General features: G+C 65.4%; 108 protein-coding genes and 1 tRNA gene (2 of these 109 cut by a window edge). 45 read left to right on the top strand and 64 right to left on the bottom strand.

Annotation, left to right across the window (positions count from 1 at the left end; all coding sequences use genetic code 11):
• The 6 genes in view from ACZ5AC_RS16395 to larB are tightly spaced (at most 47 nt apart) and all read right to left on the bottom strand, a layout consistent with a single transcriptional unit that may run on beyond the window.
• Nucleotides 1–776, bottom strand: partial view of an ABC transporter ATP-binding protein gene (locus tag ACZ5AC_RS16395; RefSeq protein ID WP_464248641.1) — the 5' end (the start) only. 937 nt of this gene lie to the left of the window's left edge; 776 of the gene's 1,713 nt are visible here — the first part of the coding sequence; its start codon is at nt 774–776; its stop codon lies beyond the left edge, outside the window.
• Nucleotides 777–823: 47 nt separating this feature from the next.
• Nucleotides 824–1,432 carry an RIO2 family protein gene (locus ACZ5AC_RS16400; RefSeq protein ID WP_464248642.1) on the bottom strand — a complete coding sequence of 203 codons (609 nt, stop codon included), beginning with the start codon at nt 1,430–1,432 and terminating at the stop codon, nt 824–826.
• Nucleotides 1,429–2,520, bottom strand: a complete 1,092-nt coding sequence (locus ACZ5AC_RS16405) for a glycosyltransferase (protein ID WP_464248643.1) — start codon at nt 2,518–2,520, stop codon at nt 1,429–1,431. The genes ACZ5AC_RS16400 and ACZ5AC_RS16405 overlap by 4 nt, the downstream gene beginning before the upstream one ends.
• Nucleotides 2,517–3,515: a polysaccharide deacetylase family protein gene (locus ACZ5AC_RS16410; protein ID WP_464248644.1), complete on the bottom strand. Its 999-nt coding sequence runs from the start codon at nt 3,513–3,515 to the stop codon at nt 2,517–2,519. The genes ACZ5AC_RS16405 and ACZ5AC_RS16410 overlap by 4 nt, the downstream gene beginning before the upstream one ends.
• Entirely contained in the window at nt 3,512–4,621 is a 1,110-nt protein-coding gene (locus ACZ5AC_RS16415; RefSeq protein WP_464248645.1) for a glycosyltransferase, read from the bottom strand. The genes ACZ5AC_RS16410 and ACZ5AC_RS16415 overlap by 4 nt, the downstream gene beginning before the upstream one ends.
• 2 nt (nt 4,622–4,623) lie before the next feature.
• Nucleotides 4,624–5,376 (bottom strand): nickel pincer cofactor biosynthesis protein LarB, encoded by a 753-nt coding sequence (gene larB, locus ACZ5AC_RS16420; protein WP_464248646.1) that lies wholly within the window; start codon nt 5,374–5,376, stop codon nt 4,624–4,626.
• A gap of 136 nt (nt 5,377–5,512) precedes the next feature.
• Between larB and ACZ5AC_RS16425 the strand changes: the two genes are divergently transcribed.
• The 15 genes from ACZ5AC_RS16425 to smpB all read left to right on the top strand — a co-directional run bounded on the left by ACZ5AC_RS16425 (nt 5,513) and on the right by smpB (nt 17,763).
• Nucleotides 5,513–6,916, top strand: a complete 1,404-nt coding sequence (locus ACZ5AC_RS16425) for a sigma 54-interacting transcriptional regulator (protein ID WP_464250624.1) — start codon at nt 5,513–5,515, stop codon at nt 6,914–6,916.
• A 26-nt stretch (nt 6,917–6,942) separates the two neighbouring features.
• A complete protein-coding gene (locus tag ACZ5AC_RS16430) occupies nt 6,943–8,133 on the top strand; it encodes a pyridoxal phosphate-dependent aminotransferase (protein WP_464248647.1) in 1,191 nt (396 codons plus the stop codon).
• Between the two features lie 165 nt (nt 8,134–8,298).
• Nucleotides 8,299–9,807, top strand: a complete 1,509-nt coding sequence (ffh, locus tag ACZ5AC_RS16435) for a signal recognition particle protein (protein WP_464248648.1) — start codon at nt 8,299–8,301, stop codon at nt 9,805–9,807.
• A gap of 72 nt (nt 9,808–9,879) precedes the next feature.
• Nucleotides 9,880–10,125, top strand: coding sequence for a 30S ribosomal protein S16 (rpsP, locus tag ACZ5AC_RS16440; RefSeq protein WP_028578084.1), 246 nt, complete (start codon nt 9,880–9,882; stop codon nt 10,123–10,125).
• A gap of 62 nt (nt 10,126–10,187) precedes the next feature.
• Complete coding sequence (locus ACZ5AC_RS16445) at nt 10,188–10,421, top strand: KH domain-containing protein (protein WP_028578083.1); 234 nt, start codon at nt 10,188–10,190, stop codon at nt 10,419–10,421.
• A 1-nt stretch (nt 10,422) separates the two neighbouring features.
• Nucleotides 10,423–10,971, top strand: a complete 549-nt coding sequence (rimM, locus tag ACZ5AC_RS16450; RefSeq protein WP_464248649.1) for a ribosome maturation factor RimM — start codon at nt 10,423–10,425, stop codon at nt 10,969–10,971.
• Nucleotides 10,972–11,007: 36 nt separating this feature from the next.
• The gene (trmD, locus tag ACZ5AC_RS16455) at nt 11,008–12,282 is read left to right on the top strand and encodes a tRNA (guanosine(37)-N1)-methyltransferase TrmD (protein ID WP_464248650.1); all 1,275 of its coding nucleotides are present in this window, start codon (nt 11,008–11,010) and stop codon (nt 12,280–12,282) included.
• 44 nt (nt 12,283–12,326) lie between these two features.
• Nucleotides 12,327–12,674 (top strand): 50S ribosomal protein L19, encoded by a 348-nt coding sequence (rplS, locus tag ACZ5AC_RS16460; RefSeq protein WP_464248651.1) that lies wholly within the window; start codon nt 12,327–12,329, stop codon nt 12,672–12,674.
• A 37-nt stretch (nt 12,675–12,711) separates the two neighbouring features.
• On the top strand, nt 12,712–13,305 hold the full coding sequence (locus ACZ5AC_RS16465; RefSeq protein WP_464250625.1) for a ribonuclease HII: 594 nt from the start codon (nt 12,712–12,714) through the stop codon (nt 13,303–13,305).
• Entirely contained in the window at nt 13,287–13,691 is a 405-nt protein-coding gene (locus ACZ5AC_RS16470) for a YraN family protein (RefSeq protein ID WP_464248652.1), read from the top strand. Before ACZ5AC_RS16465 ends, ACZ5AC_RS16470 begins: the two co-directional genes overlap by 19 nt.
• The gene (gene rsmI / locus ACZ5AC_RS16475; protein ID WP_464248653.1) at nt 13,642–14,472 is read left to right on the top strand and encodes a 16S rRNA (cytidine(1402)-2'-O)-methyltransferase; all 831 of its coding nucleotides are present in this window, start codon (nt 13,642–13,644) and stop codon (nt 14,470–14,472) included. The genes ACZ5AC_RS16470 and rsmI overlap by 50 nt, the downstream gene beginning before the upstream one ends.
• 2 nt (nt 14,473–14,474) lie before the next feature.
• Entirely contained in the window at nt 14,475–15,221 is a 747-nt protein-coding gene (locus ACZ5AC_RS16480) for a PTS system mannose/fructose/sorbose family transporter subunit IID (protein WP_464248654.1), read from the top strand.
• A 9-nt stretch (nt 15,222–15,230) separates the two neighbouring features.
• Nucleotides 15,231–15,509, top strand: coding sequence for an HPr family phosphocarrier protein (locus ACZ5AC_RS16485; protein WP_464248655.1), 279 nt, complete (start codon nt 15,231–15,233; stop codon nt 15,507–15,509).
• Entirely contained in the window at nt 15,509–17,275 is a 1,767-nt protein-coding gene (gene ptsP / locus ACZ5AC_RS16490; protein WP_464248656.1) for a phosphoenolpyruvate--protein phosphotransferase, read from the top strand. The genes ACZ5AC_RS16485 and ptsP overlap by 1 nt, the downstream gene beginning before the upstream one ends.
• A gap of 23 nt (nt 17,276–17,298) precedes the next feature.
• Complete coding sequence (smpB, locus tag ACZ5AC_RS16495; RefSeq protein WP_028578073.1) at nt 17,299–17,763, top strand: SsrA-binding protein SmpB; 465 nt, start codon at nt 17,299–17,301, stop codon at nt 17,761–17,763.
• Nucleotides 17,764–17,769: 6 nt separating this feature from the next.
• Here smpB and ACZ5AC_RS16500 read toward each other — a convergent pair whose 3' ends face one another.
• Complete coding sequence (locus ACZ5AC_RS16500; RefSeq protein ID WP_464248657.1) at nt 17,770–18,354, bottom strand: cysteine hydrolase family protein; 585 nt, start codon at nt 18,352–18,354, stop codon at nt 17,770–17,772.
• Between the two features lie 138 nt (nt 18,355–18,492).
• Between ACZ5AC_RS16500 and secA the strand changes: the two genes are divergently transcribed.
• Nucleotides 18,493–21,009: a preprotein translocase subunit SecA gene (gene secA / locus ACZ5AC_RS16505; RefSeq protein ID WP_464248658.1), complete on the top strand. Its 2,517-nt coding sequence runs from the start codon at nt 18,493–18,495 to the stop codon at nt 21,007–21,009.
• A 209-nt stretch (nt 21,010–21,218) separates the two neighbouring features.
• Here the strand turns inward: secA and ACZ5AC_RS16510 are convergent, their stop codons facing one another.
• The 7 genes from ACZ5AC_RS16510 to ACZ5AC_RS16540 all read right to left on the bottom strand — a co-directional run bounded on the left by ACZ5AC_RS16510 (nt 21,219) and on the right by ACZ5AC_RS16540 (nt 29,249).
• Nucleotides 21,219–22,058: a glycine betaine ABC transporter substrate-binding protein gene (locus ACZ5AC_RS16510; RefSeq protein ID WP_464248659.1), complete on the bottom strand. Its 840-nt coding sequence runs from the start codon at nt 22,056–22,058 to the stop codon at nt 21,219–21,221.
• Between the two features lie 17 nt (nt 22,059–22,075).
• Complete coding sequence (locus tag ACZ5AC_RS16515) at nt 22,076–22,912, bottom strand: ABC transporter permease (protein ID WP_464248660.1); 837 nt, start codon at nt 22,910–22,912, stop codon at nt 22,076–22,078.
• The gene (locus ACZ5AC_RS16520; protein WP_464248661.1) at nt 22,909–24,102 is read right to left on the bottom strand and encodes a quaternary amine ABC transporter ATP-binding protein; all 1,194 of its coding nucleotides are present in this window, start codon (nt 24,100–24,102) and stop codon (nt 22,909–22,911) included. Before ACZ5AC_RS16520 ends, ACZ5AC_RS16515 begins: the two co-directional genes overlap by 4 nt.
• Nucleotides 24,103–24,243: 141 nt before the next feature.
• On the bottom strand, nt 24,244–25,374 hold the full coding sequence (locus ACZ5AC_RS16525) for a response regulator transcription factor (protein ID WP_464248662.1): 1,131 nt from the start codon (nt 25,372–25,374) through the stop codon (nt 24,244–24,246).
• A 133-nt stretch (nt 25,375–25,507) separates the two neighbouring features.
• Nucleotides 25,508–26,884: a sigma-54-dependent transcriptional regulator gene (locus ACZ5AC_RS16530; protein ID WP_464248663.1), complete on the bottom strand. Its 1,377-nt coding sequence runs from the start codon at nt 26,882–26,884 to the stop codon at nt 25,508–25,510.
• On the bottom strand, nt 26,881–28,107 hold the full coding sequence (locus ACZ5AC_RS16535; protein WP_464248664.1) for a two-component system sensor histidine kinase NtrB: 1,227 nt from the start codon (nt 28,105–28,107) through the stop codon (nt 26,881–26,883). Before ACZ5AC_RS16535 ends, ACZ5AC_RS16530 begins: the two co-directional genes overlap by 4 nt.
• Nucleotides 28,107–29,249 (bottom strand): iron-containing alcohol dehydrogenase, encoded by a 1,143-nt coding sequence (locus tag ACZ5AC_RS16540; protein WP_464248665.1) that lies wholly within the window; start codon nt 29,247–29,249, stop codon nt 28,107–28,109. Before ACZ5AC_RS16540 ends, ACZ5AC_RS16535 begins: the two co-directional genes overlap by 1 nt.
• A gap of 499 nt (nt 29,250–29,748) precedes the next feature.
• Here ACZ5AC_RS16540 and ACZ5AC_RS16545 point away from each other — a divergent pair, with 499 nt between their 5' ends.
• The 3 genes from ACZ5AC_RS16545 (at nt 29,749) to ACZ5AC_RS16555 (ending at nt 33,085) form a co-directional block, all read left to right on the top strand.
• A complete protein-coding gene (locus ACZ5AC_RS16545) occupies nt 29,749–30,930 on the top strand; it encodes an iron-containing alcohol dehydrogenase (RefSeq protein ID WP_464248666.1) in 1,182 nt (393 codons plus the stop codon).
• Nucleotides 30,931–31,010: 80 nt separating this feature from the next.
• Nucleotides 31,011–31,187 carry a hypothetical protein gene (locus tag ACZ5AC_RS16550; protein WP_464248667.1) on the top strand — a complete coding sequence of 59 codons (177 nt, stop codon included), beginning with the start codon at nt 31,011–31,013 and terminating at the stop codon, nt 31,185–31,187.
• A 176-nt stretch (nt 31,188–31,363) separates the two neighbouring features.
• Complete coding sequence (locus tag ACZ5AC_RS16555) at nt 31,364–33,085, top strand: aldehyde ferredoxin oxidoreductase family protein (RefSeq protein WP_464248668.1); 1,722 nt, start codon at nt 31,364–31,366, stop codon at nt 33,083–33,085.
• 95 nt (nt 33,086–33,180) lie between these two features.
• Here the strand turns inward: ACZ5AC_RS16555 and rpe are convergent, their stop codons facing one another.
• The 26 genes from rpe to ACZ5AC_RS16685 all read right to left on the bottom strand — a co-directional run bounded on the left by rpe (nt 33,181) and on the right by ACZ5AC_RS16685 (nt 61,582).
• Complete coding sequence (gene rpe / locus ACZ5AC_RS16560) at nt 33,181–33,846, bottom strand: ribulose-phosphate 3-epimerase (RefSeq protein ID WP_464248669.1); 666 nt, start codon at nt 33,844–33,846, stop codon at nt 33,181–33,183.
• Nucleotides 33,843–34,301 (bottom strand): siroheme decarboxylase subunit alpha, encoded by a 459-nt coding sequence (gene ahbA / locus ACZ5AC_RS16565; RefSeq protein ID WP_464248670.1) that lies wholly within the window; start codon nt 34,299–34,301, stop codon nt 33,843–33,845. The genes rpe and ahbA overlap by 4 nt, the downstream gene beginning before the upstream one ends.
• A gap of 102 nt (nt 34,302–34,403) precedes the next feature.
• The gene (gene ahbD / locus ACZ5AC_RS16570) at nt 34,404–35,591 is read right to left on the bottom strand and encodes a heme b synthase (protein WP_464248671.1); all 1,188 of its coding nucleotides are present in this window, start codon (nt 35,589–35,591) and stop codon (nt 34,404–34,406) included.
• On the bottom strand, nt 35,591–36,568 hold the full coding sequence (gene hemB / locus ACZ5AC_RS16575; RefSeq protein ID WP_464248672.1) for a porphobilinogen synthase: 978 nt from the start codon (nt 36,566–36,568) through the stop codon (nt 35,591–35,593). Before hemB ends, ahbD begins: the two co-directional genes overlap by 1 nt.
• Before the next feature lie 10 nt (nt 36,569–36,578).
• Entirely contained in the window at nt 36,579–37,772 is a 1,194-nt protein-coding gene (gene ahbC, locus ACZ5AC_RS16580; RefSeq protein WP_464248673.1) for a 12,18-didecarboxysiroheme deacetylase, read from the bottom strand.
• 133 nt (nt 37,773–37,905) lie between these two features.
• Nucleotides 37,906–38,076, bottom strand: a complete 171-nt coding sequence (locus tag ACZ5AC_RS16585) for a hypothetical protein (RefSeq protein ID WP_464248674.1) — start codon at nt 38,074–38,076, stop codon at nt 37,906–37,908.
• Nucleotides 38,076–39,062, bottom strand: coding sequence for a zinc-ribbon domain-containing protein (locus ACZ5AC_RS16590; RefSeq protein ID WP_464248675.1), 987 nt, complete (start codon nt 39,060–39,062; stop codon nt 38,076–38,078). Before ACZ5AC_RS16590 ends, ACZ5AC_RS16585 begins: the two co-directional genes overlap by 1 nt.
• 51 nt (nt 39,063–39,113) lie before the next feature.
• A complete protein-coding gene (gene asnB / locus ACZ5AC_RS16595; RefSeq protein ID WP_464248676.1) occupies nt 39,114–40,997 on the bottom strand; it encodes an asparagine synthase (glutamine-hydrolyzing) in 1,884 nt (627 codons plus the stop codon).
• Nucleotides 40,998–41,075: 78 nt separating this feature from the next.
• Nucleotides 41,076–41,486, bottom strand: a complete 411-nt coding sequence (gene fliS, locus ACZ5AC_RS16600; protein WP_464248677.1) for a flagellar export chaperone FliS — start codon at nt 41,484–41,486, stop codon at nt 41,076–41,078.
• Nucleotides 41,487–41,496: 10 nt separating this feature from the next.
• Complete coding sequence (fliD, locus tag ACZ5AC_RS16605) at nt 41,497–43,560, bottom strand: flagellar filament capping protein FliD (protein ID WP_464248678.1); 2,064 nt, start codon at nt 43,558–43,560, stop codon at nt 41,497–41,499.
• A gap of 132 nt (nt 43,561–43,692) precedes the next feature.
• Nucleotides 43,693–44,583 (bottom strand): flagellin N-terminal helical domain-containing protein, encoded by an 891-nt coding sequence (locus ACZ5AC_RS16610; RefSeq protein ID WP_464248679.1) that lies wholly within the window; start codon nt 44,581–44,583, stop codon nt 43,693–43,695.
• Nucleotides 44,584–44,728: 145 nt separating this feature from the next.
• Nucleotides 44,729–45,472 (bottom strand): tRNA (adenosine(37)-N6)-threonylcarbamoyltransferase complex dimerization subunit type 1 TsaB, encoded by a 744-nt coding sequence (tsaB, locus tag ACZ5AC_RS16615; RefSeq protein ID WP_464248680.1) that lies wholly within the window; start codon nt 45,470–45,472, stop codon nt 44,729–44,731.
• Complete coding sequence (gene rseP, locus ACZ5AC_RS16620; protein WP_464248681.1) at nt 45,447–46,514, bottom strand: RIP metalloprotease RseP; 1,068 nt, start codon at nt 46,512–46,514, stop codon at nt 45,447–45,449. The genes tsaB and rseP overlap by 26 nt, the downstream gene beginning before the upstream one ends.
• Nucleotides 46,508–47,713, bottom strand: a complete 1,206-nt coding sequence (dxr, locus tag ACZ5AC_RS16625; protein WP_464248682.1) for a 1-deoxy-D-xylulose-5-phosphate reductoisomerase — start codon at nt 47,711–47,713, stop codon at nt 46,508–46,510. The genes rseP and dxr overlap by 7 nt, the downstream gene beginning before the upstream one ends.
• A gap of 9 nt (nt 47,714–47,722) precedes the next feature.
• A complete protein-coding gene (locus tag ACZ5AC_RS16630) occupies nt 47,723–48,517 on the bottom strand; it encodes a phosphatidate cytidylyltransferase (RefSeq protein WP_464248683.1) in 795 nt (264 codons plus the stop codon).
• Nucleotides 48,514–49,215, bottom strand: a complete 702-nt coding sequence (locus tag ACZ5AC_RS16635; protein ID WP_464248684.1) for an isoprenyl transferase — start codon at nt 49,213–49,215, stop codon at nt 48,514–48,516. Before ACZ5AC_RS16635 ends, ACZ5AC_RS16630 begins: the two co-directional genes overlap by 4 nt.
• Nucleotides 49,216–49,224: 9 nt before the next feature.
• The gene (frr, locus tag ACZ5AC_RS16640) at nt 49,225–49,779 is read right to left on the bottom strand and encodes a ribosome recycling factor (RefSeq protein WP_459822843.1); all 555 of its coding nucleotides are present in this window, start codon (nt 49,777–49,779) and stop codon (nt 49,225–49,227) included.
• A 1-nt stretch (nt 49,780) separates the two neighbouring features.
• Nucleotides 49,781–50,500, bottom strand: coding sequence for a UMP kinase (gene pyrH, locus ACZ5AC_RS16645; RefSeq protein WP_464248685.1), 720 nt, complete (start codon nt 50,498–50,500; stop codon nt 49,781–49,783).
• A 176-nt stretch (nt 50,501–50,676) separates the two neighbouring features.
• Complete coding sequence (gene tsf, locus ACZ5AC_RS16650; RefSeq protein WP_464248686.1) at nt 50,677–51,480, bottom strand: translation elongation factor Ts; 804 nt, start codon at nt 51,478–51,480, stop codon at nt 50,677–50,679.
• Nucleotide 51,481: 1 nt separating this feature from the next.
• Nucleotides 51,482–52,267: a 30S ribosomal protein S2 gene (gene rpsB, locus ACZ5AC_RS16655; RefSeq protein ID WP_464248687.1), complete on the bottom strand. Its 786-nt coding sequence runs from the start codon at nt 52,265–52,267 to the stop codon at nt 51,482–51,484.
• Between the two features lie 128 nt (nt 52,268–52,395).
• Complete coding sequence (locus ACZ5AC_RS16660) at nt 52,396–54,048, bottom strand: ribonuclease J (protein WP_464248688.1); 1,653 nt, start codon at nt 54,046–54,048, stop codon at nt 52,396–52,398.
• Between the two features lie 121 nt (nt 54,049–54,169).
• Complete coding sequence (locus ACZ5AC_RS16665) at nt 54,170–56,233, bottom strand: methyl-accepting chemotaxis protein (RefSeq protein ID WP_464248689.1); 2,064 nt, start codon at nt 56,231–56,233, stop codon at nt 54,170–54,172.
• A 229-nt stretch (nt 56,234–56,462) separates the two neighbouring features.
• Nucleotides 56,463–56,912 (bottom strand): 4Fe-4S dicluster domain-containing protein, encoded by a 450-nt coding sequence (locus ACZ5AC_RS16670; RefSeq protein WP_464248690.1) that lies wholly within the window; start codon nt 56,910–56,912, stop codon nt 56,463–56,465.
• Between the two features lie 11 nt (nt 56,913–56,923).
• A complete protein-coding gene (locus tag ACZ5AC_RS16675; protein WP_464248691.1) occupies nt 56,924–59,011 on the bottom strand; it encodes a molybdopterin-dependent oxidoreductase in 2,088 nt (695 codons plus the stop codon).
• Nucleotides 59,012–59,251: 240 nt separating this feature from the next.
• The gene (locus tag ACZ5AC_RS16680; protein WP_464248692.1) at nt 59,252–60,673 is read right to left on the bottom strand and encodes an SH3 domain-containing protein; all 1,422 of its coding nucleotides are present in this window, start codon (nt 60,671–60,673) and stop codon (nt 59,252–59,254) included.
• Between the two features lie 45 nt (nt 60,674–60,718).
• Nucleotides 60,719–61,582 (bottom strand): YitT family protein, encoded by an 864-nt coding sequence (locus ACZ5AC_RS16685; protein WP_464248693.1) that lies wholly within the window; start codon nt 61,580–61,582, stop codon nt 60,719–60,721.
• A 154-nt stretch (nt 61,583–61,736) separates the two neighbouring features.
• Here ACZ5AC_RS16685 and ACZ5AC_RS16690 point away from each other — a divergent pair, with 154 nt between their 5' ends.
• On the top strand, nt 61,737–64,148 hold the full coding sequence (locus ACZ5AC_RS16690; protein ID WP_464248694.1) for an acetate--CoA ligase family protein: 2,412 nt from the start codon (nt 61,737–61,739) through the stop codon (nt 64,146–64,148).
• On the opposite strand, the gene arfB is transcribed toward ACZ5AC_RS16690, so the two are convergent.
• From arfB to dut, 14 genes are all read right to left on the bottom strand, one after another.
• On the bottom strand, nt 64,145–64,558 hold the full coding sequence (gene arfB, locus ACZ5AC_RS16695) for an alternative ribosome rescue aminoacyl-tRNA hydrolase ArfB (RefSeq protein WP_464248695.1): 414 nt from the start codon (nt 64,556–64,558) through the stop codon (nt 64,145–64,147). The two genes, ACZ5AC_RS16690 and arfB, sit on opposite strands and share 4 nt — an antisense overlap.
• Before the next feature lie 85 nt (nt 64,559–64,643).
• Nucleotides 64,644–64,961 (bottom strand): IscA/HesB family protein, encoded by a 318-nt coding sequence (locus tag ACZ5AC_RS16700; RefSeq protein ID WP_464248696.1) that lies wholly within the window; start codon nt 64,959–64,961, stop codon nt 64,644–64,646.
• A 129-nt stretch (nt 64,962–65,090) separates the two neighbouring features.
• The gene (locus tag ACZ5AC_RS16705) at nt 65,091–66,437 is read right to left on the bottom strand and encodes a sensor domain-containing diguanylate cyclase (protein ID WP_464248697.1); all 1,347 of its coding nucleotides are present in this window, start codon (nt 66,435–66,437) and stop codon (nt 65,091–65,093) included.
• Between the two features lie 74 nt (nt 66,438–66,511).
• The gene (locus ACZ5AC_RS16710; RefSeq protein ID WP_464248698.1) at nt 66,512–67,834 is read right to left on the bottom strand and encodes a divergent polysaccharide deacetylase family protein; all 1,323 of its coding nucleotides are present in this window, start codon (nt 67,832–67,834) and stop codon (nt 66,512–66,514) included.
• Nucleotides 67,835–67,900: 66 nt separating this feature from the next.
• Nucleotides 67,901–69,172, bottom strand: coding sequence for a S41 family peptidase (locus ACZ5AC_RS16715; protein WP_464248699.1), 1,272 nt, complete (start codon nt 69,170–69,172; stop codon nt 67,901–67,903).
• 88 nt (nt 69,173–69,260) lie between these two features.
• The gene (locus ACZ5AC_RS16720) at nt 69,261–70,358 is read right to left on the bottom strand and encodes a murein hydrolase activator EnvC family protein (protein ID WP_464248700.1); all 1,098 of its coding nucleotides are present in this window, start codon (nt 70,356–70,358) and stop codon (nt 69,261–69,263) included.
• A gap of 55 nt (nt 70,359–70,413) precedes the next feature.
• Nucleotides 70,414–71,076 (bottom strand): endonuclease III domain-containing protein, encoded by a 663-nt coding sequence (locus tag ACZ5AC_RS16725; RefSeq protein ID WP_464248701.1) that lies wholly within the window; start codon nt 71,074–71,076, stop codon nt 70,414–70,416.
• Nucleotides 71,073–71,927, bottom strand: coding sequence for a 50S ribosomal protein L11 methyltransferase (prmA, locus tag ACZ5AC_RS16730; RefSeq protein WP_464248702.1), 855 nt, complete (start codon nt 71,925–71,927; stop codon nt 71,073–71,075). Before prmA ends, ACZ5AC_RS16725 begins: the two co-directional genes overlap by 4 nt.
• Complete coding sequence (locus ACZ5AC_RS16735) at nt 71,917–72,654, bottom strand: amino acid ABC transporter permease (RefSeq protein ID WP_464248703.1); 738 nt, start codon at nt 72,652–72,654, stop codon at nt 71,917–71,919. The genes prmA and ACZ5AC_RS16735 overlap by 11 nt, the downstream gene beginning before the upstream one ends.
• A gap of 9 nt (nt 72,655–72,663) precedes the next feature.
• Nucleotides 72,664–73,365 (bottom strand): amino acid ABC transporter permease, encoded by a 702-nt coding sequence (locus ACZ5AC_RS16740; RefSeq protein WP_464248704.1) that lies wholly within the window; start codon nt 73,363–73,365, stop codon nt 72,664–72,666.
• An 84-nt stretch (nt 73,366–73,449) separates the two neighbouring features.
• Nucleotides 73,450–74,262 carry an ABC transporter substrate-binding protein gene (locus ACZ5AC_RS16745; RefSeq protein WP_464250626.1) on the bottom strand — a complete coding sequence of 271 codons (813 nt, stop codon included), beginning with the start codon at nt 74,260–74,262 and terminating at the stop codon, nt 73,450–73,452.
• 41 nt (nt 74,263–74,303) lie between these two features.
• Complete coding sequence (locus ACZ5AC_RS16750) at nt 74,304–75,032, bottom strand: amino acid ABC transporter ATP-binding protein (protein ID WP_464248705.1); 729 nt, start codon at nt 75,030–75,032, stop codon at nt 74,304–74,306.
• A 269-nt stretch (nt 75,033–75,301) separates the two neighbouring features.
• Nucleotides 75,302–76,495: an acetylornithine/succinylornithine family transaminase gene (locus ACZ5AC_RS16755; protein ID WP_464248706.1), complete on the bottom strand. Its 1,194-nt coding sequence runs from the start codon at nt 76,493–76,495 to the stop codon at nt 75,302–75,304.
• A gap of 21 nt (nt 76,496–76,516) precedes the next feature.
• Nucleotides 76,517–76,993 carry a dUTP diphosphatase gene (gene dut / locus ACZ5AC_RS16760; RefSeq protein WP_464248707.1) on the bottom strand — a complete coding sequence of 159 codons (477 nt, stop codon included), beginning with the start codon at nt 76,991–76,993 and terminating at the stop codon, nt 76,517–76,519.
• Between the two features lie 74 nt (nt 76,994–77,067).
• On the opposite strand from dut, the gene glgP reads away from it, so the two are divergent.
• The 6 genes from glgP (at nt 77,068) to ACZ5AC_RS16790 (ending at nt 83,841) form a co-directional block, all read left to right on the top strand.
• On the top strand, nt 77,068–79,656 hold the full coding sequence (glgP, locus tag ACZ5AC_RS16765) for an alpha-glucan family phosphorylase (RefSeq protein WP_464248708.1): 2,589 nt from the start codon (nt 77,068–77,070) through the stop codon (nt 79,654–79,656).
• Between the two features lie 3 nt (nt 79,657–79,659).
• Nucleotides 79,660–80,406: a TlyA family RNA methyltransferase gene (locus ACZ5AC_RS16770; protein ID WP_464248709.1), complete on the top strand. Its 747-nt coding sequence runs from the start codon at nt 79,660–79,662 to the stop codon at nt 80,404–80,406.
• Between the two features lie 73 nt (nt 80,407–80,479).
• Nucleotides 80,480–81,085 carry a TrmH family RNA methyltransferase gene (locus ACZ5AC_RS16775; protein WP_464248710.1) on the top strand — a complete coding sequence of 202 codons (606 nt, stop codon included), beginning with the start codon at nt 80,480–80,482 and terminating at the stop codon, nt 81,083–81,085.
• A 25-nt stretch (nt 81,086–81,110) separates the two neighbouring features.
• Nucleotides 81,111–82,175 (top strand): chorismate synthase, encoded by a 1,065-nt coding sequence (aroC, locus tag ACZ5AC_RS16780; protein ID WP_464248711.1) that lies wholly within the window; start codon nt 81,111–81,113, stop codon nt 82,173–82,175.
• Nucleotides 82,172–82,960 carry an ElyC/SanA/YdcF family protein gene (locus ACZ5AC_RS16785; RefSeq protein ID WP_464248712.1) on the top strand — a complete coding sequence of 263 codons (789 nt, stop codon included), beginning with the start codon at nt 82,172–82,174 and terminating at the stop codon, nt 82,958–82,960. The genes aroC and ACZ5AC_RS16785 overlap by 4 nt, the downstream gene beginning before the upstream one ends.
• Complete coding sequence (locus ACZ5AC_RS16790; RefSeq protein WP_464248713.1) at nt 82,957–83,841, top strand: rhomboid family intramembrane serine protease; 885 nt, start codon at nt 82,957–82,959, stop codon at nt 83,839–83,841. Before ACZ5AC_RS16785 ends, ACZ5AC_RS16790 begins: the two co-directional genes overlap by 4 nt.
• Before the next feature lie 41 nt (nt 83,842–83,882).
• Here the strand turns inward: ACZ5AC_RS16790 and ACZ5AC_RS16795 are convergent, their stop codons facing one another.
• Genes ACZ5AC_RS16795 through rfbB form a run of 5 tightly spaced genes read right to left on the bottom strand, consistent with a single transcriptional unit; the run spans nt 83,883 to nt 87,745 of the window.
• Complete coding sequence (locus ACZ5AC_RS16795) at nt 83,883–84,248, bottom strand: CoA-binding protein (RefSeq protein ID WP_464248714.1); 366 nt, start codon at nt 84,246–84,248, stop codon at nt 83,883–83,885.
• 2 nt (nt 84,249–84,250) lie between these two features.
• Nucleotides 84,251–84,796: a nucleotide exchange factor GrpE gene (grpE, locus tag ACZ5AC_RS16800; protein WP_464248715.1), complete on the bottom strand. Its 546-nt coding sequence runs from the start codon at nt 84,794–84,796 to the stop codon at nt 84,251–84,253.
• A gap of 50 nt (nt 84,797–84,846) precedes the next feature.
• On the bottom strand, nt 84,847–85,863 hold the full coding sequence (gene hrcA / locus ACZ5AC_RS16805) for a heat-inducible transcriptional repressor HrcA (RefSeq protein ID WP_464248716.1): 1,017 nt from the start codon (nt 85,861–85,863) through the stop codon (nt 84,847–84,849).
• Entirely contained in the window at nt 85,860–86,723 is an 864-nt protein-coding gene (gene rfbD / locus ACZ5AC_RS16810) for a dTDP-4-dehydrorhamnose reductase (RefSeq protein WP_464248717.1), read from the bottom strand. The genes hrcA and rfbD overlap by 4 nt, the downstream gene beginning before the upstream one ends.
• Complete coding sequence (gene rfbB / locus ACZ5AC_RS16815; RefSeq protein WP_464248718.1) at nt 86,720–87,745, bottom strand: dTDP-glucose 4,6-dehydratase; 1,026 nt, start codon at nt 87,743–87,745, stop codon at nt 86,720–86,722. Before rfbB ends, rfbD begins: the two co-directional genes overlap by 4 nt.
• Nucleotides 87,746–87,849: 104 nt before the next feature.
• Here rfbB and ACZ5AC_RS16820 point away from each other — a divergent pair, with 104 nt between their 5' ends.
• Both ACZ5AC_RS16820 and ACZ5AC_RS16825 read left to right on the top strand, forming a co-directional pair.
• Nucleotides 87,850–88,320 (top strand): tRNA (cytidine(34)-2'-O)-methyltransferase, encoded by a 471-nt coding sequence (locus ACZ5AC_RS16820; RefSeq protein ID WP_464248719.1) that lies wholly within the window; start codon nt 87,850–87,852, stop codon nt 88,318–88,320.
• A 12-nt stretch (nt 88,321–88,332) separates the two neighbouring features.
• Complete coding sequence (locus ACZ5AC_RS16825; protein WP_464248720.1) at nt 88,333–89,301, top strand: CobD/CbiB family cobalamin biosynthesis protein; 969 nt, start codon at nt 88,333–88,335, stop codon at nt 89,299–89,301.
• A 13-nt stretch (nt 89,302–89,314) separates the two neighbouring features.
• Here the strand turns inward: ACZ5AC_RS16825 and ACZ5AC_RS16830 are convergent, their stop codons facing one another.
• The 5 genes from ACZ5AC_RS16830 to ndk form a co-directional block, all read right to left on the bottom strand.
• Entirely contained in the window at nt 89,315–90,169 is an 855-nt protein-coding gene (locus ACZ5AC_RS16830; RefSeq protein ID WP_464248721.1) for a class I SAM-dependent methyltransferase, read from the bottom strand.
• Between the two features lie 59 nt (nt 90,170–90,228).
• Nucleotides 90,229–90,304: transfer RNA gene (locus tag ACZ5AC_RS16835), tRNA-Val, on the bottom strand.
• 68 nt (nt 90,305–90,372) lie between these two features.
• Nucleotides 90,373–90,903 carry an N-acetyltransferase family protein gene (locus ACZ5AC_RS16840; RefSeq protein WP_464248722.1) on the bottom strand — a complete coding sequence of 177 codons (531 nt, stop codon included), beginning with the start codon at nt 90,901–90,903 and terminating at the stop codon, nt 90,373–90,375.
• A 24-nt stretch (nt 90,904–90,927) separates the two neighbouring features.
• Nucleotides 90,928–91,719, bottom strand: a complete 792-nt coding sequence (proC, locus tag ACZ5AC_RS16845; RefSeq protein WP_464248723.1) for a pyrroline-5-carboxylate reductase — start codon at nt 91,717–91,719, stop codon at nt 90,928–90,930.
• On the bottom strand, nt 91,719–92,135 hold the full coding sequence (gene ndk, locus ACZ5AC_RS16850) for a nucleoside-diphosphate kinase (protein WP_464248724.1): 417 nt from the start codon (nt 92,133–92,135) through the stop codon (nt 91,719–91,721). The genes proC and ndk overlap by 1 nt, the downstream gene beginning before the upstream one ends.
• A gap of 189 nt (nt 92,136–92,324) precedes the next feature.
• On the opposite strand from ndk, the gene ACZ5AC_RS16855 reads away from it, so the two are divergent.
• The 17 genes from ACZ5AC_RS16855 to ACZ5AC_RS16935 form a co-directional block, all read left to right on the top strand.
• Complete coding sequence (locus tag ACZ5AC_RS16855; RefSeq protein WP_464248725.1) at nt 92,325–92,885, top strand: GAF domain-containing protein; 561 nt, start codon at nt 92,325–92,327, stop codon at nt 92,883–92,885.
• Between the two features lie 9 nt (nt 92,886–92,894).
• Entirely contained in the window at nt 92,895–93,914 is a 1,020-nt protein-coding gene (gap, locus tag ACZ5AC_RS16860; protein ID WP_464248726.1) for a type I glyceraldehyde-3-phosphate dehydrogenase, read from the top strand.
• Nucleotides 93,915–94,175: 261 nt separating this feature from the next.
• The gene (locus tag ACZ5AC_RS16865; protein WP_464248727.1) at nt 94,176–95,114 is read left to right on the top strand and encodes an ABC transporter ATP-binding protein; all 939 of its coding nucleotides are present in this window, start codon (nt 94,176–94,178) and stop codon (nt 95,112–95,114) included.
• Nucleotides 95,115–95,124: 10 nt separating this feature from the next.
• Nucleotides 95,125–97,506 (top strand): Gldg family protein, encoded by a 2,382-nt coding sequence (locus ACZ5AC_RS16870; RefSeq protein ID WP_464248728.1) that lies wholly within the window; start codon nt 95,125–95,127, stop codon nt 97,504–97,506.
• Nucleotides 97,503–98,462, top strand: coding sequence for a DUF4340 domain-containing protein (locus tag ACZ5AC_RS16875; protein ID WP_464248729.1), 960 nt, complete (start codon nt 97,503–97,505; stop codon nt 98,460–98,462). Before ACZ5AC_RS16870 ends, ACZ5AC_RS16875 begins: the two co-directional genes overlap by 4 nt.
• A 169-nt stretch (nt 98,463–98,631) precedes the next feature.
• Nucleotides 98,632–100,536: a molecular chaperone DnaK gene (dnaK, locus tag ACZ5AC_RS16880; protein WP_464248730.1), complete on the top strand. Its 1,905-nt coding sequence runs from the start codon at nt 98,632–98,634 to the stop codon at nt 100,534–100,536.
• A 129-nt stretch (nt 100,537–100,665) separates the two neighbouring features.
• Complete coding sequence (locus ACZ5AC_RS16885) at nt 100,666–102,606, top strand: penicillin-binding protein activator (RefSeq protein WP_464248731.1); 1,941 nt, start codon at nt 100,666–100,668, stop codon at nt 102,604–102,606.
• Nucleotides 102,603–102,887, top strand: coding sequence for an Asp-tRNA(Asn)/Glu-tRNA(Gln) amidotransferase subunit GatC (gatC, locus tag ACZ5AC_RS16890; protein ID WP_464248732.1), 285 nt, complete (start codon nt 102,603–102,605; stop codon nt 102,885–102,887). Before ACZ5AC_RS16885 ends, gatC begins: the two co-directional genes overlap by 4 nt.
• Before the next feature lie 37 nt (nt 102,888–102,924).
• Entirely contained in the window at nt 102,925–104,388 is a 1,464-nt protein-coding gene (gene gatA, locus ACZ5AC_RS16895) for an Asp-tRNA(Asn)/Glu-tRNA(Gln) amidotransferase subunit GatA (protein ID WP_464248733.1), read from the top strand.
• 30 nt (nt 104,389–104,418) lie between these two features.
• Nucleotides 104,419–105,462: a tRNA 2-thiouridine(34) synthase MnmA gene (mnmA, locus tag ACZ5AC_RS16900; RefSeq protein WP_464248734.1), complete on the top strand. Its 1,044-nt coding sequence runs from the start codon at nt 104,419–104,421 to the stop codon at nt 105,460–105,462.
• Nucleotides 105,452–106,744: a MiaB/RimO family radical SAM methylthiotransferase gene (locus tag ACZ5AC_RS16905; RefSeq protein WP_464248735.1), complete on the top strand. Its 1,293-nt coding sequence runs from the start codon at nt 105,452–105,454 to the stop codon at nt 106,742–106,744. The genes mnmA and ACZ5AC_RS16905 overlap by 11 nt, the downstream gene beginning before the upstream one ends.
• Nucleotides 106,741–107,304, top strand: a complete 564-nt coding sequence (locus ACZ5AC_RS16910) for a DUF4416 family protein (RefSeq protein ID WP_464248736.1) — start codon at nt 106,741–106,743, stop codon at nt 107,302–107,304. Before ACZ5AC_RS16905 ends, ACZ5AC_RS16910 begins: the two co-directional genes overlap by 4 nt.
• Nucleotides 107,289–108,170 (top strand): YicC/YloC family endoribonuclease, encoded by an 882-nt coding sequence (locus tag ACZ5AC_RS16915; protein WP_464248737.1) that lies wholly within the window; start codon nt 107,289–107,291, stop codon nt 108,168–108,170. The genes ACZ5AC_RS16910 and ACZ5AC_RS16915 overlap by 16 nt, the downstream gene beginning before the upstream one ends.
• Before the next feature lie 2 nt (nt 108,171–108,172).
• Complete coding sequence (locus tag ACZ5AC_RS16920; RefSeq protein ID WP_028576869.1) at nt 108,173–108,430, top strand: DUF370 domain-containing protein; 258 nt, start codon at nt 108,173–108,175, stop codon at nt 108,428–108,430.
• On the top strand, nt 108,423–109,064 hold the full coding sequence (gene gmk / locus ACZ5AC_RS16925) for a guanylate kinase (RefSeq protein WP_464248738.1): 642 nt from the start codon (nt 108,423–108,425) through the stop codon (nt 109,062–109,064). The genes ACZ5AC_RS16920 and gmk overlap by 8 nt, the downstream gene beginning before the upstream one ends.
• A complete protein-coding gene (gene pyrF, locus ACZ5AC_RS16930; RefSeq protein ID WP_464248739.1) occupies nt 109,061–109,771 on the top strand; it encodes an orotidine-5'-phosphate decarboxylase in 711 nt (236 codons plus the stop codon). Before gmk ends, pyrF begins: the two co-directional genes overlap by 4 nt.
• A gap of 21 nt (nt 109,772–109,792) precedes the next feature.
• On the top strand, nt 109,793–110,180 hold the start of the coding sequence (locus ACZ5AC_RS16935) for a tetratricopeptide repeat protein (protein ID WP_464248740.1). The gene runs 398 nt beyond the window's last position; the window shows 388 of its 786 coding nt (coding positions 1–388); the start codon lies at nt 109,793–109,795; its stop codon lies beyond the right edge, outside the window.

Raw genomic sequence — 110,180 nt, forward strand, 5'->3', positions numbered from 1 at the left:
GCAATGACCTCGCGGCCGCCGTACCAGATGACGAGCCCCGCGCCGACGGCCCCGATGAGCTCCATAATCGGCGAGGAGAGCAGATTGTATACCTTGCCCTTGATCCCGATGCGGACCAGCTTGGCTACGGTGTCTCTGAATTTGGTCCTTTCCAACTCCTCGGTGGCAAAGGCCTTGATGACCCTGAGCCCGTTGAAGCTCTCCTGCAGATGCGAAGAGACGTCCGCGACCTTGGCCTGCATCTTACGCCCATTCTTGCGCAGTTTTCTGCCGAAATAGATGACCGGGTACACGGCCAGGGGGAAGACCAGGCACGCCCAGAAGGCGAGTTTGGGGTCCCGGTAGATGATGAGGCCGGTCAACCCGATCATGGTCAGTATGTGCTGGACCATACGGATGAGCTCGGGCAGACTTGAACTGATGAGGTTCACATCGCTGATGATGCGCGACATGAGCATGCCTACGCGGGTTTCGCCGAAGAAATCCAGCGGCAGGCAGATGATCTTGGCGAAAAGTTCGTAGCGCAGCCGCTCCAGTACCTTGATGCCGCAATAGGACATCAGGAATTTCTGGATGAACAGCCCCACTCCCTTGGCCACAAACACGCCGATCAGGAGCAGGGGGATGTACATGAGCGCGGCTTCATCCTTCTTGATGAAAATTTCATCCAATGCGGGCTGAACGAGATAGGCCGCGCCCGCAGTGCTCATTGCAACGACGCCGAGTGCGGCGAAGGCCGCCACGATGTGCAGCTTGAAAGGCAGAAAGTACTCCATGCATCGCCGCAGGAGCCTCATTGTCTGGTTATTTGCTGATACCATGTCTAAAAGTCGGGCTTGACGCCCATCTCCAAATACAGCTTGCGGAAGCAGCGGTTGATTTTTTGACGTACGAACCACGGGTGGCGGAGCCAGAACTGGCCGCGGAAGCGCTCGCGGCCCGTCTGGAAGTCGATGATGACCGGATCCCCGGGCGCGCGGACCAGGATATTGCGGCGCACGATCCCGAAGTGGTCGATACCGTGAGCGACAAATACTTCGCGTCTGATGCGCTCCAGAATTTCATGGAAACGCGGGTCAAGGGGACGGGCATTGCGAACCAGATTGGGCGCGATCTCCCCCCTGTCGTCCCTGACGACATCCATGATCAAGGCTTTGCGGCCGTCCTGAGAGTTCTCTATCCCATGCATGGTTACAAAATGGCGCTTCAGGTCCTCTGGGCACCTTCCCATGATTTTCAGATAGTTTGCCCACTCGTATTCGAGAAAGTCGGTGATGCCGTATTTGGCACTGACGATACGGTCGGGCTCGGGCTTTCCACCCTTGAAGCGCCGCTTCGGGACAAGCACCTTGGCGCAGAGATCCGGCCTGCCCTGTACGGCAAGAATTTGACACCAGCCGCCCTTCACGAGCATTTCGCCGAGTTCGATCATGACTTCTCCCCTGCGTCCTCGATTGATGCCGCCCCGGATATCCTGCTGAAAAAAGAGTCCAGTACACGGGTCATTCGCTGTCGGGAGTTGGACATCGAATGCTCCCAGAACAGCATTTTCAACTTGAGTCGTAAGCTTCCTTCAGTTTGCAGAAGTTCTTTCAGAGCGTTTGCAAATGCGTCGCTTGCCGCGTTGCGGGGGAGTAGAAGCCGGTTCGCGGCGGCGGGCCAGCATTCTGTTACTCCGCCTACATCGCGGGCCAGACAGATCAGTCCTTCGGCCATTGCTTCAAGCAGGGTATTGGGCAGCCCTTCGTTGCGCGAGGGGAGAAGGAAAACGTCCGCCTGGCGAAGATATGCCCTCACATCCTTCTGAAATCCATGCCACACGACCCTGTCGTTGAGGTCGAGTCGGGAGGCCAACGCTTTCAATTCAGTCTCTATGCGTCCGGTCCCTACAATATCATAATAAAAATCGTACCCGAGTTTTTTCAGTACGGCCAGGGCCTCCAGAACATCCTTGTGCCCTTTGTCCGCGTTGAGTTGGCTGGTGGAGATGAAGCGCAGGGGGGAGTTCACCGTGGCCGGCGGCTCCGGAGCCGGCTCCTTGCCGGTCAGGATCACCGTGACCTCTTCCGGTCTGAGATACGGCAGTTCCTGCAGCATGCCGTTCTTGATCTGCTCGCAAGGGACCAGGATGGAGGGCCGCACCCATTTGTGCATCAGGCGCACCTTCCAGGTGTTCAGCATGTCGCCCGCCAGCCCCACCCGGTGCACGACAGGGATGCCGAGAACCCTGGCCGCAAGACCGGCGGAACGCATGTCCTTGCCGACGTTGACAACGACCAGATCGATCTTTCCCCTGCGGAACATCCCTAGGAAGCGCGAAATCAGTCGGGGGTTGAAATCCGGACCGAAGGAGAGCCCCAGGGCTTCCAAACCCATCTCGCGCGCCTTGTCGACGAAGGGGCCGGGGCGTCCGACAATGACGGCGTGATGGCCCCGTTTGGTCAGACCGCAGGCAACGTCCAGGGTCCAGCTCTTGACGCCGCCCCATTTGTTTGTGGAGTTGACGAAACAGATGTTCACGTTCGCCCCTTTGGTCGTCTTCCCCGGACCAGCGAGGCCGTGGGCCTTGTGGACAGAAGGGCCGTCTTGACCCCGAGCCAGACGCGGCTTTTGTTGTCCTTGACCGCCAGCCTCCCAATGCGCAGGGGGGCCGTTCCCGGCCCGACGTGTCCGGCCTGAAGATTGAGTACGCTTTCAAATCCTGCCTGCCTGGCCGCTTCCAGGGTGATGTCGTCATATTCCCCCCACGGCAGGCAGAGGAAAGGGCAGGGCTTTTCGAGAATCCTCTCCAAATGCCCCTTGCTGCTGCTGAAATCATCAAGGCAGAAGGCCATGCGCTCTTCGGGCGTTGCCAGGGTCAGCGGTCGGCCGGCCCAGTCAAGGCCGAAGCCGGCATGTGCGTATGCGCTTCCGACGGGGTGGACGGGGGTGTCCGCAGGGGCCGGCCCGCACAGGGCCTGATGGCTCCAGTGTCGGTTGTCTCCCAGAACGCCTTGCCGACCCCGATTTATGAAGCAGGCCTGATGCGCTGCCGAGTGCGAATAGACCTCCATCCCTGCCTCGCGAACCATGGCCCGGACCTCTCCATGGTTCATGAAGTCCTCGAAATGCCCCTTGAGCGCTTTGCGCATGATCTCGCCCAGGGAAGGCACGATTGTGCCCTGACCGCCCTGATCCGCACGCAGGCGAGCCTTGCCGGGCGCCAGGAAATCCGTGACGGCGAAGAAAGTGGCGCACATGCCGCGCCGCAGCAACTCAGGCACCGCATAGACCCAGTTGTCCAACGTGCAGTCGTCGAAGGTCAGGACCACCGATGGCCCAGCCATGCGCCGCTTGCCCCGGACGATATCAAGCATGTGTTCGAGGCTGATGCTTTCCAGCCCCATCCTGGCAAGCATATCCAGATGGCTGCCGAATTTTTCCGGCGTCATGCCGCTGGCCGGCCGCACCTGGTGGTAGCACAGTACGGGGATACTGCCCCCCAAGGCGGCCTGCGCCAGAGAAAGGAGGCTCATGTCGCTGCCCGCCTGGCCAGGTCGCTGTACAGGGCGATGGTCCTGTCCCGCATCGCTTCAATGGAGAACTCGGCCCAAAGCGCCGCGGTGTCGGCTGCCGGGAGGGCCATGGCGGATTGGAGCTGATCGACTGCCCGTCGCATGTCCATGAAGGCGATGCGGTCGTAGTAGTCCCGGATCTCTTCGAGGGGCGCCGTTCTTGATGCCAGAATGGGCAGGCCGTGGGCGCAGGCTTCAAGAGCCACGCCGGGCATGCCTTCGACGCCCGGCTCCGAGCAGAAGGCCAGGCAGTCCAGGGCTGCGTAGCAGCGGTGGATGTCGCGGCGTTCGCCCAGAAAGGTGACGTCCTGCTCCAAACCGTGTTCGCGGACCCATTCCCTGTGCCCAGGCAGGCCGTCTCCGTCGCCGATGACCACGAAGTGATACCGGCCCGGAGTCTGGAGGCATGCCTCGCGGGCCATGTCCAGGAATCTTTCGACACCCTTGCCGCGGGACAGGCGCCCGACGAAGCCGACCAGTTTCCGGTCCTTCGGCACGCCCAGCTCCTCGCGTGGGGCCGGTGTCACCTTGTCAGGCAGGGTCAGGCCGTTGTGCAGGACCTGCAGCATGGAGTCCGGCAGGCCAGTGTGCCGCTGGAAATAGTCGCGCGATTCGCGGGAGACGAAGAGCACCTTGTGCGAAAAGAGGCGGTGAACAAGCGTTTCCTCCAGCATCTGCTTCCGGCGCCGCAGGGCGGTGGAGCCGTACCAGTGCAGCTCGCTCAGGTGGACCTGGCCGATGCGTACGGGCACATGGGCCAGGGCTGCCGCCAGAATTCCGAAAATATTGCCGCCGAAGGAGTGGGTGTGCACGATGTCGGCCTTGTGTTCCCGGAACAGCCGGGCCAGCCTGGAGATGGCCAGCGGGTCCCAGTGGCCCTTGCGGGGCAGGAAGTGCGTCCGTACGCCTTCGGCCGCCAGTTCGTCGAAGAACACGCCCTTGTCCTTGTAGGTCACGACGTGGACGTCGTAATGCTCCGTGAGCAGCGGCAGGAGCGCACGCAGCCTGCGCTGGACGCCCCCCACCTTGAGGTTGTTCGTGACCCGAAAAAGAACCGGTTTGCGCATGGTTACCCGTTTTGACCCAAGATTTTCTTCGCCAGCACGGCCGCCCCGAAGCCGTTGTCGATGTTGACCACGCCCACGCCCGGCGCGCAGGAGTTGAGCATGGCCAGGAGCGGGGTCAGGCCGGCGAAGTTGGCCCCATAGCCCGTCGAGGTCGGGACCGCAATGACCGGGGCCTTGACCAGGCCGCCCAGGACGCTGGGCAGGGCTCCTTCCATGCCGGCCACGGCGATGACGACGCGGGCCTGGCGCAGGGTGTCCAGGTGCCGCTCCAGGCGGTGCAGGCCGGCCACTCCCACGTCGGAGACCAGGTGCGCACTCAAGTCGAGGAACCTGGCGGTGCCCAGAGCCTCGCGGGCCACGGGCAGATCCGAGGAGCCGGCCGTGACGATGAGCACGTCGGATTCGGGCGCCCTGGGGTCCGGCGAAAGCAGGTCCGCGCCCAGGCTGAAGAGCCGGGCCTCCTCCCACAGGTATCCGTGCGGGAAGATGCGCAGCAGTTCCCGGCCATGGCCCTCGGTGATTCTGGTGGCCAGGACGGGGTGGTGCCGTCCGAGGGCGTCCAGGGAGGCGGCGATCTGTTCCAGGGTCTTGCCCTGGCCGTAGACCACCTCGCCCACGCGGGTGCGCTCGAAACGACCGGGGTCGAGGTGCAGCCCGTCGTGACCGCAGCCGGTAATGGATTGCTCCGCCGCTTCGCAGGAGACGGTTCCGGCCGCGACAGCGCGCAGCAGTTGCTTGAGATCCTTGGGGTTCATGAAAAAATGTACCTGATAAAACGATGGGCAGTCACGGAAAATCCGCCCCAGCCCTAGCAGAAGGGCCGAGAGCGGGCAAGTCGCTTGGCCCGGCCCGTATTGCAAAGAGGCCTTGGAAAAGATAGCGTGCGCGGATATGGCGGCCAAGCGTATCCTCTTCATTTCACGATCGGAACTTGTTTCCCCGCTCCATGCGCAGTTCAAGGCCCATGACTGCCAGGCCATGGTCGTCGAGGACCGCGCCTCGGCCATGAAGGTCATCGAGGGGCGCAAGGCCGACCTCGTCTTCACCCTGCCGAGCCTGCCCGGATACCGCGCCCAGGACCTGCTTGAAACCGTGCAGCAGTCAGGCAACCCCCTCCCGGTCATCGTCTTCACGGACAAGGGCAGCGCCGACGAGGCCCGCCTGTTCATGGAGCTTGGCGCCCAGGACTACTGGCTCTGCCCCCTGACCTGGGAGAAGGTCCAGGCCGCCCTGCCCTCCGACGGTCCATCCGCCCCCGCCCCCCCCCCCGCGTCGCCCCAGGGGAAGCCGCGCGAAGTGTCCATCATCGGTCGGCACCCGGCCGTGATGCGGGTCCTGGCCCTGGCCCGGCAGGTGGCCGCGTCCAAGGCCACGGTGCTCATCTCCGGCGAGTCGGGCACGGGCAAGGAGATGTTCGCGCGCTTCATCCACGTCCATTCGGGCCGGGAGAACGGGCCCTTCGTGGCCGTGAACTGCGCGGCCCTGCCCGAGCATCTGCTGGAGAGCGAGCTCTTCGGGCACGAGAAGGGCGCCTTCACCGGCGCCATCTCGCGCAAGCTGGGCAAGTTCGAGCTGGCCAGCGGCGGCACGCTGCTCCTCGACGAAATTTCCGAGATGGCCCTGCCCCTGCAGGCCAAGCTCCTGCGCGCCCTGCAGGAGGGCGAGATCGACCGCGTCGGCGGGGTCGAGACCGTCAAGGTCGACGTGCGCGTGCTGGCCACCACCAACCGCCATCTGGAGCAGAGCGTGGAGAGGGGCGAGTTCCGTCAGGACCTCTTCTACCGCCTGAACGTCATCCCCCTGCGCCTGCCGCCCCTGGCCCAGCGAGGCGAGGACGTGCTGCTCCTGGCCGATTTCTTCATCCGCCGCAATTCGCGCGAATACGGCCTGGGCGCCCTGCAGCTCTCGGACGACGCCAGGCAGTGGCTCATGGCCCACGACTGGCCGGGCAACGTGCGCGAACTCCAGAACCTCATGGAGCGGGCCGTGCTCCTGGCCGGCGGCGGCCCCATCCGGCCCGTGCACTTCCTCATGGACGGCCAGGAATGGTCGCCGGAGGACGAGGAGGCCGAGGACGCGGCAGGCAGCGCCGCCCCGGTCCAGGCCCCGTCCATTTCCTTTGAAGAGGGCGGCCGCATCCCGACCATCCAGGAGATGGAGATGCAGCTCATTATAAAAAGCCTGGACTGGACCTCCGGCAACCGCACCAAGGCTTCGGAGCTGCTTGGAATTTCCGTGCGCACCCTGCGCAACAAACTCGGTGAATACAGAAAGATCGGCCTGGACATTCCCTGAAGACCGGGCCGTGAAGGAGACATATCATGCTTTGTTCGCAAGTTGAGGGCTACCTGTCCAGATCGTCGTGGATTCGGCGCATGTTCGAGGCCGGCATCGAACTCAAGAAGAAGTACGGGCCCGAGAACGTGTACGACTTCAGCCTGGGCAACCCGGACCTGGCTCCGCCCGCGGCCGTGGCCCAAGGCCTGCGCGAGCTGGCCGACGACGCCTGCAAGCCCTTCGCCTTCGGCTACATGCCCAATGCCGGCTACCCGCAGGTGCGGGCGCGCCTGGCCGAGGTCATCTCCGGCGAGCAGGGCACGGCCGTGAGCGCCGACGAGGTGGTCGTGACCTGCGGCGCGGCCGGCGGCATCAACGCCCTGTTCCGGGCCGTGCTCGAGCCCGGCGACGAGGTGCTCTGCCCGGCGCCCTATTTCGTGGAGTACGGCTTCTACGCCGAGAACCACCGCGGCGTGCTGAAGGCCGTGCCGTCCAAGCCCCTGACCTTCGAACTCGACATCAAGGCCCTGGCCGCGGCCATCACCGAGCGCACCCGCTGCGTGCTCGTCAACTCGCCCAACAACCCCACCGGCCGCATCTATACATTAGATGAGCTGGCCAGCCTGGCCGACGTCCTGCGCCAGGCCTCGGCCCGCACGGGCCGGCCCATCCTGCTCATCTCCGACGAGCCGTACCGATTCCTGGCCTACGACGGCGCCGATGTCCCGGCGATCTTCCCGGTCTACGAGCACAGCGTGGTGGTAAGCTCCTTCTCCAAGAACCTGGCCCTGGCCGGGGAGCGGGTCGGGTACGTGGCCGTGAACCCGGCCATGCCCGAGGCGGGCAAGCTGGTTGCGGGCGTCATCCTGACCAACCGGATTCTCGGTTTCGTCAACGCCCCGGCCGTGGGGCAGAAGTTGCTGGCCAAGGCTCTCGGCCACGAGGTGGACGCGTCCATCTACGCCGGCCGTCGAGACGCCATGGCCGAGGTCTTGCGCGAGGCGGGCTTCGCCTTTTCCATGCCCCAGGGCGCGTTCTATTTCTTCCCGCGCATCCCCAAGGGCAGCGACGACGCGGCCTTCGTGAACGAGCTCATGCAGGAGCAGATCCTGGCCGTGCCGGGCTCGGGCTTCGGCTACCCCGGCTATTTCCGTCTGGCCTTCTGCGTGGACGAAAGCACCATCCGCGGCGCCGGTCCCGGCTTCGCGCGGGCCTTCGCCAAGGCCATGGGTTAGAACTGCCGGGCCCGGACGGCTTTTCGACCGTCGGACGTTTTCCGCCTTTTTTTCGTCTCGGCCCCTGCGACGCGCAGCGTTGCGGGGCGCCGAGACCGTACTTGACGGGTGCATGGAACTTGTCTATGCAACCCTACTTCTTTTCCCTACAATAGGTGCCCTTGCATGTTCGACAGCTTGTCAGACCGGCTTGAATCGGTCTTCAAAAAATTGCGCGGCCACGGCCGCCTCGACGAAGGCAACATCCAGGAAGGCCTGCGCGAAGTGCGCCTGGCCCTGCTGGAAGCCGACGTCAACTTCAAGGTCGTCAAGGACTTCGTCGAACGGGTCAAGGCCAGGGCCCTGGGGCAGGACGTGCTCGGCAGCCTCACGCCGGGGCAGCAGGTCATCAAGATCGTCCACGAGGAGCTCATCGAACTCCTGGGCGGCGAGAGCTACGCCCTGGATTTCAAGGGCAAGCCGCCCTACGTGATCATGATGGCCGGCCTGCAGGGTTCGGGCAAGACCACGTCCGCGGCCAAGCTGGCCCTGTACCTGCGCCGCCAGAAGTACCAGCCCTATCTGGTCCCGGCCGACGTCTACCGCCCCGCGGCCATCGACCAGCTGACCAAGCTCGGCTCGGAACTCGGCGTGCCGGTCTACCCGTCCACCGTGGAGATGAATCCGGTGGACATCTGCGCGGCGGCCATGCGCGAGGCCGAGCTCAAGGGCTGCTCCGTGATCATTCTCGACACGGCGGGCCGCCTGCACATCGACGAGCTGCTCATGCAGGAGCTGGTCGGCATCAAGGAAAAATGCCGGCCCAATGAAATTTTGTTCGTGGCCGACGCCATGACCGGCCAGGACGCGGTGACCGTGGCCGAGAAGTTCAACGAGGTCCTGGACATCACCGGCGTGGTCCTGACCAAGATGGACGGCGACGCCCGCGGCGGCGCAGCCCTGTCCATCAAGTCCATCACCGGCAAGCCGCTGAAGTTCGTCGGCATGGGCGAGCGCTTGAGCGAACTGGAGGTCTTCCACCCGGACCGCATCGCCTCGCGCATCCTGGGCATGGGCGACGTCCTGACGCTCATCGAGAAGGCCCAGGCCACCATCGACGCCAAGGAGGCCGAGGCCCTCGAGAAGAAGTTCAAGAAGGCCGAGTTCGACCTCGAAGATTTCCGCACGCAGATGCGGCGCATCAAGAAGCTCGGCTCCCTTGAGGGGATCATGAAGCTCATCCCCGGCATGGGCCAGATCCGCAAGCAGCTGCAGGACGTGCAGATACCCGAGAAGGAGCTGGCCAGGGTCGAGGCCATGATCAACTCCATGACCATGGCCGAGCGCCACGACCCCAAGATCATCAACCCCAGCCGCAAGCAGCGCATCGCCAAAGGCAGCGGGGTCACGGTCACGGAAGTCAATCAGCTGCTCAAGAATTTCGAGCAGATGCAGAAGATGATGAAGAAGATGATGGGCGGCAAGATGCCGGCCATGCCCCAGGGCGCACGCATGCCCGGAATGCCGGGGATGCCCGGCATGGGTGGAATGCCCGGAGCTCTGCCGGGCGGGATGCCCGGAATGCCCGGCATGGGCGGTATGCCCGGAAAGGGGCCTGGCGGGCGTTCGGCCGCGGAAGCGGCCAAGCTCAAGGAAAAGCGCAAGAAGGCCAAGAAGCAGCGCAAGAAAAAATAGCCGCCCGGCTTGCCCCTTCCGCTGGAGGGGGGCGCCGGACGCGCACCACACTTACGTTCAGGGAGAACTACAATGGCTATGAAACTCAGACTGACCCGCATGGGCTCCAAGAAGAAACCCTTCTACCGCATCGTCGCCGTGGATTCCGCTTCCCGTCGCGACGGCCGGGTCCTTGATTACGTGGGCTACTACAACCCCATGACCGAGCCCGCCGACATCAAGATCGACCAGGACAAGATCAAAAGCTGGATGGAACGCGGCGCGCAGCCCACGGATACCGTTCGCTCCTTGCTAAAGAAAGCTGGATTCAGTAATTAGTACCTCCAAGGCTCGTCGTTCGGCTCGACTTGCGACCCCACAGCTCTACAGCGGAGGTACCTATGCTCAAGGATTTGATCGAATTCATAGCCAAGTCTTTGGTTGACAATCCGGACAGTGTTTCCGTTTCCGAAATCGAGGGCGAGCAGACTTCCGTCATTGAACTCAAGGTTGCCAAGGAAGACCTTGGCAAGGTCATAGGTAAGCAGGGTCGCACGGCCAGGGCCATGCGCACCATACTGGGCGCGGCTTCGACCAAGGCCAGGAAACGTTCCGTCCTGGAGATTCTGGAGTAGCGTGTCCGTCGAGAATTCAGGCCCGGTCAGGCTTGTGGAGCTGGGCCGGGTCCAGAAACCGCATGGCCTCAAGGGGGAGCTCTGCATCGAACTTTATGCAGACTCCCCTTTCCTCTTTGAGGGATTGCGGCGCATCTACCTCCAGCTTCCGGGCAAGAAGCCCAGGCCCTGCGAGCTTCTGGAGTGGCGCGCCCACCAGGGGCGCGCGCTCATCCTGGTGGACCGCTGTCAGGGGCGGGACCAGGCCGAGGGCTGGCGGGGAGCAGAGGTGCTGGCCAGGGAGAAGGACCTGCCCGAGCTCGATGAGGGCGAGGTGCGGCCGGAGGATCTCATCGACCTGCCGGTCATGCACGTCGACGGCTCGCGGATCGGAATCCTGGCGGACATCCGGGACGTGGCCGGACAGGAGCTGTGGTTCATCCACGACGACCAGGGCCGCGAGATCCTGCTGCCGGCCGTGGAGGAGTTCGTGCTGGACATCGACCTGGACGCCGGCGTCATCGTCGTCGACCCTCCCGAGGGGCTCCTCGAACTGTACCAGAACCCCTGATCCGACCTCCGGTCGGTCCCGGCCGGAGCACATGCAATGCGTTTTTCCGTCATCACCATCTTTCCCGAATTCTTCGAATCGCCCCTGTCCTGCGGTCTGCTTTCCAAGGCCCGGGAGAAGGGGCTGGTCGAGTTTTCGTTCATCAACCCGCGCGACCACTCCACGGACAAGCACCACAACGTCGACGACCGGCCCTACGGCGGCGGGCCGGGCATGGTCATGGCCGTGGACCCGCTGCGGCGCTCACTGTCCACCCTCGGGCCCAAGGCGCGCATCCTCATGCTCAGCCCCAAGGGCCGCCCCCTGACCCAGGCCCTGGCCCGCGAGCTGGCCGGGGAGGAGGAGCTGGCCCTGCTGTGCGGGCGATACGAAGGCTTCGACGCCCGCCTGGAGGAGCTCTGCCCCATCGAGCCCGTGTCCGTGGGCGACTTCGTGCTGAACGGCGGCGAGACCGGCGCCCTGTGCCTCATCGAGGCCGTGGGCCGGCTCATCCCCGACTTCATGGGCAAGGACGAGAGCGCCGACGAGGAGAGCTTCAGCACGGGCCTCCTCGAATACCCGCACTACACCCGGCCCGAGGAGTACGAGGGGCTGAAGGTGCCCGAAGTCCTGTCTTCCGGGCACCACGGCCGCATCGCCCAGTGGCGGCGGGAACAGAGTTTGGAAACAACCCTGCACATGCGGCCGGACATCCTGTCCAGGGCGCCGCTGACCGACTCGGACATCAAGTATCTCAAGGCATTGGACCGGGTCCGGCCGGGACGCAACCTGCACGTGGCCCTGGTGCACTACCCGGTCGAAAATAAATCCGGCCAGACCATCACAACGTCTTTGACAAACCTCGACCTCCACGATATTGCACGCGTTTCGTGTACCTATGGGCTCGGCGGATATTACATCTGCACGCCCGTGGCGGATCAGCAGGAGCTGGCCCGCACGCTCGTGGGGCACTGGCGCGAGGGGTACGGGCTCACGGCCAACCCCGACCGCAGCGAGGCCCTGGGCCGGGTCCGGGTGGTAAGTCTCCTGGGTGACGCAGTGGCCGACATCGCCGCGCGCACGGGGCGCAGGCCCAAGGTTCTGGCCACCAGCGCCAAGGCCGGGAACATGACCTGCGAGCAGGCGGCCCGGTGGCTGCGGGACGAACCGGTCCTGCTGGTGCTGGGCACGGGGCACGGTTTGCGGCCCGAGGTTCTGGAAGGGGCCGACGGCATGTTGCGGGCCATACGTTTTATGGATAGGTACAACCACCTTTCTGTCCGCTCCGCGGCGTCCATCATGGTGGACCGCCTGCTGGGCGATGTGGGTTAAGATTCGTGGCGGCGTACAGGCCGCTTCAGATAAAGGAGAAAATCATGGACATCATCAAAAAGATCGAAAGCGAGCACCTGCGTGCCGACGTCCCCAAGTTCCGGGCCGGTGACACCGTCAAGGTGCATACCCGCATCATCGAAGGGGAAAAGGAGCGTATCCAGGTCTTCCAGGGCGTGGTCATGCGTCTGAAGAGAGGCACCACGGACAGCACCTTCGTCGTGCGCAAGGTTTCCGACGGCGTCGGCGTGGAGCGCATCTTCCCCCTGCACGCCCCGAGCATCGACCGCATCGAGGTCGTGTCCGAAGGCGTGGTGCGTCAGAGCCGCATCTACTACCTGCGTCGCCTCAAGGGCAAGGCTGCCCGCATCAAGACCAAGAACGCCTGGTAGGCCCGATTTGCTCAGCCAGAGAGGCTGTTCCCGGGGCATGGACGGGGTCCGGGCCGGCATCGACGAGGCCGGCCGCGGTTGCCTGGCCGGCCCGGTCGTGGCGGGGGCCGTCATCCTGCCCCCCGGGTACGACCTCCCGGGACTGACGGATTCCAAGAAGCTTTCCCCGCGGCGTCGCGCGGTGCTCGCACAAGCCATCAAGGCCCAGGCAGTGTCCTGGGCCTTAGGTTTTTCCTGGCCCCGGGAAATCGACCGCATCAACATCCTGCAGGCCACCCTGGCTGCCATGTCGCGGGCGCTGTGCGCTTTGCGCGTGCAGCCCGACTGCGTGCTGGTCGACGGCAACCGGTCCTTTCCCTCGACCCTGCCGCTGACGACCGTGGTCGGGGGCGACGCCATCCACCCCTGCATCTCCGCCGCCTCCATCCTGGCCAAGACCTTCCGGGACGAGCTGCTCGATCGCATGGACGAGCGCTACCCGGGCTACGGCCTGGCCGTGCACAAGGGCTACGGCACGCAGGAGCACCTCGACGCCCTGCGGCGCCTGGGCCCCAGCCCGGCCCATCGCAGGACGTTCAAGGGCGTGTGCCCCGCGCCCCGGGAGAAGACCCTGTGGCTGCCCGGCATCTGATCACGGGTCTGGCCGGGGAGGACCTGGCCGCCGCGTTCCTGCAGGAGAAAGGCCTGCGGGTCGTGGAGCGCAACGTCCGCTGCGTCGGGGGTGAGCTTGACCTGGTCTGCGAGGACCGGGGATCCCTCGTCTTCGTCGAGGTCAAGACCCGCTCGGGTCACGTGCGCGGTGAGCCGGGCGAGGCCGTGGGCCCGGCCAAGAGAAAGCGCCTGATCCGGGCCGCGTCGCAGTACCTGAGCCGCAAGAAGGCCTGGAGTCGGCCCTGCCGCTTCGACCTGGTGGCCGTGCTTTTCCTGGACGGGGAGACCCTCGTCGAACACTGGGAGGATATCATCGATGTACGGGACGGTCTGGATCGTGGCCACGCCCCTTGGCAACCTTGGTGATTTTTCGCCCCGGGCGCGGCAGACCCTCGAAGCCGCCGACGTCATCCTGGCCGAGGACACCCGCCGCGCCGGCCACCTCCTGCAGTTGGCGGGCATCGGCGGCAAGCGCCTCATGAGCCTGCACGAACACAACGAGGACAGCCGCATCGCCGAGGTCCTGGAACTGCTCGGCCAGGGGCTGCAGGTGGCCGTGGTCTCCGACGCCGGAACCCCTCTCATCGCCGACCCCGGCTACCGACTCGTGGCGGCCTGCCGCAAGGCCGGCGTTCCCATCGTGCCCGTGCCCGGTCCCTGCGCGCCCGTCACCGCCCTCATGGCCAGCGGCCTGCCTCCGTACCCCTTCGTCTTCCTGGGTTTTCCGCCCCGCAAGGCCGGCGAGGTGCGGGCCCTTTTCGGCGCGTACGCCCACGTGCCGGCCACCCTGGTCTTCTTCGAGCGCAAGAACCGCGTCCTGCCGACGCTCGCGCTGGCCTTCGAGGTTCTCGGAGAGAGGGAATTCTGTCTGGCCCGGGAATTGACCAAGAAACATGAGCAGTTTATCAACGGAAGGCTTGGTCAGGCCCTCGACATGGACGGCGAACTCATGGGTGAGGTTACCGTGGTCGTGGGTCCTCCCGAGGCGGGAGCCGCCACGGGTGAAGCGGAGGTGCTCGGCCTGGCCCGGACCATGATCGGGGGGGGCATGCGCCCCAAGGACGCCGCCCGGGCCGTGCGCGAGCGGACCAGGGGCTGGACCGCCAAGCGGATTTACGAGCTGATTCTCGAACAGGACGCGGAGTAGGGTTGGATACGCGCATCTTGCTGCAGGTTTTTCTGCGCACCTACATGGTCGGCGCCACGTTCAACACCCGCGGGATGCAGAACGTTGGCTTGGCCTTCATCATGGAGCCCGGTCTGCGCGCCCTGTACGGAGCCGACCCGGCCGCCCTGAAGCGCGCCCGCGGCAGGTACCTGAAGCACTACAACACCCACCCCTACTGGACGCCGCTGCTGGCCGGGATATTCCTGGCCATGGAGCGCAAGATCGCGGCGGGCCTGCTTCCCGCCGACATCCTGCCCAAGCTGCGTACGACCACGGTCTACACCCTCTCGGCCCTGGGGGACTCGTTTTTCGGTGGCAGCTTCCTGGTCATGTGGTCCCTGGTCGGGGTCAACCTCGCGGCCGCGGACCGCATCTGGCTCCTGGCCCTCTGGGTGCTCCTCTGCCTGGCGGCCCTGCAGTTTTTCAAGATGTTCACCTTCGGACGCGGCTACGCCCAGGGACTGGCCTTTCTCCAGCGCCTCAAGTCCTGGGGGCTCATCGACTGGGGGCGGCGTCTCAAGCTGGTCAACGGTGTTCTGCTGGCCCTGTTCGTGCTTCAGGTCGCGCCGCGGGGCGGACTCTGGACCCCGGCCTGGGCGGGCTGCGCGGTTCTGCTGGCCGCGTGCGGCATGTTCCGGTCCAGGGACCGCGACCTGATCCTGGCGGCGTTGGTGCTGGGCGGTTTGGCCGTCCCCTGGGAGAGGGTTCTCCCCTTTGTATCCATGTAGGTGATGCGTATGGACGACGTGCAGGAAAGAACCATCCGGGTCGGCAACAGTCTCGGCCTCCATGCCCGGCCCGCCGGCAAGATTTCGCAGGAGGCCCAGCGCTATGCGGCCAGCATCAGCGTGCACTCCGGCGGCATGGAGGCCGACGCGAAATCCATCCTGGACCTCCTGTCCCTGGCCGCCCCGCAGGGCACGGAGCTGCGGCTGCGGGCCCAGGGGCCCGACGCAGCCGAAGCCATTTCGAGCCTGACGAAGATGTTCGAAGACATGTTTGGAGAGGATCGCTGATGCCTTCCCGCACCCTCTACGGCATTCCGGTTTCCGCAGGCGTCGCCATCGGCAAGGCCTATTGCCTGAACAGGAACCATTTTTCCGGCATGGCCCGCCAGACCTTGGGCGAAGAGGACGTACCGCGCGAAATGGAGCGCCTGGGCCGAGCCTTCGAAGCCGCCCTGCAGGACCTGGAGCGGATCTTAAGCCTCGTGCCCGAGGACCTGAAGGAGCACGCGGCCATCATCGAGTCGCACCTCATGATGCTGCGCGACCACAAGTTCAGGAAGCGCGCCCTGGACCACATCGAGAACACCCGGATCAACGCCGAGTGGGCCCTGGAGCGCGCCGTGGGGGACCTGCAGGAGGTCTTCGCGGCCATCGCCGACGAGTATCTGCGCCAGCGCATGCAGGACGTGCGCCTCGTGGCCGAAAGGGTGCTCGGCAAGCTGGTCGGCGGCGAGGGGGGCCTGAACGCCATCACCCACCGCGCCATCCTCCTGGCCCACGATCTGTCCCCGGCCGACACCATCGAGCTGGACGTGAACAAGATCATGGCCTTCGCCACGGCCCAGGGCGGCAAGACCTCCCACGCCGGCATCCTGGCAAGATCCCTGCAGATTCCGGCGGTGGTCGGCGTGGAGGGCCTCGGGGACGACCTGGCCGAGGGCAACATCATCATCCTCGACGGCTTCCACGGGCGCATCATCCTGGATCCCGACGAGGACGAGCTGGCGCGCTACACGGACCTGCAGGCCCAGTTCGAGAGCTACCAGGCCACCATCATGCGCTCCTGCCAGCTGCCCGCCGAAACCATCGACGGGTACCGCATGCAGGTGCTGGCCAACATAGAGCTCTTCGAGGAGGTCGTGGCGGTCAACGACAACGGCGGCGAGGGCATCGGCCTGTACCGCTCGGAATACAGCTACATGAGCCACGGCGGCATGCCCACCGAGGACGAGCTGACCGAGATCTACATGGACATGGCCTCTTTGGTCGCGCCCAAGAAGCTGGTCATCCGCACCCTGGACGTCGGGGCCGACAAGCTCATGCGCATGCAGGTCCCGAGCGAACCCAACCCCGCCTTGGGGCTTCGGGCCATCCGCTACTGCCTCAAGCACCGCGACGTGTTCCGCACGCAACTGCGCGCCATCCTCAAGGCAAGCGTGCTCGGCAATGTGTCCATCATGTTTCCCATGATCTCGGGGCTGCAGGAGCTCGTCGAGGTCAAGAAGTTCTACCGCGAGGTGCAGCGGGAGATGCACGCCGAGGGCATCTGCTTCCGCGAGGACATGCCCATGGGCATCATGATCGAGGTCCCCAGCGCCGTCATCACGGCGGATTTCCTGGCCCGCGAGGTCGATTTCTTCAGCATCGGCACCAACGACCTGATCCAGTACTCTCTGGGCATCGACCGCACCAACAAGGACGTGTCCTACCTGTACCAGCCCCTGCACCCGGCCATCGTGCGCTCCATCAAGTGGGTCGTGGACTCGGCCCACCGGGCCGGCATCGAGGTCTGCCTGTGCGGCGAGCTGGCCGCGGACCCCTTCTGCATCCCCGTGCTCATGGGCATGCAGGTCGATTCCATCAGCCTGGGACCCCACGCCATCCCGGGCATCAAGCGCATCGTGCGCCAGGCCTCCATGGAGGAGTGCAGCGCCCTTTTGAAACAGGTCATGACCAGCCAGTCCGTGGCCCGCAACAACAAGCTCGTCCGGGAAATGATCTTCCGACGCTTCCCCGAGGAGCTCATGTTCTACTCCTCCCTGGTGGACGAGTAGCCTTCAATTCCAAGGATTTTCCCATGTGCGCCAAACCGACGGGCATCAAGGTCATCGCGACCAACCGCAAGGCCCGACATTATTACGAACTGCTGGACTTCATCGAAGCCGGCATCATGCTGACCGGCTCCGAGGTCAAATCCCTGCGCGACGGCAAGGTCAACTTCATGGACGGGTACGTGCGCATTTCAGGCGGCGAGGCCTGGCTCTCGGGCGTGCACATCTCGACCTACGCCAACGCGGGCTACGCCCAGCACGAGCCTGACCGCGAGCGCAAGCTCCTCATGCACCGCCACGAGATCGCCTCCCTCAAGTCCAGGATGGAGCAGAAGGGTCTGACCCTGGTGCCGACCAAGCTCTATTTCAAGGACGGCAAGATCAAGATCGAGCTGGCCCTGGCCAAGGGCAAGAAGGTCCACGACCGGCGCGAGGACCTCAAGCAGAAGGCCGTGGACCGCGACACGGAGCGGGAACTGAACCGATTCTGACGCGGGCTAGGACGCGGTGCGGGCCCCGGCGGCCAGGCCGCGCAGGTATTCGTCCACGGTGACGCAGTCCATGCCCGCGTCGCGGATGTCGCGGATGTTGGCCTGGTGAATCTCCTCGGTGCGCGAGGAGGAGGCGTCCGTGAGCAGGGTCATGCGGTAGCCCAGGCAGAGGCCGTCGAAGAGGGTGGCGCGCAGGCAGAAGGGCAGCTGGGTGCCCGTGACCGCGAGGTGCGTGATGCCCTTGCGGCGCAGGATCAGGTCCAGCTCCGTGAACATGAAGGCGCTGAAGCGCGGCTTGACGATGCGGTACTCGCCCGCCTCGGGCTCCAGGCCCGGGACGATGCGCACCCCCGGCGTGCCGGGCACGACCATGTCTTTTTCCTTCAGGGCGGCGAGGCGCGTGATCTCGACGTCCGAACCGTCGGCGCGGTATTCGCGCACGACGTGGAACACGGGCAGCCCCAGTTCCCGGAAGCGCAGGAGCACCCTGCGGATGGCCGGGATGGTGGCGTGGGCCCCGGGCACTTCGCACGTACCCCCGGGCACGGCGAAATCGTTCTGCATGTCGATGATGAGCAGGGCCTCGTTCATGGCGTCCTTCCTGTGGTTGTCATTGCGTGGAAACTGCCCTAGTGCGTGAACGCGGGCGGTGGCCAAGGAACTTAGCGGTCGCGGCCGCGCCCGGCAAGAATCTCTTACACCCCCAGGACCAACGAGTCGGGAGTATTCATGATCGGTTATTTGACCAAGAAGATATTCGGATCCAGAAACGACAGATACCTCAAGTCCCTGCGTCCCATCGTGGAACAGGTCAATTCCTTCGAGCCCGCCATGCAGGCCCTGTCCGACGCCGACTTCCCGGCGCGCATGTCCGCCTGGCGCGAAGAGGTGGCCGGCGGGCGCGAGCTCGACTCCCTGCTGCCCGAGGTCTTCGCCCTGACCCGCGAGGCCAGCAGGCGCGTCCTCAACATGCGCCACTTCGACGTGCAGCTCATGGGCGGCGTCATCCTGCACCAGGGCAAGATCGCGGAAATGAAGACCGGTGAAGGCAAGACCCTGGTCGCCACCCTGCCCGTGGTGCTGAACGCGCTGTCCGGCAAGGGCGTGCACGTGGTCACGGTCAACGACTACCTGGCCCGCCGCGACGCGGCCTGGATGGGCCAGCTCTACACCTTCCTGGGCCTGACCGTGGGCGTCATCGTCCACGGCCTGACCGACGCCGAGCGCCAGGCCGCCTACGGCTCCGACGTGACCTACGGCACCAACAACGAGTTCGGTTTCGACTACCTGCGCGACAACATGAAGTTCTACCGGCACCAGCTCGTGCAGCGCCCCCTCAATTTCGCCATCGTCGACGAGGTGGACTCCATCCTCATCGACGAGGCCCGCACCCCGCTCATCATCTCGGGCCCGGGCGAGAAGTCGACCTCCCTCTACGCCCGCGTCAACGCCATCATCCCGAAGCTGGCCCGCGACGAGGACTTCTCCATCGACGAGAAGGCCCGCACCGTCGTGCTGACCGACGAGGGCGTGGTGCACTGCGAAGAGATCATGAACGTCGGCAATCTCTTCGACCCGGCCAACATCACCCTGCAGCACCACATACTGCAGGCCCTGCGCGCCCACTACCTCTTCACCCGCGACGACCACTACATCGTCAAGGACGGGCAGGTCGTCATCGTCGACGAGTTCACGGGCCGCCTCATGCCGGGACGGCGCTTCAGCGACGGCCTGCACCAGGCCCTGGAGGCCAAGGAGGGCGTCAAGGTCGAGGCCGAGAACCAGACCCTGGCCAGCATCACCTTCCAGAATTTCTTCCGCATGTACGAGAAGCTGGCCGGCATGACCGGCACGGCCGACACCGAGGCCGTGGAGTTCCAGCAGATCTACGGCCTCGAAGTCATCGTCGCCCCGCCCAACAAGCCAATGGTCCGCAAGGACTTCCCCGACGTCATCCTCAAGACCCAGAAGGAGAAGTTCGAGGCCATCGTCGAGGAGATCCGGGAGCTTCACGCCAAGGGCCAGCCCGTCCTCGTGGGCACGACCTCCATCGAGAAGTCCGAGTTCATCTCCGAACTCCTCAAGAAGAAGCGCGTCCCCCACGAGGTGCTGAACGCCAAGCACCACGAGAAGGAAGCCGAGATCGTGGCCCAGGCCGGCCAGAAGGGCCGCGTGACCATCGCCACCAACATGGCCGGCCGAGGCACGGACATCGTGCTGGGCGAGGGCGTGCGCGAACTGGGCGGACTGCACATCCTGGGCTCCGAACGCCACGAGAGCCGCCGCATCGACAACCAGCTGCGCGGCCGCGCCGGCCGCCAGGGCGACCCGGGCTCCTCGCGCTTCTACCTGGCCCTCGACGACACCCTCATGCGCCTCTTCGGCTCCGAGCGCATCGCCGGCATCATGGAGCGCCTCGGCCTCGAAGACGGCCAGACCATCGAGAACCCGCTCATCACCCGCTCCATCGAAAACGCCCAGAAGCGCGTCGAAGGCCACAACTTCGAGATCCGCAAGCAACTCCTCGAATACGACAACGTCATGAACCAGCAGCGCGAGGTCATCTACTCCCTGCGCCGCGAATTCATGACCGTCGAGGACGTGCAGCCCACCGTCGAGGAGTTCATCGACGACCTGCTTTCTGACATCTACGAGCCCATGGAGAACCGCAAGGGCCACTCCGAGTCCCCCGAGGAACTGAGGGGCATGGTCCGCTCCAAGCTGGACGAGATCTTCGCCCTGGAGCGCAGGGTCGAACCCGGAAAGTACGTCGAGAAGGACGAAGCCCGCGCCGCCGTCCTCTCGGTCCTCGACGAGCACCGCGCCGCGGCCCCGGACCAGTATCAGGAAGTCCTGCGCTTCTTCCTTCTCGACGCTCTGGACCGCAACTGGAAGGACCACCTTCTGCAGATGGACTACCTCAAGGAGGGCATCGGCCTGCGCGGCTACGCCCAGCGCGATCCCAAGCAGGAGTACAAGCGCGAAGGCTTCGAGCTCTTCGAGGACCTGCTTTTCCGCATCCGCGAGAACACCATGAAGGCCCTCATGCACCTGCGCATCGAGATCGTCCGCCAGGAGGAGCTCAAGCACGAGGAGCAGGAAGAGGTGAAATACGCCGGCGGCAGCGAACCCGCCGAAACCAAGCCCGACACCGTGCGCCGCGCCGACCCCAAGGTCGGCCGCAACGACCCCTGCCCCTGCGGCAGCGGTCAGAAATACAAACGCTGCTGCGGCAAGCAGGCCTGAAAAACGAAAACCCCGGTGCGAGCCGGGGTTTTTCGTTGGTGGTGGGGAGAGGAGGAAGAGGCCTCCGGCGGGCAGGGGGCGCGCCCCCTGCCCGCCGTTTAGGGGGGATGGTCGAGACGCCGGAAATGGGAGTCGAGCCCCTAACCCCAAATCGGGTCAAGGGGCGAGCCCCTTGCGGGGCGCGGGGCAGAGCCCCGCATTGCATTCGTCTACTTGCCCATCCAGCCCTTCACGGTATCCGGGTGTTCCTTCAGGAAGCGTTTGGCGTTCTCTTCGGGGGTGCCGCCGGCCTGGTTCCAGGCCATGACCATCTGCAGCTGGGCGGGGGAGTCCCACTTGAAGTTGGAGAAGAAGGCGTGGACCTCGGGCATGTCCTCTTTCAGGCCCTTGCGCACGATGGCCTCGATCTTCTCTTCGCCGCCCAGCACGCCCTTGGGGTCCTTGAGGTACTTGAGGTCCCACTTGCCGAACATCCAGTGCGGGGACCAGGCCGTGACGACCACCCACTCCTTGTTCTTGATGGCGGTGTCCAGGGCCGCGGTCATGGTCGCGCCGCTGCCTTCCATCAGTTCGAGCTTGTTCAGGCCGTAGTCGGCCATGGCCTGCTCGGACAGCTTCATGAGGCCCGCGCCGGGATCGATGCCGATGACCTTGCCGTCGAACTTGTCGGCGTTGGCGTTCAGCTCCTCGATGGAGTCGATGGTCACGTACGCGGGCACGGCCCAGCCGAGCTTGGCGCCGCCGGAGACCACGGAGACCTTTTCAACCTTGTCCTTGACCTTTTCGTAGTAGTCGGCGTGGGTCACGGGCAGCCAGGCCGTGACCATGGCGTCCACGTCGCCCGTGCCGAGAGCCTGCCACATGGCGGCCGCGGCGACGGGCAGGGTCTCGACTTCATATCCCATCTGCTCCAGGGCGGCCTTGGCCGTCATGGTGCTGGCCGTGGCGCAGTCCCACTCGACGTAGGCGATGCGGACCTTGTCCTTGGCGGCCATGGCCGGCGCGGCCAGGAACATCAGACAGATCAGGGTAAGCAGGTTTTTTTTCATGCGTTTCTCCTTTGTTTTCATGTGTCTTTGCGGGTGCCCAGTTTCTGCAGCACCCGGTCCAGGATCATGGCCACGATGACGATGGCGATGCCCGCCTCGAAGCCGCGGCCCATCTGCAGCCGCTGGATGGCCTTCCAGACTTCGCCGCCCAGGCCCTTGGCGCCGATCATGGACGCGATGACGACCATGGACAGGGCCAGCATGACCGTCTGGTTGACGCCGGCCATGATGGTCGGGGCGGCCAGGGGCAGGTCCAGCTTCATGAGGCGCTGCATGCGCGTCGCGCCGAAGGCCGTGGAACATTCCACCAGCTCCGCCGGGATCTGGCGGATGCCCAGGCAGGTGAAGCGGATGGCCGGAGGCATGGAGAAGACGACCGTCGAGAAGATGGCCGCGGTCTTGCCCAGGCCGAAGAAGGGGATGGCCGGGATGAGGTAGACGAAGGCCGGCATGGTCTGCATCACGTCGAGCACGGGCATGACCGCCTGGTACATGCGCGTGTTGATGGCCGAGAGGATGCCGAGCGGCACGCCCAGGGCGATGGCGCACAGGGTCGAGACCAGCACCAGGGCCAGGGTGCTGACCGTGGCCGCCCACAGCCCCATGTTCCAGATCAGGGCCAGGCCCAGGACGCTGCACAGGGTCAGCCTGCGGTCCCTCGTAAGGAGCCATACGCCGGCCGCCGCCAGCACGATGAAGACCGGGATGGGGACCAGCAGCAGGCCGCTTTCCATGGCCCCGAGGACCGTCTCGACGACGTCGGCGCTGGCCTTGGTGATGAAGGACAGGTGCTCGACCAGGAAGTCGATGCCGGATTCGATGAATTCGCCCACGGGCAGTCTGAAACCGTTCATGCGGCGCCTCCCCGTTCGGCCAGGGCCGTGACCAGCGTGCCGCGCACGATGAGGCCCTTGAACTTATTGTTCTCGTCGACCACGGCCAGCGGGTAGGGCAGGTCGGCCATGATGCCGAAGAGGTCCTGGGCCGGGGTGTCCGGGAAGACGGTCTTGATCTCGGTGCAGATGGCTTCCGCCAGCTGTTCCTCGCCCCGTGCGGCCAGGTTCGCGGCCGCGTCGGCGGACACGATGCCGACCAGCCGATGGTTGTGGTCGACCACGAAGAGATGGGCGATGTTGTGCTTGCGCATCTTGCGCAGGGCCGCGCGCGGGCCGTCGGTGCGCAGGTCGGCCACGGCCTCGCTGCGCTTCATCACGGATTCGGCCGTCAGGACCTTGGTGATGTCCACGTCCTCCACGAAGCGGGCCACGTACTCGTCGGCCGGCGAGGTCAGGATCTGCTCCGGAGTGCCGACCTGCACGATGGCGCCGTCCTTCATGAGGATGATGCGGTCGCCGAGCTTCAGGGCCTCGTCCAGGTCGTGGGAGATGAAGACGATGGTCTTGTGCATCCTCTCCTGCAGGTTGATGAGTTCGTCCTGCATGTCGCGGCGGATGAGCGGGTCCAGGGCGCTGAAGGCCTCGTCCATGAGCAGGATGTCGGGGGAGAGGGCCAGGGCGCGGGCCAGGCCCACGCGCTGCTGCATGCCGCCCGAGAGCTGGCGCGGGAAGGACCCGCCCCAGCCGTCCAGGCCGACCATGGACAGCGCCTCTTCGGCCAGCCGCAGACGCTCGGCCTTTTCCATGCCCTGGATTTCCAGGCCGAGGGCGGCGTTTTCCAGCACGGTCCGGTGCGGGAAGAGCGCGAAATTCTGAAAGACCATGCCCATCTTGCGTTGCCGCAGGTGCCTGAGCTCCTCGTCGCCCATGGTCGCGACGTCCTGACCGTCGACGAGGACCTTGCCGGCCGTGGGCGTGATCAGCCGGTTGAGGCAGCGCACCAGGGTGGACTTGCCGCTGCCGGACAGTCCCATGACGACCACGATCTCGCCCTCCCTCACTTCGAAGGAGGCGTTGTTCACGCCGACGCCATGACGGGTCTCGGCCATGATCTCGTCCTTGGTCCTGCCCTTGGAAAGCATCTGCAGCGCTTTCTTGGGGTTCGGCCCGAATATCTTGTACAGTCCTTCGACACGTATTTTTGCCATTCAATCTCCTTGGCTGCGGGTTCGGGGGCGCGCCGCCATCCGCGGCCCGCCTGTATTCAGCATCGGTCAGAATACCCATGACGGGCAGGGGATCAAGGGGACCTGGCGGGGATGGATCGGGTATGCGGGCATACCCGACGGCTAGAGGGGCGGGTGCTGCTGGAGAAAGGCGGACAGAGGGACGGGCCCGCCCTTGAGGCCGAGCTTGCGGCGGATGTTCTTGCGGTGGGTCTGCAGGGTTTCAAACGAGATGCCGAGCTGCTCGGCGATGGCGCGGCCCTGCCAGCTCTGTTGGATCAGGCGGCAGATATCCATTTCTCTGGGGGTGAGCAGGGCGAAGAGGGCGGCCGTGTCGGACGGGGCCTCGGCCATGTCCGCGATGCGCTCCTCCAGGGCCGAACGGTAGGCCTGGCGGACGAGGTGGGAGTCCTCCTGGACGATGCGCTCCACCGTGGGCAGGACCTCCTCGCGGACCTGCTGCACGAGGCCGTCCTTGAGCTCCTGGCGCTCCTCCTCCACATTGCGCAGGACCTGCTTCAGGGCCGTGTCCATGTCCGCGACCTGCCGGCGGCTCCTGGCCAGGTCGCGCTCCAGGGCCATGCGCCTGCGCTGGTCGCCCAGCATGAACTGGTAGAGCCGCACCCGGCCGACGCTCAGACAGCGGATGGTCATCCTGACGGGCGTCTCCTGGCCGGCCGGTCCGAGGGTGACCTGGGAGCCGCGCCAGGACGCGCCGCTTTTGAGGGCCCGGGCCGTGGCCAGGAGCCTGGGCTCGTCCGACGGGGGCAGAATGCGGGGCAGGGCCGAGCCGTCCAGGCATTCGTCCCCCGCGGCATAGAGCGTGTGGGCCTTGCGGTTCGCCGCAAGGATGCGGAAGGAGTCGTCGGTGAGCAGGATGGCGTCGCGCGCGTCGTTGAAGACGGCGTTGAACACGGCGTAGTCGAGGGCGGATGCCGTGGGGGCTGGCGAGTCCCCGGTCGGCGCCGTCAGGGTCAGGGCGGCCACGGTCAGGGTCGCCAGGTACCCGCCCGATGGCGCCAGCCGAACCGGCAGGGGGACGAGGTTCAGGATCAGGGGCTGGCCCAGGGGGCCGGTCAGGCTGTGGGCGGTGCCTGCCGGGAACCGCGTCAGCAATTCCCCGACATCGGACGCCTCCATGCCCAGCGCCTCCCACAACGGCGTTCCCGGCGGGAGGTTCCACTCCGGGTTCTTGCCGGCGCGGGCTTCCACGATCCGTCCCGCTTCATCGCAAAAAATCAGCACCGTCGGCATCGGCGATCCTCCATGGCGCGCCAAAAAACAACCGTCAGGTCCGGGACGCCGACGCAGCCATGCCCGCCTGGCCGAGCGCTTCGGGAAGCGTGCCTCCAGGCGGGTTTACGGGGGGTGTATCGAAACGACCCGGTCACTTGCCCAGGAATCCGATGTCCTGCCCCGCCACGTCCGTCAGGCTGTATTCCTCGAGCTTGCGGTACAGGGTCTTGCGGCCGATGCCCAGCATCTGGGCGGCCTTGGACTTGTTGCCCTGCACGGCGTGCATGACCATGCTGATGTGCGAGCGTTCCAGCTCCTCCAGAGTGGAGAAGCCCTTTTCGCGCGGGTTCTGGCAGCTCTTCTGGCAGAAGGGCAGGGCCTTGACGTTTATCAGGTTGTTCTCGGCCAGGATCATGCCGCGCTCGATGATGTTCTTGAGTTCCCGCACGTTGCCGGGCCAGGGGTTGTCCATGAGCTGCTGCAGGGCTCGGGGCGAGATCTTGTACTCCTTGCCGTCCTTGGCCAGGGACATCAGGAAATGCTCGACCAGGGACGGGATGTCCTCGCGGCGTTCGCGCAGGGGCGGCAGCTCGATGGTGAAGACGTTGATGCGGTGGTAGAAGGCGTCGTGGAACCGCCCCTCCTCGACCTCCTTGGCCAGGTTCTTGTTGGTGGCGAAGATGAAGCGCACGTCCACGCAGCGCTCCTCCTTGTCCCCCACACGCCGGAAGTGCTGGGTTTCCAGCACGCGCAGGAGTGCCCCCTGCAGCTCCAGGCTCAGCTCCCCCACCTCGTCGAAGAAGAGAGTGCCCTTGTGGGCCAGGCTCAGCAGGCCGTCGGTGCTGCGGTCGGCGCCGGTGAAGGCGCCCTTGCAGTAGCCGAACAGTTCGCTCCTCAGCAGTTCTTTGTCGAACGTGCCGCAGTTCTTGATGATCAGCGGCTGGTCCGCCCGGCGGCTCTGGGCGTGCAGGGCGGCCGCGGCCACGTTCTTGCCCGTGCCGCTCTCGCCCGTCAGCAGCACCGGCACGTCCGTGGGCGCGGCGCGCTCAATCAGGTAGCGGACCTGCTGCACGGACTTGGAGTGGCCGATGAACTTGGGCATGGACTTGTGTTCCGAGTTGTGCCGCAGGAGTTCGTTCTCCCGCTGCAGCCGTACCCGCTGGTAGGCCTTCTCGATGACCTGTTCCATGCGCTCCAGGGAAAAGGGCTTGGTGATGTAGTCGTAGGCCCCGTTCTTCATGGCCTCCACGGCGTTGTCCACGTCGGCGTAGCCGGTGATGAGGATGATGGCGACGTTTGGCACCGTCTCCAGCAGCTTGCTCATCAGTTCCAGGCCGTTGGCGTCGGGCAGCCGGATGTCCAGGATGATGATGTCGCAGTAGTTCTTGTGCAGGAAATCGAAGGCCTCGGCAGCGCTGCCCACGGTGTGGATGTTGCGTCCGGGGGACGCCAGTTCGCGGGAGAAGAGCTTGCGTATGTTGGACTCGTCGTCGACGACGAGGATCTCGATGGAATTGAAGATGCTCATGTGTTCTGTTCCTTGTTGTTGCCGGGGATTCCGGCGGGAAGCATGACCTTGAAGATGGAGCCCTTGCCCGGTTCGCTGCAGACGAGGATCTCCCCTTTGTGCTGCTGGATGATGTTGTAGCATATGGACAGGCCGATGCCGATGCTGTGTCCTTGGCTCTTGGTCGTGAAGAAGGGGATGAAGAGCTTGCCCAGCTTGTCCGGGGAGATGCCCTGGCCCGTGTCCTCGACGGTCAGGGTCGCGTGTCCCGGCCTGTCGAGGCTGGTGCGGATCGTGATGGTCCCTTCGGAATCGATGGCGTCCATGGCGTTGAGAACCAGATTCAGCAGCACCTGCTTGAGTTCCCCCTGGGCCCCCTGGATGGTGACGGCTTCCGGGTGCAGGTCCAGGACCAGGTTGATGCCCGGGCGCAGCTTGATCTGGTGGTGCAGGATCTTGACTGAGTCGGCGACCAGTGTGTTGAGGTTTATCGTATTGAATTTGCAGGTTTTCTGGCTGCTGAAGGACAGCAGGTTGCCGACGATGTCGCGGCAGCGGTTGCATTCCTCCAGGATGGTGGTGGTGTAGTCGGTGAAGTCTTCGAGCAACGTCGTGTCCGCGTTCTCGGCCAGCAGGGCGGCCAGGGCCGGGATGCGTCGCTTGAGGGCCTCGGAGAACCCGCTGATGGCCGCCAGGGGGTTGTTGATCTCGTGGGCCACACCGGCGGCCAATAGGCCGATGGTGGCCATTTTTTCGGCCTGGTAGTATTTGGCCTGGTACTCCTTTTCCATGGTCACGTCCCGCTTGGAGACGAGGACTGTGCGGACCTGCCCCTTGTCGTCGAACATGGGGGAGGCCACCACCTCGAAGCGCAGGTTCCGTTCCGAGCGGGGGTCGAGGTACGAGGTGCGGTCGGGCTTGCCCGTCTGCAGGGCCGTGCGCAGGGGGCAGGTCCGGCAGGGTGTGGATCGGCCGCGGAAGACTTCGTAGCAGTACATGCCCTTGGGCTCGTCGATGTCGAAATAGTCGTGGAAGACCTTGTTCACGTAAACGATGCGGTAGTCGGGCGAAACCACGGCCAGGAGGTCCATGATGCCGTTCAGGATGTCCTGGATCTCCTGCTTCTTGCGTTCGAGTTCGGCATTGTAGGTTTCGAGTTCGCCCATCTTCTCCTGCACTTCGCGGAAGAAGCCGAGCTTGGTGTATTCGGGCCCGACGATGTCGGACAGCTTCGTCCTGTTCATCACCAGACCTCTTCGCATATGGCCAGAAGCTCCTCGGCCGTGGCCGGGCGGGGATTGGTCAGCAGGCAGGCGTCCTTGGTGGCCATCTCGCAGATCTGCGGGAAGGCGCTGCGGTCGTTGACGATCTCCCGAAAATGCGTCGCAGTCCCGAGTTCCAGGAAAATTTCGTGCAGACGGGTGATGCCTCCTTCGGCGGTCTGCCGTGAGGAGGACAGACGCTTGCCGAGGACGATTTCGCCGATGGTGGCCATTTTCTCCTCGCAGGCCGGGAGGTTGTACTTCATGACCGCCGGCAGCAGGACCGGATGCACCATGCCGTGGGTCGTGTCGAAGAAGCCGCCCAGGGAATGGGCGATGGCGTGGCAGGCGCCGAGGCTCGCGTTGCTGAAGCTCATGCCCGCCGCCGTGGCTGCGATGGACAGGAATTCGAGCGTCTTGGGATCCCTGGTTTTGAGGGCAGGCTGCATGTTTTCGAGTATGAGGTGGATGGCCTTCAGGGCCTGGGTCTCGGTCAGCGTGTGGGCGATGAGGGACACGTAGGATTCGACGGCGTGGGCCAGAGCGTCCACGGCCGAGGAGATGAGCAGGTCGTCGTCGACGGTGGACAGGAGTTCCGAGTCGATGATGGACACGTTGGGCGTCAGCGAACGGCTGATGAGGGACATCTTCACCTTGCGGGCCACGTCGGTGATGATGGCGAACTGGGAGATGTCCGATCCGCTGCCGGCCGTCGACGGCAGGAAGATCATGGGCGGCAGGGGGCTCGTGATGAGATTCGCGCCCTCGTAGTCCTGGATGGTCCCGCCGTTGCTGACCACGGTGGCCACGCCCTTGGCCATGTCCATGGGGCTGCCGCCGCCGAGGGCGATGACCACGTCCGCCCCTTCGGCCTTGTAGAGTTCCGCCCCGGTATGCACCTCGTAGTCGCGGGGATTGGAGCTGACATTGGAGTAGTAGACCCAGCGCAGGGAGGAGGCTTCGATGATCTGCAGCAGTTTCTTCACCCATCCGCTCTTCTCCAGCCCCGGGTCGCTGACCACGAAGACCTTCTTCGCTCCCAGTTGGAGGGCGTAGGAGCCGGTGTACTCCATGCTGCCGTGGCCGAATATGATCTCCGGCAAAGAAAATTTCCGAATGTCCATGCTCATCCTCGCTTGGGTAGGTTCAACGTGCATCGGTTCTGGCGGTGGGGCCGTCCGCCCAAGGTATGTGCAAAAAGGATACGATCAGCGCCCTTCTGCCGGAGCGGGTGCCCCCATTTTGGTGAGATGTTTTGTAACGCCCCGTAAATAAGACACAAAAATCATTCCAAATAAGTTCATTCTGCCGGAGGTTCACGAAGAGACCAGAGGTGAGTTGGAGAAGCGAACAGGCATAATGGGTCTTTTTGACCCAGAAGCTTCTTCAACGCAAGGATCAAAGTGATACAAAGAACGGGTGCGCCGCGCCGGGGACGTGAAGTCCTTGTCTGCTCGCAGGGGGATGCGGAAGGGACAGAGGCAGTGATTATGGCCTGTTAGCGCAAGAATGGGATCAAAAATTCACCTTTTTTCCATTCTGGCCCCGTTCTTGCCTAAAGGAGATTCACGAGAGTCAACTAGGGTCCTTTTCGTTTCTAACAATCTTTAGTGAGGTGCAATCATGGCTGTTCAAGAAATGGTTTACGGTTTCTTCATTCCCAGCGTTACTCTGATCGGTATTGGCGCATCCAAGCAGATTCCCGAGAAGATCAAGGCCCTGGGCGGCAGCAAGCCTCTGGTCGTCACCGATAAGGGTATCACCGGCTGCGGTCTGACCAAGCAGATCACCGACCTGCTGGACGCTGCCGGAATGAAGTACGAAGTATACGACGAGACCATCCCGAACCCCACGGACAAAAACGTCCATGACGGCGTCGAAGTTTACAAGAAGAAGAAATGCGACTCCCTGATCTCCTTGGGCGGCGGCTCCTCCCATGACTGCGGCAAGGGCATCGGCCTGGTCGTGGCCAACGGCGGCAAGATTCACGATTTCGAAGGCGTGGACAAGTCCACCAAGCCCATGCCCCCGTACCTGGCCGTGAACACCACCGCCGGCACCGCCTCTGAAATGACCCGTTTCTGCATCATCACCGACACTTCCCGCAAGGTGAAGATGGCCATCGTCGACTGGCGCGTCACCCCCGGCATCGCCATCGACGACCCGATGCTGATGGTCGGCATGCCCCCGGCGCTGACCGCCGCCACCGGCATGGACGCCCTGACCCACGCCGTGGAAGCCTACGTTTCCACCATCGCCACCCCCATGACCGACGCCTGCGCTCAGAAGGCCATCGAACTGATCGCCAAGTACCTGCGCAAGGCCGTGGCCAACGGCAAAGACATCGAAGCCCGCGAAGGCATGTGCTTCGCGCAGTACCTGGCCGGCATGGCCTTCAACAACGCCAGCCTCGGCCACGTCCACGCCATGGCTCACCAGCTGGGCGGCTTCTATGATCTGCCGCACGGCGAATGCAACGCCATCCTGCTGCCCCACGTCGAGCGCGCCAACCTGAACGCCAAGCTGGAACGCTTCGTCGACATGGCCAAGTTCCTGGGCGAGAACGTGGAAGGCCTGTCCATCCGCGCCGCCGCCGAGAAGTGCCTCGACGCCATCAAGCAGCTGTCCACCGACGTCGGCATTCCTTCCGGCCTGATCGAACTGGGCAAGCGCTACGGCAAGAACGTCCGCAAGGAAGACATCGCCATCATGACCGGCAACGCCCAGAAGGACGCCTGCGGTCTGACCAACCCCGTCTGCCTGAAGGACGCCGACGTCGCCCGCATCTACGAGGCCGCCCTGTAAGCTTGAGAATACTGCCCGCGCGCCGGAGAGAATCCGGCGCGCAACCTGCTTCGCGGTACATGCCGGAAATGAGGTGCACCATGTGGTTCGACGACGCTTCACTCCTTCGCCTGGAAGAGGTCGACTGGAAGATCGGCAACGATCGGGGTGAGCTCAGCGTATCCGTGTGCGACCAGCATGTTCCGGAAACGGCCGGCTTCGATGAGATGTGGTGCGGCATGCAGGAGGAGGCAACCACTTCCTGTGAATGCACATGACGCTGGGATCATCATGATCTGAGCCGGAAGAGAGACTGCCGCGAAGTTTGCGATGCCAGTCACCGGAGGCAGGGTTGGAGTTGGCATTAACTCCAACCCTGCCCTTTTTTTTGCTTTATGTCATAATTGGCAGCACTTGCTGCCGTTCAAACCTGTTACGTCTTGTAGGAGAAACCATGAAGATTCTGCGCATCAATACCCGGACCAAGTCCTTCAAGTTCGAGGAACTTGGCGACTACGCCGGCCTCGGCGGCCGCGCCCTGACTTCCAGGGTCGTCAACAGGGAAGTGCCGGCGGACTGTCACGCCCTTTCCGCCGACAACAAGCTCATTTTCGCCGGCGGCGTCCTGGCCCCGACCAACGCCGCCAACTCCGGCCGCATCTCCGTGGGCGCCAAGTCGCCCCTGACCGGCGGCATCAAGGAAAGCAACTCCGGCGGCCAGTTCGCCCACACCCTGCCCAAACTGGGCCTGCAGGCCATCATCCTCGAGGACAAGCCCGAGGCCGGAAGCCCCATGCAGGAGATCTTCGTCTCCGCCGACAAGGTCGTCTTCAAGGATTCCACCGCGGCCGGCATGCGGACCTACGCCGCCCAGGAAAAGCTCCTGGCCGCCTACGGCGACAAGGCCGTGACCGCCCTGGTCGGCCCCGCCGGCGAGCAGTGCCTGGCCGCCGCCACCATCCAGTTCTCCGACCCCGAGGGCCTGCCCTCCCGTTCCGCCGGCCGCGGCGGCATGGGCGCGGTCATGGGCTCCAAGGGCGTCAAGGCCATCGTCCTCGACGGCGCCGCCAACGTGAAGACCGAATACGGCAACGAAGAACTGTTCAAGGAAGCCCGCAAGGAATGGGTCGACATCCTGCGCGGCCACCCCGTCACCAGCCAGGGCCTGCCCGGCTTCGGCACGGCCGTCCTGGTCAACGTCATCAACGAGGCCGGCGCTTTGCCGACCAAGAACTTCCGCATGGGCAAGTTCGACGGCGCCGAGAAGATCTCCGGCGAGACCCTGGCCGCCAACATCGAGAAACGCGGCGGCAAGACCAAGCACGGCTGCCACACGGGCTGCATCATCCAGTGCTCGCAGGTCTACCATGACAAGGACGGCAAGTACCTGACCACGGGCTTCGAGTACGAGACCATCTGGGGCTTCGGCGCAGACCTGCTGGTCGACAACCTGGACGACATCGCGAACATGGACCGCACCTGCGACGAAGCGGGCATGGACACCATTGAGATGGCCAACACCATGGCAATGGCCATGGAAGCCGGGATCATCGCCTGGGGCGACGGCAAGGGCGTGCTGGCCGAACTGGCCAAGGTCGGGACCAAGGACCCGCTGGGCCGCATCTACGGCAACGGCACGGCGTATACGGCCCAGGCCTTCGGCGTGGACCGCGTGCCCGTGGTCAAGAACCAGGCCCTGCCCGCCTATGACCCGCGCGCCGTCAAGGGCGTCGGCGTGACCTACGCCACGACCCCCATGGGCGCGGACCACACGGCCGGCTACGGCGTGTGCCAGAACGTGCTCAAGTGCGGCGGCGACGTCGACGGCCACAAGAAGGAAGGCAACATCGAGATCTCCAAGAACCTGCAGGTCGCCACGGCGGCCGTGGACTCCCTGGGCCTGTGCCTGTTCGTGGCCTTCGCGGTGCTCGACGACGCGCGCGGCGTGCCGTGCATGGCCAAGCTGGTTTCTGGCCTCATCGGCAAGGACTACAGCGTGGACGAACTGGTGGGCATGGGCGTGAACTGCCTGAAGGACGAGCTGGATTTCAACAAGCGCGCCGGCTTCACCGACGCCGACGACCAGCTGCCCCGCTTCTTCCAGACCGAACTCCTGCCGCCCCACAACGTCGGCTGGGACTACACCGCGGAAGAACTGCAGGCCGCCAAGGTCTAGACGTCACTCGATTCCTGATTCTGCAACGACGAATCCCCGTCCGGAATGTCCGGGCGGGGATTCGTTTTGTCGGGCCGATGGTTCGAAGACGCGGATCAGGCGTTCACGGCTTCCAGGAAGGCCTTGTGCCGCTCGGCGTAGGGCGGGAAGCCGAAGAAGGCGGAGCCGGAGACAAGGACGTCGGCGCCGAGGTTGAAGAGTTCCCTGGCGTTGTCCAGGGTCACGCCGCCGTCGACCTGGATGAGGGTCGGGAGGCCACGCTCGCGGATCATGGCCGAGAGGGCCGCGATCTTGTCCTTGCAGAAGGGGATGAATGACTGGCCGCCGAAGCCGGGGTTGACGCTCATGATGAGGACCATGTCCAGCTGGGGCAGCAGGTATTCGACGACGTTCAGGGGCGTGGCCGGGTTCAGGGACAGGCCGGTCTGCATGCCCGCTTCGCGGATGGCGCTGATGGTCCGCTCCAGATGCAGCGTGCTCTCGGCGTGGATGCACAGCAGGTCCGCGCCCGCGTCGGCGAATTCCTTGATGTAGCGCTCGGGGCGTTCGATCATGAGATGCACGTCGAAGAAGAGTTTCGACGTCTTGCGCAGCTTGCCGATGACGGGCGGTCCGAAGGTGATGTTCGGCACGAAGGCGCCGTCCATGACGTCCCAGTGCACCCATTTGAGTCCGGCGTCTTCGAGGGCCGCCAGTTCGGCGCGCAGGGCCCCGAAATCCGATGACAGAAGGGAGGGGGACAGAATGAATTCGCGCATCATTCCTCCCGGTCGCCCATCTTGAAGTCGACCTGGATCTTGTACATCTTGGTGGCCGGCAGGTTCAGGATGGAGATGCCGGTCTTGCGGGTGATGCCGGCCAGGGTTTCCTGCACCTCATCCCAGGAGGGGCCGATGAAGGTGAACCAGATGTTCTGGCGGTGTTGGCGCAGGTAGTTGTGGGTCACGCCGGGGAGCTTGTTCACTTCGGCGATGAACTCGTCGAGCTTGTCCTCGGGCACGGCGGCCGAGCACAGGGTGGAGTGCCAGCCCAGCTTCTTGGACTGGAAGTTGGCCCCGATGCGGCGGATGACGCCTTTTTCCTTCAAAGCGCGCACCCTGGCCAGGGTCTCGGCCTCGGTCAGGCCCACCTGGCCGCCGATCTCCGCGTAGGGCCGGGATTCCAGCGGAAAGCCCGTCTGGATGATGTCCAGTATCTTCTTGTCGAAATCGTCCATGCGAACCTCATCTCCTGTGCAGGCCGTCACGCCCGTGTTCCAATCCCTTGTACGGGTCCAGGGGCGAGCCCCTGGCGGGGCGCGGGGCGGCGCCCCGCATCTCTATTTCATCCGTTCCAGAAGCTTGGGAACATACGTACACAGCGGCTCTTCGCCCATGTAGTTGTTGTCCATGGAGTGGGCGCGGGCCCGGCATCCGCCGCAGACCTTGTGGTATTCGCACACGCCGCACTTGCCTTCGTACTGCTTCTGGTCGCGGAACTGCAGGAACTGTTTCGAGGCCCGCCAGATTTCCGGGAAGGGCGTGGTGCGGATGTTGCCGCAGTCCAGTTCCAGGTAGCCGCAGGGCTGGACCTGGCCGACGTGGGAGATGAAGCAGAAGCCCGTGCCGCCGAGGCACCCGCGGGTCATGGCGTCGAGGCCGAAGTTCTCGGGCGTGACGGGGATGCCCTCCTCCTTGGCCCGCTGGCGCATGATGCGGTAGTAGTGCGGCGCGCAGGTGGCCTTGAGGTGCATCTTGGTGGTCTTGCGGAAGTCGTAGAACCAGTTGAGCACGTCCTCATACTCTTCGCCGGTGATGACCTCGGCCCCGAGCTGGGCGGCCCGGCCCGTGGGCACGAGCAGGAAGATGTGCCAGGCCGCGGCGCCGATGCGTTCGCACAGGTCGAAGATCTGCTTGAAGCTGCCGAGGTTGGCGCGCGTCACGGTGGTGTTGATCTGGAACTCGATGCCGGCGTCCTTCAGGTACTCGATGCCGCGCATGGAGGCGTCGAAGGCGCCGGCTACGCCGCGGAACTCGTCGTGGCTTGCCGCGTCGGGCCCGTCGATGGAGATGGAGCAGCGCTGCACGCCGGCCTCGCGCATCTTCACCGCGGTCTCGGGGGTGATGAGGGTGCCGTTGGGCGACATGACGCAGCGCAGGCCCTTGTCCGTGGCGTAGCGGATGAGCTCGTAGACGTCGGCGCGCATCATGGGGTCGCCGCCGGTGAAGATGATGATGGGGTTGCCGACCTGGGGGAAGGTGTCGATCAGGGCCTTGGCCTCGGTCGTGTCCAGTTCGCCCTCGTAGGGTTCCAGGTGCGCCTCGGCCCGGCAGTGCTTGCAGGCCAGGTTGCAGGAGCGGGTCACTTCCCAGGCGATGAGCTTGCAGGCCGGGGTGCCGTCGGGCAGCGTCGTGACCATGCCGCCGGGGTGGCCGCCGGGTTTCGCGCCGGGATGGCCGCCGTGGTGTCCGGCCGGCGGGCCGTCGAGATTGGGTCGGCCCGCGCCGTGATGGGGATGATTATGCATCAGACGTGTCCCGCCTTGAGCAGGTCTTGGGTGAAGTAGGAGAGGATCAGGTCCGCGCCCGCGCGCTTGAAGGCGATGAGGCTTTCGAGCGCCACGGCCGTCTCGTCGATCCAGCCGAGCTGGGCCGCGGCCTTGATCTGGCTGTACTCGCCGCTGACCTGGTAGGCGGCCACGGGCAGGTCGAAGTTGTCGCGCACCAGGCGGATGACGTCGAGGTAGGGCAGCCCGGGCTTGACCATGAGGATGTCCGCGCCCTCTTCGACGTCGGCGGCCGCCTCGCGCAGCCCTTCGCGCCAGTTGGCCGGGTCCATCTGGTAGGTCTTACGGTCCCCGAACTTCGGCGCGCTTTCGGCCGCGTCGCGGAAGGGGCCGTAGAAGGCCGAGGAGTACTTGACCGCGTAGGACATGATGGGTGTGTTCAAAAAGCCTTCCTCGTCCAGGGCCTGGCGGATGGCGGCCACGCGGCCGTCCATCATGTCCGAGGGCGCGACGATGTCCGCGCCGGCCTTGGCCTGGGCCACGGCCGTGCGGGCCAGGAGGGCCAGGGTCGGGTCGTTGCGGACTTCGCCTTCGGGCGAGACGAGGCCGCAGTGGCCGTGGGAGGTGTACTCGCACAGGCAGGTGTCCGCGACCACGACGAGTTCGGGCCAGCGGTCCTTGATGCGGCGGATGGCCTTCTGCACGATGCCGTTCTCGTCGTAGGCTTGGGAGCCGGCCGGGTCCTTGTCCAAGGGGATGCCGAAGAGGATGAGGCTTTTGAGGCCCGCGTCCACGGCCCCGGCCACCTCGTCCACGAGTTGGTTCAGTCCCAGCTGGAACTGTCCGGGCATGGAGGCGATGGGCTTGCGGAAATCCGCGTCGGACTCGACCACGAAGTAGGGCTGGATCAGGTCGTTCCGCGAAAGTCGGCTCTCGCGCACCAGATCTCGCATGGTCTTGGAAGAACGCAGCCTGCGGCCGCGATGGAATGTCATCATGCCGGGCCTCCTAGAGCTTCTCGCCGGTGATTTCCTCGTCCGTCAGGTAGCAGGCCGGGTCGTGGGCCCAGAAGTCGTCGAAGTAGGCCTCGGCGCGGGCGCGGAAGTTGCCGCCGCAGATGTTCAGGAAGCGGCAGGTGGCGCAGCGGCCCTTCACGTGGGGGCGCTTGTCCTTGAGCTTGTGTAGCAGTTCGATGTTCTCGTCCGTCCAGATTTCGGAGAAGGGGCGCTCGAGCACGTTGCCGAAGGTGTGGTGGCGCATGAACTGGTCGGCGTGAACCGAACCGTCCCAGGAGATGCAGCCGATGCCGCGGCCCGAGGAGTTGCCTTCGTTCATCTTCAGGAGTTCGAGCACTTCGGCTGCGCGCTTGGGGTCTTCCTTCAGCAGGCGGAAATAGACGTAGGGGCCGTCGGCGTGGTTGTCCACGGTCAGCACTTCCTTGGGCAGGCCCCGGTCGTGCAGGTCGCGGGTGCGGTCCATGATGAGGTCCACCACGGCGCGGGTCTCGGCGTGGTCCAGGTCTTCCTTGATGAGCTCGGAGCCGCGGCCGGAGTAGACAAGGTGGTAGAAGCAGATGCGCGGCACTTCCAGGGCCTCGATGAGGTCGAAGAGGTGCGGGATCTCCGAGGCGTTGCGCTTGTTGATGGTGAAGCGCAGGCCGACCTTGAGGCCTTCGGCCTGGCAGTTCTCCACGCCCTTCAAAGCCTGCTTGTACGAGCCGGTTACTCCGCGGAACTTGTCGTGCACGGCCTCGGCGCCGTCCAGGGAGATGCCGACGTAGGACAGGCCGACTTCCTTCAGCTCCTTGGCCTTGGCCTTGGTGATGAGGGTGCCGTTGGTGGAGATGACGGCGCGCATGCCCTTGGACGTGGCGTACTTGGCCAGCTCGACCAGGTCTTCGCGCACCAGGGGCTCGCCGCCGGAAAAGAGCATGACCGGCGCGCCGAACTGCGCCAGGTCGTCGATCATGGCCTTGGCCTGCTCTGTGGAGATGGGGTCCTTGTGGTTGCTCGGTTCCACGGCGTGGGCGTAGCAGTGCACGCATTTGAGGTTGCAGCGCTGGGTCATGTTCCAGACCACAACGGGTTTCTTGTCTTTGGCGAACTGCAGCAGGTGGGAGGGGAGTTGGGCGGAATTGCGTCCGTAGCGCAGGGCGTCGGAGGGTTCCACCGTGCCGCAGTAAAGTTTGGAGATGCCGATCATGGTTGCCTCATGTGAACGCGAAGGTTCGTCTATGGGGTGCGAACCGGACGGCCCGGGGCCTGGCGGTTCGGGAAAATTCGGGAGAGCCGAAGGCTTGTCCTAATGGCTGTGGCAGTCAAGTCAAGTAGCAGGCCTATTGCAGGGTGCGGGTCGGGGGCTCGGCCCCCAGAAGTCTGGCGACCTTGTCCTGATGCTCCTGGGGAGCGGCTTCCTTGCGGTTCGTTTGCTCTGCGGGTTTCTTGCGGGCGTTGCGCCCCAGTCCCTTGTCCACGGCCAGCCGCCAGAGGCTCTTGAACGTGCGCATCAGGCTCTTCCGGTGACGAGGGTCAGGACGATGGCCACGGCCAGGGCCAGGAGCATGGGCAGCACGAGCACGGCCAGGACCTGTTTGCTGCTGGCGCCGTGCACATGGCGCAGTCCCAGAAATTTGTAGACCGTGGCCCCGATCATGGCCAGGGGCATGCCGATGTAGGGGATGATCATGAGCAGCATGGGCGCCGCGCTGTAGGCCTCGGCGCGGAAGGTCCCTTCGAATCCCTTGGTGTCGGCCTTGAAGAGGCGCAGGAAGAAATGGTTGATGGCCGTGTCCATGAACAGGAAGAGCGAGACTTCGAGGGGGTAGAGAATGAGGGCCAGGGCCGCCTGCGCGGTGTGTCCCAGCCCTTCGGTCAGCAGGCTCGGCGGCATGATGCCCAGGAGCTGCCAGATGGACTGGGACAGGGCCACGGCCTGGATGATGACGAGAAAAAAGAGCAGCGGCTTCATGAACCCATGGCCCACGGGCATGGCCGAGAAAAAGCCCTTGGGGTTGGTGAGGACCTGCATGAAGGTTCTGGCGAAGGCCAGCGGGTAGCCCGACGTCGCGCTTTCCCACAAGGGGAGGCTGGTCTGTCCCGGGTCTTCGGCGTCGGTTCCGGGGGCCTCGTCGCCGTCGTCGTTCAGGGCCTCAAGCTCCTTCCAGAGATCATCCTCGCGGGGGGCCTGGCGCTGTTGCTGCGCGGGATCTTCGGGTGCGGGACGGGCTGGAGCCTCGGAAGACGGGGCCGGCGCAGCGTGCATCGGGCGGTCGTCACGGGGCATGGGGGCGTCTGCGGGTGCGGCGGGCGCGGCGGGCTGAGCTGGCCCGGAAGGTTCGTGCTGCGGGACGTTCGCGCCGGCCGGCTGGCCGGGGAGTTCCCGGAACTTGAACCGATGCTGGCACTTGGGGCAGGTGGCCATGACCGCCTTTGGCGGAAGCTTGGCCTCGTTGACGGTGCGTCCGAACCCGCAGCTGGGACAGGTGATGTTCATGACGAATGCTCTCTCCTCTTGCGAGAAGGCTGATACCCCCTCTTGGTCCGATTAGCAACCGCGGCGGGTTTTGGGACAGAGAAAGAGGTCGTCGAAAAGGTGCACGAAGAAGGCCACGATGAGCACGCCGCTGTAGTCCATGGCGCTGTCGGAGTCGAACTCGCGCAGCATGTGTTCGATGAATTCCGGTCTGAAGTAGCCTTTGTCCCGGACGGTTGCGGGCGACAGGGATTCGCCGATCAGCCCCCTGAACATGCGCACGAACCATTTGCCCGGCGGGGCCAGGGGCTGCTTGCGGCGGCGGCAGATGGCCGGGGGCAGGAACGTGCGGAAACTTTTCTTGAGCAGGTGCTTTTCGTTCAGGCCGCGCATCTTGAAGCGATCGGGCAGCGAGAAGACGTATTCCACCAGCCGGTGGTCCATGAAGGGGGACCTGAGTTCCACGGAGTTGGCCATGCTCATGGTGTCGGCCAGTGGCAGGGTCAGGTTGGGCAGGCGCATGCGGCTTTCCAGGTACAGGGCCTGATCCAGCAGGGACCTGGAGCCAGGGACTTTGGGAAGTTCGCCGTCCCGCTCCCCGAGCCTCGGCAGGAGCCGCTCGATGAAGCCGTCGGACAGGAGCTGCCCCTTCATCTGAAAGGCCTGGAACCTGTACGGCAGGGCGTGGTGGGCCGCGGGGAAGCCCTTCAGGGCCGTGTAGTGCATCAGGGCCTGTTGCGGCGAGGAGAGGTCCGGGAAGACCCTGCGCAGGAGATTGGCCCGGGCCGCAGTCTCGCTGCGGCCGATGAAGTCCATGAGCTTCAGGAGCTTGAAATAGTCGTACCCGCCCAGGATTTCGTCGGCGCCGTCGCCGGACAGGACGACCTTGAAGCCCATGTCGCGGATCTGTCGCGACAGCAGGTACAGGGGCAGGTTCAGGAGCGTCACCAGGGGTGTTTCCAGATGCCAGACCAGGTTCTCGATTTCCGTCTCCTCGATGGAGCAGAGGAACTCGTGGTGCGTGGTGCCGAAGGCCCCGGAGACCATGCGCGCGAAGTGGCGCTCGTCGTAGCCCGCGTCTTCGAAGGTGATGGACAGGGTGTGCACGGGGGCGTTGGAGAGATGGGCGTAGAGGCCGGTCACGCTGCTGGAGTCGATGCCGCCGCTCAGGTACGAGGCCACGGGGACGTCGGACACGAGCCTGGCGCGCACCGCTTCCATCAGATGGTGGCGCAGGCCTTCGGCCGCGTCGTCCTCGCTCAGGCCGGCCGGCGGTGCGTCCATGGGAATGTCCCAGTAGGCCGCGGCGCGGAGCCCCTTGCCGTCGTGGACGAGAAAGCTCGCGGGCGGGAGCTGCCGTATCCCTTCCAGGAAGGTGTCAGGGGCGAGGTTGAAGCCGTAGTCGAGGAGCCTGTCCATGGCCAGGACGTTTATGGCCCTGGGAATGCCGGGATAATGGAGGATGGCCTTGATCTCGGAGGCGAAGACAAGGGTTCCGTCCGGCAGGGCCGCGTAGAAGAGCGGTTTCTTCCCCATGCGGTCCCGGGCCAGGAACAGGCGCCGGGTTCCGGGGTTCCAGACGGCGAAGGCGAACATCCCCGCCAGCCGGTCCAGGCATTTTTCGCCCCACTGCACATAGGCGGCAAGGAGCACTTCCGAGTCGGAGCGGGTGTGGAAATGATGGCCGAGACTGGCGAGCTCGACCCGCAGGGACTGGTAGTTGTAGATCTCGCCGTTGAAGACCAGGATCATGCCCGACGGCTCGTGGACCAGGGGCTGGTTGCCGCCCTGCAGATCGATGATGGCCAGGCGCCTGGACGCCAGTGCGCAACGCTCGTCCTGGTGCAGTCCCTGGTGGTCGGGGCCGCGATGGGCGATGGCCTGGGCCATGGCGCCGAGGATATTCGTGTCCGGAGTTATTCCGCTGGGGTTGAAAAAGCCGGCTATGCCGCACATGCACGCGTTCCCGGTTGAGGTGATGTTCCGGTGAACGGTTGCAGAATGCGTGCCTTGACGACGCCTCGCATCGGCGGGTCAGCGCGCGTAGTAGGCAGAGGCCTTGGGTGGCGCGGGATGGGGCTGCGTCCTGGAAATCTCGGCAAAGGCCGAGCGGAAGGAGGATAGGATGCTGATGACCTCGTCGATGATGGCCGTGTCCATCTTCAGGTTGGCCCGCAGCAGGCGGGTGTTGCAGTACATGTAGAGGCGGTGGAGGTTCTGGGCGAGTTCCCCGCCCTTCTCGTTGTTCAGGGAACCGTCGAGTTCGGCGATGATGTCCAGGGCCTGGGAAATGAGGATGCCTTTCTTGGCGAAGTTGTTGGCCGCGATCTCCTGCTTGGCCTGTTCGAGGAAGGTTATGGCCCCGTCGTAGAGCATGACCACGAGGTGTCCCGGGGTCGTGGTGGTGACGTGGGTCTGCATGTATGCGTTTGCGGCTTTGTGCACTGCTTACTCCTTAACTGCTGGACGAGCCGGGGAGGCTCTTGATTTGCGAGCTGAGCTGGGTCGAAATGTTGTCGTAATTGCCAAGGACCGCCTCGAGGTTGGCGAAGCGCAGCCGCAGGGTGCGCTCCATCAGCGCCAACCGCCGCTCCTCGTAGGCGATCTTGTCGTCGATGGAGTCCATGATGTCCTGGTAGTTGTTCTTGAGAATCTCCAGGGTACCGGTCAGGGGGTCCGTCAGTTTTTTGATTTCCTGCGACAATTCCTCGGCCTTGCCGGACTTGATCTGGACCTGCCCGGAGTAGGAGCCCGCCGTGAGGTTCAGAATCTCCAAGGCCAGACCGCGGGCAATGTTGCCGTCGCCTGCGGCGACAATCTTGTTGCCGTCGACGTTTGCGGCATAGCCGTTGATGCTCGCGGCAGTGATGTTGCCTCCGGCGTCCACCGTGTAGGACACGGAGAAATCTCCGGCGCCGGTGATGCCTTTGACGTAGGAATCGAACTTGAAATTGGAGGATTCCACGGCCTGCCCGTTCACCACCTCCTTGGTGGACGGATAGTAGTCCGCGCTGAAAAGGCGGGCCACGGCGTCGGGGTTCGAGGTCAGGGCGGCGGAGAAGGCGCTTTGGTCCAGCTTCAGAAGTCCGAAGGTGGGCGAGCCTTCGCTGGTGTCCGTGGTGATGCCGATGCTGCCCAGGGAGATGAGGGGGTCCATGTCGTAGTCGAAGCCCACGCCCTTTTCCGCCAGGATGTTCTTGATCTTCTGCTGGATCATCTGCAGCCCGTAGTTGCCCGTCAGCAGGGAGCCGGACACGTTGGCGCCCACCGTCTTGACCTGGGTCTGCTCCTTTATCTGCAGCAGCACCGCGTTGACGGATTCGACGAAGGTCTGGACGTTCAGGATCACGGACTCAGGGTCCAGGCTGGTGGTGAGCGTCGAACTTCCCGTGCTGGTCAGGTTCATGGTCACGCCGGGAATGATGTCGGAGATGGCGTTGCTTGCCCGCTCTATGTACCCGTCCGTGGCTCCCTGCATCTGGGTGAAATGACGGCCTTGCAGATTCTCGATGCTTGTCCCCGGGGAATTGATGATGGAAATCTGGTTGTTCGAGCCGGGCGCTCCGGTCAGGGTGAATTCGAGGCCTTCGGCGGTATCGGCCGCCGAGGCGGTGATGCCTGCGGCCGCGTTGATATTCGCAGCCAGGTCGGCCCAGGTGTCGGAGGCCGAAATAGTTATGGAATGGATGTTGCCCGCATATGCGAATTTGAATGTCCCGCCGCTGGCGGACACTACGTCGGTGGAGGCTGCGCCCGCCACGGTTGCCTTGAGAATGTCCGCAGTCTGGGTTGGGGGGATGATCGGGAAGCCATCCACGCGGAGCTGTGCGTTGCCCGCGTTCTGCGTTTCGATGAACTGACTCTTTCCAAAGTTTGCCAATAAATTCGGAGAAGTCAGAGCGTCGTCGACGATGAAGTCGTTGCCTGCACCCAGGTCCATGCTGCGAATCTGCAGACGGTAGCCGCTGCCGTCGTTGATGACGCTGGCGCGCACGGAGTTGCGGTTGTCCGGGTCGGAATTGATGAGGCTCGCGAACTGGGACAGCGTCGTGGTGGACGTCACGTCCACGGAGACCTGACGGGAGCCGACAGTGAAGGCGAAGGTCCCGGATGCGCCCCCGCTGATGACATCGTCAGTCGAGGAAAAAATTACCGCCCCCATGTGCATGTCGTTGGTCGCCAGGGACACCACGTCGATCTGATGGGAACTTTCTTCCGCAGCGCTGCCGGCCGTAGCGGTCAGGGCCATCGGGTTTGAAGAGGCGACCTGCTTGACGAGAAATTCGTCCGGCGTGTTCATGGAGTCCAAGGTCGTTTTGAGCGAGAGCAGGGAAGTGGACAGGGAGTCGAAGCTTTCGCTCTTGACTTCCCACTGGGCGCGCCAGCTTTCCAGACGTTTGGTGTGCGTCTTTTCGACCTCGATCAGCTTGTCGACCATGGACTCGAAGTCGGTGCCCGAGCCGAGCCCGGTGAAACGTATGGCTCCGGAAGTGAGGGTGGTGGTCAGATCGTCAGCCATGGGGCCTCGCGTGCTTTGGGATGAAGTGCGTCCGCATCCGAGATTAAAGCAAACTCGATGCCATCCCTTTAGGGAAAAAAGGCCGGGCCGCTTCCGCGACCCGGCCGGGAATGCGTCGTCAGCTCAGGGACGTTATCCCTGCATGAGCTGCAGCGCCATCTGCGGCAGGGTGTTGGCCTGGGACAGCATGGCCACCGCCGACTGGGTCAGGATTTGGTTGCGCACGAAGTTGGTCATTTCCGTGGCCACGTCCACGTCGGAGATCCGGGATTCAGCTGCCTGGAGGTTCTCGGCCTGGACCGTCAGATTGGTGATGGTGTTCTCCAGACGGTTCTGCAGGGCGCCCAAGTTGGCGCGGATGTTGTCCTTGGAGGTGATGGCCTTGTTCAGGGCATCGAGAGCCTCCTGGGCACCCTGCTGGGTGGAGATGCTCGCTCCTGCGCCGGTACCGCTGGATATGCCGACACCGAGGGCCGAGGCGGTGGAGTCGCCGATCTTGATGTAATAGTAGTCTTCGGCGCTGTCGTTGGCCGTTCCGAAGTGCACCTTGAGCTTGCCGCTGGACTGCAGGCCGCTACCACTGTGAGTATCGCTCGAAAGGTTGCCGTTCAGCAGGTAGATGCCGTTAAAGTCCGTGGCGTTGGCGATTCGGGTGATTTCCGAGGCCATCTGCTGGTACTCGGAGTCGATGATCAGACGCTGGTCCGAGGTGTAGGTGCCGGTGGCGGCCTGCTCGGCCAGCTCCTTCATGCGGATCAGCTTCTCGTCGATGACCTGGAGGGCGCCGTCGGCGGTCTGGATCATGGAGATGGCGTCGTTGGCGTTTCTCACACCCTGGTTCAGGGACGCGATGTCGGCGCGCATGAGCTCGCGGATGGCGAGACCGGCGGCGTCGTCAGCCGCGGTGGTGATGCGCAGGCCCGAGGACAGGCGGTTCACCGAGGTGGAAAGGTTGCCGTAGGCGCTGGAAAGGTTCCGGGCCGCGGTCATGGCCATCAGGTTGTGGTTGATGATGAGTGACATAGGTAATTCCTCCTTGAAAGATTGTCGGCATCCTTGCCTTTGGATTCGCAGCCTGACGGGGCTGCTTCATTGCTCTTGATGACTGAATCGGCAGGGTGCGGATTTTCTTTAGGGGAAATTTGTCCGACAATTCATGTCGGACAAATCACTCGAAGTCCGGGATGTGACGCCGCGCTTCATCGCAGGGGATGCCGCGGGACTGGGCAATGGCGTCGAGGTTGTCCTCGGCGTCGGATTTGCGCAGGTAGAGGGGCGGTGGCGGGCTGTCGGCGTAGGACGCCGCGCATGCCGCCGCGAGCAGGGCCGTCGGGGCGGGCATGTCCAGGGCGGGCGGCAGGACGGACGCATTTGCCAGTCCCTGCAGTTCGGGGTTCTTGCGCACACCGCTGCCGAGGAGGAAGAGCGGGGCTGGACGGTCGGCGAGCAGGCCCAGCGTCTGGGCGACGCGCGCCGGCCGGACAGGGCCGAGGGGCAGGCCGTTCGAGAACCCCTGCATGTAGACCTGGCCTTTGCGGGCGTAGGTCAGCACCCAGGTTTCCCCGGTGGCGAAATCCGAGGCCTGGGCGGCCAGCAGCTCCAGGTAGGCCAGCCCGGCCATGGGGATGGCGAAGGGCCGGGACAGGCCGTACATGGCCGCGTGGGCGATGCGCAGGCCCGTGAAGGATCCGGGGCCGCGCACGCAGGCGATGCCGGCCAGGTCGCGGGCTGTGGCGCCGCGCACGGCCAGGGCGCACTCCATGGCCGTGGGCAGATGGCGGATGGACTGGCCGGGGCAGAGAATCTCCTCGCTGAAGAGGAGGTTCACGGGCGTGCCCAGAACGACCTGCAGGCGTTCCTCGGCGCAGTTCAGCGCCAGGAAGAGGCTACCTGAAATGGCGGAGGATGTCATTGAAGGTCGCCACGATCATGAGCATGAGCAGGAGCGTCATGCCGATCCTAAGCGCCGCCTGCTGCACCTTGGGGCTCAGGGGGCGGCCGGTGATGGTTTCCAGGAAGAAGAAGAGGATGTGTCCTCCGTCCAGGACCGGGATGGGCAGCAGGTTCAGGATGCCCAGGTTGATGCTGATCAGCGCGGTCAGGGCCAGCAGGTTGACCAGGCCGTTCTGGGCTTCCTTGTGGATCATCTCGGAGATGAGGATGACCCCGCCCATGTCGGTCCATGGGATGACCCGCTCCACCAACTTGACGATGCCCATGATCATGAGCCCGCTGACTTCCCAGATCTGCCGTCCGCCCTGCACCGCCGCGCCCAGGAAGCTCAGTTCCCGGCTGGAGAGTTCGCCGCTCGGGGCGATGCCCATCATGGGCACGACCTTGACCTCGCCGAAGAGGTTGCGCTTCTCCTGCAGCCGCGGGGTCACGTCCAGGGACACGAGCTCGCGGCCGCGGGCCACCGTGACCTGCATGGCGGCGCCGGTGTTGGCTTCGATGCGGCTGACCAGATCGTCCCAAATGGCAATGGGCTGGCCGTCGATCTCGACGATGCGGTCGCCCGGGACGAGACCGGCTTCTTCCGCGGCGCTGGCGTTGGTCACCTGGCCGATGACCGGCAGCATTTCCTGCACGCCCTGGCTGTAGGCCAGGCCCCAGAAGATGAGCCAGGCCAGGAGAAAATTGAAGGCCGGGCCGGCCAGCACGACGAGCATGCGTTGCCAGGGCGGCCGGCGGGAGAAGGACTCCTCCTGCGTGAACCCTTCAGGGAGCTCCGCGTCAGGCGATTCGCCGACCAGCTGCACGTATCCTCCCAAAGGGAACGCGCAGACGCGGTAGTCCGTCTTGCCGCGGGTGAAGCCGAAGAGCCGCGCCCCGAACCCCAGCGAGAAGACGCTCACGCCCATGCCCAGACGTCTGGCCACGGCGAAGTGGCCGAGTTCGTGGAAGAAAATCAGTCCGCCCAGGACAAGCACAACCGCCAGGATGCTGGTCACCATTCCCCTCTTCCCAGGGCCTCTGCGGCCCGTGTTCGTGTCTGCGCGTCGAGGGAGAGAATGTCGTCCAGATCCTGCACGCCGGTCAAGGCTTGCATGGAGAGCATTTCCTCGATGAGCCGGGCGATGCCCGGAAAAGAGATGCGCCCGTCCAGGAAGGCCTGCACGGCCACTTCGTTGGCCGCGTTGAGGACAACGGGACTTCCGGCGGTCAGGGCCTCGCGGGCCAGGCGCAGGCAGGGAAAACGCTCGGGGTCGGGCGCTTCGAAGGTCAGGGTGCCGACCTTGGCCAGGTCCAGCCGCTCCAGGCCGATGTTGAGCCGCTCAGGGTAGCCCAGGCAGTAGCCGATGGGGATCTCCATGTCCGGCACACCCAGGTGGGCCAGCTGGGAGCCGTCCGCATACTCGACCAGGGAGTGGACGATGGACTGGGGATGGACCACCACGTCCACCTCGTCGAGGTCCGCCCCGTAGAGATGCACGGCCTCGATGATTTCAAGGCCCTTGTTCATCATGGTCGCAGAGTCGATGGAGATTTTGGCGCCCATGGACCAGTTGGGGTGCTTGAGGGCCTGGGCCGGGGTGACGGTCCGAATCTTCTCGGTCGGCCACGTGCGGAAAGGCCCGCCCGAGGCGGTCAGGATGAGGCGCACGGCCTGCCGCCCGTCGTGTCCGGCAAAGGCCTGGAACAGGGCGTTGTGCTCCGAGTCCACGGGCAGGATGACCGCGCCGGACTCGGCGCATGTCCTGCGAAAGAGCTCTCCGGCCAGGACGAGGGCCTCCTTGTTGGCCAGGCAGAGAATCTTGCCGGCCCTGGCCGCGGCCAGGGCCGGGACCAGACCGGCCGCGCCGACCTGGGCGGCCAGGACGAGGTCCGCTTCGGGCAGCGTGGCCAGTGCGGCATACCCTTCGCGGCCCACGAGGATTTCCGGCGCATAGCCGCCCGGAAGCAGTCCGCGCAGCTCCCGGGCCCCCTCTTCGGTCAGGACCCCCAGATATCGGGGGCGGACCATGTCGGCCTGCCGCGCGAGCAGTTCGACATTCCGGGCTCCGGCCAGGGCAACGACGCGCAGGGTGTCCTGGTTCTTGGCCACGACCTTCAGGGCGCTGGTGCCGATGGACCCCGTGCTGCCCAGGATGGCCAGGGAGCGGGGGCCGGACCGGCCGAAAACCGGCGAGACGAGGGGGGAGATGTACTTCATGGGGTCACGCTAGGCGAAAAAGGGAAAAAGTGCAGTCAGGCCGCAGTAGAGCGGCAGGGTGAAAAGCAGGCTGTCGATGCGGTCCAGGATGCCGCCATGGCCGGGCAGGACCCAGCCCGAGTCCTTGATGCCCTGTCTGCGCTTCAAGGCGGACTCGAAGAAATCCCCGGTCTGGGCGGCGATGTTGAGCCCGGCCCCGAGCAGGGCGAAGGCCTGCCATCCGGCAGTGCCGAACGCGAGCCCGAAGGCGGTGCTGACCGCGATGCTCGCTGCGAATCCGCCGACGCTCCCGGCCCACGTCTTTTTCGGGCTCACAGACGGCCAGATCTTGGCTCCCCCCAGATAGCTGCCCGCATAGTAGGCCCCGGTGTCGGCGGCGAAGGTCGTCAGCAGCACGAGGCCGATCTCCGGTGCGGCAACGGTGCGGAAGAGCCGCAGGATGAAGGGAAGGTACAGCAGCCCGGCCAGCAGAATCTGGCTGTCCCGCAAGGCGTCGGGGAAGCGTTCGCGGTCATGCTGGACCAGGAACGCCAGGGCCACGCCGAGCATCGCAAGGCATGCCAGGGCGGTGCCGGACCAGGTCAGCGGCGCCCAGACGAGGCCAAGGGCCAAGAGCGTCCCGCCGGCCTTCCAGCCGATTTTTTCCCGCAGCGGCCAGAACATGGCGTAGAATTCCAGGAGGCCGAGGCAGGCCACGGCCGCGATGGCCAGGCTCAGGACTGGGTCGCCGCTTATAATGGCCCAGCCCAGGAGGGGCAGCAAGATGACCGAGGTCAGCACGCGTTGCAGATGGGCGCTTGTCATGCGGTCTGCTCTCCGGTCGCTCCGAAGCGGCGCTGCCGCGCAGCGTAGTCAGCCAGGGCGGCCTGGAGCTCGGCGGCATGGAAGTCGGGCCAGGCCACGTCGGTGAAGTACAGCTCGCTGTATGCGCTCTGGAAGAGCAGGTAGTTGCTGAGGCGAAGCTCGCCGCTGGTGCGGATGATGAGGTCCGGGTCGGGCATGCCGCTGGTGTAGAGTTCCGCGGCGAACATGTCCTCGGTCAGTTCCTCGGGGCGGACGTCGCGGCGCAGCAAGGCCTGGCAGGCGCGCAGGATTTCAAGCCGGCCCGAATAGTTGAGGGCCAGATTCAGGTTCATGGCCGTGCAGCCGGCGGTCTTGTCCACGGCGTGGCGCAGAACCTGTCTGGTGGCCATGGGCAGCTCGTCCATTTCGCCCAGAACGTTCAGGCGGATGGACTGTTCAAGCAGGGACGGCAATTCCGCGCTCAGGAACTCCCGCAGCAGGTTGAAGAGGAAACCGACCTCCTGCTTGGGGCGCGACCAGTTCTCCTTGGAGAAGGTGTAGAGGGTCAGGTAGGGGATGCCGAGCTTGCGGCATTCCCGCACGATCTCCCTGGCGGTCTCGGTGCCGGCCTTGTGCCCGGCGCTGCGCTCCAGGCCGCGGGCCTTGGCCCAGCGGCCGTTGCCGTCCATGATGATGGCGAGATGGGTGAGCGGTGGCATGAACTGGCTCTAGATCTCCATGATTTCCTTTTCTTTCTCGGCCAGGGCCGCGTCGGCCTTCTTGACGAAGCTGTCCGTGGCCTTCTGCACCTCGTCCTGGGCCTTGTGCAGGTCGTCCTCGCTGATCTCCTTGGCGGTCTGCATCTTCTTCAGGGCCTCGTTGACGTCGCGGCGCACGTTGCGGATGGCCACCTTGGCCTCCTCGGTGTACTTCTTGGCCATCTTGACCAGGTCCTTGCGGCGTTCCTCGGTCAGGGGCGGGATGTTGATGCGGATGGCGCGGCCGTCGTTGATGGGGGTCAGCCCGAGGTCCGACTTCATGATGGCCTTCTCGATGTTGCTGAAGGCGTTTCGGTCCCACGGCGAGATGGAGATGGTCCGGCTGTCGGGGATGGACACCGAGGCGACCTGGTTGAGCGGGGTCGGGGTGCCGTAGTACTCCACCCTGATGTTGTCCACCAGGGCCGTGGAGGCGCGGCCGGTGCGCAGCCGCGAAAAATCCTTCTCCAGACTGTCGATGCTCTTCTGCATCCTGCTCGTGCAATCCTTGATATGCTTTTCCATCTCATTCTCCTTGAACGATGGTTCCGACTTCCTCACCCCTGACCACGCGCTGGATGTTGCCGGGCACGAAGAGATTGAAGACGCCGATGGGGAGTTTGTTGTCCATGCACAGGGATATGGCCGCGGAGTCCATGACTTTCAGGCGGCGCTGCAGCACGTCGATGTAGGTCAGGCGGTTGAACATGACCGCGTCGGGGTGCTTCTCGGGGTCCTTGTCGTACACGCCGTTGACCCGCGTGGCCTTGAGGATTGCCTCGCACTTGAGTTCCATGGCCCGGATGACCGCGGCGGTGTCCGTGGTGAAATAGGGGATGCCCGTGCCCGCGGCGCAGATGACCACGCGGCCCTTTTCCAGGTGGCGGATGGCCCGGCGGCGGATGTAGGGCTCGGCCACTTCCTTCATGTCGATGGCCGTCATGACGCGGGTCGTGACGCCGAGCTTCTCCAGGGCGTCCTGCACGGCCAGGGCGTTCATGACCGTGGCCAGCATGCCCATGTAGTCGGCCGAGGCGCGGTCCATGCCCTTGGAGGAAACGGAAACTCCCCTGAAGATGTTGCCGCCGCCGATGACCAGGCTGAGCTGCACGCCCAGGGAGGCAGCCTCGACCAGTTCGCTGCAGATGGACTGGATGGTAGCGGGCTCGATGCCGAACCCCTGTTCTCCGGCCAGGGCTTCTCCGCTCAGTTTGAGCATGACTCTGCCGTATCGGAGCTTGTCCATATGTTCCTTACCTCGTGCTGAAAGGTGAACGAAAAGAAGGCCGGGCATCCCGGCCTCCTTCTCGACAAAAGTCTATAGCCATTTCGGAGGGCCGGCGCAACAGGAGCCGGGCGCTGCCTGCCGTCATGGCCGGGGGCGGCGGGAGGGCCAAAAAAAAGGGCCTTGCGGCCCTTTTTTCATGCGCCAATCGCGAACCGGTAAAACCGGGCGATATCCGCGTTCTTCCCGAGAAGATCCTTGATGGTCTTCTTGTCGTCCTTGATGAAGACCTGCTCGCGCAGGCAGACTTCCTGGTAGTACTTGCGGATGCGGCCTTCGACGATCTTTTCGGCGATCTGGGCCGGCTTGCCTTCTTCCTTGGCCTGGTTCAGGTAGATTTCCTTCTCCTGGGCCAAGGTTTCGGCCGGGATCTGGTCCGGGCCGACGCACAGGGGGTTGGCAGCCGCGACCTGCATGGCGATGTCCTTGGCCAGCTCAGGGGTGGCTGCGCCGGTCAGTTCGACCAGGACGCCCAGCTTCTTGGTGGAGTGGACGTAGGAGCCGATGACGCCTTCGCCGTTCAGTGCGACGTAGGCCAGGCGGCCGGTCTGCATGTTCTCGCCGATCTTGCCGATGAGGCCGGAGAGATCGGTGGCCTCGGCGGGCAGGGCCTCGATGTTGTCCGTCTTCTTTTCCAGGGCCAGCTTGGCGAGCCCTTCGGCGAAGGCGATGAACTCCTCGTTCTTGGCCACGAAGTCAGTCTCGCACTTGAGCTCGCTCATGGCGGCGGACTTGCCGTCGGCGGCGATGACCACCGTGATCAGACCTTCGGATGTGGCGCGTCCGGCCTTCTTGGCGGCCTTGGACAGGCCCTTCTCGCGCAACCAGGCGATGGCCTTTTCCTCGTCGCCGTCACACTCGCTCAGCGCCTTCTTGCAGTCCATCATGCCCGCGCCGGTGCGGTCGCGCAGGTCCTTAACCATTGCTGCGGTGATGCTCATACTAATATACCTCTTCGTCCGTTTCGGCGGATTCGATGTCTTCGGTGACCGGGATTTCAACCTCGGAGGTCTTGGCTGCCTTGGGCGCGGGGACGGTGTCCTTGGCGCTGGCCTGGCCTTCGATGCAGGCGTCGGCCATGGCGGCGGCGAACAGCTTGATGGCGCGGATGGCGTCGTCGTTGCCGGGGATGATGTAGTCGATCAGGTCGGGGTCGCAGTTGGTGTCAACCACGGCCACGATCGGGATGCCGAGCTTGCGGCATTCCTTGACCGCGATCTCTTCGCGGTGCGGGTCGATGATGAAGGCGGCCGCCGGGGGCTCCTCCATGTCCTTGATGCCGCCGAGCGTCAGGTTCAGCTTGGCGACCTCGCGCTCCATGCCGACGATCTCCTTCTTCAGGAAGCGGTTCACGGAGCCGTCCTCGAACATGGCCTCAAGCTTCTTCAGCCGGCCGATGCTGGTGCGGATGGTCTGGTAGTTGGTCAGGGTGCCGCCCAGCCAGCGGTTGGTGACGTGGAACATGCCGCAGCGTTCGGCTTCGGCCTTGATCACGTCCTGGGCCTGCCGCTTGGTGCCGACGAAGATGATCTTGCCGCCGCGGGCCACGGTCTCGGCGATGAAGTCGTGGGCCTTGCGGTACAGCTTCACGGTCTGCTGCAGGTCGATGATGTGGATGCCCTTGCGAGCGCCGAAGATGAAGGGGCGCATCTTGGGGTTCCAGCGGCGGGTCTGGTGGCCGAAGTGAACTCCGGTCTCCAGCATCTGTTTCATGGATACGTAAGGCATGGTTGATCTCCTTGGTTTTTTTCCTCCGCCCGCATGAGCCGGATGGGCCAAACCAGAGGCGCGGGCGTGTGGAGTGTTTGAGAACTGCAGTCCGTACGCGAAGCTGCAGAATTAGGCAAGGGGAAAAATCAGACCCTGGCCACGAGGGGGATGACGATGGGGTCTCGCTCCAGGACCTTGCGGAAGAAGCGGCGCAGTGCGGAGCGGATGCGCTCCTCCAGCTTGTAGGCCTCGCAGTTCGGGTTGCCTTCCATGACGTCGAGGATGATGCATTTGGCGTCCTCGAGGATGTGGGCGAAGTGCTGCTCGAAGATGAAGCCCTTGGACTGGATGCTCGGGCCGAAGACGATGGTTCCGAACTCGTCCTGGACCAGCAGCACGACCACAAGGCCCTCCCCGCCCAGGATCTGGCGTTCCTTGAGCACGCTCTGCCCCACGTCGCCCACGCCCTTGCCGTCGACCAGGATGGACTCGGCGTTGACGGCCTCCTCCATGCGGATGCCCGAGGGGAAGAGGGTCACGGGCTGGCCGTTCTCGAGGATGATGGCCCGCTCGGGGGCCACGCCGCGGGACACGGCCAGTTCGGCGTGCTTGAAGAGGTGGCGGTACTCGCCGTGGATCGGCACGAAGAATTTGGGGCGGACCGTTTCGAGCATGATCCCCAGCTCTTCCTGGTGGGCGTGCCCCGAGGCGTGGATGGCCTGCACCTTTTCGTACAGGACGGTGGCCCCCTGGCGGTAGAGGTCGTTGATGACCCGCGTGATGGCCCTGGTGTTGCCCGGGATGAAGCGCGAGGACATGATGACCGTGTCCCCCTTGTGGATGTTGATCTGGCGGTGCTCGCTGCGGGCCACGCGGCTCAGGGCCGAGAGGGGCTCCCCCTGGGACCCGGTCAGCAGGATGACGATGCGGTCGTCGTCGAGGTAGGCCAACTCCTCCATCTCGCAGGAGTTCTCGCGATTGAAGCGCAGATGCCCGAGCTCCCTGGCCGCCTCGATGTTGGCCACCAGGCTGCGGCCCGTGAAGGCGACCTTGCGGCCGTGCTTGGCGGCCAGATCGAAGATCTCCTGCATGCGCTGGATGTGCGTGGCGAAAAGGGTCACCAGGATGCGCCCCTTGGCGCCGGTGAAGACCTCGTCCAGCCGGGCCTGGATCTCCCGTTCCGTCAGGGAGAACCCTTCGCGCTCGACGTTGGTCGAGTCCGAGAGCAGGAGCGTCACGCCGTCGCGGGAAAAGTCGGCGAAGGCTTCGAGGTCCGTGGCGTGGCCGTCCAGGGGGTTGCGGTCGATCTTGAAGTCGCCTGTGTGCACGATGCGCCCGACCGGGGTCTCGATGCCCAGGCCGTACCCTTCGATGATGCTGTGGCAGACGGGGATGAAGGTCACGGCGAATTCGCCCAGTTCCAGGCGTTCCCGCGGCTTCACCGGCCGCAGCGCGACGTGCGACTCGAGGTTGCGCTCCTGCAGGCGCTTCAGCGCCAGGCGCAGGGTAAACTCGGAACCGTAGAGCGGGGTGTCGTGCAGGTAGGGGGCGATCCAGGCCAGGGCGCCGATGTGGTCCTCGTGGCCGTGGGTCAGGATGATCCCCTTCAGCTTGTGGCGGCGGCTGACGATGAAGTCCATGCGCGGGATGACCACGTCCACGCCGTAGAGGATGACGTCCGGGAACATGAGTCCGCAGTCGATCAGGATCATGCTCTGCTCGGTCTCCAGGGCCATGCAGTTCATGCCTATTTCGCCCAGGCCGCCCAGGGGCGTCAGGGTCACGTGCGCTTCGGACATCAAGGGGCTCCGATGGTTATGAGGTTCCGTTTTTTGAGGAAACTAAGGGAAGAGGGGGGCAAGGACAAGGCAAAAAAAAGGGCCGCCCGCGAAGGCGGCCCGGAGGCTCGGTGGGAGTTCCCTAGATCTTGAACTTGCCGACCATGACGTCGAGCTCCTCGGCCAGCCCGGACAGGCTTCGGGCGTTGTCGTGCACGGCCGCGGCCGTGGAGGCGACGTCGCCGGCCACCTCCCGCACCCTGCCCACGTCGCTGGCGATCTCGCGGACCGCCGTGTCGGTGTGGGCCACGTTCTCGTTCACCTGCTGCACGCCCACGGACGCCTGCCCCACGTTTTCGGCGATGTCCCTGGTCGTCACGGACTGCTCCTCCACGGCGGCGGCGATGGTGCCGACGACTGCGTCCACGTCGCCGATGACCTCCGTGATCTGCTCGATCTCGCGCACCGTCTGGCTGGTGGCCTGCTGGATGCCCTGGATGCTGTTGCGGATTTCCTCGGTCTCCCGGGCGGTCTGCTGCGCGAGTTCCTTGATCTCGTTGGCCACGACGGCGAAGCCTCGCCCCGCCTCGCCGGCCCGGGCCGCCTCGATGGTCGCGTTGAGGGCCAGGAGGTTGGTCTGGGACGAGATGGCCATGATGGACTCGGTGATCTTGCCGATGCCCCGCGTCGCGGCGCCGAGCTCGCCGACCTGGGCCGTGGCCTTCTCCGCCGCCGTTACGGCCTGCACGGTCATGTCCTTGGCCCTGCCCGTGTTCACGGCGATTTCGGAGATGGTGGCGCTCATCTGTTCGGAGCTGGTTGCCACGGTGCCGATGTTGACCGCGTACTCCTCCATGGCCGCCGCCACCGTGTTCATGTTGGCGCTCATCTCGTCCGTGGACGAAGCGGCGTCGGAAGCCGAGCGGGTCATGACGCCGGAATATTCCCTGAGGCTCCCCGCGAGCTGCAGCAGGCCTTCGGAGGCCCGGGCGACCTGTCCGGAGTTGCGGGCGACCTCGCCCAGGATGTTGCGGATCTTGTCCAGGAGCTTGTTGAACCACGAGCACAACTCCCCGATTTCATCCGAAGACTTCACGGTCAGGCGGTCGGTGAGGTCGGCCCTGTCTTCGGTGATGTCGACGATGCGGGACATCATGTCGCCCAGGGGCCGGACGATGAGGCGCTGCAGGACGAGGGAGCTGACCAGTCCGGCGGCCACGAGGATGAGGGCCATGAGGGCCAGGATGTAGAAGGCCACGTCGCGGATGGCGGTGGTCCATGACGACGCGTCGAAGGAATAGACCAGCACGCCGACCTGCGTGCCGGCGTAGTCGTTGACCGGGAAGGCCGCCAGGGCGACGTCGCCGAAGCGCTTGTACGCCGTGCCTTTCTGCCCCGCGAGCAGGAAGTCGGGGGTGACGAGGCCTTCGACCCGCTTGTCCTCGGTCGGCGTCACGAGCACGAACTTTCCGCCCACGACGGGATTCTTGTCCGGGTTCTGCAGTTCCGTGGCCACGGAAAGGTTTTCGGCGTTCATGTAGACCACCATGCTCTGGCCTTCCCCGGAGGCCGCCCCGGCGATGACGGACTCGAAGGATTCGAGGGTCTCCACGGATCCGAGCTGCCTGCCGCTTGAGTCCTTGACTGGTGCGATGCCCCGGATGGCGAAGCCGCCGCTGCCGACCTCGATGCCCTGCAGGGGCTTGCCGTCGGCGTTGACCTGCATGACCGTCTGCCGGAAGCTGGAGAGGTCGTCCGAGATGTCCACCCACTCTCCCTTGCGCTTGGTCTGCTTCTCGCGCCACAGGCGCACGAGGCTGCGCGCCGGCGGGAGGTGGAAATGCAGCTGCATGGCCTTGCCCGAGACTTCCTTGAAGCCCGAGAGATCGTCGGAAAGCAGGGCGCGCAGCTCTTCCCTGGCGCGTTGCAGGGTGGGGTCGCTTTCGTTTTCGAGGTTGCCGAGATGGGCGAGTTCAAAGGCCTGGATGACGTCCGTGCGTCGGGAGAACAGAGCGGCCTTCTCCAGGCCCTGGGCCGCGAGCGTCTCGATGGCCGTGTTGACCTCGCGCGACTTCTCCTCGGCGATGGAGCGCAGGAGTTGCCCCTGGAAATCGGTCAGCTGGCCACGGATGAGCAGCGCTCCGGCAAGTCCGAGGCAGACCACCGTCAAGAAAAGCGGGAGCACGAATTTTGTCCTGAGTTTCATACTCTTCTCCATAAAACAAATTCAACCCCATTGCAGTGATGCACAGGGATTTTTACATAACATATCATGAGTTTTTTTCGATATCAACTTACGAGCGGAAATAAAATCACGTCTGGCGAATAGGAATTGATATGCATAAGAGGCGTTGAGTAATTATCGGTAAAATAAAGAAAATCGCCCCGGGACTGACTCAATCCCGGGGCGATCATGCGACAATCAGAGTTCGGAATTATTTTTTCCGTTCAAGACACAGGGCATGTGTCGTGCAGGCCGTCACGCAAGCCGGCTCAAGTCCTGCATCGAGCCTGTCCATGCAGTAGTCGCACTTTCCCACGACGTTCTCTTCTTCATGCAGAACGGGGATGTTCCATGGGCAGGCGGAGATGCACGATTCGCATCCGATGCAGAGTTCCTTGATCACGTAGACCAATCCGTCGGATTCCCTGCGCACCATGGCCTGGGTCGGACAGGCTTCGACACATGCCGGGTCCTCACAGTGGTAGCAGCTGCGGAAGGACGGCTTCATGACGATCTTGCCGTTCTTGAACTCCGGAGCCCCGGAAGTGTGCACGGCGTACTTGATGCCGACGGGATTGTTGTTCTTGACCTTGCAGTGCACCTCGCAGGCTTTGCAGTGGATGCAACGCGACTTGTCCAATTTCATTCTGTAGTTGCTCATCGTTGCCTCCCCTAGATTTTGCGCACGCCGACGAAGTGTTCCTGCATGGACAGACATCCGCCGCCCTTGTCCCAGCATTCCAGGCCGCCGGGCATGAGTTCGTTGTCGGCTGCGCCCTTGCCGATGGCCCTGGATTCAGCGGGCAGCTTGTGGCCGAACCCGTGAACCATGAACAGGGCTTCGGGATGCACGCACTCGGTCACGAAGGCCTTGAGCCTGCCGGTCTGGCCTTTGCCCGAGAAGACCTCGACCAGGTCGCCGTCGGCGATGCCCAGCTTCTCGGCGCGGCTGGGGTGAATCCAGGCCACGTTCTCTGGCATCTGTTCGGCCAGCAGGGGGTTGTTCACGGTGTGCCCCTGGGTGTGGACGCCGACGCGGCCGAAGGCGATGCGGAACATGCCCTCGGGCGGGCTCGCCGGCGAAACGTACGGAGGAAGGGTCTCGTGTCCGGCCTTGGCCCACTTGCCGCTGACCATCTCGATCTTGCCCGAGGGCGTCGGCAGCGTGATCTCGGACATGGGGCGGTAGAGGGGCTTGTCGGCCAGTTCCACGAAGCCCTTGGCGTCGAAGTCCTCGATGGTCACGCCCGTCTCCTGGAGCTGGTAGTTCCAGATGTCCTCGATGCTGTCGAAGGACAGGCCTTCGATGCCCAGGCGCTTGGCCAGTCCGCAGAGGATCTCCCATTCGGCCTTGGAGTCGAAGGTGGGCTCCTGGACGCGCTTGCGCACGAAGAACTGCGGCTTGAGGCCCGCCTTGCCGGCGATGATGCTCTCACGTGCCAGGTAGGTGGACAGGGGCAGAACCACGTCGGAGTGCCAAGCCGTGTCGGACCAGGAGAAGGTGATGCTGACCAGCAGGTCGAGCTTCTCCCATTTCTTCTTTACGGCCTCGGGGTCCGGCATGGCCATGAGGGGGTCGTGGCGGAAGCAGAGGTAGGCCCGGATGGGGTACGGTTCGCCCGTGACGATGGCGTCGTAGGCCAGGTTCACGAGGCCCGGGCCGGCGTCGAACTGCGGGTACTTCCAGCCCACGCCGTCGGCGCGCTTCTCTTCGGGTTTGGGGAAGAGGTCCACGAGCTTCTTGAGGCCCTTGCGGCCCACTTCCTTGGCCGTGTTGACGAAGGGCAGCCCGCCCTTGGCGGCGAAGGCGCCGAGCAGGGCGTTGATGATGTAGGCCGTGCGGCAGACCTGGAAGGAGTCGTTGTAGCGGGCGACCATCCAGCCGGGGTGCCAGATGACGCTGGGCGCTGCCGCCGAAAGCTGGCGGGCCAGGTCGCGGATGCCCTCGGCCGTGGCGCCGGTCTCGGCGGCGGCCCACTCGGGGGTGTAGGGTTTGACGAATTCCTTGAGGCGGTCGAAGCCTTCCACGAACTGCTCGACGTATTCCTTGTTGTAGAGGTCGTCGTAGATCAGGGCGTGGATGACGCCCAGGTTGAAGGCGTAGTCCGTGCCGGGGCGGATCAGGAAGAAGTTGTCGGCCTTGCTCGCGCTGACCGTGCCGCGGATGTCGATGACGGTCAGCTTGGCCCCGCCGGCCATGCCGTCCAGGGTCGCGTTGACCTCGGCGACGTTGATGGCCTCCATGATGTTGCGGGTCTGGAGGATGATGTGCTTGGCGTTGCGCAGGTCGTAGGCGACCATCTTGCGGCCCACGCCGATGACGGACTGGGCGCCGTGCTGCACGTTGCGGGCGCAGGACGCGTCGTGGTTGCAGTAGTTGGGGGACCCGAGGCCGCGCATGAATGCCTGGTGCAGGTCGGGGAAGGGGCCGCCGCGGTCGGACCAGAGCACGGAACGCGGGCCGTGTTCGGCCATGACGTCCTTGAGCTTGTCGGCCACGTAGTCCAGGGCTTCGTCCCAGGACACGGCCTTCCACTTGCCTTCACCGCGTTCGCCCACGCGGATCAGCGGCGTCTGGGGTTTTTCCGGATCCTGCTCAAGGGCGATGCCCGCCGCGCCGCGGGCGCACAGTCCCCCTTTGAGGGGGGAAAATTCGTTGCCCTGGATGCGCACGGCCTTTCCGTCCCGCACGTCCGCCTGGATGGGGCAGCGCACGGTGCACATGCCGCAGACACTGAACACTGATTTGGTTGCCGTCATGGCCATCTCCCGGTGCTAAAGCGCGAAGCCCGAAAAAGCCGGCCCCGCTGATGGTTTCTCGATATGATTCCTCGTCACTAACTCCAGACGGCTCTTCTGCAAAATGGGGAGCCATAAAGTTCTTTTTTTCACAAAACGGGCGGGGTGCGCCATGTACGCGTCCCCTGCGGGCCTCTCAGCTTGTTCCAAAAGTACGCAATCGGCCCGTGTTCGCGCATGGGTCGGATTGGGGACCGGGTCCTAGGGTGCCGCAGGAGCAGGTGTCTCAGTTGCCACGCCGGCTCCGAGGATGGCCACCCCGCGAATGCGGTCCAGAAAGGCGTCCCACCTGACGTCCGGCCTGTCCTCCCCCGGCCGGAGGGTCGAGATGGCGAGCCTGCCGATGACGGCCCGCCCGGTCCCGCCGTCCGGCAGAACGGTCCGCACGCCCCAGATGTTGTGCAGCAGCAGCGGTTCGCCCCTGGAGTCGGTGCCTAAGTAGAGTCCGATGTGACCCGGCATGGAGATGAGCGTGAGGAAGGGTCTGCCCTGGCTTCGGATTGTCGAGAGCTTCTGTTCGGCGTTCAGGCCTTCGAAGCTGATCTGGCGTTCGCCTTGCTTCGCCTGCTGCGACGAATTGCGCGGCAGCCAGACGCCGAAGGGCAGGAAAAGGTCGCGCAGGGTGGATGAGCAGTCCCTGTTCTCGTACAGCCCGCCCCAGCCGTAAAGCTGGCCCGCCATGGCGTCGGCCAGGCCGGCCAGCGTCCGCGAGGTCAGTGGCAGGGGCATGGGGGCCGCCTGCTGCGGGCCGAGCTGGGCCAGCCCGGTCCGCGCCCTGCCGTCGGCGTCGCGCAGGGGGACCCTGACGACGAGGTCCTGCCCCATATGGGAATGCAGGGGGAAAATGGCTCCGATGTGCGCCTGCCCAAGATATTTCCCCGCCCCGACGAGCGGCGTCTCGTCCTCGCGCACGGCGGCCATGACGCGCGTGCGGTACTCCTTGCGGAAAGGCTCGTCGGCCAGGGCCACATCCTCCTGGCGCACCCAGCCGGATGTGAAGGCCGTCTCCACATACACCCAGGCCCGGTCCCGGGAAACGTGGGAGATGAAGACGGGCGTGCCAAGCCACAGGGCGCTGTTCTGGAAATAGTCGAAGGGGAAGCCCTCCCCCGGCAGGTCGGGGTTCAGGAAGAACGGGCGGAGCGAGGGCAGGACGCGCAGGGCGGTGTTGCGCGTGGCGATGGCGGGGAGTGCCATGGACGGATAGAAGGCCATGTCCTGCAGGGCGACTGTCTTGTCCCAGCGCTCCCTGGGGTAGGGCTGGAGGTTTTCGGCATAACCCTGCTTGGTGCCGTAGGCCGCCGTGCCCCAGAAGGCCTCCTTGGCCGGGATGGATGTCCGGGCCAGGTCCCACGGTGCAAAAAAGCGCTCCAGAGCCCGCTCGTGCAGGATGACCTGTTCCGCAAGCCCCAGCAGAGGGGAATCCGACAGGGGCACAGCCTGCTCGACGCGCTGGGGGACGTGCAGCAGCACATCCGGCAGCGTCTCGGGCAACTCCGGGATTTCCGTCCGGACCGGGGGCGGGGGTTCCGGAGCCGTGGGCGGCTGCTTGCCGGCGCAGCCGGTAAGAACCGCAAAGGCCGCACACGCGGACAGCAGCCAGAGGCCGAGGAGGCGCTTCATGCTTCGCATCCTTGTTCGGGGTGTTGTTCGGCGGGTTTCGCGGTCTCAGTATACCTTGCGCCGCGAAAAGCCTTTGCCGATGACATTGAACGTGTTCTCGAAAATGACGAAGGCTTCGGGGTCCAGCGTGAAGATCAGTTCTTCGAGTTTTTTCTGCTGCACGTTGTTGACCACCGTCATGACGACCTGTTTCGGCAGGCCCGTGTAGCCGCCACGTCCCTCCAGCAGCGTGACCCCCCTCTGCGCCTCCTTCATGATGGCGTCGGCGATGGCCCCGGCATGTTCGGACACGATGAAAACGAGCTTGCGCTGGTTGAACATGCTCAGGACGTAGTCCGTGACCTGCCCGGTGACGAAGACGAGGACCAGGGAATACAGGACCAGGTCCGGGTCCATGAGGGCGAAGCTGGCCGTGAAGAGGGTGGCGTTGAAGAGGAAGCTGATCTGCCCGATGCGGAAGCCGAAGCGCTGGTGCAGGATGATGCCGATGATGTCCAGGCCCCCGGATGACCCCAGGGAACGCAGGCTGATGCCGACACCCGTGCCGGCCAGGATGCCGGCGGCGATGGCCGCCAGGAGCCGGTCGTGCACCGGAAAGGTGATGGTGAGGAGTTCCATCCAGGCCGTGATGGCCAGCATCCCGTAGACGGTGTAGAGCAGGAAACGTCGGCTGACCATGATCCAGCCGAACACGGCGATGGGGATGTTCAGGACGAGGAGCCAGAGCCCAGGGCTCAGGGTCTTGGTGAAATAGAAGATGAGCAGCGCGATGCCCGAGACGCCTCCGGTCAGGAAGCCATGGGGCACGGCCAGGGATTTGACGCCGAGGGCGAAGAAGAAGCTGCCGGCGGTCAGCAGGAACAGGTTCCAGGGGATGGAGTAGGCGAAGCGCCTCAGGTTCGTGTTCATGTTCCCCAGCTTGCATCGTTTCGGGGAAATGTCCATACATCAAACGCATGTCGGGGCCTGCCCCGGTTTGCATACGGTTTCCGTCCCCTGTACATGTGCATATCGCCCCGGAGGTTCCGGAGGCCGACAAGGACGTCCATAACGAGGAGGCGACATGCCCGCTCTCAAGGTTGCGACACATATCGACTTTCCGGCCATGACCAGACTGTTCCAGGGCGCCTCCGGGGAAAACCGGCGCTTCCTGTTCGAGCACGAGGTCTACGACCTGCTGCGGAACCTGGGCTCCGAGACTCCGCCCCGCAACATCCTCCTGCGCGCCGGCACGCGCCCCCCGGACGAGGAGCTGCTGTCCCTGCCCGGGGACAAGGTCGTGCTCAAGATCGTGTCCCCCTTCATCGTGCACAAGAGCGACGTGGGCGGGGTGCGGGTCGTGCCGAAGCAGCCCGACAGGATTCGTTCCACCTGGCGGCGGATGATGTACGAGGTGGCCGAGAGTTACGCCGACCGCATCGAGCGCCGGCCCGACCACGCGCCGGAGCGGTACGCCGGCCTGGCCGGGGACGCCCTGGTTTCGGCCATCTCCCAGGACATCCGCGGCGTGCTCATGGTCCAGTTCCTGCCGCCGGACTCCGGCTCCTTCGGCAACGAGCTCCTCGTGGGCCTTCGCGCCACCCGCGAGTTCGGGATGGTTCTCACGGCGGGCGTGGGCGGGACCAACACGGAACTCCTGGCCGAGAACTTCCGCAAGAACCGCAGCATCATCTCGGCCTCCACGGAACTCAACGACGGCGAGTCCTTTTTCGAGCTCTTCCGCAGGACCGTGTCCTACAGGGTCCTGACCGGGAAGGCGCGCGGGCAGAAACGCGTGGTGGCCGACGAGCAGCTCATCGAATGCTTCTCCGCCTTCATCCAGGTCGGAAATTTCTTCTCGCCGACCAGGGCAGACGCTCCCTTCGTCATCGAGGAACTGGAGATCAACCCCTTCGCCTTCCAGGACTTCATGATGGTGCCCCTGGACGGCATGTGCCGCTTTTCCGAGCGCCCATCGTCCTTCAAGGCGCCGCGGCCCGTGGAGCGCATCAACGCCCTGCTCCATCCCGCGCGCATCGGTATCATCGGCGTGTCCACCTCGCGCCGGAACTTCGGGCGGGTCATCCTGCAGAACGTCCTGGCCCACGGCTTTCCGGCCGAGAACGTCACCGTGATCCACCCTTCGGCCTCCGAGGTGGACGGGGTATCCTGCGTGCCGAGCCTGGCGGCCCTGACGGAGCCCGTGGACCTCTTCGTCGTGGCCGTGGCGGCCGAGGGCGTCCCGCAGCTCATCGAGGAGGTCATGGAGACGGGCAAGGCCGCGTCCGTCCTGCTCATCCCCGGCGGCCTGGGCGAGACGCCGGACAGTCGTGAGCTGGCCCGGCGCATCATGGAGCGCATCGACGAGGGGCACCGCAGCGGCGACGGGCCGGTCTTCCTTGGCGGTAATTCCATGGGCGTCATCTCCCATCCCGGACGCTACGACACCTGGTTCATCCCCGAAGAGAAGCTGCCCAAGGCGCGCGGGCACTACCATCGCAACTCGGCCTTCATCAGCCAGTCCGGGGCGTTCATGGCCACGCGCATGAGCCGCGCCCCCGAGCTGGACCCGGCCTACCTCATCTCCATCGGCAACCAGAACGATCTGACCCTGGGCGACCTCATGGCCTATTTCAAGGACCACCCGGACATGGATGTGGTCGGCGTCTATTGCGAGGGGTTCAACGACCTCGACGGCGTGCACTTCACCCGCGCCGTGCGCCAGGCCGTGCTGGCCGGGAAGGAGATCGTCTTCTACAAGGCCGGCCGCACGCCCGAGGGCAAGACCGCGACCTCCAGCCACACGGCGTCCCTGGCCGGGGACTACACGGTCTGCGAGTCCTGCCTGACCCAGGCCGGGGCCATCGTGGTCCGCTCCTTCAATCAGTTTACGGAGCTGTGCATGCTGGCCAAGGGGCTGCACGGCAAGGCCATCGGCGGCAACCGTCTGGCGGCGGTGTCCACGGCCGGGTACGAGGCCGTGGGCATGGCCGACAACATCAGCGCCGACGACTTCGAACTGCGCATGGCCGCCTTCGCGCCGTCCACCAGGGAGCGCCTGGGCCGGGCCCTGGCGGCCTGCGGTCTGGGCGCGCTGGTGGAGGTCAAGAACCCGCTGGACATCAATCCGGCCGCCACGGACGCCCTCTTCGTCGAAGTCGTGGAAGCCCTGGCCGCGGACCCGGGCGTGGACCTGGCTGTCATCGGCATGATCCCCCTCACGCCGTCCATGTCGTCTCTGGCCATGGACCTGAGCCAGAACATCGCCGAGCGCATCGGCGACATCGCGCGGCAGAGCTCCAAGCCCATGGTGGCCGTGGTCGACGGGGGAGAGATGTACAACCCCTTCGCGGCCATGCTGCGCGAGCGGGGCATGCCCGTGTTCCGGGATGCGGACCGCGCCGTGCGGGCCCTGGGGCTCTATGTCCAGGCCAGGCTTGGGGCGGAGAATCTGCGGTGCAGGCGTGAGCCCGGAGATGCGGGGGAGGGATGCTAGTCTTCGGAGCCGCGGCGCTGGGCCTTGAGGCGCGAATGCCGCGCCTTGGACGCAAGGCGCCGTTCTTTAGAGGCGCGCGAAGGCTTGGTGGCCTTGCGCGCCTTGGGCCGGACGGCTGCCTGGGCCACCAGCAGGGCCAGACGCTCCAAGGCCGCCTTGCGGTTGCCCTCCTGGGTGCGGTGGGACTCGGCCCGCAAAACCAGTTCGCCGTCTGCCGTCAGGCGCCTGCCGGCCAGGGCGGCCAGGCGCGCCAGCCCGTCCTCGTCCAGCCCGATGATGGCGTCCAGCCGCACCCGCAGGCGCACGGCCGTGGCCACCTTGTTCACGTTCTGGCCCCCGGGGCCGCCGGCGCGGATGCACTCGAAGCGGATGTCCTCGTCCTCGATATGGATGCGGGAAGTGATGCGCATGCGTCCGACCTAGCGGAAATGCCTCGGCCTTGAAAGCGGAAAGGGCCGCCGAAGCAGCCCTTTCCGAGTTCGAATCCGATGCAGCCTAGCCGCAGCTTCCGCCGCAGCCGCACGACGAGCAGCCCCCGCCTTCGGGGAAGACCATGCTCGATTCCACGGAAAATCCCGTATTCTGGTCAAAGAGGACCGTCACCGGTTTGGCCTGCTCGAACAGCGCCTCTTCCATCAGGAAAGAGTACCCGTCGATCTCGAAGACCTGATCGCCGTTCTTGTGCTCGTCCAGGGCCAGGCCCAGCCTTGGGCCGCCGCATCCGGACGCCAGGTATATGCGGATGGGTTCCTTGTCCTTGCCTTTGAAGTGCTCGTCCAACTGCTCTTTGGCAGTCGGTTGGATATTGAACATAGATGCCTCCTATTTAATTAATAGAGGAATCTTTAATAATCGGCTCCGCCCTGTCAAGGAGGGCCCTAAAAGAAAGCGGCCGGACATGCGCATGTCCGGCCGCCGTTTTTTTCTCCCCGAGAGGGGAAGTCAGCGCATGAGGTAGAAGCCCAGATCGGTGTCGTAGCTCTTCTGGTCCGTGAACTGGCATCCGACGTAGCGGTCGCTCATATAGCGTACGCGAACCACGCGGCTTATCTCCGAGCGTCGCGAGTCGTCGAGGCGGAAGGTGACGTTCAGGAGTTCGTTCCTGTTAAGGCGGTGCCCCAGAAGCGTCGTGAAGCCCAGGCCGTTGAGGGAGACGTTCTCCACGAGAAAATCTCCGGCCTCGCCGGTCTCGGTGTTGGTGAAGCTCCCGGCCAGCTGGACGTCCTTGCGGTAGTACTGGCGGCGTTCGGTGGCCTGCTTTTCCTCGCTGAACATCTGGAAGAGGTTGGAGCCGACGTCGCGGAACTTGCGGAAGCCCTGCGGCTCGTTCCGGCAGGAATCGCAGATGCCGAGCACCGGCGCCACATCGTCCTGCACCGCCGAGAGGGTTTCCTGGGCCAGGGAAAAGTAGGGCATCTGGCGCGCGGCGGACTGTTGGGAGATTTTGGCGCTCAGGCGATGTCCGACATCGATCGCCGGCATCTTGAGCGTATTGGGCATGATCACGGCGAAGGTGTCGGACCTGATGCGGCAGGCTACGTCGACCTTGCGGATTTCGTCCTTGAGGACCGTGGACATCAGCTGCAGGACCCGGTCGATGGTGATCGTGCCGTGGTCCTCGTTGAGCTTGCGCAGGTTTTCGATTTTCAGCAGCACGACGCTGGTGGGAATGCCGTAGCGCTTGCAGACCTCGATCTCGCGCTCCATGTGGCGGTCGAAGGTCCTTTTGTTGGCCAGGCCCGTCAGGAGGTCCGTCTCGGCCATGCGCTTCATGGCCTGGAAGTAGTACGCCTTCTCCAGCGCCAGGGAGGTTATTTCGGCCATGGCCGAAAAATCCTGCAGGTGTTTCGGGGTGAAGGGGGCGCCGCTGCGGGTGTCGATCATTTCGAGGACGCCGTAGACCGTGTCGCCGCTTTTGAGGGGAACGGCCATGAGGCTTTTGCAGCCCTTGGTTTTGGCCGTCAGGAACAGTGCGGGGAAGCGGGAGTCGCTGTCGGCGTCCTCGACGAGGAGCGGTTCGCCGCAGTTGGCGACCCATCCGGCGACGCCCTTTCCCTTGCGAAGCTTCTTGCCGCCGAGGAGTTCGGCCTTGTCGCCGGACACGTGGCTGAAGGTCAGGTCGCCTGTTTCAGGTTCCACCAGCAGGGCGGCGAGATGGCGGGGGGTAAAGTAGCGTTCCACGCTTCCGCAGATGTCGCTCAACGTTTTCTGGATGCTGGCCCGATGCGAAGTCCCGCGCGCTATCTCAAGAAGGACTTGAATGCACGAAGAAGCGGTCTGCGATTCCATGGCGTCACTCCTGCGGGTACGTCAATATGACTTTACGAATATCTTACTTCCATTGGAGAAAAAGCCTTTCTTTGTCAAATGTCTTTGATGGCGCAGATGGTTACGCCCTTGTCGCGGGTCCGTGCCCATGTTTCCAGTGCGGACAGGGTGGCGGGATAGGGATGTCCTATGGCCACGGCCACTCCGGTGCGCTTGGCCAGGGATTCCGCTTTGCGCAGTTGCAGGAGGATGGCATGCTCCGTCGCTGAATTGTCGAGGAAGATGTGGCGCCTGTAGTACCGCATGCCGAGTTTTCTGCTCACCTCGCGCACGCTGCTTTTCGGGGTGGTCAGGCTGTCCAGAAAGAACTTCCCGCGTCCTTTGAGATGCGCCAGAACAACGGTCATGGCTTTTGCGTCGCGGGTCAGTTTCGAACCCATGTGGTTGTTGACCCCGTCGACTTCCGGCAGGCGCGAGAGATTGTCGACAAGGGTCCGTTCCAGCGCCGCTTCGGACATGTTCGTGCGCAGCGTGCCGGGACCGGAGTCGGCGGTCTTGGGGTAGCCGTCGGGTTCGCTCGGCAGGTGCAGAAGAAGTTCGAGGCCCTCTTGCCTGGCCAGGCCGGCCACCTGCCTGGCCTTGGTGTTGTGGGGCAGGACCGAGAAGGTGACCTTGAAGGGCAGTTCGGCCAGGCGCTTGGCCGCGGCCATGCTCTCGCCGAGGTCGTCGATGACGATGACCAGCTTCGGGGCCGCGGCGACGGGTTCGTCCGGTTCCGGCGCTTCGGGCGGGAGCGTGAGGGGCAGGAAGAGGTGGTGCGTGGGTTCGCCGAGAATGGAGATCTCGAGGTCCCGCGGGTTGCCGTCGACCGTGGCCAGCGAGGCCTGGGGCTCCAGCTGGGAGATGTTCTGCTTGAGGCGGGCCAGGAAATCGAAGACATCCTGGCCCAGTGAAACGGTCAGGTTTTGGTAGAAGAATTCCTGCCCGTTGTGCACGCGCGCTTCCACGGCCTTGTGGCGCATGACGATGTCCCGGCCGCCCGCCGATTCCAGCGCCAGCAGGATGGCCAGGTCGACGTTGCGGACCCTGGTGTCGAAATCGTCCGTCTGGGCTTCGTAGGCCTGGGTTGTGGCCTGTTCGGAAGGCTTGGGGGCGCCGCGCTCCTGCGAAGGTGCAGGTGCGGCCGGCGTGGTCGGGACCGCCGGTTCCACCGGAGGCTGGACAGGAGCGGGCCGTTCCATTGGAGACGCCTGCGGTCCGGGGCTCGTGGATTCGGGGGCGCGCAGGGGCAGGCGCAGCGCGAGAAACAGGCTCAGGCCGGTCACCAGGATGATGCATGGCCAGAGGAGGGCTCTGAACAGGGAGAGTTTCGGGAAGCCGGCCGGAGCTTTTTTCCCTTTTCTTTTTTTCGGGGGCATTGGTCTTCGGAAAAACGTCGGGGCGGCCAGTGCCGCCCCGACGTCTCGTCATGGCGATCGGTATGATCAGTTGGTGAGCTGCATGAACCGCGGCAGGGATTTTACCATGCTCAGGCCCACTCGCAGTTGGTTGTCCTTGGCCAGGGCATCCTTCACGTCGGTCTCCACGGCCCCCGGCTGGCTGTCGCCGTTGGGGTTGTCCAGGTGCTTGGCCAGGTTGGACTCCCTGAAATCGGCGCCTTCCTCGGCATTTTCCGCCGCGGCCACAAAGGGCAGTTCCAGGTCGGGATCGATCCCTTCGGCCTGGATGGAGCGCCCGTTCGGTGTGTAGTAGAGGGCGATGGTCAACTTGACCGCCGAACCGTCGGACAGGGGCATGATGGTCTGCACGGATCCCTTTCCGAAGGTTTTCTCTCCGATCAGGATGGCCCGCTTGCGGTCCTGCAGGGCGCCGGCCACGATCTCCGAGGCCGAGGCCGAACCGGAGTTGATCAGCACCACCACGGGGCAGTTGACGTCGGTGGACTGCTTCGTGGCCGTCTCGTCCTTGCGGCTCTTGGGATCGCGGCCCTGGGTGTAGACGATGAGACCGTCGCGCAGGAAGGTGTCCGTCACGGAGATGGCCTGGTTCAGAAGGCCGCCGGGGTTGTTGCGCAGGTCGAGCACGATGCCCTTGAGTTCCTTGCTTGCGGTGTATTCGCCGAGCTTGCGATGCAGGTCCTCGGTGGTGTTGGCCTTGAAATCCGTCAGCCGGACGTGCAGATAGCCGGGCTCCAGCTCCCTCGTCTTGACGCTGATGAGCGGGATGGTGCCGCGCACGATGGTGACCTTTTCGGGGGCCTGTGAGTCCTTGTGCAGGATGGTCAGCTCCACGGCCTTGCCCTTGGGCCCGCGGATCTTGGACACGGCCTCCTCCAGGGAGATGTCCAGGGCCGAAACCCCGTCGATCTCGATGATGATGTCCCCGGCACGCAGGCCGGCCTTGTCCGCGGGAGTGTCCTCGATGGGCGCGATGACGGTCAGGCGCTTGTCGCGCACGCCGATCTGGATGCCGATACCGCCGAACTCGCCCTGAAACTCCTCCTGCATCATTTTGAACTTGTCGAGGTCGATGAAGGTGGAGTGGGGGTCGATGGAGTTGAGCATGCCTTCGATGGCGCCGTGGATGAGGTCCGTGCGGTTGACCTCCTGGACGTAGTTCTTCTCGATCAGGTCGAGAACCTGGCTGAACTGCTTCAGGGCCTGGTAGTGGTCCGTGTCGCGGGCCTGGCTGGATGAGACGGTGCCGCAGAGGGCGGCCAGAAGAACCATCGTGCCAAGGAGATGGCTAAGGCGCATGATGTCCTCCCTGAGGGATTGACGGGAAAATGTTCTGTTCACGGGGCGTCAACGGTTGTCGTGCGGGCCGGCGGGCCTGACAGCGGGTTTACCCCGATTGTAACCATTTCAACGGATTAATGACTTTCTGTTTAAAACGCAATTCGAAATACAGGCCGTCACCCTTGGCGGCCGGATAGAAGCCGCAGACCCCGATCTGCTGCCCCTTCTCCACCTCCCGACCGACCGGCAGGGGGGCGTCCGACAGGAAGGCGTAGAGGGAGTAGTAGTCCTCGCCGTGGAAGACGATGACCACCTGGCCGAAGCCGCGCAGCTGGTCGTTGTGCACGACCTTGCCCCAAGACACGCTGCGCACGGGCGTGCCCGCCGGGACGGCCAGGCCGATGCCGTTGCTGGCGGGGTTGCCGTCGGGGTTGAAGGACACCACGCGTTTTCCCTTGGCCGGCCACTCCAGCTTGCCCTGGAGCTTGGAGATCTTCTTTTCGGACTGCAGGCTGATCTGGTGGCGAAGGTTGGCGATGGAGCCCATGAGGCCCTGGATCTCCTTCTCGCCCTGCTTCTTCTGCGTCCTCACCTCTGCCAGCTGGCTCTCGAAGCGCGTTTTGCGCTTGTCGAGCTCGGCCCGCGAGGCCTTGATCTTCTCGACCTGCGCCGCGACTCCGGCCGCTTTCTGGTCGAGGGCGGACTGCTCGTCGGCCACGGTCTGGCTCTGGCGCTCGATCTCCTCCCGCAGCGCCTGGGCCTGACGATACAGGGCCGTCAGCCATTCGCCGCGGCGGTTGGACTCGGCCCACTCTTCGGGTGACGCGAAGCCCTCTTCCCGGGCTTTGAGATAGATGGGCCACAGCGTCTGCATCATTTCGGCGAGCCGCTGCGATGTCTTCTCCCGCTCGGCCAGTAGGGCCGTCAGGCGTTTCGCGCCCTCGTCCTGCTCCTTCTTGAGGACGGCGAGCTCCTTCTGGAGTTTGTCGAGGTTCGCGGCCGCCTCCTTGAAGGAGTCCTCGAGCTTGGCCAGGTCCTTGTGCAGGCTGCGTTCCTTGGCCGTCAGGCTTTCGATGGCCTTCTTGCGTTCGGCGAGCTGCTTGCTCTTGGCCGACACCTCGTCCTCAAGGGATGCGAAGGCGGGCGCCGAGAGCGCAAGGAGCGCGCACAGAACCAGGAGCGCGACGGCGCAAACGCGCAGCACAGGGAGTGGTGACGGCCGTTTCATCGGTTTGCGATGATGCTTTTTCCACCCCAGGTCAAGGGGCTTGGGGCTCCAGAAAGCGGGACAGGGGGCAGGTCCGGCATTTTCCCTCCTTCTTGGCGCACCAGGTCTTGCCCGTGCGCACGATGAGGGCGTGGAACTCGTTGAAGAGGGCCGTGTCCGGGAGCAGCGCGTCCATGAAGACGTCCCGCAGCTCGTCGTAGCCGACGTCCTCGGGAACGATCATGTGGCGGTGGAGGATGCGGCGGGTGTAGGCGTCGACCACGAAGGTCGGGTGCCCCAGGGCGTAAAGGAGGATGGAGTCGGCGGTCTCCGGCCCGATGCCCGAGACCCGCAGGAGCGATCCGCGCAGGGCCAGGGTGTCGGCGTCCCGCAGTCGCTCCAGGTTCAGGTCGCAGGCGTCTTCCAGAAAATCGAGAAAGTTGCGCAGCCTGGCGGCCTTGATGCGGAAGAACCCGGCCGGCCTGATCAGCTCTTCGAGTTCCGCAACGGGCAGGTCACGCAGCGCGCGGGCGCCCAGGAGGCCGGCTGCGCGGATGTTGGCGATGGCCTTCTCCACGTTGGACCAGGCCGTGTTCTGGGTCAGGATGGCGCCCAGGGCGATCTCGAAGGGGGTGTCTCCCGGCCACCAGCGGCTGGGGCCGAGGGCTTCGGCCATGGCGTCGTAGTAGGCCAGCAGCAGGCCCCGGCGTTTCATGTCCGGAAGACGAGCAGCGCCCATTCGCCCGAGAACGAAATCTCGGGGGCCGGCAGTCCCTGGCCCATGTAGGCCTCGGCCACGCGGTCGGCCTGCTCGCGCAGGATGCCCGAGAGGACGAGCACGCCAGGCGCGGCCAGGCGGCCGACGATGTCCTCGGCCATGTCGATGAGCGGGTTGGCCAGAATGTTGGCCAGGATGCAGTCGAAGCGTCGGCCGGCGGCGATGGAATCGATGCTTCCGACGCCGAGTTCGAGTCGGTCTTCGACGGCGTTCAGGGCTGCGTTCTCCCGGGCGTTGTCCACGGCCACGGGGTCGATGTCCAGGCCCAGGCCCGCGAGGCCGAGCTTCGCGGCGGTGATGCCGAGGATGCCCGAGCCCGTGCCCAGGTCCAGGAAGGACTGCCCGGCGGCGATGACTCCCTCGGACGTCAGCGTGTCCAGGGCGCCCAGGCACAGGGCCGTGGTCTGGTGGTGGCCCGTGCCGAAGGCCATCTTGGGCTCGATGACGATGGGCTGTGCGCTCTGCGGCTCGTCCTTGAGCCAGGACGGCACGACCACGAAGCGCGTGCCGACGGGGATGGGCGTGAAATACTTCTTCCAGGCGCTGTTCCAGTCGGCGTTGTCCACGGACGTGGTTTCCAGGGTGACGTCCGGGCAGGCGTCCAGCAGGGCCGCCTCGGTCTCGGCCGACTGTTCCGGGCGGTCGAAGTGCACGGTCAGCCGGCGCAGACTGTCCTTCAGGCCTTCGTCCTGCCAGCCCCAGGGCGTGTGCATGTACAGCAGGGCGGTGACGAGGTCGTCCCTCTCCGGGGCGTAGGAGATGTCGAGGCGGGTGAGCTTATTTTCCATTTGTTCTGGCCTGATAGCGGGACATGCTCCGCTCGAGTTTGCGGCTGAAGGCGGTCAGCACCCAGCAGATGACGAAGTAAAGGAGCGCGATGGCCAGGAAGATCTCCATGGGCGCCTTCATGGTCCGGGTGTAGATGTGCCGCGCCGAGAGAGTCAGCTCGTTGACGTTGATGATCATGGCCAGGGACGTGTCCTTGGTCAGGGACACGAACTGGTTGACGAAGGACGGGATCATGTTTCGCAAGGCCTGGGGCAGGATGACGTGGATCATGGTCTGGGTGTGCGACAGGCCCGAGCCGCGGGCGGCCTCGGTCTGGCCCTTGGGGATGGCCAGGACGCCGGCGCGGACGATCTCGGCCACGTAGGCCCCCGTGAAGACGATGAAGGCCGCGATGGCGCTCTCGGTCTCGGGCACGGCGTGACCCATCAGGATGGGCGCGAAAAAATAGAACCAGAAGATGACCATCAGAAGCGGCGTGCCGCGGATGACCTCGATGTAGAACAAGGCCGGCCAGGTCAGCCACGGCTTCTTGGAGAGGCGCATGAGTCCGACGGCCAGACCGATCCAGAAGGCGCCGAAGATGCCGATGACGGCCATGATGATGCTCATGGCCAAACCGCCCAGGGGCCCCTGCGGGTAGGCCCCGAAGAGCAGGTAGTCGAAATTTTTCCAGACCACTCCCCAGTTGGAGAAGAGGCCGACGAACCAGGTCACGAATGCGTCCATGCCCCCCTCCTAGCGGCTGCTCACGCGCAGGCAGCGTTTGTTGTACTGGTTGATGGCCAGGGAGACCAGAAGCGACAGGGACAGGTACATGAGCGTCGAGACGGTGAAGGCCTCGAAGCCGTGAAAGGTGTGGGCCTCCACCTGCCGCGCCATGTAGGTCAGCTCCATGACGCCGATGGTCATGGCCAGGGAGGAGTTCTTGATGAGGTTCAGGAACTGGCTGATGAGCGGTGGGATGATGATCCGGAAGGCCTGGGGCAGTATGACGTGACCCATGGCCTGCATGAAGCTCAGGCCGGTGGCCCGCGAGGCCTCGAGCTGGGTCTTGGGGATCGACAGGATGCCCGAGCGCAGCTCTTCGGCGATGAAGGCCGCGGTGTAGGTGCTCAGGGCGATGACGCCGGTGGCGAACTCGATGTTCTGCCTGTAGAGCCATTCCTTGAAGAAACCGGGCAGCATGGGGTCCGAGCCGAAGTACCAGAAGAATATCTGGACCACCAAGGGCGTGTTGCGGAAAAACTCGATGTAGCCCACCGAGAACCAGACCAGCGGCTTGACCCTGGAAAGGCGCATCACGGTCAGGAGCGTGCCCATGAGCAGAGCCAGGATGATGGACAGCCCTGATAGCTGCAGGGTCACGGACAGGCCGTCGATGAACCACCTGCCGTATTCGCCGGAAAAGATGAGTGCCCAGTTGAACTTGTAATTCATGCGCGCCTGTGCGGGTCTCGGGGTGATCGTGGGGATGCGGCCACCCCGTCTGGGATGGCCGCACTCTTCGTCGGGAATTGCCGCTTAGGGCCAGATTTCCATCTGCCAGGTCAGCGGGATGTAGAACTTGGTCTTCTCGCCGAACCACTTGTCGTAGAGCTTCTGGTATTCGCCGGACTTCCACATCTCCATGAGGGTGATGTTCACGAAGTCGCGGAAGTCGGAGTCGTTCTCGGGCAGGCCGATGCCGTAAGGCTCGGCGGCGATGTCCTCGCCGACGATGGCGAAGTTGTCCGGGTTCTCGTCGGAGTTGCGGATGCCCAGAAGGATGGGGGCGTCGGTGGTCACGGCCACGACCTTGCCCTGCTTCATGGCCAGGAAGGCCTCGGGGTAGGTCTCGAAGGACACGACTTCACAGGCGGGCTGGGCCTTCTTGACGTTCTGCTCGGAGGTGGAACCCTTGGCCGAGCCGACCTTCTTGCCGGCCAGGTCGGCCACGGACTTGATGCCCGAGTCCTTCTTGACCAGGAGCTTCTGGGCGGCCGGGAAATACGTGATGGAGAAGTCGACCTTCTCTTCGCGCTCGATCTTGTGGGTCATGGTCCCCGCGATCAGGTCGATGGCGCCCTGCTCCAGCATGGGGATGCGCGTGGCGGAGGTTATGGGCTTGAGTTCAAGCTTGACGCCGAGCTTGGCGGCCAGGGCGGCGCAGATGTCGGGTTCGAAGCCGACGAGCTGCTTCGTGTTCTCGTCGACGTAGCCGAAGGGCGGCTGGGAGTCCTTGACGCCGGCGATCAGCGTTCCGCGCGCCTTGATGTCGTCCAGTTTGCCGGCGAAGGCGCCGGGCAGGCCCAGGAAGAACGAGGCGACAACCATCAACAATGCCACTTTCCACATTTTCGTCATGACACTTTCCTCACGTTGCAGGTTTTATGGGTCTAGAGAATTTCTCTCAGGAACGCCTTGGTCCGCTCATGCTCCGGATTGGTGAAGAAATGTTCCGGTGTGCCGCGCTCCAGGATTTCGCCGTGGTCCATGAAGATGACGCGGTCGGCCACCTCGCGGGCGAAGCCCATTTCGTGGGTCACGCAGAGCATGGTCATGCCGTCGCGGGCCAGGTTCTTCATGACGTTCAACACCTCGTTGATCATTTCCGGGTCCAGGGCCGAGGTGGGCTCGTCGAAGAGCATGATCTGGGGCTGCATGGCCAGGGCCCGGGCGATGGCCACGCGCTGCTGCTGGCCGCCCGACAGTTCCACGGGGTACTTGTGGGCCTGGTTGCCGATTCCCACCCGGTCCAAGAGGCGCAGGGCGGTCTTCTCGGCTTCGTCCTGGGAGACCTTCTTGACCTTCATGGGGGCCAGGGTGATGTTCTTGAGCACCGTCAGATGAGGATAGAGATTGAACTGCTGGAAGACGATGCCGATCTCGGCGCGCAGGGCGTTCAGGTCCTGGGATTTGTCCGTGATGTCGCGGCCGTTGATGACGATCTCGCCGTTGTCCACGTCCTCGAGGCGGTTCACGCAGCGCACGAGGGTGGACTTGCCGGATCCGCTGGGCCCGCAGATGACCAGCACCTCTCCCTTCTCCACGGTCTCGTTGATGTTCTTCAGGACGTGAAAGTCACCGAACCATTTGTTGACATTGCGGAATTCGATCATGGGCATGCATGGGTCCTGTCGTGATCGGGGTTGATGCGGTTTGGCGATGCCCAGGGGCAACGATGGAAGCAAGAAACCCTATTTGGCCATGGCTTTTTTGTCAAATCAGCGCGGTGGAAAGCCGTTCGGGATGTTTTTCAGCCGGTGGATCAGGCGAGGTCCGGGATTGCGGACTGCTGGAATGTCAAGGTGTTGTGGCTGGTTCTGCGGGCAGGGCGTAAAGAAAAGGCCAAGGAACCGGAGTTCCTTGGCCGAATCGGTGACAATTTTGGAAATCAGACTGTGGCCAGGACGGATTCCAGGGCGTCTGCGAAGGCGTCAAGCTCCTCCTCGGTGATGACCAGCGGTGGGAGCAGGCGCAGGACCGTATCCTGGGTCAGGTTGAGGACGAAACCCTTGTCCAGCAGCGCCCTCCAGACGTCCGCCCCGGGGGCGGTCAGTTCGATGCCGACCATCATTCCGTGCACGCGCACGTCGGCGATGCGCTCCGGGAACCTCTCCCTGACGGCCGCGAGCCTGCCGCGGAGGTGTTCGCCCAGCTGTGCTGCGCGACCGCAGAGATCGTCGCGCTCGATGATCTCGATGACCTTCTTCGCCACGGCCGAGATCAGTGCGTTGCCGCCGAAGGTCGTGCCATGGCTGCCGGGGGGAAAGCCCTTGGAGACCTCCTCGGTGCACATGACCGCGCCCATGGGCAGGCCGCCGGCCAGCCCCTTGGCCACGGTGACCACGTCGGGCCGCAGGCCCAGATGCTGGTGGGCCCAGAATTTTCCGGTGCGGCCAACGCCCGTCTGGATCTCGTCGATCATGAGCAGCACGCCCCGCTCGGAGCACAGGGCGGCCAACCCCCGGGCATAGTCCTCGGGCAGCGGTTTGACCCCGCCTTCGCCCTGGATCATCTCGATGAGCACGGCGGCCGTGCGGTCGTTCATGGCGGCCTTCATGGCGTCGAGGTCACCGAATGGCACGGTCACGAACCCTTCGGGCAGGGGGCCGAAGCCGGTCTTGATCTTGTCCTGGCCCGTGGCCGTGAGGGTGGCCAGGGTCCGGCCGTGGAAGGAGCCCGTGACGGTGATGATCTCGTAGCGCTCCTGGCCCCGTCCCTCGCGCATGTAGCGCCGGGCCAGCTTGATGGCGCCCTCGTTGGCCTCGGCCCCGGAGTTGCAGAAGAAGACGCGTTCGAGGTGGCACGTCCCGATAAGCTTCTTGGCCAGTTCGACCTGCTCCTCCTGGTAGAAGAGGTTGGAGACGTGGATGAGCTTCTTGGCCTGCGCGCAGATGACATCCACCAGTTCGGGGTGGGAATGTCCCAGGTTGCAGACGGCTATGCCGGCCAGCAGGTCGGTGTAGACCTTGCCTTCGGGGGAGAAGAGCCTGGTGCCCTGTCCGCGGTTGACGGCCAGGGGGTAGCGTGCATAGGTCCGGCAGAGGGCCGCCGCGTCGCATTTCTGTATTTCTTCGGAATTCATGTCGCACTCCTGGTGATGATGTCAGAGGGAACCTGTGTGCCCGAATCCTCCGGCGCCGCGGGAGGTCTCCGTGAGGGACTGCTCGGCAACGATGATGGCCCGGACGATGGGTTGGAACACGAGCTGGGCGATGCGCTGGCCGCGGGTCACGGTGCGGGTCTGGTCCGAGGTGTTCAGCAGGCTGACCAGGATCTCGCCGCGATAGTCGGGATCGATGACGCCCACGCCCTGGCTGACCACGAGCCCGTCCTTGGTGCCCAGCCCGCTGCGGGAATAGACAAAGCCGGCCACTCCCGGCATCGTGCATTCCACCGCGATGCCCGTGGGGAATCGGTGCCGTCCCCCCGGGGGAATTTTGACCTCGGCTTCCGCCATGCAGGCCCGCAGATCGATGCCCGCCGAGCCCTCAGTGGCGTAGGCGAACTTCTCCGGCGGGCAGGTTTCCGAAAGGAAACGGACTTTGACCTCAACCGTGACATTTCCGGCACAGGGATTCATTTCTTCTCCTTGGCATGCTAGCAGTCGAAGCGGACGCATGCAGGAACGCGTCACATTTTCAATACGGGGGAATTATGCAGCCAATGCATGTGTATACGGTCGTACCCAAGCTTCCGGAGAAGCTCCAGCCCCTCAAGCGGCTGGCCGCCAATCTCTATTTCTCCTGGCAGCACGAGATCGAGGACCTCTTCGCCCAGATCGACAGGGACTTGTGGGAGAAGAGCGAGCACAACCCGGTCTGGTTTCTGAACCACCTGCCCCAGAGCACTCTGGAAGAACTGGGGGAGGATGAATTCTTTCTGGATCGTCTGTCAACCATTGTGGCGGGGTTCGAGAAGTACGTGTCCCGGCGCGGGCCCATGACGGGCCTCGAAGCGCAGGAGGAGGGGCCCGTCGTGGCCTACTTCAGCGCCGAATACGGCCTGGCCCAGTGCCTGCCCGTCTATTCCGGGGGCCTCGGCGTCCTGGCCGGTGACCATCTCAAGTCGGCCAGCGACCTGAACATTCCCCTGGTGGGCATCGGCCTGTGCTACCAAAGGGGCTTCTTCCGGCAGTACCTGACCCACGACGGCTGGCAGCAGGAGCGGTATCAGGCCAACGATTTCGAGCAGATGCCCCTTTTCCCGGTTCTCGACACCGACGGATGCCCCCTCAAGGTGCGCATCTACATGCAGGGCAAGCCCCTCTATTTCCGCATCTGGCGCGTGGAAGTGGGGCGGGTGCCCCTCTATCTCATGGATACCAACCTTCCCGAAAATTCCCCGGAGCGCAGGGAACTGACTTCCCAGCTGTACGGGGGGGACCTGGAGATGCGGCTCATGCAGGAGTACCTGCTGGGCATCGGCGGCATCAAGGCCCTGGGGGCCCTGGGCCTTTCACCGCGGGTCATCCACATGAACGAGGGGCATTCGGCTTTCGCCGGTCTGGAACGCATCCGCGCCCTGATGGCCGACCGCAACCTGTCCTTCGAGGCGGCCCTGGAGGTCGTGGCCCAGAGTTCGGTCTTCACCACCCACACGCCGGTTCCCGCGGGCAACGACCGCTTTCCGCCCGAGCTCATGTCCAGGTACTTCCAGGAGTACGCGTCGGACCTCGGCCTGTCCTGGAAGGTCTTCCTGGCCCTGGGACGCGAAGACACCCGCAACGACGCCGAGCATTTCTGCATGACGGTGCTGGCCTTGCGCCTGTCGCGCTTCAACAACGGCGTCAGCCGCCTGCACGGCAAGGTCTCGCGCCACATGTGGTCCAAGGTCTGGCCCCAGTACCCCGAGGAGGACGTGCCCATCGGCTCCGTGACCAACGGCATCCACTTCCCGACCTGGGTGGCCCCGGAGATGTCCGTGCTCTACGACCGCTTTCTCGGCCAGTCCTGGCGCGAGGACCCGGACTGCGAGCGCGTGGGCGAGAAGTTCGGGTCCATCCCCGACATCGAGCTGTGGCGGACCCACGAACGCCTGCGCGAGCGGCTCGTCGACTTCGTGCGGCGACGGCTCCAGCAGCAGATCATGTCACGGGGCGGCCGGAGCTGGGAGCTCGAGGTTGCGGACAACGTGCTGAACCCCGAGGCCCTGACCATCGGCTTCGCCCGCCGTTTCGCCTCCTACAAGCGGGCCTACCTGCTGCTCAAGGACGCCGATCGCCTCAAGCGCCTCGTCGCCGATCCCGCCCGGCCCGTGCAATTCGTCTTCGCGGGCAAGGCGCACCCGCGCGACAACGAGGGCAAGAAGATCATCCAGGACCTCGTCAGCCTCTGCCAGTCCAGCGAGTGCCGCCTGTCCATGGTCTTCCTCGAGGACTACGACATGCAGGTCGCGCGCTATCTGGTCCAGGGTTGCGACGTGTGGCTGAACAACCCGCGCCGTCCCCTGGAAGCCTGCGGAACCAGCGGCATGAAGGCCATGGCCAACGGCGTGCTGAACCTGAGCACCCTGGACGGCTGGTGGGACGAGGCCTGGCGGCCCGACAACAGCGTGGGCTGGGCCATCGGCAACGCCGAGGAATACGACGACGTGGAATACCAGGATTTCGTCGAGAGCCAGACCCTCTACAACATCCTGGAGAAGGATCTCATCCCGCTCTTTTACGACCGGGCCCAGGGCTCCTTCCCGCGGCGCTGGGTGCAGAAGATGAAGCAGGCCCTCAAATCCTTGGGGCCGGTCTTCAACGGGCACCGCATGGTCGAGGAGTACACCAAGCGGGCCTACCTGCCGTCGAGCATCAGCTACGGCAAGCTCGCGGTCGACGGCTACCGTCCGGCCATGGACCTGGCCGAGTGGCGCATGAACCTGCTGACCCACTGGGGGAACCTCGACATCCGCAACGTGCAGTGCAACACCTCCCTGGAGATGTTCGTCGGCGAGAGCCTCGGCGTCAGCGCCGAGGTCCGGGTCGAAGGGCTGTCCATCGAGGACATCCGGGTCGAGATCTACACCGGGCCCCTGGATCACACGGGGGGCTTCGCCAGCCGCTCGACCTTCCCCATGAGCCCCGAGGAACGCACCGTTGACGGCTGGTACGTCTACCGCGGCAAGGCCATGCCCATGGCCACGGGCAAGTTCGGCTTCACCGTGCGCATCCTGCCCAACCATCCGCTGCTGCGCGACGCCCACAGCCTGGGGCTCATCTACTGGGCCGACGAGCACTCGTCCCAGGGGCAGGCGTAGCCCGTGGCCAAAGGCATGGAGCGGGCCGATGTGGTCCTGGCCGAGCAGGGCCTGGCCGAGAGCCGCGAGAAGGCCAAGCGGCTGATCATGGCCGGGCAGGTCCTGCTGGTCCTGGGCGCATCCAGGACCCCCGTGGCCAAGCCGGGGCAGCAGATCCCGCGCACGGCGGTTCTGGAACTGAAGGAGTCCGAGCGCTTCGTGTCCCGCGGTGGCTACAAGCTGCTTACGGCCCTGGAGCGTTTCGGGCTGGACGTGACGGGCATGGTCGCCCTGGACGCCGGGGCTTCCACGGGCGGGTTCACGGACTGCCTGCTGCAGTTCGGGGCCGCGCGGGTCTACGCCGTGGACGTGGGGCACGGGCAGCTGCACTGGAAGCTGACGCAGGACCCGCGCGTGATCAACATGGAGCGGGTCAACCTGCGCCACGCCGCGCCCGACCTGCTGCCCGAGCAGGTGGATCTGGTCGTGGCCGACTGCTCGTTCATCTCCCTGCGGCTCATCCTGCCGCCGTGCCTGCAGTTCCTCAAGGAGGGCGGCCAGGTTCTGGCCCTGGTCAAGCCGCAGTTCGAGCTGGGGCCCGAGCACGCCGTCAAGGGCGTGGTCCGGTCCGAGGAAATGCAGCTCGCGGCCGTGGCCCAGGTCCAGGACTTCGCCCGCGACGAGCTGGGGCTCGTGCCCCTGGGCGTGGTCCCGGCCGGCATCAAGGGCCCCAAGGGGAACCAGGAATACCTGCTCCACCTCCGCCGCTGACCGCGGCTTTGCCAACGGGGGCGGTTCCGGGTAAAAGCTGCCCTGCCGGTTCAACCTCAACCACCATGCACACATGCCCGACAGATATCTGACCGACGGCCGCAAGGCGCGCCTCAAGTCCGTGCTGGCCCAGCGCCAGCACGACCTGACCTTGGTCCTGAACAACATCCACGACCCCCACAACGTGTCCGCCATCCTGCGCAGCTGCGACGCCTTCGGCGTGTTCGGCGTGCACCTCTACTACACCAAGGAGAAGTTCCCCTTTCTGGCCAACAGTTCCTCGGGCTCGGCCAAGAAATGGGTCGAGCTGACCAGGCACCGCGACGCCGGGACCATGGTCGAAGGCCTTCGGGCCGGGGGCATGCAGATCGTGGGCACGGGCTTCAGCCCATCGGCCCGTCCCATCATGGACATCGATTTCACCAGGCCCACGGCCGTCATCCTCGGCAACGAGCACCGCGGCATGGACCCCGACGTCAAGGCCCACGTGCCCGACGAGATCTTCATCCCCATGTTCGGCATGGTGCAGAGCCTGAACGTCTCCGTGGCCGCCGCGGTCATCCTCTACGAGGCCATGCGCCAGCGCCGGGCCGCGGGGATGTACGGGCAGAGCAGCCTGGACGATGAGGGGTTCGAGGCCATATACGCCGAATGGTGCAAGCGCGGCAAAGACTACTAGCCGGGGCCAGGCCCCTGGAGACGAGATGGCGGGAAACACTTTCGGCACCGTGTTCCGGTTGACGACCTTCGGAGAATCCCATGGACCGGCCCTGGGGGGCGTCGTCGACGGCTGCCCGGCGGGCGTGATCATAGACGAGGCGGCCATCCAGGCCGAACTCGACAGGCGCAGGCCCGGGCAGGGCGGAATCGCCGTCACGGCGCGCTCCGAGCCCGACCGCATCCGGCTGCTGTCGGGCGTGTTCGAGGGCCGGACCACGGGCACGTCCATCGGTTTCATGGTCGAGAACACGGACCAGCGCTCACGTGATTACGGGGAGATCAAGGACGTCTTTCGGCCCGGCCACGGCGACATGAGCTACACGGCCAAGTACGGCCTGCGCGACTACCGCGGCGGCGGGCGGTCCTCGGGCCGCGAGACCGTGTCCCGCGTGGCCGGCGGGGCAGTGGCCGGGGCTTTCCTGGAGACGCTCGGCATCTGCGTCATGGCCGGGACCGTCGAACTCGGCGGGATCGCCGCGGGCTGCGTAGATCTGGCCGGGGCCGGTGAGCGTCCGTTCTTCGCCGCCGACGGCGGCGTCGTGGCGGCTTGGGAGGAGCGCGTGCGCGAAGTGGCCGGCCAGGGCGACACCCTGGGCGGCATCGTCGAGATCCGGGCCACGGGCGTGCCGGCCGGACTGGGCGAGCCTGTCTTCGACAAGCTCGACGCGCGGCTGGCTGCGGCTCTGATGAGCGTCGGCGCGGTCAAGGGCGTGGAGATCGGCGCGGGCTACGCGGCCGCGCGCATGCTCGGCAGCCAAAACAACGACGCCATGGGCGCCCCGGGCTTTTCCTCCAACAACGCCGGCGGCATCCTGGCCGGCATCTCCAGCGGCCAGGAAATAGTGGTCCGCGCCGCCGTCAAGCCCATCCCGTCCATCGCCCTGGAGCAGCGCACCGTGGACCGCTTCGGCGCCGAGAGGACCATCCGCGTCGGCGGCCGCCACGACATCTGCGCCATCCCGCGCGTGGTCCCGGTGCTGGCCGCCATGGTCCGCCTGACCCTGGCCGACATGGTCCTGCTGCAGCGGCGCATGGGTCAGGGCGGATGAGCGTGCCCGTGGGCTTCGTGCTGAAGAAGGCCCTGGGACTCGCCTTCATGCCGCTCACGGTCTGCCTGCTGCTGTTCGCCCTGGGGCTGGCCTACATCCTCCTGCGCCGCTCCCGGGAAGCCCTGGCCCCCTTCGTCATCGGCTCCGTCCTGCTCTACTCCCTGTGCCTCAATTCCGTCTCCGGCTTCCTGATCCGCCCGCTGGAGAGGGCCTACCCCGCCCTGGACCTGGCCAGTCCGCAGGTGGCCGGCAAGGCAGTCAAATGGGTCGTGGTCCTGGGCTCCGGGCACTGGACGGACCGCTCCCTGCCGCCGGGGGCCATGCTCGGGGAGGACGCCCTGTACCGCCTGACGGAAGGGCTGCGTGTGGCGCATCGCTTTCCCGGGTCCATTCTCGTACTTTCGGGCGGGAAATACCGCGACGAGCAGACCAGCGCCCAGGTCATGGCCGCGGCGGCCGCGGGCCTGGGCTTCGACCCGACGCGCATCGTCCTCGCGGACCAGTCCCTGGACACCCATGACGAGGCGCAGAGTGTGAAGGGCCTGGTCGGGGAGGACGTCTTCGTCCTGGTGACCACGGCCTCGCACATGCTGCGCGCGGTCAAGCTCTTCGAGAACGCGGGCCTCTCGCCCATCCCGGCCCCGGCCTACTGGCGGTACAAGGGCGAACCCGAATATTTCCTGCCCTATCCCTCGAATATCCATACCTGCCACATGGCAGTGCACGAGTACCTGGGCCTGGCCTGGGCCTTCGTGCGCGGGCAGGTGTCCCTGGGCGCGCCGTGATCGACATCCTGCCCACCCTGGCCCTGTGCACCGGCAGGGACAACCCGGACAAGGCGCTGCTTCGGGCCTGGTCCCTGGTCCTATCCAGCCGCCGCTTCCTGAACCGCGCCGAAGGGGGGCGGCTCCTCGTGGCGCCTGCCCTGGCCCATCTGGCCGTGAAGGAGATCATGGCCTACGAGGGCGAGAACAGGCCGCGCGTGGTGCCTGCGCCCCTGCCCGACAATTCCTGGGTCTCGCTTCTGGTGGTGGGTCTCTTCGTGGTCGCGACGGTCTGGCTCGACAGCCGGGGCCTGGGCCGCAGCATGACCTGGCATATGGCCGGACGGGCCGACGCCGGGCTGATCCTCGGCGGGGAGTGGTGGCGGTGCGTCACGGCCCTTTTCCTGCACGCCGACGCCGGGCATCTGCTGTCCAACGCCGCGGCCCTGGCCGTGCTGGCCTCAATGCTCGGACGGCGCATCGGTTCGGGGCTGACCTGGGCCCTTTTCCTCCTTTCGGGGAGCCTCGGAAACGCCATGAACGCCTGGGCCCAGGCCCCGGATCACCTGAGCGTGGGCGCGTCCACGGGCGTCTTCGGCCTCATCGGGGTCCTGGCGGGTGGCGCGGGCAGGGCGCAGCGGCAGTCCCGCGCCCAGGTCCTGCTGCTGGCCCTGGGCTTCGGGTTCGGTTTCCTGGCCATGCTCGGCGCGGGCGAGGAGAGGGTGGACCTCGGCGCGCACCTCTTCGGCCTCCTGTGCGGGCTGCCCTTGGGGCTGCTGGTCGGGGACTGGCGGGGGGCCCATGGCTGGAAGGTCTGGCTGAACGCCATGGCCGGCGCGGCTGGCGCCGTGCTGACGTTCTGGGCCTGGACGAAGGCCCTGGCGGGTCCGGGCGGGTTCTGAAAGCGGCGCGGGGGGACGGCCCCCCGCAGGTCATGGGCGGGTCAGAATTGGCCGGTCCTGAGCAGGACCAGGGTGCAGGCGTGCTGCCAGGGGATGCCGGCCGCGTCCAGGGCCTGTTCCAGGGCCGGGGATTCCGTGCCCGGGTTGAGGATGACGCGTCCCGGCTTCAGGGCCAGGATGGCGTCCTGCAGCTGGGCGCTGCGCTCGGGGCCGACGTAGAGGGTCAGGGTGTCGACGGGGCCTTCGATGCTGCCCAGGTCCGGGGACACGGGCAGGTCCTCGATGACGGCCCGGCCAGGCGTGACCGGCACAACGTCGTGCCCGTACTCCTTGAGCATGCGCACGGCCTGGTTGGAATAGCGCTCGGGCTTGTGGCTGGCCCCGAGCACGGCGACTCGCTCGGCCATGGCTACGCCCCCGCCTTGCGGCTGACCATGACCTTGGCCGGACGCAGCAGCCTGTCCTTCAGCATATAGCCTTTCTGCAGCATCTGGCAGACCGTGTTCTCGTCCAGGTCGTCGCGCTCCGTCTGGCCCATGGCCTCGTGCACGGCGGGGTCGAAGGGCACGTCCACGGCGGCGATCTGCACCAGGCCGTGACGCTTCATGGTGTCGAGGAAGATGTTCATGGTCATCTCCACGCCCGTGACCAAGTCCTTGCAGGCTTCGGCCTGCCGGCCGTGGGCCAGGGCCAGGTCCAGGTTGTCCATGACCGGGATGATCTCCTCCAGGATGGCCGACGTGGCGAACCTGAAATACTCTTCCTTCTCGCGCGTCAGGCGCTTCTTGAAATTCTCGCCGTCGGCCAGGACGCGCAGGTTTTCCTTCTTCAACTCTTCGATATCCGCCAGGGCCTGGGCGTATTTCTCTTCCAGGGTCGGTTCCTGGATTTCTTCGACGGGGGTTTCGGCCTGAACTTCTTCGGGGCCGAGGCCTTCGCTTTCCTTTTTGGACATGAAAAACTCCTGATCCTTGAAATATTTGAGTAGTCGTTTCACGAAGCTCCCTAGGAGCGGGATTTGAGGCACTGACTAAGTATTTGAGCGGCAAAGTCAACCATGGGCACGATGCGGGCGTAGTTCATGCGCACGGGTCCCAGCACCGCCAGGGTGCCGTGGGCGCTGGAAAAGGCGCTGTAGGGCGAGGCCACCAGGGAGCAGCCGGCGATGCCCGGCATGTCCTCGGCCAGGTTGACGGACACGGACGCGCCGGCCGTGGTCTTGTCGAGGAGCTCCAGCAGCCGCGAACGCTCCTCGATGAGCCGCAGCAGCTCCTGGATGGTCTCCAGTTCCGTGAATTCAGGCTGGTCCGCGAGGTGGCTCGCGCCGCCGACGAAGACTTCGGGCGGCTCCTCCTCGGCCAGGGCCTGGGCGGCCAGCTCCCAGGCGCGGCGGTAGGCGTCGAGGGTCTTGCGGGCGCTTTGGAGCTGGCGCTCGATCTCGCCTCGCACCTCCGTGGTGGTGCGGCCCTCGAAGAGGCTGTTGAGGTAGTTGCCGTAGCGGATGAGGTCGTCGGCGTTCAGGGATTCGTCCATCTGGATCATGCGGTTGCTGACCAGCCCGCCCTGCATGACCAGCACGGCCAGGATCATGCCCGGCCGCAGGAGGACGAAGTCGATCTGCCGCCAGCGGGCCAGATCCTGGCGCGGCGCCATGACCACGCAGACCTGGCGGGTCAGGGACGACAGGGCCCGGGCCGCGCGGCGCAGCACCTGGGGCAGCTCGCCCTCGCCGGGAAGGATGTGCTCGTGCAGCCTGGACTGCTCGCGGCGCGACAGGGGGGCGAGCCGAAAGACCTGGTCCAGATAGTAGCGGAAGCCCCTGACTGTGGGAACGCGGCCGGCCGAGGTGTGCGGCTGCTGCAGGAGCCCTTTTTCGGTCAGGGCGGCCATGGTCGCCCGCAGGGACGCGGGGCTCAGGCCCAGTCCGGCGGCCAGGGTCTGGGAGGCCACGGGCAGAGCCGTCTCGACGTAGGTCTCGATGACCGCGGCCAGGACCTGGGTTTCGCGCTTGCCGAGGATCATGACAGGCAGTCTTCCCGGGAAAAGAGGAATTCGCGCAGGGCCTGCAGCCATGGCCGCGGGGTGATGCCCGTGGCGGCCGTGAACTTCGAGAGGTCCAGGACCGAATAGGCTGGCCGGACGGCCTTCTGCGGGTACTGCGCCGAGGTGATGGGCTTGACCCGGCAGGGCAGGTCCGCGCCGCGCACGGCCTCGGCGGCCAGTTCGCACCAGCTGGCCTGGCCGGAGTTGGCCAGATGGAAGAGACCCGCCGCCCCCGACTCCACCAGGGCCAGGGAGTTTGCGGCCAGGTCCGGGGTGTAGCTGGGGCTGCCGACCTGGTCGTGGACCACGGACAGCTCGGGCCGCGCGGCGGCCAGTTCGAGGATGCGGGTCACGAAGTTGATCTTGCAGGGGCCGAAGAGCCAGGACGTGCGGATGATGAGCAGGCCCGGCAGGCCAAGCGCCAGCAGCTCGCGTTCGCCCTGCAGCTTCGTGCTGCCGTAGACCGAGCGGGGGTCGGGCTGGTCCTCGATGGTGTAGGGGGTGGTCTTTCGCCCGTTGAAGACGAAGTCGGTACTGTAGTGGACCAGCCGTACGCCCGCGTTGCGCGCGGCCTGCCCCAGAACCAGCGGGAGCTGGCGGTTGAGGCGCGCGGCTTCGGACGGTTCGTCCTCGGCCTGGTCGACCTTGGTGTAGGCCACGGTGTTGAAGAGGATGTCCGCGCCGGTCCGGGTCAGATAGTCCTCCACGGCAGGGCGGTCGAAAAGGTCGAGGTCCGCGCGGCCGGGCGCGTGCACGGTCCAGCCCCTGCGGGTCATGGCCATGCACAGGGCCTGCCCCAGGAGCCCGGTCTTTCCTCCCAGGACGACGGCGCTCCTCACGCCTGCCTCGTCTTGTACCACGCGTCCATGAACTGGCGATAGGCGCCGCTCTGCACTTCGTCAAGCCAGGCCCCGTTGGCCTCGTACCAGGCCAAGGTGCGGGCCATGCCGTCCTCGAAGGTCACCTCCGGCCGCCATCCCAGGTCCGCGGTGGAGCGGGCGAAGGCCATGGCGTAGCGGCGGTCGTGGCCGGGCCGGTCCGTGACGAAGGTGATGAGGTCCTCGCTTTTGCCCGTCAGGCGCAGGATGGTGCGCACCACGTCGAGGTTCGTGCGTTCGGCGTCGCCGCCGAAGTTGTAGACCGCGCCGGGCGTGCCCCTGAAGAGGGCCGCCTCCACGCCCCGGCAGTGGTCCAGGACGTAGATCCAGTCGCGCACGTTCAGGCCGTCGCCGTAGACCGGGATGGGCTCGCCCCTGGAGGCCTTGAGGTAGACCAGCGGGATGAGCTTTTCCGGGAACTGGAAGGGCCCGTAGTTGTTGGAGCAGCGCGTGACGATGACGGGCATGCCGTAGGTGTGGAAATAGGCCCGGGCCAGGAGGTCCGAGGAGGCCTTGGAGGCCGAGTAGGGCGAGTTGGGCGCGAGCGGCGTGTCCTCGGTGAACTGCCCGGTGGGCCCGAGGGTGCCGTAGACCTCGTCGGTGGAGATGTGCACGAAGCGCGGGACCCCTGCCCGGCGGGCGGCCTCCAGCAGGTTCTGGGTGCCGACGACGTTGGTCGTGATGAAGGGGAAGGGGTCGCTGATGGAACGGTCCACGTGGGACTCGGCCGCGAAGTTGAGGACCGCGTCGAAGGGGAAGCGGGCCAGCAGGTCGGGCACGAGTTCCTGGTCGCAGATGTCGCCGTGCACGAAATGGTAGCGGCCGCCCAGATGCCTCTCCTCGACCTCGGCCAGGTTGCGGCGGTTGCCCGCGTAGGTCAGCTTGTCGAGGTTGACGATGGTCAGGTCGTCGCGGGCGGCGAGCATGTGCTGGATGAAATTGGAGCCGATGAAGCCGCAGCCTCCGGTGACGAGCAGGTGCATGTGTTCTCCGTGGTTCTTGACGGGAGCGTCATTGACGGCCAAGTGGTTGAGGGCGCTGCCCGGCGCCCCGGCCAGCCATAGAAAATATGCAAAGAGAATCCAAGATGCAAATTGCGCTTTACGAACCCGAGATCCCGCCGAACACCGGCACCATCGCCCGGCTCTGCGCCGCCACCACGACCCGCCTGAACCTGATCGAGCCCCTCGGGTTCAGCCTGGAGGACAGGTACCTGAAGCGCGCCGGCCTGGACTACTGGCCCCACGTCGACAAGCGGGTCTGGCCCTCGTGGGCCGCGTTCCTGCAAGGCCGCGACACCGGCCGCCTGGTCTTCACCAGCGCCCGCCAGGGCACGGCCTATCACCGTTTCGCCTTCGAGCCCGACGACATCATCGTCCTGGGGCCCGAGACCAGGGGGCTGCCGCCGGAAGTCCTGCAGGACGCTCAGCATTTGGTGCGCATGCCCATCTGGGGCCAGGTCCGCAGCGTCAATCTGGCCAACGCCGCGGCCGTGCTGCTCTACGAAGCCTACCGCCAGACCGGCGAACTGGACCGGCGCGAGGACTCACCGCAATAACGAGGAACCGCCATGCTCGAAGCCCTCTACGACCTGCCTCTGAACCTCTCCATTCTCGTCTTCCTGCTGGGCTGCGCGGCCCTGGACCTGCTCTTCGGCGACCCCGCGGACTGGCCCCACCCGGTGCGGCTGATCGGTCGGGCCCTGGACCGGCTCGAAGGGTGGGCACGGCGGTCATGGCTCGGCCCGCGGCTGGCCGGAGGCGTGGCCGTGGCGGGGCTGGCCGGGGCGAGCATGCTGCTGGTGCGCCTCCTGATGGGGCTCCCCCTGCTGGGCGAGATGCTGGCCCTGTACCTGGGTTATGCGGGCCTGGCCCTGGGCTGCCTGCTGCGCGAGGTCCAGGCCGTGCTGAACCTGCTCGAAAGCGGGCGCCTGGCCGCGGCCCGGGTGCACCTTGCAGGCCTGGTCAGCCGCGACACGACGGACATGACCGAGGAGGAGGTCCTGCGGGCCCTGGGCGAGACCCTGGCCGAGAACTTCAACGACGGCTTCGTGGCGCCCTTCTTCTGGCTGTCCCTGCTGGGACCGGCCGCGTTGTGGGGCTACAAGGCCGTCAGCACCGCGGACTCCATGTGGGGCTACCGCACGGAGCGCTTCGAGGAGCTGGGCAAGGCCGGAGCGCGCGCCGACGACGCGCTGGCCTGGGTTCCGGCCAGGCTGGCAGCGCTCTTGATATGGATGGCGGGCTGGATGCTGGGGAAAAGGGCGGCCTGGAAGGACATCGCCGCCGACGCCCGGACCATGGACAGCCCCAACGCCGGCTGGCCCATGAGCGCCGCGGCCCACGCGGCCGGCGTCAGCATGGGCGGCCCGACGCGCTATTTCGGCAAAATCAAGGACAAGCCCCCGCTGGGGCCCCAGGGGGTGATCTGGTCCGCTACGGGCATCCGCCGCATGCGCAGGGTCATCGTGGCGGCCGCAGCGGTCGCCGCAGCGTCGCTGACGGTGCTTGGCAGCACGCTGGCCTGGTGGAGCCTCTAGGCGTCCGCCAGCTTCAGCACTTCGCTTCCCACCGTCCCCAGGTGCCGCTGGGCAGATCCATGACGCCTTCCCCGCCGCGCAGGAGCATCTCGCCGCAGGACAGGTCCCCCGCCCCGAAGGTCTGCTCCAGGAGATTTCGCAGCACGATGGGCGTGAAGCCCGGGGTGTGCGAGGTCAGCAGGACGAAGAGCGGGGTGTCGCTCAGGACCTGGCGGACCAGTTCCAACGTCTCCTGCACGTTCTTCTCCACCTTGTAGAGCTCGCCGCGCTTGCCGCGCCCGAAGGACGGCGGGTCCAAGAGCACGCAGTCGTACTTGCGGCCGCGGCGCACCTCCCGCTTCAGGAAGGCCCCGACGTCGTCGACGATGAAGCGGATGCCCGCGTCCTGCAGCCCGTTCAGGGCCGCGTTGCCCCTGGCCCATTCGACCATGCCCTTGGATGCGTCGAGGTGGCAGCACTGGCCTCCGGCCCTGGCCGCGGCCAGGGTCGCGCCGCCGGAATAGGCGAAGAGGTTCAGGAAACGGGGGGGCTGGGCGCCCTGCGCCCCGGCTTCTCCGATCCTGCCGGCGATCCATTCCCACAGGTCCAGGGTTTCGGGAAAGATGCCCAGATGGCCGAAGTCCGTGGTCGAGAGGCGCATGCGCACGCCGCGGGCCGTGACGACCCACTCTTCGGGCAGCCGTTCGCGGCCGTGCCAGTTGAGCCCGTCCTTGCGGTCGAAGGTGGCGTTGGCCGAATCCCAGAGCTCCGGGTGCTTCGGCTGCCACACGGCCTGGGCGCAGGGGCGGGCCAGGATGACGGGGCCGAAGCGCTCCAGTTTCTGCCCGTTGCCGCTGTCGAGAAGTTCGTAATCGTCCGTGCTGCGCATGATGGCTCCATAAGCGAAAAACCCTTCCGGGCGGCTGCCTGGAAGGGTTTTGCGGTCTGTGGTGGGCGATACGGGATTTGAACCTGTGACTTCCACCGTGTGAAGATGGCACTCTCACCACTGAGTTAATCGCCCGAGGAGAAAGCCTTTAGCCTCGGCCTCTTCGTCTGTCAAGAATTTCCCGGCAGCAGAATTCGACAGGTTCAGAGATTCTTTTCGAGTTCGATGAAGGCGTGACCGTGCGGGCTGAAATGCCGGTCTCCGCTCATGCCGGTGACATGGGTGAACCCCAGCTTTACCCAGAACCGCAGGGCGTTCCAGTTTCTGAGCCCCACGCCGACCCGCAGAGTTTTCGCCGGTCCCGGTCGCAACACCTGCTCCAGGCGCAGGCAGATTTCCCGTCCGAGCCCCGCCCCCTGGAAGCGGGGGTGAAGGAACAGCTCGCCGATGTAGGCGACGTCCCCGGCCGGGTAGCCCATGCACAGGCTCAAAAGGCCCAGAGGCTGCTCGGTGCGGACGTCGCATAGCAGGAAGTTGTGAAGCCGGGCGGTCGGGGCGCTTTGCGGGAGGTTCAGCCCTTGCGTGAAGCGCCGGGACAGGACGAGGGGATCGTGCTCCCTGTCCAGCAGGACGAGCAGATCCCGGTTGCCTCCATAGATGCCGGCCACCGCCCGGATGTCGGCGTTGGTCACGGGCCGGGCGAGGATGCGTGCGCTGCGCAGGGTCTCGGCCATGAAAAAAGGCGGCCCCAGGCCGCCCTACTCCGCGAGTTCCCTGCTTCGCCGGGCGGCCGCCAGGACCGCCTGGGACAGGGCGAATTTGAATCGGTGCTCGTCCAGGGCGTTGAGCCCTGCGATGGTCGTGCCGCCGGGGGAGGTGACCATTTCCTTCAGCAGCGTCGGGTGCGCCCCGTCGGCCTCTGCCATGAGGGCGCAGCCGCCGACCAGGCCCGTGACCATGTCCGTGGCCTGAGCCCTGGTCAGGCCCAGGGTCACGCCGGCGTCGATGAGCCCTTCCATGAAGGCGTAGACATAGGCCGGGCCCGAGCCGATGAGGCCGGTGTAAGCGTCGAAGAGCTTCTCAGGCAGGACGTGGGCCTGGCCGATGGACGAGAAGGTTTCGAGTACGGTCCGGCGGCAGGCTTCGTCGATCTTTTCATGGTCGAAGCACAGGGCGTAGACGCCCTTGCCGACCATGGCCGGAGTGTTGGGCATGACTCGCACGACGGGGCAGGCTCCGCCCGACCAGGCGGCCAGCTGGGCCACGGTCACGCCGGCGGCGATGGACACGAGGCACGTTTCGGGTCCAAGGGACTCGGCCAGCCCCTGCAGGACAGGCCGCATGACCTGCGGCTTGACGGCCAGGAGGACGAAGTCCGAATTCCCGGCCACGTCCTGCGCGGTCTTGTGGATGGTCATGATGTCGGCGTTTTTGCCGCACATGACGTCGCTGGGGTCGAAGCCGTGCAGCTCGAAGGCGCCTCCCGCGGTCAGCCCGCGGGCGATGGCGCCACCCATGTTCCCAAGTCCGATGAACCCGAAGCGTTTCATTATCCCACCAGTTCCAGAGCGTTGAAGAAGTACGCGATCTCGACGGCCGCGGTGTCCTGACCATCGGAACCGTGGCAGGAGTTCTTTTCGATGTCCAGCGCGTACTTGCGGCGGATGGTGCCTTCGGCGGCGTTGTCCTTGTTGGTGGCGCCCATCAGGTCGCGGTACTTCTGCACGGCGTTCTCGCCTTCAAGGCACATGACCACGCAGGGTCCGGAGCACATGTAGTCGGTCAGGCTGCCGAAGAAGGGGCGCTCCCTGTGCACGGCGTAGAAGCCTTCTGCCTGGGCCTTGGACAAGTGGATCATCTTCATGCCGATGATGCGCAGGCCGGCGTTCTGGATCATGGCGATGATTTCGCCCTGCAGGTTGCGGGCGATGGCGTCGGGCTTGATGATGGAGAAAGTGCGTTCCATAAATGCTCCTCGATGTGATTTTTTGCGGCGTCCTATACTCTGCGACCGGAAAATACAAGGAGCGGCTTTTTTGAATGCATTGTTTGGTCGCTCAAATTGCATGTTTGTGTCATGGGGAAATTGTGTTGGTCTCCCGGGCCGTCCTGGTGTATCCCTCCGGGGAAGCCTTTGAATACAGCGGAGGAAATCATGAGTACAAAACGTCTTTACGAGATTTTTTATGAAGTGAGCCGCACCGTGAACTCCAGCCTCGACCCGGGCGAGGTCCTGAACCGCATCGCGGAGCAGGTCACCCGCGCCATGGGCGTGAAGGGATGCTTCATCCGCCTGCTGGACCGCGGCGGCAAGGTCCTCAAGCCGGCGGCCCAGTTCGGCCTGAGCGAGCGCTACACCAGAAAGGGCGTGGTCGAGGTGGCCAAGAGCGGCCTGGACCGCGAGGCCTTCACCGGCAAGGTGGTGCAGATCGCCGATGCCGGCACGGACCCGCGTTTTCAGTACGGCAAGGAGGCCGCGGCCGAGGGTCTGGCCTCGGTCCTGGTGGCGCCCATGTTCGTGGAGGGCAGCCGGCCCATCGGCGTGCTGCGCGTCTACACCGGGGAGCGCAGGGAGTTCGGGCCCGAGGAGACCGGCTTTCTGCAGGCCATCGCGAACATCTCGGCCATCGCCATCGAGAACGCGCGCATGCACCAGACCCTGAAGCGCCAGATGGAACTGATCAACGCCTACGACTACCAGGTTTTCGAGGACTAGGGGGAGCATATGGGAAAGACACGCATCGGCATCAACGGATTCGGGCGCATCGGCCGCCAGGTCCTGAAAACCATCTGGCAGCGCCACCGCGACACCCTGGAAGTCGTGGCCATCAATGACCTCTTCGACACCCGGACCAACGCCCACCTGCTGCGGCACGACACGTCCTACGGGCGCTTCGCCCCCGAGGTCGAGGCCGACGACGCGACCATCCGCGTCGGCGGGGAATGGGAGATCAAGAGCTTCGCCCAGCGCGACCCCAAGCTCATCCCCTGGAAGGCCTGCGGGGTGGATATCGTCATCGAGTCCACGGGCATCTTCCGCACCGGGCCCACGGCGGCCCAGCACCTGGAGGCCGGGGCCAGGAAGGTCATCATCACCGCACCGTCCAAGGACGAGGACCTGACCGTGGTCATCGGCGTCAACGAGGGGCAGTACGACCCGGCCAAGCACCACATCGTCTCCAACGCCTCCTGCACCACCAACTGCCTGGCCCCGGCGGTCAAGGTCATGCACGCGAAGTTCGGCGTGGCCAAGGGCGTGCTGACCACGGTCCACGCCTACACCAACGACCAGCGCATCCTCGACCTGCCGCACAAGGACCTGCGCCGGGCCCGGGCCGCGGCCTGCAACATGATCCCGACCTCCACGGGCGCGGCCAAGGCCGTGGCCAAGGTCCTGCCCGAGATGGCCGGCCGCTTCGACGGCTACTCCGTGCGCGTGCCCGTGCCGGCCGTGTCCCTGGTGGACTTCGTGGCCGTGCTGGAGCGAGACACCACGGCCGAGGAGCTGAAAGCCGCCTTCAAGGCGGCCGCCGAAGGGGAGCTGAAGGGCATCCTCGGCTACAGCGAGGAGGCGCTGGTGTCCTCGGACTTCATCGCCGACCCGCATTCGGGCGTGGTCGAGGCCGACTTCACCACCGTGCAGTGCGGCAACCTGGCCAAGGTGCTCATCTGGTACGACAACGAATGGGGCTATTCCTGCCGCGTGGCCGACCTGGCCCATCTCATGGGGCAGAAAGGGTTCTAGGCGGCTTCTTCGCCAGCGCATGTTCCCCCTGCCGGATTGTCCCGGCAGGGGGATTTTTTTTCGACCCGGTCCGGGCTTTGCAACCCGCGCCGGTGGATTCCATCTTTCTGCGCATGAAATGCGACATTTTCCGCACAAGACGCCGTTCTCCTGTGCAGAAATTCGCACTTGATTTCAGGCGAAATTCTGTTCTAGCGCAGGCGTGTCCGAGGCCGCCTCCTTCCGGCGGCCGTACAACCTCAACCATTCCAAGGAGCTGCCATGATCGACGCAAAACACCTGGGCATGCAGTTCGGCCCGGTCACGGCTCTGGCGGATGCCACCTTCGACGTCCGGCAGGGCGAGGTCCTGGGGCTGCTGGGCCCCAACGGGGCCGGCAAGTCCACCGTCATGAGGATACTGACCACCTGCCTGCGGCCCACGCGCGGTTCGGCCACGGTCTGCGGGTTCGACACGGTGCGCGAGCCCCTGCAGGTCCGCCGCAGGATCGGGTATCTGCCCGAGAACCCGCCCCTCTACCTGCAGATGGAGACCGGCGAGTACCTGGACTTCGTGGCCCGGGCCCGCGGCCTCTCGGGGGCGCGCCTGCGCGAGAGGCTGGAGTGGGTTCTGGTCCGCACGGGCCTCACGCCCATGTTCCACCGGCCCATCGGCGAACTGTCCAAGGGCTACCGCCAGCGCACCGCCCTGGCCCAGGCCCTGGTCCACGACCCCGAGGTCATCATCCTCGACGAGCCGACCACGGGCCTCGACCCGCACCAGATCCTCGAAATCCGCGACCTCATCCGCGAACTGGCGGCCTCCAGGACGGTCATCTTCTCCACCCATATCCTGCAGGAGGTCGAGGCCATCGCCGACCGCGTCGTCATCATCAGCCAGGGCGAAGTGCGCGCCCGGGGCACCCTGGCGGACCTGGCCCTGCTGGCCGGGGTCAGGGCCTTCGGCGAGGCCGAGGTCGCGGCGCCCTTCGCCGAGGTCGGACCGGCCCTGGAAGCCGCAGGGTTCGGCCGGCCAGAACTCGTGCGCGAGGAGGTGGGCTGGAGCCGCGTCCGTTTTTGCGCCCCGGCAGGATCAACCGGATTGGAGGCGGTCGCGGCGCTGTGCGCGTCCAGATCCTGGGCCCTGCGCGAGCTGACCATGTCGGGAGCGTCCCTGGAGGACGCCTTCCTGGCCCTGACGCAGTCCGAAAAGGCGGCCTGAGGAGGACGACATGCGAAACTTTCTGACCATCCTGCGCCGCGAGTTCGGCGCCTACTTCAATTCACCCATCGGCGCCATCTTCCTCATCGTCTTCACCCTCATGGCGAGCACGCTTTACGTCACCGAGTTCTTCCTCTTCCCGGTGGCCGAGCTGCGCAGCTTCTTCAACGTGCTGCCCGTCATCCTCTGCGTCTTCGTGCCCGCCGTGACCATGCGCCTGTGGGCCGAGGAACGGGCGGGCAACACCGTGGAGATGCTCCTGACCTTCCCCATGCACCCCATGGCCCTGGTCCTGGGCAAGTTCGCCGCGGCCTTCTGTTTCCTGCTCCTGGCCCTGGCCTCGACCCTGCTGCTGCCGGTCATGGTCGCGACGCTCGGACGCCCGGACCTCGGGCAGATGGCCGCGTCCTATCTGGGGGCGATCCTGCTGGGCGGCTTCTTCCTGGCCCTGGGCCAGCTCGTCTCGGGCTTCGCCAGGGACCAGATCGTGGCCTTCGTGCTGAGCCTTCTGGCCTGCTTCGCGCTCTTTCTGCTGGGCACGGATTTCGCGGCCACGGCCCTGGACGCCTGGATCGGCGGCCTGGGTTCGGCCCTGCGCGAACTGCTGGGCGTGACCGGGCACTACACGGTCTTCACCCGCGGCGTGGTCGAGGTGGCGGACCTGGCCTACTTCCTGGTCTGGACCGGCCTCTTCCTCTTCCTGAACGGCATGTTCGTCGAAGGGCGCGGCCGCAGGGGCTTCGCGGCCCTGTTCTCCGCCTGCGCGGGACTGTGCCTGGGCATCGGACTGGTCTTCAACGCCCTGGCGGGCGACGCCAGCCTGGGCCGCTTCGACTGGACCGAAGGCAAGGTCCACACCGTGAGCGAGGCGTCCAGGCGGATTCTCTCCGGCCTCAAGGTGCCGGTGCAGGTCACGTATTACGTCACCCCGGCCGAGGACATGCCCACGGAGATCAAAACCCTGGAACGCGACGTCATGGACCGCCTGGAAGAGCTGCGGCTGGCCAGCGGCGGCATGGTGTCCTTCAAGCGCGTGCACATGCGCGCGGCCAATGTCGTGGACTCGGACCCCTTCGGCGCGTCGCGGGACAAGGCCGACCCGCTGGAGAAGCGGATGCTCGAGAAGGGCGTCGAGCCGTTCTCGGTCTCGGCCATGCGTCAGACCGGGTCCGTCAGCAACCTGATCTATTCGTCCATCGGCGTGGCCTACAAGGACAGGGCCGAGGAGATCATCCCGCGCATCGTGCCGGACTCTCTCGGAGAACTGGAGTACATGCTCGTGTCCACGGTCTACCGCCAGACCCTGGACCGGCAGCCCTTGGTGGCGTTGATCGGCGGCGAGGGCTTCGGGCTCCTGCGGCAGGTCCTGGAACACGAGAAGTTCCAGGTTCGGCCCGTGGAACTCACGCCGGACAGCCCCATGCCGGCCGACGCCGACGTGATCCTGGCCCTGGCCCCCGCGAATCTGGACGAGCGCCAGGCGTGGGAGCTGCGCGCGGCCCTGGCTTCGGGAAAGAAGACCATCCTGGCCCTGCAGACCAGCCAGTGGAACTACGACATGGCCGCGGGCAACATCGCCGTGCAGCGCATGCCGGTGCGAAGCGGCCTGGAGGAGTGGCTGCGCGACTTGGGCGTGACCGTCGAGGACAGGGTGCTCATGGACCCGCAGAACACCGCCATCCAGGTGTCCCGCAGCCGTCTCGACCAGGTCTTCGGCGGCGGCATGAGCCTCACGCTCCCCATCCACATCGTCCTGACCAGGGACAACATGAATCCCGACGACCCGCTGACCGCGCGTCTTGAGAACCTGTTCTACCTGTGGGGCGCGGCCTTGGCCCCTGACCCGCAGGCCCTGGCCGCAAAGGGCCTGAACGCCACGGTGCTCGCGTCCTCCAGCCCGGGCTCCTGGCTGGCCGACGTGCAGGGCGGCCTGACCCAGCGCGATATCGAGCCCCCGGCCGAGGGCCTCGGGTCCCATCCGGCCGTGATCCGGCTGACGGGGCAGTTCCCGCCGCCCCCCGAGCCGGCCCCTGCCTGGGCCGGAAATGAGGGTGCCGCAGGGGAGAGGCGTATCGACGCGATCCAGGCCCCCGGCGAGCTGCTGCTCATCGGCGGGGCGACCATGTTCGGCGACGACCTGCTGCAGAGCAACATCGAGCTGGTCCTGAACGCCGTGGACGCCATGGCCCACGGTACGGACCTGATCCAGATCCGGGGCAAGAAGCTCGTCCCCCGCTACATTCTCGACGTCGCGCCCGAGGATGCGTCCTTCTGGAAATTCGCGACCTACTGCCTGCCCGGACTGCTCATCGCCGGCCTGGCCGCGTCCCGCGCCTGGGGACGCCGCCGCCGGCGGGCCCTGTTCGAGCATAGCCTCGGGGGTGCGCGATGAACGCCAGAAACATCCTCATCCTGACCCTCGTCCTGGCTGTCCTGGCAGGGGGGCTTTGGTACCGCAAGGCCTCGCGCCGGGGCGAGAACACGCTCACGGCGGATTCCCTGCGCAGCTTCGTCGCCCCCGACCTGACCGCCTCCGTCGACGCAGCCGAACTGGCCAGGCCCGGCAACGCCGCCGTGCGGCTGGAGAAACGGGACGGACTGTGGGTCATCCCCGCCCTGGGCGGCGTGCCGGCCAGCGAGGGGAGCATCGGACGCATGCTGGACGCGCTGGCCGCCCTGCGCGGGGAACTGCGCTCGGCCGATCCCGCGGTGCTCGGCGATTACGGCCTGCAGGAGGAACAGGCCATGAGCCTGGCGCTCCTGGCCGGCGGGCGGGAGCAGGCCAGGCTGCTTGTGGGCAAGGGCGATTTCCGCAACGTCTTTGTCCGCACTGCCGGCAGCCCCGAGGTGTACGCCGTGCCCGGCTCCATCCTGGGCCAGCTCGGCGCCCAGGGACCGAGCCTGTCCCCGCAGTTCTGGATCGACGGGACCCTGGCCGCCCTGCCCCGGGAGACGGTGAAGGAAGTCCGGCTGAAGGCTCCGGGCGTCGAGGCGGTTCTTGCCCGCCGCGTCCCGTCCGGAGGGGATGCGGCCAACGCGACCCTGGAAGCCGAGTGGGATTTCCGCCTGTCCAGGGGCAAGGGCCTGGCCAAGGAGGGCATGGAGGGCGTTCTGGCCGTGCTGGAGCGGGTGCCCGTGACCGAGGCCGTCCATCCGCCGCAGACGGGTCCGACCTTTCCGACCCATCGGCTGGAGGTGGCGACGGATTCGGGCGTCACGGTGCTGGAAGGCGCGCCTGAAGGTGAAAACGGCTTCCTGGTAAGGGTCGCCGGGTCGCCCCATCTCTACCGCATGGCGCCGTCGGTCGCGGGCCGCCTTTTCCCCGCGCCGGCCGGAAAAGCCGAATAGGGCGTCATCCTGGGCCCCCCGCGCTTGGTCCCGTTCCGGTTTCACACCGGGGCGGGACCGATTTTTTGTGCAGAAAAATGTCGCCTCGCCCTTTACAACCGGTTTTTAGGCTTTAATTTGAGCCCGATTTTTACATGAACTTTTCGAATTCAAGCCACAGGAGACTACAATGGGCAAGATTATCGGCATAGACCTTGGAACCACCAACAGCTGCGTCTACGTCATGGAAGGCAAGGACGCCAAGTGCATCACCAATCCCGAGGGCGGCCGGACAACGCCGTCCATCGTCGCGTTCACGGATCAGGACCGCCTCGTGGGCGAGATCGCCAAGCGCCAGGCCGTGACCAACTCCGACAAGACCGTTTTCGCCGTCAAGCGCCTCATGGGCCGCCAGTTCGACGACCCCAAGCTCAAGGACTGGATCGCCAAGAGCCCCTACAAGATCGTGTCCGGGGCCAACAATGACGCCTACGTGCAGATCGGCGACAAGAAGTACAGCCCGGCCGAGATTTCCGCCCTCATCCTGCAGCGCCTGAAGAAGGACGCCGAGACCTACCTGGGCGAGACCGTGACCGAGGCCGTCATCACCGTGCCGGCCTACTTCAACGACTCCCAGCGCCAGGCCACCAAGGACGCCGGACGCATCGCGGGCCTCGAAGTCAAGCGCATCATCAACGAGCCCACGGCCGCATCCCTGGCCTACGGCTCGGACAAGAAGGCCAACGAGAAGATCGCCGTGTTCGACCTCGGCGGCGGCACCTTCGACATCTCCATCCTCGAAGTCGGCGACAACGTCGTCGAGGTGCGCGCCACCAACGGCGACACGTTCCTGGGCGGCGAGGACTTCGACCACGAGATCATCAATTACCTGGTGAACGAGTTCAAGCGCGAGAACGGCATCGACCTGTCCAAGGACAAGATGGCCCTGCAGCGCCTGAAGGAGGCCGCCGAGAAGGCCAAGAAGGACCTGTCCACCTCCATGGAGACGGACATCAACCTGCCCTTCATCACGGCCGACCAGAACGGGCCCAAGCACATGACCATGAAGCTGTCGCGCGCCAAGCTGGAATCCCTGTGCGAAGCGCTGGTGAACCGCACCATCGAGCCCTGCCGCAAGGCCCTGGCCGACGCGGGCCTCAAGACCGGCGACATCAACGAGGTCATCCTCGTCGGCGGCATGACCCGCATGCCGCTGGTGCAGAAGAAGGTCGGCGAGTTCTTCGGCAAGGAGCCCAACCGCAGCGTGAACCCCGACGAAGTCGTGGCCATGGGTGCGGCCATCCAGGGCGGCATCCTGGCGGGCGACGTGAAGGACGTGCTGCTCCTCGACGTGACCCCCCTGTCCCTGGGCATCGAGACCCTGGGCGGCGTGTTCACCAAGCTCATCGACCGCAACACGACCATCCCGACGCGCAAGAGCAACACCTTCACCACGGCCGCCGACAACCAGCCGTCCGTGTCCATCCACGTGCTGCAGGGCGAGCGTCCCATGTGCTCGGACAACATGACCCTGGGCCGCTTCGAGCTGACGGGCCTGCCGGCCGCACCCCGCGGCGTGCCGCAGATCGAGGTCACCTTCGACATCGACGCCAACGGCATCGTCAACGTCTCGGCCAAGGACCTGGGCACGGGCAAGGAGCAGTCCATCCGCATCACGGCCAGTAGCGGCCTGAGCGACGCGGACATCGAGCGCCTGGTCAAGGAGGCCGAGTCCCACGCCGAAGAGGACAAGAAGAAGCAGAAGCTCATCGAGGTCAGAAACAGCGCCGACACGCTCATCTACACCACCGAGAAGTCCATCCGCGACCTCGGCGAGAACATCGATGCGGCCCTGAAGAACGACATCGAGACCAAGGCCGAGGCCCTGAAGAAGGTCATGCAGAGCGACGACGCCGAGGCCATCCAGAAGTCCATGGACGAGCTGGCCCAGGCCTCCCACAAGCTGGCCGAGAAGCTCTACGCCCAGAAGACCGACGCGGGCGCCCACGCAGCGGGCCCCGAGGCCCACGGGCAGGCCGGACCCAAGAAGGATGACGACGACGTCGTCGATGCCGACTACACCGAAGTGAAGTAGCGGCAAGCATCGGCTTGACACGGCAAATTGCCGGTCCCTATACTTCGCGCCTGGCCCTTGAGGGGGCCAGGCTTTTTTTTACCCGATAGCAACGTCCATCCCGGGCTGGCCGCCGCCCACCTCATCTCTATGAAACTCGGCTCCCTTTCCCTGTGCATGCTCGTCCTCGTCCTGGGTCTGGCCTCGTGCATACCCAAGACGGTCATCCGCTCCACCCCCGGCCCCTCGACTTCGGCCGGACTGCCCGGCTACCGGGCCGAAGACCCGAAGAAGGCCCTGGAAAAATACACCAGGCACCTGCAGACGACCAAGCCCGGCGATGCCGGGCGGCAGGAAGCCTGGAGCAAGACCGTGGGCAGCGCCGTGCAGCTCGGCGAGTTCGACCTGGCCGAGCGCAACCTTCAGGCCTGGAAGTCCGAGAGCCGCAACGCCACCGCCTCCTGGGAATGGAACCAGGCCAATGCGCAGCTCCTGCTGGCCCGCAAGGGTCAGGACGCCTATTCCTCGTATCTCATCGACATGGTCGGCCGTAAGGACATGGATTGGACCACGCGCGAGGCGGCGGGCATGGAGCTGGTGGACCACTTCTGGAACAAACCGGAGTACGGTCTGGCCTTCGATGCGCTGGGTCTGGTCTACGGGGCGGCCCCGGACAACGACGCCAAGGGAGCCTTGGAGTCCACGGCCCTGACGCGGGCCGAGTCCCTTTCATCCGAAGAACTGCAGAAGGTGCTCGACGGGGCGCTGGGCGCGGACCGCAACGCCTACCCCTGGTCCATGGTCGTCTGGGCCCAGAGCATGAAGCTCCTGGCCCGGGACAAGGGAAACTGGGCCGCGGTGTGGCCGAGCCTGTCGACCATCGTGCGCGCCGGGGGACTGGCCAACCGGGACTTTTTCGCCGGCAACCTGCGCTCTCTGGAGCAGCAGTTCGGCACAGTCAGCCAGAGCCTCGTCCTGCTGCTGCCCCTGTCCGGCCCGTATTCCCAGGTGGGCTGGAAGATCGCCAAGGGCGCGGACGCCGCCTGGCGGGAAAGCCGGGCCCAGACGGCAGCCCCGGCCATCAAGCTCATCAACACCGAGTCGCCGACCTTTCTCGACGAGCTGAAGGCGCTGGAAGGTTCGTCCATCGTCGGCGGGCCCCTGCGCAAGGAGATCTGGGAGAAGATCCGGGTCTCGGGGCTGCACCGCAGCCTGCGCTTCATGACCTTCATGCCCAGCGTCGAGGACGAGGGGCTGGAGGCCTGGCGCTTCTTCAGCAGCCCCGAGGATCAGGTCCGGGCGCTCATCCGCTGGTGCGAACAGCTCGGGGTCACGTCCTATGCCGTCCTCTACCCGCAGGACCGCTTCGGCACGGCCATGTCCCAGGTCTTCCAGGACCAGGCCAGGATGCTCGGGGCGAGCGTGCCCGTGGTCCGCGGCTACGAGGTCGAGAACCCTCCCGGCTGGACCAAGGCCGTGGCCTCGGTCCTGGGCGCCAGCGGCGACAAGGACGCCATGAACCCCGAGCCGCCCTTCCAGGCCGTCTTCATGCCCGACTCCCTCTTCCGGGTGCAGCAGCTGGCTCCGCTCTTCCACTACTTTGAAGAGACGCGGCTCCTCTTTCTGGGCCCGCAGCTCTGGAGCCAGGGGCTGCCCGACGCGAAGCTCGAGATGCAGTATTTCGGCCTGACGGTCTTCCCCGGCGCCTGGAGTCCGGACCTGAACTCGCAGAGCGCCCAGAACCTCAAGCGCGGCATGCAGGAGGGCGGCGGCGAGGAGCCGGACCTGTGGGCGGCCATCGGGTATGATTTCGTGCGCTTTTGCGCCCTGGTCGGCGGTGCGCAATCTTCCGCCGAGGCCTTCAACCGGGCCCTGGCCGAGGCCGCGGCGCGCATGCCGTGGTCCATCGCTCCCATGCACTGGGACGGCGGCAAGCTCAGCCAGGACATGTTCCTCTTCCAGCCGACGCAGACCGGCATGATCCAGGCCGACCTGGCGAAGATCCAGCAGACCCGAGAGATGCGGCAGATTCGCCGCGAGGAGCGCCGGGCACAACTTGAAGAAAAGAGAAAAAAAGAGGCCAAGCAATGAAGATAAGCCCCGAAAAGGCCCTGGCCATCGCCACCCTGGCCAGGCTGGAGATCAGTCCCGAGCAGGCGGCCACGCTGGGCTCCCAGATGGATGACATCCTCGGCTACATGGACAAGCTGAACGAACTCGACACGGCCGAGGTCGAGCCCATGTACACCCCCGTGGACCAGCCCGGCGCCCTGCGCGCCGACGAGGTCTCCAGGGAGTTCTCCCGCGCCCAGATCCTGAAGAACGCCCCCGAGACCGACGGCCAGTACTTCATCGTCCCTCGCATCGTGTGACCGCGGGTATCATCCACCAGCCCCGAGAGGATTGTTCATGTCACAGCTTTTCGATCTATCCCTGACCCGTGTCCGCGACCTCCTGCGCTCGGGCGAGGTCACCGCCGAGGCGGCCACGGCCGCCTGCCTGGAGCGCATCGCCGCCACGGAACCGGCCCTCGACGCCCTGCTGCACGTGGCGGGCGAAGCGGCCCTGGACCAGGCCCGCGCCATGGACGCATCGGGCCCCGACGCGTCCAGGCCCCTGTGGGGCGTTCCCGTCACCGTCAAGGACGTCCTGGCCACGGAGGGCCTGCCCACCACCTGCGGCTCGCGCATCCTGGAGAATTTCGTCCCGGTCTACGACGCCCACTGCGTGTCCAGGCTCAAGGAGGCCGGCGCCATCATCATCGGCAAGGCCAACATGGACGAGTTCGCCATGGGCTCGTCCACGGAGAACTCCGCCTACAAGATCACCAAAAACCCCTGGGACACGGCGCGGGTTCCGGGCGGCTCCAGCGGCGGCTCGGCGGCCAGCGTGGCGGCGGGGCAGTGCTTCGCGTCCATCGGCACGGATACGGGCGGCTCCATCCGCCAGCCGGCCAGCTTCTGCGGCATCGTCGGCCTCAAGCCTGGCTACGGCCGGGTTTCCCGCCGCGGCCTCGTGGCCTACGGCTCGTCCCTGGACCAGGCCGGGCCCATGACCCGCACCGTTGCCGACGCGGCCCTGGTCCTGAAGGTCATCGCCGGCCACGACCCCAAGGATTCCACCAGCATCGACGCCCCGGTCCCCGACTACCTCGAAGCCATCCAGGGCGCATCCCTCAAGGGCCTGCGCCTGGGCCTGCCCGAGCAGTACTGGGGCGAGGGCCTGTCGGCCGAGGTGGACGCGGCCTGCCGCCGGGCCGTGGACCTGGCGGCATCGCTTGGCGCCGAGATCGTGCCCGTGTCCCTGCCGCACACGGAATACGCCATCGCCACCTACTACATCCTGGCCATGGCCGAAGCCAGCTCCAACCTGGCCCGCTTTGACGGCGTGCGCTACGGCAGGCGCAGCACCAAATCCGTGGACCTGGCCACCATGTACACCCGTTCGCGCTGCGAGGGGTTCGGCGAGGAGGTCATGCGCCGCATCATGCTCGGCACCTACGTGCTGTCGGCCGGCTACTACGACGCCTATTACCGGAAGGCCGCCCAGGTGCGCCGCCTCATCCGTCAGGATTTCCTGAACGCCCTGGGCAAGTGCGACCTGATCTGCGGTCCGGCCTGCCCGACCACGGCCTTCGCCATCGGCGAGAACACGGCGGACCCACTGCAGATGTACCTGACAGACATATTCACCATTTCCCTGAACTTAAGCGGCCTGCCGGGCATGTCGCTGCCGGTGGGGCTGGGTCGGGACACGGGCATGCCCGTGGGCCTGCAACTCTTCGCCGGCAACCTGCAGGAGGCGCCCCTGCTGGCCGCGGCCGCGGTCCTGGAGGCGAACCTGCCGGCCATGCCCGCGCCCCCCATTGCCTGACAGACGGCCGGACCATCCGGCCTTTTTCTTATGCACAAGATCGCGATCGCACTGAGCGGAGGGGCCGATTCCCTCATGAGCCTGCTGCTGCTCCGGGACGCCGGGGCGGACGTCATGGCCGTGCACGCCCTTTTTCTGCCCTCGCCCGATGAGGCCCTGATCGAAGGCCTTCGCTCGACGTGTTCGGCGCTGGAAGTGCCCTTCGACGTCATCGACCTGCGGGCCGAATTCGAGGAACTGGTCGTCGCCCCCTTCGTGCGGGCCTATCAGGCCGGGTTGACGCCCAACCCCTGCGCGGCCTGCAACCCGGCCATCAAGTTCGGGCTGCTCCTTGACCGCGTGCGGTCGCTGGGCGCCGGTCGGCTGGCCACGGGCCATTACGCCAGACTGGAGGAGAGGCCCTGGGGCCTCGCGCTCTTCCGCGGCCTCGATCCGGCCAAGGACCAGAGCTATTTTCTGTCCAGAGTGCCTCGGGAACGGTTTAGCCGCGTCGTCTTTCCCCTTGCGGATTGGACCAAGGACCGGGTGCGGCTGGCCCTGGCCGAGCGCGGGCTCACGCCCCCGGCCGGCCGGGAGAGCCAGGAGGTATGCTTCATCCCTGCGGACTACCGGGATTTCCTGCGCGGCCGCGGCGTGCGGCTGGGCGGGCCCGGGCCCATCGCCCTGGCCGACGGGCGGGTCGTGGGCCGCCACGGGGGCCTGTGGAATCACACCCTGGGCCAGCGCAAGGGGCTGGGCGTGGCCTGGAGCGAGCCCCTCTACGTCACGGGCAAGGATTTTGCGGGCAATCGGCTCCTCGTCGGCCCCAAACCCGAGGCCATGGCCCTCGGGTGCCGCACCGAGCGGCCCAACCTGCTCTGCCCGCCGGAGGCGTGGCCGGACGAGGTGCTGGTGCAGACCATCTACCGCCAGCGCCCCGAACCGGCGCGGGTGAGTGTGGACGAAGAGGGCATGACGGTCGTCTTCCCCGGGCCCAGGTCCATCCCCACGCCGGGCCAGGTGGCGGCGGTCTATTCGGCCGACGGGCAGGTACTGGCCGGGGCCGTCATCCGGGAGGCGCTCCATGAAGCGTAAACCGGGGCAGCTGTTTTTCCTGGCCACGCAGGGCTGCAAGGTCAACCAGTACGAGTCCCAGGCCATCCGCGAGGCCTGGCTGGACGAGGGTCTGATGGAGACCCACGACCCGGCCCTGGCCGACATCGTGCTCGTCAACAGCTGCGCCGTGACCGAGCGGGCGGTGCTGGACCTGGCCAAGCTGGTGCGGGGCTTCGCGGCCGTCTCGCCAAGGCCGCGCATCATCGTGGCGGGCTGCGCCGTGGAGGCCGACCGGGAACGCATCCTGGCGCTTGACGCCGTGGACGAGGTCGTCTCCCAGCAGGGCAAGGCGAATCTGGGGCATGCCGCGACGCAGGCCGGACCGTTCCCGTCCCTGCGCATTTCCGACTACAACCGCGCCAGGGCCGTGATCAAGGTCCAGGACGGCTGCTCCCACGGCTGCACTTACTGCATCATCCCCTCCACCAGAGGCCGTTCCGTCAGCCGCGACCCGCACGACGTCGTGGTCGAGGCCGAGCGCCTTCTGAACGCCGGCATCCGGGAACTGTCCCTGTGCGGCATCAACCTGCGCCACTACGGCCGCGACCTCTCCCCGCGCATCGATTTCTGGGACCTCCTGGCCGCCGTGGACCGGGCCCTGGCCCCGCGCTGGGCCGGGCGGGCCCGGCTACGCATCGGCTCCCTGGAGCCGGCAGACCTGCACGACAAGGCCCTGGAGACGTTGGCCGGGTGCCGCCTCATGAGCCCGCACCTGCACCTGTCCCTGCAGAGCGGCAGCCCCGAGGTGCTGCGCCGCATGGGGCGCGGGCACTACGGGCCGGAGCAGATCTTCGGCTTTCTGGAGGGCCTGCGCCGCGTCTGGCCGGTCTTCGGACTGGGCGCGGACCTCATCGCCGGCTTCCCGGGCGAGACGCAGGAGCACGTGCGTCAGACCATGGACGTGGTGGAGCGCCTGCCCCTGTCCTACGCCCACATCTTTCCCTATTCCGAGCGGCCCGGCACCCCGGCGGCGGCGTTTCCGGGCAGCGTGCCCGCCCATGTGCGAAGGGAGAGGGCCAAGGCCCTGCGGCAGGTCGTGGCCGGCAAGCGGGCCGCATTCCTGCGGGGGCTGCTGGCCCTGCCGCACATGGACGTGGTGCCGGAGGAAGGCGGCACGGGCATGAACGAATTCTACGTCGAATGCCTGCTGGAAGGCGACGCGCCCTTGACGGCCCGGGAACTGCTCCGGGTCGCGCCGGTCGGGGTCGCCGCTGCGGGGCTGGTCGTCAGGCCTTTTGCCGGGTCGGGGGGCGCGTCGTGAGCACGCCCGTCATCCCCCTGCCGGCCCGCGCCTTCCTGTCGGTCCTGAGCGCGCGCTGGGACGAGTTCTGGGACGACCTGCGGCCCCGTCTCGAAGCGCTGCTCGGCCCCGTGGACTACGAGTCCGGCCCCATCCCCTTCAACGTGACCGGCTACTACGACGGGGAACTTGGCACGCCCATCACGCGGCGCATCCTGTCCTTCGGGCGGCCGTTGGCCATGGACGCCCTGGCCGAGGTCAAGCTCGCCACCAACGCCCTGGAGAGGCAGTGGGAACGGGACGGTCGGCGCCTCTTCAACCTCGACCCCGGCTACATCAACCAGGAGCGGCTCGTGCTGGCCACGGGCAAGAATTTCACGCACCGCGTCTACCTGTCCCGGGGCATCTGGGCCGACCTGACGCTCATCTTCCAAAAGGGCGACTGGTTCGACCTGCCCTGGACCTTCCCGGACTACGCCGAGCCGGAAATGAAAGGCCACTTGACCCGCCTCCGGGAGATGTACAGAGCCTCCCTCAAGAACATGCAACCCCACGAGGAAACCATATGCCACGAAGCATGACCGGCTACGGCCGCGCAAGCGCCCAGGAAAAGAACTGGGCCCTGACCTGGGAAATCCGCAGCCTCAACAACCGCCACCTGGACCTCAAGTGGAAGATCCCCCCGACCCTCTACGCCCACCAGAAGGAGTGGGAGAACGAGGTCAAGGCCGTGGCCAGCCGCGGCGGGGTCGAGCTCTTCCTCGGCCTCAAGATCATGAACCCCGAGCTGCAGAGCCTGAGCCTCGACACGACCATGGCCGCCTCCATGCTGCGCGAACTGGACCTGCTGGCCGCGTCCATGGACGTGCCGCACACGCCCGACCTGAACCGCCTCCTGGGCATCTCCGCCCTGTGGAAGGACTCCGGCAGCATCGAGAACCCGGAGCTGGTCCAGAGCCTGACCGGGACCCTCAGGCAGGCCCTGGCGGACTGGGACGCGGCCCGGGTGCGCGAGGGGCAGGCCCTGGAGGAGGACCTGCGCGGCCGCTTCGCGCGGCTGGGCGAACTGGTGGAGGAGATCCGCGACCTGGCGTCCCGGACGGCGGCGGACCGCTTCGCCCTGCTGCAGGAGCGCGTGGGCAAGCTGCTGGCCGAGAGCGGCGTGCAGGCCGACCCTGACCGGATGCTGCAGGAACTGGCCGTCATTTCCGACCGCATCGACGTGTCCGAGGAACTGACGCGGCTCGACATCCATCTGAAGGGCATCGACGGCTACTTCAGCCAGACCGAGCCCGTGGGCCGCAAGCTCGACTTCATGGTCCAGGAGTGTTTCCGGGAGATCAACACCTGCGGCAACAAGAGCCAGAACACGGCCATCAGCCAGCTCGTGGTCGCCTTCAAGGCCGAACTGGAGAAATGCCGCGAGCAGATCCAGAACCTGGAGTAGGCATGGAAAAGAAGAAGCTCCTCAACATCGGCTTCGGAAACGCCGTGGTCATGAACCGGGTGGTGGCCATCGTCGGTCCGACGTCGTCGCCCATGCGCAGGCTGAGAGAGGAGGCCAAGCAGGCCGGGAGGCTCATCGACGCGACGCAGGGCCGCAAAACGCGCTCCCTGATCATCACGGACTCGAACCACTGCATCCTCTCGGCCATCCAGCCCGAAACCATCAGCCAGCGATTCACTGCGGGAGGCAGCGATGAATAGTCCGGACGACGCCGCGGCCAACACGGGGATGATGCTCGTCATCAGCGCCCCGTCGGGCACGGGCAAGAGTACGCTTATCCGTCGCCTGACGGCGGAGTTCAAGGCCTTCGCCTTTTCCGTGTCCTGCACCACCCGCGGCCCCAGGCCCGGCGAGGTCGACGGGCGGGAATACCATTTCCTGACCCGCGAGGAGTTCGAGGCGCGCCGCGAAAACGGGTTTTTCGCCGAGTGGGCCGAGGTCCACGGCAACCTCTACGGCACGCCCCGGCAGGCCACCCTGGACCTGCTCGGCGCGGGTCGGGACGTGATCTTCGACATCGACGTGCAGGGCGCGCGGCAGCTCAAGGCGAGCATGGGGCAGGGATGCTACGTCTTCGTCTTCCCGCCTTCGCGGGAGGTGCTGGAACGCAGGCTCGCCGGACGCGGCACGGACAGCGCGGAGGTCGTGGCCAGGCGGCTGGCAGCGGCCCGGGGGGAGATCATGGACAGCCACTGGTTCGATCACTGGATCGTCAACGACGATCTGCAGTTGGCGTACGATCAGCTGCGCGCCGTCTATGTGGCCGAAAAGACGAGGCCCGCATACCGGCAGGCCTGGCGCGAAGAACTCGGGCGGCAGTGGGGTGATCGATGAAGACTCCCGCGCTGGTCGTAGCTCTCGATTTTGCCGACGCCGCCCCCGCGCTCGACCTGGCCTCGCGCCTGCGGGGCGTCGTCCCCTGGGTCAAGGTCGGGCTCGAACTCTTTCTCGACGCGGGGAAAGAACTTCCGGCCCGGCTCAAGGACATGGGCTTCCGCGTCTTTTTGGATCTCAAGTTCATGGACATCCCCAACACCGTGCAGGCCGCGGTGGCGCAGGGCACGCGCATGGGCGCCGACATGCTGACCATCCATGCCCTGGGCGGCCGCGCCATGTGCGAGGCCGCCGCGGCCGGGCGGGACTTGGCCCTCTCTCCAGGCCAGACCGCGCCGCTCATTCTCGGGGTGACCGTCCTGACCAGCATGGGTGCGGCCGATCTGGCCTGGAATCCCGGCGGCACCGACGAGGACGTGCGCAATCTGACCGTTCATCTGGCCAGGTCGGCCAAAAACTGGAAACTGGACGGCGTGGTCTGTTCAGGCCGGGAAGTTTCTGTTATTCGTCAGGCATGTGGAGCGGATTTTCGGCTCCTGACCCCCGGCATTCGACTTCCCGATGCCGACGCGGGTGACCAGACACGGGTCTGCACTCCGGCCCAGGCTGCCCGCGACGGCAGTGATTATCTGGTGGTGGGACGGCCCATCACCAGGGCGGCCGACCCGGTGAAAGCCGCGCGCATGTATCTGGAGGCGACCGGGTAAATCCTGCTTGGAGGGGAACCCATGGCGGAAGCCGAATCACAACGATCCCGCATCAAGGGGGTCTTTTCTTCCGAAAGGATCGCCAAGGTCGGAGCGGGCGCGACGGTCCGCAAGACCACGCAGACCATGTACTGGTTCGCCGAAGAGGACGAGGAGAGCCGGATCTGGATTCAGCCCCTGAACCCGAACTACGTCCCTTCGGGCCCCAAGCAGGAAATTTCCAAAGACGAGTTCCTGGAAAGCTACTTTCCCGAACCCGAATTCTACACCAGCAAGGTCTACCCCAGCATCCGCAAGCTGAACCAGACCATCGCCAAGGCCGAGCGCCATCGCTCCAACGGCGAGACCTACAGCGCGGAGATGGAGTACGGCAACGCCCTGCGGGTGGACGAGGAGAACATCCGCGCCA

The organism is Desulfomicrobium aestuarii (assembly GCF_055385525.1).

What these genes read in the sequence shown, in the direction of transcription:
- ACZ5AC_RS16905 (WP_464248735.1), top strand. Translation starts at nt 105,452, where the DNA reads ATGAAGCGTAAACCGGGGCAGCTGTTTTTCCTGGCCACGCAGGGCTGC.
- ACZ5AC_RS16735 (WP_464248703.1), bottom strand. Translation starts at nt 72,654, where the DNA reads ATGGACGCATTCGTGACCTGGTTCGTCGGCCTCTTCTCCAACTGGGGA.
- rseP (WP_464248681.1), bottom strand. Translation starts at nt 46,514, where the DNA reads ATGGTGACCAGCATCCTGGCGGTTGTGCTTGTCCTGGGCGGACTGATT.
- hrcA (WP_464248716.1), bottom strand. Translation starts at nt 85,863, where the DNA reads ATGATCCTCGGCAAGCGCGAAACCCAGGTCCTGGCCGCGGTCATCGAG.
- ACZ5AC_RS16530 (WP_464248663.1), bottom strand. Translation starts at nt 26,884, where the DNA reads ATGAGCATCTTCAATTCCATCGAGATCCTCGTCGTCGACGACGAGTCC.
- ACZ5AC_RS16675 (WP_464248691.1), bottom strand. Translation starts at nt 59,011, where the DNA reads ATGACGGCAACCAAATCAGTGTTCAGTGTCTGCGGCATGTGCACCGTG.
- ACZ5AC_RS16785 (WP_464248712.1), top strand. Translation starts at nt 82,172, where the DNA reads ATGAGCGTGCCCGTGGGCTTCGTGCTGAAGAAGGCCCTGGGACTCGCC.
- ACZ5AC_RS16430 (WP_464248647.1), top strand. Translation starts at nt 6,943, where the DNA reads ATGCTTTGTTCGCAAGTTGAGGGCTACCTGTCCAGATCGTCGTGGATT.
- ACZ5AC_RS16630 (WP_464248683.1), bottom strand. Translation starts at nt 48,517, where the DNA reads ATGACAAGCGCCCATCTGCAACGCGTGCTGACCTCGGTCATCTTGCTG.
- ACZ5AC_RS16525 (WP_464248662.1), bottom strand. Translation starts at nt 25,374, where the DNA reads ATGCCGACGGTGCTGATTTTTTGCGATGAAGCGGGACGGATCGTGGAA.
- ACZ5AC_RS16410 (WP_464248644.1), bottom strand. Translation starts at nt 3,515, where the DNA reads ATGAGCCTCCTTTCTCTGGCGCAGGCCGCCTTGGGGGGCAGTATCCCC.
- ahbA (WP_464248670.1), bottom strand. Translation starts at nt 34,301, where the DNA reads ATGGACGATTTCGACAAGAAGATACTGGACATCATCCAGACGGGCTTT.
- ACZ5AC_RS16920 (WP_028576869.1), top strand. Translation starts at nt 108,173, where the DNA reads ATGGAAAAGAAGAAGCTCCTCAACATCGGCTTCGGAAACGCCGTGGTC.
- prmA (WP_464248702.1), bottom strand. Translation starts at nt 71,927, where the DNA reads ATGGAAAATAAGCTCACCCGCCTCGACATCTCCTACGCCCCGGAGAGG.
- ahbD (WP_464248671.1), bottom strand. Translation starts at nt 35,591, where the DNA reads ATGCATAATCATCCCCATCACGGCGCGGGCCGACCCAATCTCGACGGC.
- dxr (WP_464248682.1), bottom strand. Translation starts at nt 47,713, where the DNA reads ATGAAGTACATCTCCCCCCTCGTCTCGCCGGTTTTCGGCCGGTCCGGC.
- trmD (WP_464248650.1), top strand. Translation starts at nt 11,008, where the DNA reads ATGCGTTTTTCCGTCATCACCATCTTTCCCGAATTCTTCGAATCGCCC.
- ACZ5AC_RS16865 (WP_464248727.1), top strand. Translation starts at nt 94,176, where the DNA reads ATGATCGACGCAAAACACCTGGGCATGCAGTTCGGCCCGGTCACGGCT.
- ACZ5AC_RS16515 (WP_464248660.1), bottom strand. Translation starts at nt 22,912, where the DNA reads ATGAACGGTTTCAGACTGCCCGTGGGCGAATTCATCGAATCCGGCATC.
- ACZ5AC_RS16510 (WP_464248659.1), bottom strand. Translation starts at nt 22,058, where the DNA reads ATGAAAAAAAACCTGCTTACCCTGATCTGTCTGATGTTCCTGGCCGCG.
- asnB (WP_464248676.1), bottom strand. Translation starts at nt 40,997, where the DNA reads ATGTGCGGCATAGCCGGCTTTTTCAACCCCAGCGGAATAACTCCGGAC.
- ACZ5AC_RS16585 (WP_464248674.1), bottom strand. Translation starts at nt 38,076, where the DNA reads ATGCGCACGTTCAAGAGCCTCTGGCGGCTGGCCGTGGACAAGGGACTG.
- glgP (WP_464248708.1), top strand. Translation starts at nt 77,068, where the DNA reads ATGCAGCCAATGCATGTGTATACGGTCGTACCCAAGCTTCCGGAGAAG.
- ACZ5AC_RS16795 (WP_464248714.1), bottom strand. Translation starts at nt 84,248, where the DNA reads ATGGCCGAGCGAGTCGCCGTGCTCGGGGCCAGCCACAAGCCCGAGCGC.
- ACZ5AC_RS16840 (WP_464248722.1), bottom strand. Translation starts at nt 90,903, where the DNA reads ATGGCCGAGACCCTGCGCAGCGCACGCATCCTCGCCCGGCCCGTGACC.
- rsmI (WP_464248653.1), top strand. Translation starts at nt 13,642, where the DNA reads ATGTACGGGACGGTCTGGATCGTGGCCACGCCCCTTGGCAACCTTGGT.
- gmk (WP_464248738.1), top strand. Translation starts at nt 108,423, where the DNA reads ATGAATAGTCCGGACGACGCCGCGGCCAACACGGGGATGATGCTCGTC.
- rplS (WP_464248651.1), top strand. Translation starts at nt 12,327, where the DNA reads ATGGACATCATCAAAAAGATCGAAAGCGAGCACCTGCGTGCCGACGTC.
- aroC (WP_464248711.1), top strand. Translation starts at nt 81,111, where the DNA reads ATGGCGGGAAACACTTTCGGCACCGTGTTCCGGTTGACGACCTTCGGA.
- ndk (WP_464248724.1), bottom strand. Translation starts at nt 92,135, where the DNA reads ATGGAACGCACTTTCTCCATCATCAAGCCCGACGCCATCGCCCGCAAC.
- ACZ5AC_RS16535 (WP_464248664.1), bottom strand. Translation starts at nt 28,107, where the DNA reads ATGAACAGGACGAAGCTGTCCGACATCGTCGGGCCCGAATACACCAAG.
- ACZ5AC_RS16670 (WP_464248690.1), bottom strand. Translation starts at nt 56,912, where the DNA reads ATGAGCAACTACAGAATGAAATTGGACAAGTCGCGTTGCATCCACTGC.
- ACZ5AC_RS16750 (WP_464248705.1), bottom strand. Translation starts at nt 75,032, where the DNA reads ATGCCCATGATCGAATTCCGCAATGTCAACAAATGGTTCGGTGACTTT.
- ACZ5AC_RS16690 (WP_464248694.1), top strand. Translation starts at nt 61,737, where the DNA reads ATGCCCGCTCTCAAGGTTGCGACACATATCGACTTTCCGGCCATGACC.
- ACZ5AC_RS16915 (WP_464248737.1), top strand. Translation starts at nt 107,289, where the DNA reads ATGCCACGAAGCATGACCGGCTACGGCCGCGCAAGCGCCCAGGAAAAG.
- rpsB (WP_464248687.1), bottom strand. Translation starts at nt 52,267, where the DNA reads ATGCCTTACGTATCCATGAAACAGATGCTGGAGACCGGAGTTCACTTC.
- ACZ5AC_RS16500 (WP_464248657.1), bottom strand. Translation starts at nt 18,354, where the DNA reads ATGAACGAGGCCCTGCTCATCATCGACATGCAGAACGATTTCGCCGTG.
- dut (WP_464248707.1), bottom strand. Translation starts at nt 76,993, where the DNA reads ATGAATCCCTGTGCCGGAAATGTCACGGTTGAGGTCAAAGTCCGTTTC.
- ACZ5AC_RS16700 (WP_464248696.1), bottom strand. Translation starts at nt 64,961, where the DNA reads ATGTTCAATATCCAACCGACTGCCAAAGAGCAGTTGGACGAGCACTTC.
- arfB (WP_464248695.1), bottom strand. Translation starts at nt 64,558, where the DNA reads ATGCGCATCACTTCCCGCATCCATATCGAGGACGAGGACATCCGCTTC.
- ahbC (WP_464248673.1), bottom strand. Translation starts at nt 37,772, where the DNA reads ATGATCGGCATCTCCAAACTTTACTGCGGCACGGTGGAACCCTCCGAC.
- ACZ5AC_RS16705 (WP_464248697.1), bottom strand. Translation starts at nt 66,437, where the DNA reads ATGGAATCGCAGACCGCTTCTTCGTGCATTCAAGTCCTTCTTGAGATA.
- ACZ5AC_RS16665 (WP_464248689.1), bottom strand. Translation starts at nt 56,233, where the DNA reads ATGAAACTCAGGACAAAATTCGTGCTCCCGCTTTTCTTGACGGTGGTC.
- ACZ5AC_RS16415 (WP_464248645.1), bottom strand. Translation starts at nt 4,621, where the DNA reads ATGCGCAAACCGGTTCTTTTTCGGGTCACGAACAACCTCAAGGTGGGG.
- ACZ5AC_RS16520 (WP_464248661.1), bottom strand. Translation starts at nt 24,102, where the DNA reads ATGGCAAAAATACGTGTCGAAGGACTGTACAAGATATTCGGGCCGAAC.
- ACZ5AC_RS16685 (WP_464248693.1), bottom strand. Translation starts at nt 61,582, where the DNA reads ATGAACACGAACCTGAGGCGCTTCGCCTACTCCATCCCCTGGAACCTG.
- ACZ5AC_RS16775 (WP_464248710.1), top strand. Translation starts at nt 80,480, where the DNA reads ATGCCCGACAGATATCTGACCGACGGCCGCAAGGCGCGCCTCAAGTCC.
- ACZ5AC_RS16825 (WP_464248720.1), top strand. Translation starts at nt 88,333, where the DNA reads ATGCTCGAAGCCCTCTACGACCTGCCTCTGAACCTCTCCATTCTCGTC.
- ACZ5AC_RS16550 (WP_464248667.1), top strand. Translation starts at nt 31,011, where the DNA reads ATGTGGTTCGACGACGCTTCACTCCTTCGCCTGGAAGAGGTCGACTGG.
- pyrH (WP_464248685.1), bottom strand. Translation starts at nt 50,500, where the DNA reads ATGGACAAGCTCCGATACGGCAGAGTCATGCTCAAACTGAGCGGAGAA.
- ACZ5AC_RS16590 (WP_464248675.1), bottom strand. Translation starts at nt 39,062, where the DNA reads ATGAACATCACCTGTCCCAGCTGCGGGTTCGGACGCACCGTCAACGAG.
- ACZ5AC_RS16875 (WP_464248729.1), top strand. Translation starts at nt 97,503, where the DNA reads ATGAACGCCAGAAACATCCTCATCCTGACCCTCGTCCTGGCTGTCCTG.
- secA (WP_464248658.1), top strand. Translation starts at nt 18,493, where the DNA reads ATGATCGGTTATTTGACCAAGAAGATATTCGGATCCAGAAACGACAGA.
- ACZ5AC_RS16855 (WP_464248725.1), top strand. Translation starts at nt 92,325, where the DNA reads ATGAGTACAAAACGTCTTTACGAGATTTTTTATGAAGTGAGCCGCACC.
- pyrF (WP_464248739.1), top strand. Translation starts at nt 109,061, where the DNA reads ATGAAGACTCCCGCGCTGGTCGTAGCTCTCGATTTTGCCGACGCCGCC.
- ACZ5AC_RS16555 (WP_464248668.1), top strand. Translation starts at nt 31,364, where the DNA reads ATGAAGATTCTGCGCATCAATACCCGGACCAAGTCCTTCAAGTTCGAG.
- gap (WP_464248726.1), top strand. Translation starts at nt 92,895, where the DNA reads ATGGGAAAGACACGCATCGGCATCAACGGATTCGGGCGCATCGGCCGC.
- fliD (WP_464248678.1), bottom strand. Translation starts at nt 43,560, where the DNA reads ATGGCTGACGATCTGACCACCACCCTCACTTCCGGAGCCATACGTTTC.
- ACZ5AC_RS16740 (WP_464248704.1), bottom strand. Translation starts at nt 73,365, where the DNA reads ATGAATTACAAGTTCAACTGGGCACTCATCTTTTCCGGCGAATACGGC.
- smpB (WP_028578073.1), top strand. Translation starts at nt 17,299, where the DNA reads ATGTGCGCCAAACCGACGGGCATCAAGGTCATCGCGACCAACCGCAAG.
- ACZ5AC_RS16710 (WP_464248698.1), bottom strand. Translation starts at nt 67,834, where the DNA reads ATGCCCCCGAAAAAAAGAAAAGGGAAAAAAGCTCCGGCCGGCTTCCCG.
- ACZ5AC_RS16635 (WP_464248684.1), bottom strand. Translation starts at nt 49,215, where the DNA reads ATGCCACCGCTCACCCATCTCGCCATCATCATGGACGGCAACGGCCGC.
- dnaK (WP_464248730.1), top strand. Translation starts at nt 98,632, where the DNA reads ATGGGCAAGATTATCGGCATAGACCTTGGAACCACCAACAGCTGCGTC.
- grpE (WP_464248715.1), bottom strand. Translation starts at nt 84,796, where the DNA reads ATGTCCAAAAAGGAAAGCGAAGGCCTCGGCCCCGAAGAAGTTCAGGCC.
- ffh (WP_464248648.1), top strand. Translation starts at nt 8,299, where the DNA reads ATGTTCGACAGCTTGTCAGACCGGCTTGAATCGGTCTTCAAAAAATTG.
- ACZ5AC_RS16755 (WP_464248706.1), bottom strand. Translation starts at nt 76,495, where the DNA reads ATGAATTCCGAAGAAATACAGAAATGCGACGCGGCGGCCCTCTGCCGG.
- ACZ5AC_RS16715 (WP_464248699.1), bottom strand. Translation starts at nt 69,172, where the DNA reads ATGCGCCTTAGCCATCTCCTTGGCACGATGGTTCTTCTGGCCGCCCTC.
- rpsP (WP_028578084.1), top strand. Translation starts at nt 9,880, where the DNA reads ATGGCTATGAAACTCAGACTGACCCGCATGGGCTCCAAGAAGAAACCC.
- ACZ5AC_RS16540 (WP_464248665.1), bottom strand. Translation starts at nt 29,249, where the DNA reads ATGGACATTCGGAAATTTTCTTTGCCGGAGATCATATTCGGCCACGGC.
- proC (WP_464248723.1), bottom strand. Translation starts at nt 91,719, where the DNA reads ATGAAACGCTTCGGGTTCATCGGACTTGGGAACATGGGTGGCGCCATC.
- gatA (WP_464248733.1), top strand. Translation starts at nt 102,925, where the DNA reads ATGTCACAGCTTTTCGATCTATCCCTGACCCGTGTCCGCGACCTCCTG.
- rfbB (WP_464248718.1), bottom strand. Translation starts at nt 87,745, where the DNA reads ATGCACCTGCTCGTCACCGGAGGCTGCGGCTTCATCGGCTCCAATTTC.
- ACZ5AC_RS16400 (WP_464248642.1), bottom strand. Translation starts at nt 1,432, where the DNA reads ATGATCGAACTCGGCGAAATGCTCGTGAAGGGCGGCTGGTGTCAAATT.
- ACZ5AC_RS16465 (WP_464250625.1), top strand. Translation starts at nt 12,712, where the DNA reads ATGGACGGGGTCCGGGCCGGCATCGACGAGGCCGGCCGCGGTTGCCTG.
- ACZ5AC_RS16820 (WP_464248719.1), top strand. Translation starts at nt 87,850, where the DNA reads ATGCAAATTGCGCTTTACGAACCCGAGATCCCGCCGAACACCGGCACC.
- larB (WP_464248646.1), bottom strand. Translation starts at nt 5,376, where the DNA reads ATGAACCCCAAGGATCTCAAGCAACTGCTGCGCGCTGTCGCGGCCGGA.
- ACZ5AC_RS16545 (WP_464248666.1), top strand. Translation starts at nt 29,749, where the DNA reads ATGGCTGTTCAAGAAATGGTTTACGGTTTCTTCATTCCCAGCGTTACT.
- ACZ5AC_RS16830 (WP_464248721.1), bottom strand. Translation starts at nt 90,169, where the DNA reads ATGCGCAGCACGGACGATTACGAACTTCTCGACAGCGGCAACGGGCAG.
- ACZ5AC_RS16485 (WP_464248655.1), top strand. Translation starts at nt 15,231, where the DNA reads ATGGACGACGTGCAGGAAAGAACCATCCGGGTCGGCAACAGTCTCGGC.
- rpe (WP_464248669.1), bottom strand. Translation starts at nt 33,846, where the DNA reads ATGATGCGCGAATTCATTCTGTCCCCCTCCCTTCTGTCATCGGATTTC.
- ACZ5AC_RS16425 (WP_464250624.1), top strand. Translation starts at nt 5,513, where the DNA reads ATGGCGGCCAAGCGTATCCTCTTCATTTCACGATCGGAACTTGTTTCC.
- ACZ5AC_RS16885 (WP_464248731.1), top strand. Translation starts at nt 100,666, where the DNA reads ATGAAACTCGGCTCCCTTTCCCTGTGCATGCTCGTCCTCGTCCTGGGT.
- ACZ5AC_RS16680 (WP_464248692.1), bottom strand. Translation starts at nt 60,673, where the DNA reads ATGAAGCGCCTCCTCGGCCTCTGGCTGCTGTCCGCGTGTGCGGCCTTT.
- ptsP (WP_464248656.1), top strand. Translation starts at nt 15,509, where the DNA reads ATGCCTTCCCGCACCCTCTACGGCATTCCGGTTTCCGCAGGCGTCGCC.
- ACZ5AC_RS16660 (WP_464248688.1), bottom strand. Translation starts at nt 54,048, where the DNA reads ATGTCCGAAGCGCACGTGACCCTGACGCCCCTGGGCGGCCTGGGCGAA.
- mnmA (WP_464248734.1), top strand. Translation starts at nt 104,419, where the DNA reads ATGCACAAGATCGCGATCGCACTGAGCGGAGGGGCCGATTCCCTCATG.
- ACZ5AC_RS16725 (WP_464248701.1), bottom strand. Translation starts at nt 71,076, where the DNA reads ATGAAACGCCGGGGCCTGCTGCTGGCCTACTACGACGCCATGGCCGAA.
- gatC (WP_464248732.1), top strand. Translation starts at nt 102,603, where the DNA reads ATGAAGATAAGCCCCGAAAAGGCCCTGGCCATCGCCACCCTGGCCAGG.
- tsaB (WP_464248680.1), bottom strand. Translation starts at nt 45,472, where the DNA reads ATGACATCCTCCGCCATTTCAGGTAGCCTCTTCCTGGCGCTGAACTGC.
- frr (WP_459822843.1), bottom strand. Translation starts at nt 49,779, where the DNA reads ATGGAAAAGCATATCAAGGATTGCACGAGCAGGATGCAGAAGAGCATC.
- ACZ5AC_RS16610 (WP_464248679.1), bottom strand. Translation starts at nt 44,583, where the DNA reads ATGTCACTCATCATCAACCACAACCTGATGGCCATGACCGCGGCCCGG.
- ACZ5AC_RS16745 (WP_464250626.1), bottom strand. Translation starts at nt 74,262, where the DNA reads ATGTGGAAAGTGGCATTGTTGATGGTTGTCGCCTCGTTCTTCCTGGGC.
- hemB (WP_464248672.1), bottom strand. Translation starts at nt 36,568, where the DNA reads ATGATGACATTCCATCGCGGCCGCAGGCTGCGTTCTTCCAAGACCATG.
- ACZ5AC_RS16870 (WP_464248728.1), top strand. Translation starts at nt 95,125, where the DNA reads ATGCGAAACTTTCTGACCATCCTGCGCCGCGAGTTCGGCGCCTACTTC.
- tsf (WP_464248686.1), bottom strand. Translation starts at nt 51,480, where the DNA reads ATGAGCATCACCGCAGCAATGGTTAAGGACCTGCGCGACCGCACCGGC.
- ACZ5AC_RS16445 (WP_028578083.1), top strand. Translation starts at nt 10,188, where the DNA reads ATGCTCAAGGATTTGATCGAATTCATAGCCAAGTCTTTGGTTGACAAT.